Consider the following 115,343-nt stretch of genomic DNA (forward strand, 5'->3'; position numbering starts at 1 on the left):
AGAGCACCGCCGCGCACGAGCCGACGGCGGCCGGGGTGGTGAGGGGAGCTGTGGCGTCGGTGACGGGGAGCGAGGGCGGGGACGGGGACGGGGCCGAACGCGCCGCCGGGCGCCTCGCCGCCGCGGACGAGTTCGACGCCGCCCGGCTGCGCCAGCTCACCCAGCCGGCCGCCGTACAGCTCGCGGCACAGTCCGGCACCGCGGTCCTCGTCCACCACGCCCTCACCGACGACCACCTCGTCGTCAGCGCCGACGGCCGGGTGCGCGGCGTCCTCGGCTGGGCCGACACCGTCCTCGGCGACCCCGCCGAGGACATCGCCGGCCTCGCCCTCGCCGTCGGCTCCCCGGCCGCCGTCCGCGCCGCCACCCTCGCCGGCTACGGCGCCCGCCCCTGTCTGCGCGGCCTCTGGCTCGCCCGCTGCGACGCGGTGATCCGTCTCGCCGACCGCCTCGACGGCAAGGGCGACACGTCACCGCAGTCGCTGAGGGCGCAGCTGCGGCAGGCGTGGGAGGCGATCCTGCTGGAGCGGGTGACGGAGCTCAGGGAGGACGACGAGGGAGAGGAGCTCTAGGGCCTGTGCCCTGTCGCCCGCCGCCACGCCGGCCCGGCCACCGCCCTCATCCCTGCAACAGCACCACGCCCGACTCCCCGGGCACGTGCAGCACCCCGTCCGCGCCCGGAGCCTCCACGGGCTCCCACGCGGCCAGGACGTCCGCCCGACGGGGCCCCAGGGGGATCGCCGCCGGTTCCTCGGCGAGGTTGACCGCCACCCGTACGTCGCCGCGGCGGAAGGCCAGCCAGCGCTCCTGCTCGTCGAAGGCCACCTTGGTGTCGGCGAGGTCGGGATCCGTGAGGTCGGGGTGCTCGTGGCGCAGGGCGATGAGGCGGCGGTACCAGGCCAGCACGCGCGCGTGGGGCTCGCGGTCGAGCTCGGACCAGTCGAGGCAGGAGCGGTCCCGGGTCGCCGGGTCCTGCGGATCGGGCACCTCCTCCTCGGCCCAGCCATGTGCGGCGAACTCACGGCGTCTGCCCCGCCGTACCGCCTCGGCGAGCTCCGGATCGGTGTGGTCGGTGAAGAACTGCCAGGGCGTGCCCGCCGCCCACTCCTCGCCCATGAACAGCATCGGGGTGAACGGCGCGGTCAGCGTCAGCGTGGCCGCGCAGGCCAGCAGGCCGGGGGACCCCGGCAGGAACGAGGCCGCGAGCCGGTCGCCCTGGGCACGGTTGCCCACCTGGTCGTGGGTCTGGCTGTAGCCGAGGAGGCGGTGCGCCCCCACGCGCGTACGGTCCAGGCGCCGCCCGTGACTGCGGCCCCGGAAGCTGGAGTAGGTGCCGTCGTGGAAGTAGCCGCCGGTGAGGGTCTTGGCGAGGGCCGCCATGGGAGCGCGGGCGAAGTCGGCGTAGTAGCCCTGGGACTCGCCGGTCAGCGCGGTGTGCAGGGCGTGGTGGAAGTCGTCGTTCCACTGGGCGTGCAGCCCCAGACCGCCCTCCTCGCGCGCGGTGATGAGGCGAGGGTCGTTCAGGTCGGACTCGGCGATCAGGAACAGCGGGCGGCCGATGTCCGCGGAGAGGGCGTCGACGGCCGCCGACAGCTCCTCCAGGAAGTGGCACGCGCGCGTGTCCACCAGCGCGTGCACCGCGTCCAGGCGCAGCCCGTCGAGCCGGTAGTCCCGCAGCCACGCCAGCGAGCTCTCCACGAGATACGCGCGCACCTCGTCCGAGCCGGGCGCGTCCAGGTTGACGGCGGAACCCCAGGGCGTGTGATGCGTGTCCGTGAGGTAGGGCCCGAAGGCGGGCAGGTGGTTCCCCGACGGGCCGAAGTGGTTGTGCACGACATCGAGGACCACGCCCAGGCCCAGTTCGTGCGCCCGGTCGACAAAGCGCTTCAGCGCCTCGGGTCCGCCGTACGGCTCGTGCACGGCCCACAGCGAGACCCCCTCGTAGCCCCAGCCGTGCCGCCCCGGGAAGGGGCTCAGCGGCATCAACTCGACATGGGTGACGCCCAGTTCGGCGAGGTGACCGAGCCGCTCGGCGGCCGCGTCCAGCGTGCCCTCAGGCGTGTACGTGCCCACGTGCAGCTCGTACAGCACCGCGCCCGGCAGCGGACGCCCGGCCCATTCGCCGCGCCACGCGTACTGCCCGTGGTCGACGACCGCGCTCAGCCCGTCCGGGCCGTCCGGCTGCCTGCGGGAGCGCGGATCGGGCAGCACGGGGCCGTCGTCGAGCGCGAAGCCGTACCGCGTACCGTCCTGTGCCTCCGCCTCCCCCCACCACCATCCCGCGCGATCGGGATCGCGCTCCAACGCGCGCGTGGCGCCCTCGCAATGGAGCGTCACACGGCCGGCCTGTGGTGCCCACACCTCGAACTGCACGGACGGTTCCCCTTCGTCTGCTCACCGTGATGTAGCCCGTCCATGGTGCTTCAAACGAGATCAATCCGCTTTTGAATCTTCCCTTTTGCGCCGGGTGTCGTGGCTCGTCCCGTCGATCACGCGCGCGTGGCGGCCGTTTCCGCGTTTTCTGGACAGCCGGGGTCCGCTGACCGACAATCAGCACCGTGACGTCGTCCTTCGAGTTCAACACGTACCCCGCGCGGCTCTCCGACGCGGAGCGCGACAAGGCGCTGAAGGTGCTCCGTGACGGCGTCGCCATGGGCCGGCTGTCGCACGACACGTTCGTGCGGCGCATGGAGCTCGCCCTCGCCGCCCGCCGCGCCGACGAGCTCGCCGTGCTCACCGCCGACCTGCCGGTCGAGAGCCGCATGTCGCGCCTGGTGTTCGGCACCGTCGAGGCGATCTCCGGCTTCACCGTCCGGCTGCGCAGGGCATGGCAGGCGGAGCGGCTGCCCAAGCTGCTGCTGCCGCACCCCGGGGCCGGTCATCCGCTGCGCATCGGGCGCGACCCCGCCAACGGGCTGCGGCTGACCCACGAGACGGTGTCCCGGGTGCACGCCGAGCTGAGCCAGCAGGCCGGCATCTGGGTCCTGCGCGACCTCGGCTCCACCAACGGCACCACCGTGAACGGACGACGGGTCATCGGTGCCGTCGTGGTCCGCGAGGGCGACCAGGTCGGGTTCGGCCGGATGTCGTTCCGGATCGCCGCGCACTGAGCCGAACCTCACCTCTGGCCTCGGCTTTACGTGACGCGTTGACTCAAGTCTCCTCGACCTCTGCGGTGTTGACGTACCCGTCAAGTCGTGACTGACTGTGCGTACACCATGCACACCAGGTGAATCGACGGCACCGCATTGTGGAGGTGTGCCCTGCCGCCACTCCTCCGCTACCCGACCGTCGACGAGCTGGGCGCCCGCGCGGCCGCGCTCGTCGCCCGCCGCCCCCGTGACGCGCGGCTGCGCCGCGTCGGGACGTCCCGCGCCGGCACGCCCCTGTGGCTGCTGTCCGTCGGACACGGCACCCGCCAGGCCCTCGTCGTGGCCGGCCCGCACGCCAACGAACCGGTGGGCGGCGCCACCGTGCTGCGGCTGGCCGAACGCGTACTCGCCGACCCGCGCCTGCACGAGGGCGCCGACGCCACCTGGAACCTGCTGCTGTGCCTGGACCCCGACGGCCTGCGCCGCAACGAGGGATGGCTGCACGGCCCGTACACCCTCGGCGGCTACTTCCGGCACTTCTTCCGGCCCGGCTTCCTGGAACAGCCCGAATGGCTGCCCGACGGCGCGGACGCCGCCACGCTGCCCGAGACCCGCGCCCTGCTCGACCTCCAGGACGAACTGCGGCCCTTCCTCCAGTGCTCCCTGCACGGCGTCGACGTCGGCGGCGGATTCGTCGAGCTGACCCACGACCTGCCCGGCCTCGCCCGGCGCGTCGCGCACACGGCCGCCCGCCTCGGCATCCCGCGCGAACTCGGTCCCTACGACACCCTGTACTGGCCGGAGCTGGGACCCGCCGTCTACCGGATCCCCAGGCCACGCCGGGGTGACCTGGCCGCCGCCATCACCGAGGCGGCCGTCGAGTCGACGTGGTTCCATCCCTACCGGCACGGCACCGTCACAGCGGTGATCGAGGCCCCCATGTGGGGAGTGCCCGCGGTGGAGGACGGCGCCCCGCACCCCGATGAGGAAACGGTCCTGCGCAGGGTGAGCCACACCCTGCGCCACGACGCCCGCGTCCTGGACCGCCTGCTGGAGCGCCTGCGGCCCCACCTGTCCGCCGGACCGGAGACGGCCCGGCTGCTCGCCCCGGTCGACGACTATTTACTGGTCTGCCCCGGGCTCGCCGACACCTGGGACCCCGACGTCCCGGTCACCGGTGGCGCCCACCCCCTTCCCCCGCTGAGCACCGCCCATCTGGCCGCCCTGCGCATCGCCGGGCGCCGCCTCGCGCTGCGGACGGCCGGGCTTCTGCACCAGCTCGTGACGGGCGCCGGACGCGACCCGGCCGGCGTGCTGCCGCGACTGGACCGGCTCCTCGACGAGTGGTGCGAGGACTATCGCGACGGCTGCGGGGCGCGCTGGATCCCGGTCGCGCGCCAGGTGGAGTACCAGTCGCGGGTGGTGCTCGCCACGTTCGAACTCGCCGGTCGGTACGCGCCCGCGTGCTCCCGTTCGGGTGAGTCGGGCTGGAACGCGGGCGCCGCCGTGCCGATGCATCGGGAATGACGCAACGCATCACAGCGCTACGAGGCGGTCTGCTCGCCGCGGCCACCGCCCTTGCTCTCGGCACGGTCACGCCCCAGGCGACGGCCCAGCACTCCGACACCGGCAACTGGCTCTTCGTCACGGTCACCCGCGGCGAGCGCCACCACGCCGAGACGCCCGGCAGGCTGCTGCTGTGCGACCCGCCGCAGGGCCACCAGAAGGCGGCGGCGGCCTGCGCGGAGCTCGACCGGGTGGGCGGCGACATCCGCAAACTCGAACAAAAGGACGCCTTCTGCCCGATGATCTACGCGCCGGTGACCGCCCACGCGCGCGGGGAGTGGAACGGCCGCCCGATCGAGTACCACGAGACGTTCTCGAACGGGTGTGGGATGGCGGCGCGGACGGGCGCGGTGTTCGCCGTCGACAGCTGACGCCGTGGGCGCACGGCGCCGCACGCGCGTGTGCGGCGGCGCGGCTCACACCGCCCGGTCACGCGCGTGCAGCGCCGCCGCGACGACCGTTCGGGACTGGTGCTCGACCTGGTGCCCCAACGGCACCCAGCGGGCGCGGAAGCGCTCGGCGAAGGCGTCGCTCCAGGTCGCCACGAGGTGCTCGAGACGCGGCGCCGCACTGTCGTCGGCCTCCTGCAGGACGCGCAGCAGCATGGCCGCGGCGCGCAGCGGCAGCCGGCGCCCGAAGGCGTCCACGCTGCCGACGTACGCCATGGTGTCGTCGGCCGGAGGGCCGTGCATCCAGTCGGCCGCGAGGCCCGGCACCAGCTCCAGCGCCCACTTCGCCGCCCGCAACAGGGGCCCGTCGAAGCCGTCCAGGCGGGGGAGCGCCTCGCCGAGCACCCGCTCCACCTCCAGCGCGTCCCGCCGCAGCCGGGCCGCCAGCCGCCGCATCGCCCCGGCCGGATCCGGATGTGGCGCCGGGTCGTCCACCAGGTCGCTCGCCCACATCGGCACCTCGACGACCGCGGTCAGACCGCCGTACCGGTGCACGTGGTACCAGGTGCTGCTGCGGGCGTCGTCCGGCATGCTCGGATACGCCGCGCCCGCGCCCGGCGCCGGCATCACATGCACCCCGGGCCCGGCCGCCGGCCAGCCCGCCGCGTCCGACGCCCCGGTCTCCACCGGGATGTGCAGGTGCGCCGCGGACTTCGCGAACGGTTCGGCGAGACCCGGCACGTCCTTCGTCAACTGCACCCAGCTGCCGCCCAGATCGGTGCCGTGCAGGGTCACCTGGAGGTAGGGACGCAGTTCGTCGATGACGCGGGTCAGCGCGCGCGTCTCGGGTGGCAGCCGGTCCGGCGGCAGTGCGGCCGGCGCCCACTCCGGCTGCTCCGGGGCCGCCGGCCGGAAGAACCCGAGGTGGTAGTCGAACAGGCTGCGGGGCGCCGGGGTGACATGCAGGGCCGCCCCGTCGGGGTCGGCGCACAGCAGGAAGTGCCAGGAGGTGTCGGACCGTAACTCCGGTTCGTGCAGGACACGTTCGGCGACCGCGAGGAGGGTGGAGCTCCCGATCGGTTCGTTGGCGTGCGCGCCCGCCACCACCAGGACGGCACGCCGGGCGTGGCCGACGGACAGCAGGTGGAGGGGTCTGCCGGCCCGGGAGGCCCCCACCTGTCTCAGTGTGCACAGGCCCGGTCGGTGAGCGGCCAGTGCCCGGGCAGACAGGGTCAGTTCGGAAAGGGTGGGGTAACGCAGCTCCGGCAGGAGACTCACCCCCGTCACGTCCGCCTGCTTCGCAATCCGCAGTACCCCACGCTCTCGTTGAGGTGTCAAGAAGTTCACGGGGCGCCTTCAGGGGGCGCCCGGTTGCATTGACCGCCAGAGGTTCTCCCAGGGGCCCGTATTCGGCCTGCAGCTCATCATGGCTGCCTGGACGTCCGCCGACTTCACCCTAGAGGCGAGCGACCCCCGCTATCTGGAGCACTTCACCAAGAACACGTGCTTCCAAACGGCCTTCACAGGCCACCTCCCCTCGTAGCGACCAGCCGGCATTTCACCGTGGTCCGCCGACCATCCGGACCACCGGACTCCGGGTCAGGCGCCGAGTGGAACACGCGCCGTCAGGTGGCGGCCGACGCCCTCACCTCCTCACCCCGCTCCCTCCCCACCGACCCGCTCCAGCAACGCCACCGGCAGCCGCTCGAACAGTTCCTCCACGCGCGCGTGCCCGGAGAACTCCCGCTCCGGAGCCAGCGCGTCGGCCCACCGCCCCGCAGGCAGCGCCAGCGTGGTGTCGTGCCAGCCGCCCGCCTGTGCCAGCCGCAACGACAGGCGCGTCACGGCGGTCACCACTTCTCCGGAGCGCACGAAGGCCAGGCAGTGGGCGGCCGCCGGTCCCTCGGCGGCCAAGGGGGTGTACGACGCCGAGTCGCCGAACACGTCGGGGCGCCGCCTGCGCAGCCGTAGCGCCGCCGCCGTCACCGCGCCCTTCTCGCCCGGCTCCTCGTGCGGGAACCGCGCGGCCCGCCGGTTGTCCGGGTCCACCAGAGCCCGGTACTCGCCCTCGGTGCCCTGATAGACGTCCGGGACGCCGGGCATCGTCAGCTGGGCCAGGGCCATGCCCAGCACGTTCGCCCGGATGTGCGGTTCGAGGCTGCCGCGGAAGGCGGCCACGCGCTCGCCCGGCGCCCCGCACGGGCCCGCCGCGACGAACGCCGCCACCGCCTCCTCGTACGGCGGCTCCTGCTCCGTCCAGCTCGTGAACAGCCCGGCCTCGCGCACATGCTTCAGCAGCGCTTCCTGCACGCGTTCCACGGCCGCCTCGCCCAGCCCGAACACCGTCTGCCAGGCGGCCCACGCCAGTTGCGCGTCCGGCACGCCCTCGCCCTCGCGGGTCACCTCGGTCAGCACGTCCGCCCAGCGCTCCGGGCACTCGGTGAGCACGGCCAGCGCGGCCCGTACGTCGGCGCTGCGCTTGGTGTCGTGCGTCGACGCCACCGTCCCGGTCAGCGGCCAGTCGCGCTGCACGCGCGCGCAGTACGCGTGGAACTCGTCCGGCGAGACCGCGGGGCTCCCCGGGTTCCCGCCCACCTCGGTCGCCGACAGCAGCGGCACATAGCGGTAGAACGCCGTGTCCTCCACCGACTTGGCCCGCAGCGCCGACGCCGTCTGCGCGAACCGCGTCCGGAACTCCACGTGGTCCGGCCCGTCACCGGCCCGCCCGAGCACCAGCTCGCGCACGACGTCGACCGCGCCCGCCTCCTCGGGCACGACGAAGGCGAGCCGGGCCTCGGCCGCGGCCTCCTCGGTGACCACCCGGGCCGCGTCACCGGAGGCGTACGGCCGGTAGACCTCCAGCCGGACGAGGAGCTCCTGGAGGGCGGTGCGCAGCGCCCAGGGCGCGCGGTCGCGCAGCGCGGGCTCCGGGGACAGGGCGCACACACGGCTCGCCACCCGCGTCAGCCGGTCGATCTCCGTGGCCAGCTCGTGCGTGAGCACCTTGTACGCCGCCCGCCGCACCGTCGCCTCCCAGTCCCCGCCCCGGTCCGTCTGCGGGGCCGCGAACCGCCGGTACTGGCCGAGGAGTTCCCCGAACCCGGCCGGGTCGGTGAAGACGCCGTCGACGTGCCGCAGGGCGTCGTAGCCGGTGGTGCCCGCGACGGGCCAGGAGGCCGGCAGGTGCTCCCCGTCCGACAGGATCTTCTCCACGACCGTCCAGCGCCCGCCGGTCGCCTCGTGCAGGCGCCGGAGGTACGCGTCGGGGTCGGCGAGACCGTCCGGATGGTCGATGCGCAGCCCGTCGATCACACCCTCGTGGAGCAGCTGGAGGATCTTGGCGTGGGTGGCCTCGAACACCTCCGGGTCCTCGACCCGCACGCCGATCAGCTCCGAGATGCTGAAGAACCGCCGGTAGTTGAGTTCCGTACGGGCCAGTCGCCACCACACCGGGCGGTACCACTGGGCGTCCAGGAGCTGCGGCAGCGGCAGGTCCTCGGTGCCCTCGCGCAGCGGGAACACGTGGTCGTAGTAGCGCAGGAGGTCCCCGTCGACCTCCAGGTTGCCGAGTTCCTCGCCCAGCGGGTGGCCCAGCACCGGCAGCAGCACCTGGCCGCCCTGCGCCTCCCAGTCGATGTCGAACCAGCGCGCGTACGGCGACTTGGGGCCCTCGCGCAGCACCTCCCACAGGGCGCGGTTGTGGCGCGGGACCATGGCCATGTGGTTCGGCACGATGTCCACCACCAGGCCCAGGCCGTGCTCGCGCGCGGTGCGCGCCAGCGCGCGCAGCCCCTCCTCCCCGCCCAGTTCCTCGCGCACGCGCGCGTGGTCGACGACGTCATAGCCGTGCCCCGACCCCGGGACCGCCTCCAGGACGGGGGACAGGTGCAGATGCGAGACGCCGAGCGAGGCCAGGTACGGCACGGCCGCCGCCGCGGCCCCGAACGGGAACGAGGGCTGCAGCTGCAGCCGGTAGGTGGCGGTCGGCACCATCGGGTCAGATCGCTCAGGTGTCATGGAGAGCTACGTACCCGCCCTGCCGCCCTTCGTGTCATCGGCCCCGCCACGTGGACCTTCCGACCACGCCGACGGCGCACCCGGCGTCGTACCCCGGACGCGCCGCCGCGAGCGGGCCGCGCCGCCGTCCTAGACCGGCCGCTGCAACACCGTCAGGCTCCGGTCCACCAGCGTCAACCGGTCCCCGGCCTGCACCTTCGGTCCCGTCCCCGGCGGCACCCCGTCCGCGCGGGCGGTGTCCACGACCACCTGCCACTGGCGGCCGTGGTCGACCGGCACGACGAAGTCGAGGGTCTTGGGGGAGGCGTTGAACATCAGCAGGAACGAGTCGTCGGTGATGCGCTCCCCGCGCGGGCCCGGCTCCGAGATCGCGTTGCCGTTGAGGAACACCGTCAGCGCCGACGCCTGCGCCCGGTCCCAGTCCCGCTGGGTCATCTCCTTGCCCTGCGGGGTGAACCAGGCGATGTCCGACAGATCGTCGTGGGTGCCGTGCACCGGCCGCCCGTGGAAGAAGCGCCGCCTGCGGAAGACCGGATGGTCCCGCCGCAGCCCCACCATCGCGCGCGTGAAGGCGAGCAGCTCACGGGGCAGCCCCGCCGCATCGCCGCCTGAGCCGTCCTCCCCGCCGTCCCCGTCCTGCGGCCACTCGACCCACGCCAGCTCGCTGTCCTGGCAGTAGGCGTTGTTGTTGCCGCGCTGCGTGCGTGCGAACTCGTCGCCGTGGCTGATCATCGGCACGCCCTGGGACAGCATCAGCGTGGCGATGAAGTTGCGCATCTGGCGGGCGCGCAGCTCCAGGACGGCCGGGTCGTCGGTCTCGCCCTCCGCCCCGCAGTTCCAGGACCGGTTGTGGCTCTCGCCGTCGCGGTTGTCCTCGCCGTTGGCGTGGTTGTGCTTGTGGTTGTACGAGACGAGGTCGTGCAGGGTGAACCCGTCGTGGCAGGTCACGAAGTTGATCGAGGCCAGCGGGCGCCGCCCGTCGTCCTGGTACAGGTCGGACGAGCCCGTCAGCCGGGACGCGAACTCCGCCAGCGTGCGCGGCTCCCCGCGCCATAGGTCCCGTACGGTGTCGCGGTACTTGCCGTTCCACTCGGTCCACAGCGGCGGGAAGTTCCCCACCTGGTAGCCGCCCTCGCCCACGTCCCACGGCTCGGCGATCAGCTTCACCTGGGAGACCACCGGGTCCTGCTGCACCAGGTCGAAGAACGACGACAGCCGGTCCACCTCGTGGAACTGCCGGGCCAGGGTGGCCGCGAGGTCGAAGCGGAAGCCGTCGACATGCATCTCGGTGACCCAGTAGCGCAGCGAGTCCATGATCAGCTGAAGGACGTGCGGGGACCGCATGAGCAGCGAGTTCCCGGTCCCGGTGGTGTCCATGTAGTACCGCGGGTCGTCCGTCAGGCGGTAGTACTGCGGGTTGTCCAACCCCCGGAAGGACAGCGTGGGGCCCAGGTGGTTGCCCTCGGCCGTGTGGTTGTAGACCACGTCCAGGATGACCTCGATGCCGGCCTCGTGCAGCGCCCGCACCGCCGACTTGAACTCCAGGACCTGCTGGCCGCGGTCGCCCCAGGAGGCGTACGCGTTGTGCGGGGCGAAGAAGCCGATGGTGTTGTAGCCCCAGTAGTTGTTCAGGCCCATGTCGACCAGGCGGTGGTCGTTCACGAACTGGTGTACGGGCATCAGCTCCAGTGCCGTCACGCCCAGCTCGGTGAGGTGCTCGATGATCGCCGGGTGCGCGAGGGCGGCGTAGGTGCCGCGCAGCTCCTCGGGCAGCCCCGGGTGCCGCATCGTCAGGCCCTTCACATGGGCCTCGTAGATCACCGTGTGGTGGTAGTCGGTGCGCGGCCGCCGGTCGTCACCCCAGTCGAAGTACGGGTTGACCACGACCGACGACATCGTGTGCGGCGCCGAGTCCAGGTCGTTGCGCCGGTCGGGTTCGCCGAAGTGGTAGCCGTACACCTCCTCGCCCCAGTCGACGGAGCCGCTGATCGCCTTGGCGTACGGGTCCAGCAACAGCTTCGCGGAGTTGCAGCGCAAGCCCCGCTCCGGGGCGTACGGGCCGTGCACCCGGAACCCGTACCGCTGTCCCGGCATGACGCCCGGCACGTACGCGTGCCGTACGAACGCGTCGCTCTCCCGCAGTTCCACCGCCGTCTCCGAGCCGTCGTCGTGCAGCAGACACAGCTCTACTCGGTCCGCGGCCTCGGTGAAGACCGCGAAGTTGGTGCCGGCGCCGTCGTAGGTGGCACCGAGTGGATATGCCTCTCCAGGCCAGACCTGCATGGATACGACTCTTTCAGCTCGAGCGCGCCGTCGGGGGAGCCTTGACGTCGAGTCTCCCCGAAAGTGATGGAACCGCCTATGACTTACGCCCCTCTTACCGGTCGACCAGTGCAGACGTGGGTATAGCCATCAAGGGCGTACCTGTGGGGCAACACGTACTCCCGGGGACGTACGGGGAGTAGGGGGAAGATGTGCGCAGAATAGTGCACCGCCATCTGGGCAAGGTGGTGGCAGGTGCGGCCATCGCGGTGGCCGGAACCGCCGTGATGGTCGGAATCACCCTGCCGGGGACGGCGGGGGCCGACACGGCGGGAGGGACCGACAGCAGCGCCCAGTCGGTCCAGCAGGCGGCCCAGGGGCAGGGGCCCGGCGCGGTGGCGCCGGGCGTCGTCGAGGAGGCGCCGAGCCAGGGGGAGACGGGCAAGGGCAGCGATCCGCTGACCGACGACGAGATCGACCGGGTCGCGAGCATCGCGGCGGACCGGCAGTTGCGCAGCGCCGGCGAGGACGTCGAAGGTGACCGAGGCGCGCAGCGGCTCAGTGTCGGCCTCGCCGAGCCGGAGGCCGGCGAACTGGACTCCTCGAACGTGCCGCGCCGGGCCGAGGTGACGTTCTACGACTACAAGAACGACTCCCTCGTGACGAAGACCGTCAATCTCGACACCGGGAAGGTCGAGAAGTCCTACACCGCGCAGGGCGTCCAGCCGCCCCCGAGTCGCGCCGAGGGCATCGAGGCGGCCAGGCTCCTGATCGCCGACCCGCTGGGCGCGGACCTGAAGGCCGACTACAAGGACGCCATCGGCAAGGAGCTCACCTCCCCGGACCAGCTGCAGCTCAGCGCAGGCATCTACCGGGCCGATCCGGGCGCCCAGTCCGCCGCTCTCGACAAGTGCGGTGAGCACCGCTGCGTGCGGCTGTTCGTGAAGGTCAAGAACGGCCCGTGGATCGACACCCGGGCTCTCGTGATCGATCTGAGCGCCCGCAAGGTGGCCAAGCTCGACTGAGCGGCTCTCCGTTCACTTTTCCAACTCGCACCCAGTGCTTGCACCTCCTGTAAGGGAGTCATTTCTTCATGCGCGTGAACAGAATGAGCCGTGCCCGCAGGCGGGCGGCGGCCGTGGGCCTGACCGTGGCCACTCTGGCCGCCGGCGTGACGACCGCCGCCGGACCGGCCGCCGCCCAGCCGAAAGCCGCCCCCGCGCCGGCCGCCGACTGCAGCGCCGCCTACCGCATCGAGCAGAAGCTCTCCGGCGGCACGACCTGGCGGATGTGCTGGCGCTACGACGGCAAGGCCGGACTCGTCCTGGACCACATCTCCTACCAGCCCAAGGGCGAGACCAAGCCGATCAAGGTCCTCAACAGCGCCCGGCTCGGCCAGATCCACGTCCCGTACGACGACGGGAAGAACGAGTTCGACGACCTGACGGGCCAGCCCTTCGCCCAGGGCCTGATGGCACTGTCGCCGGGCGAGTGCCCCGGCGGCACCATCAAGACGGTCAAGGTCCCCGATGCCTGGACCGAGGACCCCAACGTCAAGGGCCTGTGCACCACCACCCGCTCCCGGGGCCACGCCTACCGTATGAACGACGGGAACAAGACCTACCAGGCCCAGGGCAAGGACCTGCTCGTCTACACGGTCAACCAGGTCGGCTGGTACGAGTACATCACCGAGTGGCGCTTCCAGGACGACGGCGCGATCAACATGAACGTCGGCGCGACCGGCAGCCTCTCCTACGACGACTACGACGCCGGCGACGGCCGTGGCTGGCCGATCGGCAAGGGCGCCCGGGCGAAGGCCACCAGTCACAGCCACAACGTCTTCTGGCGGCTCGACTTCGCGCTCGACGGCTCCACCAAGAACCGCGTCGAGCAGTACGACTCGGCCGTCACCACCGGACAGGGCCGCCCGAAGACCAAGACCACCGCCACCAAGGTCACCAAGGAGCTGACGGGCGACTCCAAGAACTACCGCTGGTGGCGTGTGGTCAGCGCGACCGGCAAGAACAAGGACGGACACGCCCGGTCGTACGAGATCGTCCCCGGCATCAGCACGAAGTTCCCGGGTCGTAGCTTCACCAAGCACGACTTCTACTTCACGCAGTACAACAGCTGCGAGAAGTTCGCCAGCCACAACCCGACGTGCGCGGGCAGCCACCCCAAGTCCGTCGACAAGTGGGTCAACGGCCAGAACCTCACGCGCCCGGTCGTCTGGGCCAACGTGGGCTTCCACCACATCGTGCGGGACGAGGACCAGCAGCCCATGCCGGTCCACTGGCAGGGATTCTCCGTCGTCCCGAGGGACGTGACGGCTATGAATCCGCTCACTCCCGCCGACGTCGCCTGGCAGAACGGCAACTGGGGGTTCCCTCGTTGAGAATGACCCTGCCCATCCGGCTGCACCGCCGACCGCTCCCGGAGTACCCTTCCTTGATCGTTGGGACGGGGAGTGCTCGGGGGAGCGGAAGGCGGTGCGCGGGTGGGCTCGGGAGGGCTGGAGCTGCCCCCTGGTGACGAGGGTCACGAGGGGAACTCCACAGAGGTCCCACCCGGTGCGGTGTCCCTGGCCAGGCCGATGGAGACCAGCTCCATCGGCCCGGAGCTGGACTGGGGCACCGACGCCTGGCGCGAGGTGCGTACGCGCGCCCAGCGAGCCGGCCGGGCGTACATCTGGCTGAACCTCGTCGAACAGCGGCTGCGCGCGGTCGTGGCCGCTGTCCTGCGCCCCGTCTACGAACCGGTCCACGGCGACGAGTGGGTGGTGGCGGCGGCCGGACCGGCCGGCCAGGAGTGGGTGCAGCGCGCGGTCGCCGTACGCGAGGTCAGCCGCCGCAAGGGCTACCTGCTGGATCCGGCCGACGACAACGTCCTCAGCTTCCTTACGCTGCCGCAGCTGCGCGAACTGATGGTGCAGCACTGGCCCTGCTTCGAGCCGTACGTGGACGACCGCCGGGATGTCGAACTGGCCCTGGACGAGCTGGAAGTGGCCCGGAACGTGGTCTCGCGCAACCGGGCCCTGTCCGAGGCCGTGCTCAACCAGGCCGAGCGGGCCTCGGCGCGGCTGCTCGACGTCCTCGGCGCCGGCGGCGACGTCCCGTCCGCGCGCCGACTGCCCATCGACGCGGTCGAGGACCTGGTCGGCGACCGGTACGCCGACGTGGTCGCCGTGCATTCCGACCGGGTGCGGCTGCTGCGCCAGTTCCCGGCCGAGGACATCTTCGGCGGCGCGCGCCGGCTCGACGCCATCGGCATCGGCCTCAACCTGCTCGTGCAGAACTTCTCCGGGCGGCGCCTGGTGCGGCTGGGGGAGTCCGGCTGCCGGGTGCGGCTGCTGTTCCTGAACCCGGCCTCCAGCGCGGTCAAGCGGCGGGAGCGCGAACTGGGCATCAAAAGGGGCGAACTGAGCCGTGCGGTCGAGATGAACATCCTGCACATGCGCAGGGTGCGGTCCCGGCTGCGGGACCCGGGCGCCTTCGAGATCCAGGTCTTCGACGAGACACCCCGCTTCACGGCCTACCTCGTGGACGGCGACGGTTCCGACGGCATCGCGGTCGTGCAGTCCTATCTGCGGCGGACGCGCGGGTTGGAGGCCCCGGTCCTGGTGCTGCGCAACGGCAGCAGGGTGGTCAAGTCGGACGAGATCGATGAAGGCGGGCTTTTCCCCACATACCGCGAGGAGTTCGAGCTCATGTGGGCGGATTCGCGACCGGTGTCCTGAACTGTCCCCTCCCGAACGGCCTCTTCCCGCACTGTCCCGGCACGGAAGCGGAATGCGGTCCTCTGATTGTCAGTGGCCCATGGGAAGGTGGAGACCACTGGGGGAACGCACCACCAAGAAGGGGGACCGCCCATGGGCTGGCACCGCGAGCTGCTGATCGGCTTCGACCTGGAGACGACCGGGACCGACCCGCGCGAGGCGCGCATCGTCACGGGCGCCGTGATCGAGGTCAGGGCCGGACAGCCCATAGGGCACAGGGAGTGGCTGGCGGATCCCGGCGTGGAGATCCCGGCGGACGCGGTGGCCGTCCACGGGATCAGCAGCGAGCGCGCGACCGCCGAGGGCCGCCCGGCCGACCAGGTGGCCGACGCCATCGCGGACGTCCTGGCGGGGTACTGGAAGACGGGCGTGCCGGTCGTCGCCTACAACGCGGCCTTCGATCTGAGCCTGCTCTCCGCCGAACTGCGCCGGTACGGACTGCCGTCCCTGCGCGACCGCCTCGGCGGTCTCGCCCCCGCCCCGGTCATCGACCCGTACACCATCGACCGCTGGGCCGACCGCTACCGCCGCGGCAAGCGCAACCTCGAAGCGGTCTGCCGGGAGTACGGCATCTCCCTCGACTCCGCGCACGACGCCTCCGCCGACGCCCTCGCCGCGGCCCGCCTGGCCTGCGCGATAGCCACCCGCCACCCCAAGATCGCGGCCCTCGGCCCGGCGGAACTGCACCGCCGCCAGATCGAGTGGTACGCCGAGTGGGCGGCGGACTTCCAGAACTTCCTGCGCCGCAAGGGCGACGCGACGGCGGTGGTCGACGGGACGTGGCCGCTGAGGGAGCCGGTGGGGGAGGCGGTGGGAGGCGAGGCGGTCTGACGGCGCGACGCCAGGTGCCGTCCGCCGAGTCGGCCGGTCTCGGTCCCTGTCGCACCCGTCTCCGTCGCACCCGTCTCCGTCGCACCCGTCTCCGTCGCACCCGTCTCCGTCGCACCCGTCTCCGTGGCACCCGTCTCCGTGGCGGCCGGTACGCGACGGCGGACGGCTGGCCACCGGCCGAGCGCCGTCGTTCCTGCAAGGCATGCCCGCGGCGATCCGCTCCTCGCGGCGCCCTCCGTCACACCTGCGCCGACGCCGACGCCGGTGCCGCGATGCGCTCGATGCGGGGCTTGGCCAGCCGCTCGTAGTCGGCGCCCGAGATGAGGAGCGAGCGGTCCAGCCGGGCCGCGTTGAAGTACAGCTTCGGCTGCGCCACGACGTCCGGGTCGGCGACCAGTTCGAGGTCGGGGTCGAAGCTGAACGGCAGGACGGTGCCGGGGACGGCACGGGCCAGCCGCTCGGCGGTCTCCGGATCGCTGAAGCCGACGTAGCGCGCCGCGAACAGCGCCCGGACCGCGTCCAGGTCCACGCGTCGGTCCCCGGGGACGACGGCGAGGACGTGACGGGTGGTGCGGCGGTCCACCTTGACCCGCAGCACGATGCACTTCGCGGCCTCGGAGGCGGGATGCCCGCGCAGGGCGCAGACGGCCTCGGTGGCGCCCTCGGGTTCGTGGTCGAGGAGACGGTAGTCGACGTGGGAGGAGTCGAGCAGGGAGATCAGGTGGTCGTAAGTGTCGTAGAGGGTGTGGTCGGTGTGGTCGGTGTGGTCGGGCATGCGGAGTCCTTGTCTGGATCGAGCTTGTCCGGATCGAGCTTGTCCGGGTCGAGAGGGTGGACGGAGGAAGGCCGGGGCTCCCGTGCGCTGCGGTGCGCCCGTTCCACCGCCTGCCCCCAGTACGTGCCGGCGACCATCAAGGCCGCCCCGAGGCCGGTGAGCGGGCTGAGGTGGTCGCCGCCGAGGGCCACGCCGACCGCGACGGCCCAGACCGGCTCCGTACCGAGCAGCAGGCCGGCCCGGCTGGCGGAGGTGCGCTGCACGGCCCAGGTCTGGGCCAGGAAGGCGAACACACTGCACAACAGGGCGAGATGGAGCAACTGGGCCCAGGTCGCCGGGTCCGCGTGGACCAGGGCCGGCAGGTCATGGGCGGCGGTCGGCAGGAACAGGGCCGTGCCGACGAGGGTCTGCACGGTCGTCAGATGCAGCGGGCGGATCGCCCGCCCGGTGGTGAAGCGGCCGACGAGCGCGACATGCGCGGCCCGGATCAGCGCGGCGCCGAGCATCAGCAGATCGCCGAGGCGCGGGGCGTGGAAGCCGTTGCCGGACATCAGCAGCCCGACGGCCAGGACGCACACACCGGTCGCGGCGAAGAAGGAGACAGGCAGCGGACCGCGTCGGCCGCCGCGGTCGAGGAGCGGGGTGAGGACGATGGTGAGGCTGATGATGAGCCCGGCGTTGGCGGCGCTGGTGTGGGTGACGCCGTACGTCTCCACGACCAGGACCGCGGCCTGGGTCACCCCCAGGGGCACACCGGCCCGCAGTTCCTCACGCGTCCACCGGCGAGTCCCGCGCCGCCGGGAGGCGACGACGCCGAGACAGGCGAGGGCGGACAGGGCGTAGCGGGCGAACAGCACCAGAAGGACGGGGAGCGCGGCAGTGGCCGTCTGGGCGGACAGGTAGCTGGAACCCCAGACGAGCGCGACAAGGAGGAGTACCACATCGGTACGGCGGACGTCGGACACGCGCCCACGGTGCACCGGAGAGGTCCGTGAAGCCCAGTACCACTTTCTAAAACGATCATTTAGCAGTCCTACATCGTCGTCCCTACACTGAGGCGATGGACGAACGGCAGTTGCGGATCCTGCGGGAGCTGGGCGAACTGGGCAGTGTCACGGCGGTCGCCGAGGCGCTGCTGGTGACGCCCTCGGCGATCTCCCAGCAACTACGGCTGCTGCAGCGCGCGATCCCGGTGCCGCTCACCGAGCGGCAGGGGCGCCGGCTCGTGCTGACCGACGCCGGGCAGGCGCTGGCGGGCGCCGCCGTGGGAGTGGAGACGGCGCTGGCACGGGCTCGGCACACGGTCGAGGAGTTCGTCGAGCGACCGGACGCGGAGGTGTCGGTGGCGGCCTTCCACAGCGCGGGCGCAGCGTTCTTCCCGCTGCTGCTCCGCGCGCTCGCCGAGCCGGGCAGGCCGGTCCCGAGGCTGGTCGACGAGGACGTACCCCAGGAGGACTTCCCCCGGCTCACCCGGGAGTACGACCTCGTCCTCGCCCATCGCCTGGACCACGCCCCTCCCTGGCCGGACACGGTGGCCACGACGACGCTGCTGCGTGAGCCGCTGGACGTGGCGATGCCGGCCGGCCATCGCCTGGCCGCCAAGCGCCGCGTCACCCCGCGCGATGTGGCCGACGAGCCGTGGATCACCGTGCACGACGGCTTCCCCGTCCTCGCGGTCATCGAAGCCGTCGCCGCGGCGGCCGGCCGCCGCCTCCACCTGGCCCACCGCATCAACGAGTTCGCGGTCGTGGCCGAGGTCGTGGCGGCCGGGGGCGGTATCGCCCTGATGCCGCGCTGGACGATGCGCCCGCATCCGGCCCTCGTCCTCCGGCCGCTCAGCGGAGTGCAGGCCCGGCGCCACATCGACGCCCTGTACCGCCCCGAGCGCACGGCTCGTGCAGCGGTCCGCACGGTCCTGGCCGAACTGCGCCGCGCCGCGCGCACCGTCCAGGGGCGGGACAGCCCACCGCGGCCTCACCGGGAAGTCGGCGCCCACGAGTCGGAGAACGAGGAGACCTGAGTCGAGGAGGACTGAGTCGAGGAGGCCGGTGCCGACTTCGCGGGGCGGGCGGGGGAGCCGTCGGAGGTCGCCGTGAGGAACAGGACCGCCCCGACCGCGACCACGACGAAGGCGGCGAGCGTGTGCAGCCGGGCCCGGCGCACCGCGTTGCGCACCGACCAGGCGTGGATCAGGGCGAGCAGCCGCTGTTGCAGCATGCGGGCCTGCTCGGCGTTGGCGCGGGCATCGGCCAGGCCCTGTTCGAGAACCCGTGCCCGTGCGGGATCCTGTTCCCGGGCGAGCTTGACCGCCAGGTCGGAGGCGATCCTCTCGTGCGTCAGGTGCCGGGCGCACAGGTCGTCGAGGGAGGCGTAGGGGCCGTAGAAGGCCGAGGGGTTGCGGGCGACGGCCGCACGCAGGCCCGCCATGCCCGGCGCGTCCAGGTCCGCGAGCGTGGCCAGACACGGGGTCAGGGCCTCGCCGGTCTGCCAGATGGCCCATCCGACGCCCAGCATCGCCAGCGTCAGGCCGCCGAACGCCGTCAGCGCGTCGGGCCAGCCGTCGACCTTGCCGACCGCCGCCAGCGGCCCGGCGCCCAACAGCAGCGCTCCGACTCCGGCCGCGGCGGCGACGGTCCAGCGAGCGGTCGCCCGCAGATCGGCCACCGCGTCGACGGACCCGGTGGCGACGGGATCGGCGGGCGCCTGGGAACCGGAGGGGTCGGGGGCGGCCGGGAACGCCGCGGGAGTGGGCGAGGTCAAAGGTCTTCCGCTTCGGAGTCGGCGTCACGGAACTGGAACATGGCGCCCATGGCGTCCACCAGCCGCTGGTAGGGCAGCCAACGACTGCCGTCCCAGTACAGCAGTTCGCCGTCAGGGCCGAACCGGGTGTCCCCCTGCGAGGGCGTCGGCGGCTCGGGCTCCTCTGAGTCGTTCATGAACCCAAGTATGTCCACAAGTATGTCTAAGGGCACGGCGGTTCGGGGTAAGCCAGTGACCGGATCGCCGGCAGACCTGGAGGCATGACCTTGCCCGACACCGCCCCCGACCGGGACCCCGCCCCGGATGCCGCGAACGAACTCGCTTTCGTCTACCAGGCGTTGCTGCACGCGCAGCGCCAACTGGCCCAGGGCCGCCTCGCGGAGGCGGTCCAGGTGCTGCTCGCCCTGGAGTCCGAGTACCTCCAGGTGGCCGACGCCGACGCGCGGTTCCTGCTGTACCGGCTGCTCGGTCAGGCGGCACGTACCGAGGGACGTCTGGACGCGGCGGTCTCCTACTACCGGACGTGCCTCGCCGCGGCGCCCGACGAGCGCATGAGAAGCGCCGCGCTGGAAGGGCTGGCGCTGACCGCCTCGGCTCAACGGCGGCCGAAACAGGCATTCGGCCTGTTCGAGGAGGCCGCGCGGGCCGCCCTCGCCGCGGGCGACACCGTCGGCCATGCGACGGTCCTGCAGAACCACGCCCTGACCGCCACGCGCCACGGTCTGGACGGCGCCGAGGACCTGCTGCGCCGGGCCCTTGAGGTCGCGGAGCTGCCCGAGACGCTGCGCGGTGTCGTCAGCGACAACCTCGCCGTGGAACTCAGCCGGCAGGGTCGTTACGACGAGGCCGCCCGGCACGCCGAGGAGGCCGCCGGGCTGCTGGACGCCGCGGGGGCCCACCACGACGCGTACAAGGCATGGATGAACCTGGCGGACATCCACAGAAGGGCGGGCCGCAAGGACGACTGCGGCGCCGCGTTCACGCGGGCGCACGATCTGGGCGTACGGCTCAACGCCCAGGTCGACGAGGAGCATTACGGGCCTCTCTACGACGAACGGGTCGCGCGGATCGAGGCACGCACCTCCGCCGTGGTGCGCGAGCGGTTCGCAGCCGGGCCCGAGGACGGCCCCGCGTCGGTCTCGGACGCCGACATCGCGCTGGACATCGGTCTCAGCGCGCTCGACGGCAACAACCTGCTCGCCGCGGCGGAAGCGCGATGCGAGGCGGGCGACCTGGCGGGCGCGGAGGCGCTGCTGCTGCGCGCCGAGAGCCAGTGGGAGCATCTCCAGGCCGTGCACTGCCTGGCCCCGGTGTGGAACCTGCTGGGCCTCGTCCTGGTCTACGCGGGAGCGGCCGAGCGTGCCCACAAGGTGCTCTCCCGGTCCCGGAACCTGTCCCACGCCCTCGGCGACGCCCTGCGCGAGTCCATCGCCCTGACGCATCTGGCCATGGTCGAGAACCGGTTCGACATCGGCGAGGAGGACCGGCTCGGTCTGCTCCTGCGCGCGCGTGCGCTGCACCGGGTGTGGATGCTCAGGCGGCTCGGGCCGGCCGCGTCCGCCGTGCCGGAGGACGTGATCGACGCCGGCGACGGAGTCATCGAGGGCACACTCGCCCAGCTCTGCGCCGATTACGACGCCTGGGACCTGGCCGACGCCTACGGGGAACGGAGCCTTCGCGCCGCCGGACGAGCGGACGGGCCCCACCAGTACCGGCTCGCACTCAGACTGGCCATCCGGCTGCGCACCCTCCGGCGCAGCGGGCGGACCGAGGCGGCGACCGAGACCCTCGAACGGCTCACCGCCCTCGGAGATCAGCGGTCCGACCCCCAGACGGTGCTGGCGGCGTACGCGGAAGCGGGCCGGCACCGGTTCGCCGCCAAGGAGCGCGGCCAGGACCTGCTCGACCTGCTCGTGGCCGCGTGCGACGCCTACGAGGAGGTCCGCCGGCAGGCCCTGGACCTCGGCCCGCTGCCCGACTTCCACACCTTCACCACCCCGCCGTACGGGGAGGCGGTCGAGGTCGCTCTCGCGGTCGGCGGCGTCGCCCAGGCGTTCGCGCTGGCCGAACGGGCGAAGACCCGCTCGCTCCTGGACGCCGTACGGCACGATGCCGTGGGCCCGGCCACCGACGACTCGCTCCTGCGGGAACACGAGTTGTGGGGGCGGCAGCGCGAACTGCGCGGCGAACTGTCCGCACGACACGAGGCGGAGGAGGCCGACGAGCGCGTCCGCCGCCTGATCAGGGTGGAGGAACAGCTCGACGAGGTCCGCCGGGAACTGGCCGAGCTGTGGGACCGGCTCGCGCCCACCCACCCGGAGGTCCGGGGCCACCGGATGGCCGAACCCATCACGTCCCCGGAAGCGGCCCGCCTCCTCGACCGCTCCGGCGCGTCCGCCCTGGTCGAGTTCTGGACCGGCCACGAGTCCCTGTACGCCTTCGTCGTCGAGCCGGGCCGGACCGAGCCCCGGCTCGTCACCCTGGGCAGCCACGAGGCGCTGGGGCTGGACAGGACCACCGGGGACGTACGCGCCCTGCTCACGCCCCGGTCCTACGGCGACCGGCAGCGGGCGCTCGGCGCGGTGCTGTGCGGGCCCCTGCACGCGGCGCTGCGGTCGGTCGTGGAGGGCGTCGCGGATGCCGGCTCCTCGGTGCTGGTGGTTCCGCACGGCCCGTTGCACGGGGTGCCGCTGCATCTGTCCCCCGACACCACAGGGCGGCGCCCGGGCCCGGCCCTGCGGTATCTGCCGTCCGCGTCGCTGCTGCGCTCCGGCGGCGGCGCGTGGCACCGCGACGGAGCGGTCGTGGTCGGCGGCCACCCGGGCGACGGGCGCGGGGAGGACGGCGCGGAACTCGCCTACTGCCGCAGCGAATGCGCCGAGGTGGCCGTCCGGATGGGCGGTACGGCACAGGTCGGTGACACCGCCACCGGCGACTGGCTGGCGGAGGCGGTCGGCTCCGCGGACCGGCTGTCCCTGGTCCACCTCGCCTGTCACGCCACGTTCGACGAACGCCGGCCCGAGCGCAGCGGCCTGAAGCTCGCCGGGGCCGCCGGGAAACAGACCGTGACGGTCCGACAGCTCGCCGCCATGGACTGGTCCGGTGCGCTCGTCACCCTCAGCGCCTGCGGCAGCGGACGCCATCGCGTGCGGCAAGGCGACGAACTGGTGGGCCTGGGACACGCCCTGCTGTCCGCCGGGGCGCGCGGGCTGGTGGTGAGCCAATGGCCGGTGCTGGACCACGAGACGGCGGTCCTGATGTCCCTGTTCTACGAGGCACTGGCCGCCGAACCGGCCTGGGACGCCGGCGTCGTGGCGGCGGCGCTGTCCCGCGCCCAACGCCGGATGGCCGCCATGACCGCCGCCGACCTGGTCGACTGGGCGTGCACCAGGCTGGAGTCACCGCACCGCGCCCCCGACACCGACCGCCTGAGCCGCGACATGCTGCGCCTGGCGCACGCGGTCGCCGGCACACCCGAGGCGAACCGCGGCCCCGCTCAGGCGACACCGGCCGAGGAGCCGTCCGACTGCGACGGACACCGGCACCTGGCCACGACCCGGGACACCTACCGGCTGCGCGCCTTCGCCGACTCGGCGGCCTGGGGCGCCTTCGTGTTCTACGGCGCGTGAACCCGCCGCGCGGCGCGCTCAGCGCCCGGAGAACCTGGCAACGTACTCGGCGAAGGGTTCGATGCCGACCTCCGCGCGGAGGTCGTCCATACGATCGGGATCTTCGCAGGGCCACGGAACCGGTGCCCCGTCCTCCACGCCGGCGATCTGTGTGCCGTAGATCTGTTCGCGGCCCTCGTTGACCAGCGTGCGGTCGCGCAGAAAGGCCAGCTCGCGCGGGCCGGCCGAGCCTGCCGAAACCGCCTGCTCCATCAGGTGGAGCGCACGTCGCTGGACGTCGAGCTGCCGGTCGGCGTGCTGGGCGATCAGCCATGCCGAGCGGGCGGCCTCCGCGCCGACCAGTTCTGCCGTCGGCCAGCCGTACTCGTCCATGATCTCGCCGAGTCGGTCGCCATGCCGTGCGGTCAGCCGGCGCCACGCCAACTGCTCGGCGAAGTCATCGCTGTGCGCGTGGACCGAGGATCGGTGATCGGCCGCAGCCATGGCCGTGAGTTCCTCCGCCAGCGCGGCAACGTCTTGCGCCACTTTCCACTCCCGGGTGAGGTAGGTGCGTTCTGCTCGCCACCCGCAACCCTATGCGCGCGTATCGGGTGTAAAGATCATTCCGGAGAACGGTGACAGGCACCTTCGCGGACCGCGACAATGGATGACAGCGACAACGGGTCCACCCCCGACGGGGAACCTCAGAACGGATGCCAGCGCACCGTCCGATCGCCCTCGCGCAGTGACGCCACCCGCCGCTCGAACTCGGCCCGAGCCTTCGGGCTGCTCGGCGCATGCTGTGCCACCCACGCACAACTGGCCGTCTCCCGTGCCCCCCGCAGCACCGCACACCCCTCCCACTCCCGCACATCCCAGCCGTACACCTCGACGAACGACTCATAAGCCGCCGCGGGCAGTGCGTACCGGTCCCGGGAGAGCGCCATGACCACCAGATCGTGCTCCCGCAGATCCGCTGAGAACGTCTCCAGGTCGACCAGCACCGGCCCGTCCGGGCCCACGTGCACATTGCGGGGCAGCGCGTCCCCATGGATCGGCCCCGGTGCCAGACGCGGCGTCAGCCCGGCCGCGGCCGTCGCGAACCCGTCCCGCCGCTTTCGCAGATACGCCGCGTCCGCCGGGTCGATCGCGTCGCCCGCCAGCCGCAGCCACCGCTCCACACCACCCAGCAGCTCCCGGGGCGGCAGGGAGAACGTCGGCGCGGGCAGGGCGTGCACGAGGCGTAGGAGTTCGGCCAGATCCCGTGGCCCGGCGGGCCGTACCGGATCGGGCAGCCGGTGCCACACCGTCACCGGATGCCCTTCCACCAGCAGCGCCTCGGGCTCGGCCGCCCGCACGGCCGGTACGCCCGCCTCGGCCAGCCACACCGCGATGTCCAGTTCGCGGCGCGACCGGCCGAGGAGTTCGGCGTCGCGGCCCACCTTGACGACCAGGCCACCGGCGGCGAACACCGCGTTCTCGCCGAGGGACAGCAGGCGCGCGTCCCGCGCCGGCCCCGGCAGCACTCCCGCCGCGGCCAGTACGTCCCGCGCCCGTGCCTCGTCCATCGTCCGCCTCCTGTCCCGTCCGGCCCGCTGCCGTGTCGATCGCCACCGGTGGCGTCGACTTCCCGCCACCCGCCGGCCAGTGTCGCATTCCCACAGGTCGGACCGTGTGCGCGCGGTCTTGACGGGGCAGTGCCCCTTCACGACCATGACGAGGCCCGTCCGAGCCGCGTAAAGGGGCTGATTCCGTGACATCGGTGACCGAGGCGGAGAGGTCGGTGAGACCCGCGCCCGACGCGAGGAGACGGCGGCGCGTCACGGATCACGGTGCGTGGTTCCTCGTCCTGCCCGCGCTGATCCCCATCCTGATCCTCAGCGTCGGACCGCTCCTCTACGGCATCCTGCTGGCCTTCACCGACGCGCAGTCCGGGCGCACCCGGCCCACCCAGTGGATCGGCGCTCTCAACTTCCGGGATCTGCTGCACGACACCCTGTTCTGGGAGTCGTTCCGGATCGGCCTGGTCTGGGCCGTCGGCGTCACCGTGCCGCAGTTCCTGCTGGCGCTCGGCCTCGCCCTCCTGCTCAACCAGGACCTGCGCCTGAGATGGCTGGCCCGCGCCCTCGCGATCGTCCCGTGGGCGATGCCCGAGATCGTCGTCGGCGTCATGTGGCGGCTGGTCTACAACCCCGACGCGGGCATCCTCAACGAGACACTCCGCGACCTCGGGCTCGGCGACGGCCGCGACTGGCTCAGCGGCCTCGGCACCGCCCTGCCCGCCGTCATCGTCGTGGGCGTCTGGGCGGGGATGCCGACCACGACGGTCGCCCTGCTCGCCGGCCTGCAGAACACCCCGCGCGAACTGCACGAGGCGGCGGCCGTGGACGGCGCCGGCGCCTGGCGCCGCTTCCGCACGGTCACCTGGCCGGCGCTCAGACCCGTCGCCCTGTCCATCACGGCGCTCAACCTGATCTGGAACTTCAACTCCTTCGCCCTGGTCTACGTGCTCACCAGCGGCGGACCGGGCGGCCGCACCCGCCTGCCCATGCTGTTCGCCTACGAAGAGGCCTTCCGCTACGGGCAGTTCGGCTACGCGGCGGCGATGGGATGCGTGATGGTCGCGGTGATCTCGATACTCCTCGCCCTCTTCCTGGTGGGCCGGCTCAGGGGAGGTGACGACGCATGAGGACGAGCCGGACCGGCCGCGCCGGACAGTACGTCGCGCTGCTCGCCTACCTCCTCTTCCTCGCCTTCCCCTTCCTGTGGCTGGTCTCCACCGCCTTCAAGCCGCCCCGCGAACTCGGCAGCCTGCACCCCACCTGGATCCCGCGGGACCCCACCCTCGCCAACTTCCGCCAGGCCTTCGACGAACAGCCCCTGCTGCACGCCGCCCTCAACTCCCTGATCGCCGCGCTCGGCGCCGCTCTGATCGCCGTACTGCTCGCGACCCCGATGGCGTACGTCATGGCCCGTCACCGCACCCGGCTCGCGCGCGCGGCGACCGGCTGGGTCGTCGTGAGCCAGGCGTTCCCGCTCGTGCTGGTGATCATCCCGCTGTTCCTGGTGCTGAAGAACCTGCGGCTGATCAACTCCGTGCCGGGGCTGGTCATGGTGTACGTGGTGTGGGCGCTGCCGTTCGCGCTGTGGATGCTCGTCGGGTACGTCCGCGCGGTGCCGCCCGAGCTGGAGGAGGCGGCGGCGGTCGACGGCGCCGGGCGGGTGCGGACGCTGGTGTCGGTGACCGCGCCGCTGCTCGCGCCGGGGATCGTGGCGACGGCGCTGTTCGCCTTCGTCACGGCGTGGAACGAGTTCTTCTTCGCGCTCGTGCTGCTGAAGACCCCGGAGAAGCAGACCCTGCCGGTCGTCCTGACCCACTTCATCGGCGCGGAGGGTGTCGCGGACCTCGGCCCGCTGGCCGCCGCCGCGTTCCTCGCGACGCTGCCCTCGCTGGTGGTGTTCGCGGTCATCCAGCGGCGGATCACGGGCGGCATGCTCGCCGGGGCGGTGAAGAACTGATGCGTACGAGGCTGATGCGTACGAGACCCCTGTCGGCCCTGGTCGTCGTCCTCGCCCTGCTGCTCGCCGGATGCACCGGTGACGACGGCGGCGGATCGGTCGGACCCGTCACCCTGCGCTTCCAGTCCCTGGCCTGGCAGGAGGAGTCCGTCGAGGTCAACAAGGAACTGGTGAAGGAGTGGAACGCGACCCATCCGGACGTCAGGGTCGAGTATGTGCAGGGCAGTTGGGACAGCGTCCACGACCAGCTGCTCACCTCCTTCGAGGGCGGTGAGGCCCCGGACATCATCCACGACGCCTCCGACGACCTCGCGGACTTCGCGTACGGCGGCTACCTCGCCGACCTGACCGACCTGCTGCCCGAGCGGCTCAGGTCGGACATCCCGCGGCGCAGCTGGGAGACGGCGACCTTCGGGGACGGGATCTACGGCGTGCCCTTCCTCCAGGAGCCGCGCGTGCTGATCGCCAACGCGACCTGGTTGAAGGAGGCCGGGGTACGCGTTCCGACGCCGGAACACCCGTGGAGCTGGTCCGAGTTCCGGAAGGTCACCGAGCGGCTGAGCGGGAACGGCAGGTACGGCGTCGCCTGGCCGCTCAAGGAGCCCGTCTCCGCCACCCTCAACCTGTCGCTGTCGGCGGGCGGGCGGCTTTTCCACCGGGGCGCCGACGGCAAGGTGACGATCCGGTTCCGGGCGGGCGACCAGGTCGTACCGCGCACGATCCACGACCAGGCGAACACCGACCGCAGCGCTTCACCCACGACCCTGGGCAGCGGCGGCTCGGACACCCTGCCCGGCTTCTTCGGGGGCAGGTACGCGATGGTCCCGCTCGGCTTCTCGTACCGCCAGCAGATCGTGCAGCAGGCGCCGAAGGGCTTCGACTGGCAGGTGCTGCCCGCCCCGGCGGGCGCCGACGGGCTCACCCAGGGCGTCAGCCCGCAGACCCTGTCCATCGCCGAGGACAGCCCGCACAAGCGGGAGGCGGCCGCGTTCATCGACTTCCTGCTGCGGCCGCAGAACATGGTGCGCCTGGCGCTGGGCGACTGGATGCTGCCCACCGGCACCGAGGCGCTGAGGGACCCGGCCCTGCACACCACCGACGACGACTGGGCGACCGGCACGGCCCTCGCCGCACACCTGCGCTCGGCGCCCGCACAGTCCGTGCGGGGCTATCCCGAGTGGAAGGACAAGGTGGCGACCCCGGCGTTCCAGGAGTACTACAGCGGCGCGATCGGACTCGGTGAACTGCGCCGGCGCCTGGAGGAGGACGGGAACCTGGTGCTGGCGCGCTACCAGCGCTGACGCCGCGCCGCCGTAATTCGGTTGAACGCGTCGGCCGGCCGCACCTAACGTGCGGCACATGGCAGCGAACAACGCGATCTCCGTCACCGGTCACAGCCGGGGCCACGCGCACTCCGTACGGATGCGCCGCGGCCCCGGAGCCCTGACCGGCCCGGAGAGCCGCGCCCGCCGCTGATCGCACGCGGACCCGCTTTTCCTGCTTCCCGCTTCCTCCTGTCTTCCGGTCAGGGCCTTCGTCTGCCCTCTCCCTCTTCACGGAAGACAAGGACCGCAGGCCGTGGCCCGCCCCACCCGCGCCTCCCGCGCGCTCTCCCAGAACTTTCTCACCGACCGCGCCGCCGCCGGACAGCTCGCCCGGCTCGCCGTACCACACGGACACCAGACACCGCTCCTGCTCGAAGTCGGGGCCGGAAAAGGCGCGTTGACCGAGCTGCTCGCCCCGCGCTGCCGCAGCCTCCTCGCCTACGAGATCGACCCACGGCTCGTCCCCGCACTGCGCACGCGCTTCACGGACACCCCTCACGTACGCGTCATCGGCGCCGACTTCCTCGCCGCACGCCCCCCGCGCACACCGTTCTCCGTCGCCGGGAACGTGCCCTTCTCCCGCACCGCCGCCATCGTCGACTGGTGCCTGCGGGCACCCGCCCTCACCGACGCCACGCTCCTGACCCAGCTCGAGTACGCCCGTAAACGCACCGGGGGTTACGGCAGTTGGAGCCGGCTGACGGTCCTGACCTGGCCCCGCCACGAGTGGCGGCTGGTCGGCCGGGTCGGGCGGCGCAGTTTCCGGCCCGTGCCGCGCGTGGACGCCGGGATCGTACGGATCGAGCGCCGCCGCACCCCGCTGCTCGACGCCGACGCGTACGCGAGCTGGGGGCGTCTGGTCGAGCTGGGCTTCTCGGGTGTCGGCGGCTCGCTGCACGCGTCGCTGCGCCGGGCGTACCCGAGGCGGCGGGTCGACGCGGCGTTCCGCGCGGCGCGTCTCGACGCGGGGGTCCTCGTCGGCGAGGTGCCGCCGTGGGCGTGGCTGAGGCTGCACGAGGTCCTGGCACCGTGAAAGAAGTTGTACGAGACGTATCGTCTCGTCTAGGGTGGCCGTCATGACCAGTCCCGCTCACATCGCCATGTTCTCCATCGCCGCCCACGGCCACGTGAACCCCAGCCTGGAGGTGATCCGGGAGCTCGTGGCGCGCGGCCACCGGGTCACGTACGCGATTCCGCCCGCGTTCGCCGACAAGGTCGCCGAGACCGGCGCCGAGCCAAGGCTCTGGAACTCGACCCTGCCCGGGCCCGACGCCGCCCCGGAGGCCTGGGGCAGCACGCTGCTGGACAACGTCGAGCCGTTCCTGAACGACGCGATCCAGGCGCTCCCCCAGTTGATCGAGGCGTACGAGGGCGACGAGCCGGACCTCGTCCTGCACGACATCACCTCGTACCCGGCCCGCGTCCTCGCCCACCGCTGGGGTGTGCCCGCGATCTCGCTCTCGCCGAACCTGGTCGCCTGGGAGGGCTACGAGGAGGAAGTCGCCGAGCCGATGTGGGCGGAGCCGAAGAAGACCGAGCGCGGACAGGCGTACTACCGCCGGTTCCACGCCTGGCTGGAGGAGAACGGAGTCACCCGGCACCCCGATCCGTTCGTCGGCCGGCCCGACCGCTCGCTCGTCCTCATCCCCCGGGCGTTGCAGCCCCACGCCGATCGCGTGGACGAGTCCGTGTACACCTTCGTCGGCGCCTGCCAGGGCGACCGCGCCGCCGAGGGCGACTGGCGGCGGCCGGCGGGCGCCGAGAAGGTCGCGCTCGTCTCTCTCGGGTCGGCGTTCACCAAGCAGCCCGCGTTCTACCGGGAGTGCGTCAGGGCCTTCGGTGATCTGCCGGGCTGGCATCTGGTGCTGCAGATCGGCAGGCACGTCGATCCCGCCGAGCTGGGAGAGGTGCCCGCGAACGTCGAAGTGCGCTCCTGGGTACCGCAGTTGGCGATCCTGAAGCAGGCGGACCTGTTCGTCACCCACGCCGGCGCCGGCGGCAGCCAGGAGGGCCTGGCCACGGCCACCCCGATGATCGCCGTACCGCAGGCCGTGGACCAGTTCGGCAACGCGGACGTGCTCCAGGCGCTCGGCGTCGCCCGGCACCTCCCCATGACGGAGGCCACCGCCGAGACCCTGCGCGAGACGGCCCTCGCGCTCGTCGACGACCCCGAGGTCGCCCGGCGCCTGAAGGGCATCCAGGCGGACATGGCCCAGGAGGGCGGCACGCGGCGGGCCGCCGACCTGATCGAGGCCGAGCTGGCCGCCGTGCGAGAGGCGGGAACGCCTCGGTGACGAAGAGGCTTGTGCTTCATGCTGACCGGTAAGTAACTTACGGGTTCCGGTCGTCGTGCCCACCCCCACGGGGCACGACGACCGCCCCGACGCCGCCGGACCGCCTTAGGGTGGCCGGATGACGACGACGTATGCGGCGCTGCTGCGCGGAATCAACGTGGGCGGCAGCAGAAGAGTCCCGATGGCCGACCTGCGCACCCTCATGACCGGCCTCGGCTACGACGATGTCCGCACCTACCTGCAGAGCGGCCAGGCGGTCTTCGCCTGCGGCCACGGCGACGAGGAGTCCCTCGCCGGGGAGCTCGCCTCGGCGATCGAGAAGCACTTCGGGTTCGGCGTCGACGTGATCGTGCGCGACCACGCCTACCTCAAGGCGATCGTCGACAACTGCCCCTTCCCGGCAGCCGACTTGGAGCCCAAGCAGCTCCATGTCACCTACTTCTCCGCCCCGGTGACCGCCGAGCGCTTCGCCGAGATCGACCGCACCGCCCACCTGCCGGAGGAGTTCCGGCTCGGGGACCGGGCGCTGTACCTGTACGCCCCGAACGGCCTCGGCCGCTCCAAACTCGCCGAAATGCTGTCGCGACCGCGCTTCACCCGTGGTGTGATCGCCACCAGCCGCAACTGGAACACCGTCGTGAAACTCGTGGAGATGACAGGTGACTGAGCATGATTCCGCCGTGCGGGCCGCCATCGAAGGCGAGCTGAGGCTGCTCGACCCCGATGTCCGCCGTTCCCCCGAACTGCTCGGGGCGCTGCTGCACCCCGAGTTCCATGAGTTCGGTTCCTCGGGACGGCGCTGGGACCGGGCCTCGACCCTGGCCCGCCTGCCCGCGGACACCGATCCGTCGGAGTCGGACCGGTACGTCGTCACCTCCGAGATCCGGGGCGCCCGGCTGGCCCCCGACGTCGTCCATCTCACCTTCGACACGGTGTACGGCGGCAGCCACGCGCACCGCAGTTCGCTGTGGCGGCGGACGCGGGACGGGTGGCAGATGTACTTCCACCAGGGGACGCCGTTCAACGCCGCACAAGCGTGACCGCGCGCGGGCCCAGGTCGTGGTGGACGGCCGGCGGCTCCCAGCGAGAACCCGAACGGCTCCGGGGCCGCCTCCCAGGGCCGGCACGTCCACCGGGTCGAAGTCCAGGTGGGCGTACGGCGGATGCAGCACGTGCGGGTCGACCAGCCGCCATCTCCCGTCCGGCAGGCGGTACTCGGTGATCCGGCGGTCCTCGTGGAGCTCAGGGACGACCTCCCCCAGGGGCGAGGTCGACCCGGCGGACGGCTGTGCGAGGCTCATCCCATGCGCTACATCATCATCGGGGCAGGAGCGGTCGGCGGCGTCATCGGCGGACGCCTCGCGGGCTCGGGACACGACGTCGTACTGGTCGCGCGCGGTGCGCATCACGAGGCCCTGCGGGAGCGCGGGCTGCGACTCCGGGTGCCGGAGGGCGAGCTGACCCACCGGCTGCCCGTCGTCGACGGGCCGGCCGCGCTCGGGGAGCTCCGCCCCGACGACGTCCTCGTCCTCGCCGTCAAGACCCAGGACAGCGCGGCCGCACTGGAGACCTGGGCCCCCGCCCCGGTCGCGGGCGGCGGCACCGCCGCCGAGCGACTGCCGTTGCTCTGCGCGCAGAACGGCGTGGAGAGCCAGCGCCTCGCCCTGCGGCTGTTCCGGCGGGTCTACGGCGTCTGCGTCTGGCTGCCCGCCACGTACGTCGAACCCGGCGTCGTCTCCGCCGCCGGCGCACCCCTCACCGGCATCCTGCACCTCGGCCGCCACCCGCACGGCACCGACGAGACCGCCCGCCGTGTCGCCGCCGACCTGGAGAAGTCGCACTTCGAGGCGCCGGTCGTGGCGGACGTGGCCCGCTGGCAGTACGCCAAGCTGCTCGCCAACCTCGGCAACGCCCTGGAAGCGCTGACCGGCCCCGTCGACAGCGAGGAGGCCGCCGCGCTGTTCCGGCGCGTGCGGGCGGAGGGCGCGGCCGTGCTCGACGCCGCCCGGATCGCGTATGTGAGCCCCGAGGAACAGCGGGCGGTACGGGGCGACAAGGTCACCCTCGTCCCCCTCGACGGCGCCCCGCGCGGCGGCGGTTCCTCCTGGCAGTCCCTCACCCGCGGCACCGGCACCATCGAGGCCGACTACCTCAACGGCGAGATCACCCTGCTGGGCCGCCTGCACGGCGTACCGACCCCGCTGAACGAACTCCTGCAGCGCCTCGCCGGCACCTTCGCGCGGGAACGGCGGGCGGCGGGGTCGATGCCGGTGGGGGAACTGGTACGGCTGGCCGACGAGGCGGTCGCCGGGCTGCGCTGAGCTTCCCGGTCCACCGGCGTGACAGTCTCAGGCCCCGACCGCCGCCAACACCGGCACTCCCGCCGCGTCGTACCGCTGCAGCAGCACCCGCGCCACCTCGGGCGCCGCCCCGAGCACGCCTCCCAGGACGTCCGCCTCGGCCGCGCCCCGCGCGATCCGGTCCGGGAGGAACCCGGGCGCCAGCACGTACGGGGCCACGGCCACGCGCGCGCAGCCCAGCGCCCGCAGTTCGCGCACCGCGTCCTCGGTGCGCGGCAGAGATGCGGAGGCGAACGCAGGCCGCACGGCGCACCAACCGGTGTGCCGCCACTCCCGCGCGATTTCTGCGATCACTGCGATCGCCTCCGGGTCGGTGGACCCCGCCGAGGCCAGCACGACCCCGGTCGAGGACTTGTCGGCGGGCGTCAGGCCCGCCTCGTACAGACGCCGTTCCAGGGCGGACAGCAGCAGCGGCGACGGCCCCAGCACCCGCGCCTGCCGGATCCGTAGCTGCGGCGGCGCGTCCCGCAGCACCGCGGGGATGTCGGCCTTCGCGTGGAACGCCCGCGTCAGCAGCAGGGGCAGCGCCACGACGTCACGGACGCCCTCCGCCGCCAGCGACTCCAACACCCCCTGCACCGACGGGATGTTGAAGTCCAGGAACCCGGTCTCCACCCGCACGTCCGGGCGCAGCGAGCGCACCCGGCGCACCAGGGCGTGCACCGTCGCGGCATGCCGCGGATCGCGGCTGCCGTGGGCGATGACGAGAAGAACCGGCTTCGTGAACACGGGGTTTCAGCTCCTTGCCAGCAGACCGCGGCTGCGCAGCACCCACCGCTCCAGCGGGCTGAAGATCAGCAGATCGATGGCGATACCGACGATCAGGATGAGCAGGATGGCGAAGAAGACCATGGACATGGAACTGGTCTGGCGGCCGTTCTCCAGGAGCTGGCCCAGGCCCACGCCCAGGTCGGGGGAGGACGCGATGATCTCCGCGGCCATCAGCGAACGCCACGAGAAGGCCCAGCCCTGCTTCAGGCCCGCGAGGTAGCCGGGCAGCGCGGCCGGCATCACGATGTGCCAGGTGCCCTTCAGCCCTGTCGCGCCCAGCGTGCGGCCCGCCCGCAGGAACAGCGGCGGCACCTGATCGACGCCGGACACCAGCCCGTTGGCGATCGAGGGCACCGCGCCGAGCAGGATCACCGCGAACATCATCTGGTCGTTCAGGCCCAGCCAGATCACGGCCGGCGGCACCCAGGCGACCGACGGCAGCGACTGAAGGCCGGAGAGGATCGGCCCGATCGCCGCGCGCACGAACCTCACCCGCGCCACCAGCAGCCCCAGCGGTGTACCGATCGCCAGCGCCAGCAGGAAGCCGAGCAGACCGCGTGAGACGGACGTCCAGATGTACTCGTGGAGCGTGCCCTGGAGCCAGGACTCGCGCAGCTCGCCCCATACGTCGGAGGGCGAGGGCAGCTTGGCCGGGTCGTCGGCGATCCCGGACGACACCAGGAACTGCCACGCCGCCAGTACCAGGGCGATGGCGACGAGCGGTGGGAGGACCTTCTGCGTCAGGGTTTTGCGGAACGGCGTACGGCTCGACTGGACCGTCTCCAGGGCGTCCAGGCCCGCTTCGAGTCCGGCGAGATCGTTGCCGTCCTTGGCGGCGCTCGTCTCAGTGCTGGCCATGACGGCGGATCTCCCCACGCAGTTCTTCGGTGATCTCCCGGGACAGTTCCGCCACGGCGGCGTCCTCGATGCGGCGCGGCTGCGGGATGTCGACCGTCCACTCACGCGCGACCCGCCCCGGGCGCGAGGACAGCAGGACCACACGCTGGGCCAGCCGGACCGCCTCGCGCACGTTGTGCGTGACGAACAGGACCGAAAGCCGCGTCTCGCGCCAGATCCGGGTCAGTTCGTCGTGCAGCACGTCCCGCGTGATCGCGTCGAGCGCCGCGAACGGCTCGTCCATCAGCAGCAGCTTGCTGTCCTGGGCGAGCGCCCGCGCCATGGCGACGCGCTGGCGCATACCGCCCGACAGCTCGTGCACCCGCTTGCCGTACGCGCCCTTCAGCCGCACCAGTTCGAGGAGCTCCTCGGCCCGTTCGCGCCGCTCGGCCTTGGCAACGCCCCTGAGCTTGAGGGCGAGTTCGATGTTCTTGCCCGCGGTCAGCCACGGGAACAGGGCGTGTTCCTGGAACATCAGCGCGGGGCGGCCGTCCGTCGTGATGGCGCCGGCGCTGGGCTTGTCCAGCCCGGCCACCAGGTTCAGCAGCGTCGACTTGCCGCAGCCGGACGCCCCGAGGAGGGTGACGAACTCGCCCGGCGCGACATCGAGCGTGATGTCGTCGAGGACGAGCTGCTGCCCGGCGGGGCCGGCGAAGGACTTCGAGACGTGCTCGATGCGCGCGGCATGCTCCACGGACACATCCGTGTCGGCGGCCTTGGCGAGGGCGGTTGCCATGGTCGTCACCTCCTGGGAACTCTTCGGGATCAGTGCCTTGCTCACGACGTCGTGCCGAGTCCGGCGTCGTCGACCTCGTCCTTGCCCTCGCCCTTGAGGACCTTGTTCAGCGGTGCCAGGTCGTAGATGCCGGTCAGGTCCGGCTTCTCCAGCAGCCCCGCCTCGACCGCGTGCTGGGCCTCGGTCTTCAGCGTGGCCGCCAGCGGGTCGTCGGTGACCTGGATGGACCGCCACGCCGGGTCGATGACGTCGGCGGGCAGCGCCTTGCCGGTGTCGGTCTTCAACTGCGCGTTCGCCGCGGCCTTCGCCTTCTCGGGGTTGGCGCGGATCCACTCGTTGGTCTTCACCGAGGCGCGCAGCACAGCCTCCACGGCCTTCGGGTGCTCCTTCAGGAAGCTCTGCGACACGATGACGTTCGTGATCACGAACTTCTTGTCCGGCCACAGGTCGGCCTCGTCGAGGAGCACCTTGGCGCCCTCGGCGACCAGCTTGGACGCGGTCGGCTCGGGCACCCAGGCGCCGTCGATCGAGCCGGACTTGTAGGCGTCCGGGGTGATCTTGTTGTCCGTGCGGACCACGGAGACGTCACCCTGGCCGCTCTCCGCGTCGACCTTCCAGCCCTGCTCGGAGATCCAGTTGAGCAGGGCGACATCCTGGGTGTTGCCGAGCTGCGGCGTGGCGATCTTCTTGCCCTTGACGTCCTTCAGGGACTTGATCTTCTCCGGGTTCACGACGAGCTTCACGCCGCCCGACGCCGAACCGGAGATGATCCGCAGGTTCTTGCCGTTCGACTTGAGGTAGCCGTTGATGGCGGGGGACGGGCCGATCCAGCCGATGTCCAGGGAACCGGAGTTCAGCGCCTCGATCTCGGAGGGGCCGGCGTTGAAGATCGAGGGCTTGATCTCGGTGCCGCCGAGCTCCTTCTGGAACAGGCCCTCCCGCATGCCCACCAGCGCGGTGGCGTGCGTGAGGTTCCCGAAGTAGCCGATCTTCACCGAGTCCAGGCCGTCCACCTTGGGCGCCCCGGCGATGGCCTGCCCGGTGTTCTCCTTGGCCTGCGAGCCGTAGCCGCAGGCCGCGAGGGCGAGCAGCGGGAGCACGGCCAGGACGGCGAGGGTCCGCCGCGGGGCGGGGGTGGCAGGCACGGGAGGTGTTCCTCTCGGTGGCCCGGCTCGCACACCCTGTCAGGTCGCGGCCGGGGAGTCGGCAGGTTCGTCCGGAGCGGCGCGCATCCGGTGCGCGCGGGTCAGCGCGCACATCGCGGCACTCCGCCCTGCCCGCTCCCGAGGGCGCCGCTGCCGACGCGGCCGCCCTCCTTCGCGAACGTGGAGTAGTAGTCGAGGGCCTTCATCTCAGAAGTCCCACCCGTCGTCCTCGGTCTCGTCCTTGACCGGCTCCGGCGAGGCGAACGACTCGCCGACCATGCCCGCGGTGAGCGTGGTGCCGTCGTTCGGGTCGATGAGGATGAAGGACCCGGTGCGGCGCGAGTCGGCGTAGGAGTCGACCGGCAGCGGCTCGGCGGTGCGGATCTTCACACGGCCGATGTCGTTGGCGACGAGCTGTCCCGGGTGCGGGTGCAGAGACAGGTCGTCGAGCGTCAGCCGGGACGGGATGTCCTTGACGATCGCCTTGACCGTGCGGGTGCCGTGCTTGAGCAGCACCCGGTGGTTGACGGTCAGCGGGGCGTCGGCGACATGGCAGACGGTCGCCTCGATGTCCTGCGTGGTCGCGGGCGCGTCCTTGGTCGGCACGATCAGGTCGCCGCGCGAGATGTCGATGTCGTCCTGAAGCAGGACGGTCACCGACTGCGTGGTCCAGGCGACGTCGACCGGCTTGCCCAGCAGGTCGATACCGGAGATCTTCGAGGTGCGGCCCGACGGCAGGACGGTCACGGCCTCGCCGACGCGGAAGGAACCGGCCGCGATCTGGCCGGCGTAGCCCCGGTAGTCCGGGTGGTCGGCGGTCTGCGGGCGGATCACGTACTGCACGGGCAGCCGGGCGTGGCAGTGGCTCAGGTCGTGGGCGACCGGGACCGTCTCCAGGTGCTCCAGGAAGGTCGGGCCGCCGTACCAGTCCATGTTCGCGGACGGGTCCACCACGTTGTCGCCGGCCAGCGCCGAGATCGGGATCGCGGTGATCTCCGGGACGCCCAGTTCGAGCGCGTACGCCGTGAACTCCTCGGCGATCGCGGCGAAGACGGACTCCTGGTAGTCGACCAGGTCCATCTTGTTCACCGCGAGGACGACGTGCGGCACCCGCAGCAGGGCCGCGATGGCGGCGTGCCGGCGGGTCTGCTCGACGACGCCGTTGCGGGCGTCGACCAGGATCACCGTCAGCTCGGCCGTCGACGCGCCCGTGACCATGTTGCGGGTGTACTGCACATGGCCCGGGGTGTCGGCGAGGATGAACCGGCGCCGGGGCGTGGCGAAGTAACGGTACGCCACGTCGATCGTGATGCCCTGCTCGCGCTCGGCGCGCAGGCCGTCGGTGAGCAGCGCGAGGTCGGGGGCGTCCTGGCCGCGGCTGGCCGAGGCACGCTCCACGGCCTCCAGCTGGTCGACGAGCACGGACTTGGAGTCGTGCAGCAGCCGGCCCACCAGGGTGGACTTGCCGTCGTCGACGGAGCCCGCGGTGGCGAACCGCAGCAGGGTCGTGGCCGAGAGTTCCTCGGTCGTGATCGTGCTCATGCTTAGAAGTACCCCTCGCGCTTGCGGTCTTCCATCGCGGCCTCGGAGAGTTTGTCGTCGGCGCGGGTGGCACCGCGCTCGGTGAGCCGGGAGGCGGCGATCTCGGCGATGACCTGCTCCAGCGTCACCGCGTCCGAGTCGACGGCGCCGGTGCAGGACATGTCGCCCACGGTCCGGTACCTCACGAGCCGCTTCTCGACGGTCTCGCCGTCCTTCGGCCCGCCCCACTCGCCCGCGGTCAGCCACATGCCGGACCGCTTGAAGACCTCGCGCTCGTGCGCGAAGTAGATCTCCGGCAGCTCGATGCCCTCGCGGGCGATGTACTGCCAGACGTCCAGCTCGGTCCAGTTGGACAGCGGGAACACGCGGACGTGCTCGCCGGGCGCGTGGCGGCCGTTGTACAGGTTCCACAGCTCGGGCCGCTGCCGGCGCGGGTCCCACTGCGAGAACTCGTCCCGCAGCGAGAAGACGCGCTCCTTGGCCCGCGCCTTCTCCTCGTCGCGCCGCCCGCCGCCGAAGACCGCGTCGAACTTCTCGCTCTGGATCTTCTCGGTCAGCGGCACGGTCTGCAGCGGGTTGCGGGTGCCGTCCGGGCGCTCCTTGAGCACCCCGCGGTCGATGTAGTCCTGCACCGAGGCGACGTGCAGCCGCAGGTTGTGCGCGGCGACCGTGCGGTCCCGGTAGTCGATGACCTCGGGGAAGTTGTGCCCGGTGTCCACGTGCAGCAGCGAGAAGGGGATCGCCGCGGGGGCGAACGCCTTCAGCGCCAGGTGCAGCATGACGATGGAGTCCTTGCCGCCGGAGAACAGGATCACCGGCCGCTCGAACTCGCCCGCGACCTCGCGGAAGATGTGCACCGCCTCGGACTCCAGCGCGTCCAGGTGCGAGAGGGCGTACGGGGAGTCCGTACCGTCCTCGCCCCCCTTCACCGTGGCGACGGTCGTCGTCATGCCAAACCCCTTTCGCTGAGCAGGGCGTACACCGACGCCGCGGACTCCTGCACGGTCTGGTTCTGGGACTCGATCCGCAGATCCGGCGACTCGGGCGCCTCGTAGGGGTCGTCGACCCCGGTCAGTCCGGTCAGCTCGCCCGCGGCCTGCTTGGCGTACAGGCCCTTCACATCCCGCACGGAGCACACCTCGACGGGCGTCGCCACATGGATCTCCACGTACGGCGTGCCGTTCTGCTGGTGGCGCTTGCGCACCGCGTCGCGGCTGTCCGTGTACGGCGCGATGACCGGGACGAGGGCGAGCACGCCGTTGCGGGCGAGCAGTTCGGCGACGAAGCCGATGCGCTGCACATTGGTGTGCCGGTCCTCGCGGCTGAAGCCGAGGCCCGCGGAGATGAACTCGCGGATCTCGTCGCCGTCGAGCACCTCGACGCGGTGGCCCTCCTCGCGGAGCCGGCCGGCCAGCTCGTGGGCGATGGTGGTCTTGCCGGCGCTCGGCAGACCCGTGAGCCAGACGGTGGCTCCGCTCGTCACGTGGTTCTCCAAATTCGTAGCCAGCTCGGTCATGGTCAGCCGTGCAGCCCGCACTCGGTCTTGGCGCGGTTCGCCCAACGGCCGGCGCGCGCGTCCTCGCCCTGAAGGACGCGGCGGGTGCAGGGAGCGCAGCCGATGGAGGCGTAGCCGTCCATCAGCAGCGGGTTGGTGAGGACGCCGTGTTCGGCGACGTACGCGTCCACGTCGTCCTGGGTCCAGCGGGCGATCGGGGAGACCTTCACCTTCTGGCGCTTGTCGTCCCAGCCGACGACCGGGGTGTTCGCCCGGGTCGGGGACTCGTCGCGGCGCAGACCGGTCGCCCAGGCCACGTAGTCCTTCAGGCCCCGCTCCAGCGGCTCCACCTTGCGCAGCTTGCAGCACAGGTCGGGGTCGCGGTCGTGCAGCTTCGGGCCGTACTGCGCGTCCTGCTCGGCGACCGTCTGACGCGGGGTGAGGGTGATGACGTTGACGTCCATCACGGCCTCGACCGCGTCCCGCGTGCCGATGGTCTCCTCGAAGTGGTAGCCGGTGTCGAGGAACACCACGTCGACGCCGGGCATCGCACGGGAGGCGAGGTGGGCGACCACCGCGTCCTCCATCGAGGAGGTGACGCAGAAACGCTTGCCGAACGTGTCGGCCGCCCACTGGAGGATCTCCAGCGCGGAGGCGTCCTCCAGGTCCCGGCCCGCCTGCTCGGCGAGTGCCTTCAGCTCCTCGGTCGTGCGCTCTTTCCGCGTCGTCGTCATATCTCGTCTCCCCCCGCGTCGTTGTGCTGAAGACCCCGGGCCAGCAGCCCGAGGAACTTCAACTGGAATGCGCGGTTGCAGGCCGCGCATTCCCAGGCGCCGTGGCCGCCTTCGAGGGCCACGCTCGGACGGAGGTCCTCGTCGCCGCAGTAGGGGCAGTAGAAGGGGGCGGCCCGCTCGCTCATGAGAGGGCCTCCTCGGACGCGCGTGCGGCCCAGGTCGCGAACCGCTCGCCGTCCTCGCGCTCCGCCTGGAACCGCTTGAGGACGCGCTCGACGTAGTCGGGCAGCTCCTCGGAGGTGACCTTCAGACCGCGCACCTTGCGGCCGAAACCGGCCTCCAGACCGAGCGCGCCGCCCAGGTGCACCTGGAAGCCCTCGACCTGCCGGCCCTGGTCGTCGAGGACCAGCTGGCCCTTGAGACCGATGTCCGCCACCTGGATACGCGCGCAGGCGTTCGGGCAGCCGTTGATGTTGATGGTGATCGGCTCGTCGAAGTCGGGAATGCGGCGCTCCAGCTCGTCGATGAGCTGGGAACCGCGCGCCTTGGTCTCGACGATGGCGAGCTTGCAGTACTCGATGCCGGTGCAGGCCATGGTGCCGCGCCGGAACGGGGAGGGCTTGGCGGTGAGGTCCAGCGCCTCCAGGGACTCGACGAGCGAGTCGACCTGGGCCTCCTCGACATCGAGGATGATCATCTTCTGCTCGACGGTGGTGCGGACCCGGCCGGAACCGTGTGCCTCCGCCAGGTCGGCGATCTTCGTCAGGGTCGTGCCGTCGACACGGCCGACGCGCGGGGCGAACCCGACGTAGAAACGGCCGTCCTTCTGCCGGTGCACACCGACGTGGTCGCGCCAGCGCGCCAGCGGCTGGGCGGGGGCGGGGCCGTCGACCAGCTCGCGCCCCAGGTACTCGTCCTGAAGCACCTGGCGGAACTTCTCCGCGCCCCAGTCGGCGACCAGGAACTTCAGGCGGGCGCGGGTGCGCAGGCGCCGGTAGCCGTAGTCGCGGAAGATGCCGATCACACCCGCCCAGACGTCCGGGACCTCGTCCAGCGGTACCCAGGCGCCGAGCCGGACGCCGATCTTCGGGTTGGTGGACAGGCCGCCGCCGACCCACAGGTCGAAGCCGGGGCCGTGCTCGGGGTGGTGTACGCCGACGAAGGCGATGTCGTTGATCTCGTGCGCCACGTCGAGCAGCGGGGAGCCGGAGATCGCCGTCTTGAACTTGCGCGGCAGGTTGGAGAACTCCTTGCTGCCGATGTACCGACGGTGGATCTCGTCGATGGCCGGGGTGCCGTCGACGATCTCGTCCTCGGCGATGCCGGCGACCGGCGAGCCGATGACGACACGCGGAGTGTCCCCGCACGCCTCGGTGGTGGACAGGCCGACCGCCTCCAGGCGGTTCCAGATCTCGGGCACGTCCTCGATCCGGATCCAGTGGTACTGGACGTTCTGCCGGTCGGTGATGTCGGCGGTGCCGCGGGCGAACTCCTGCGAGATCTCGCCGATGACACGCAGCTGCCGCGTGGTCAGCCGGCCACCGTCGATCCGCACCCGCAGCATGAAGTACTCGTCGTCCAGCTCCTCCGGCTCCAGGATCGCGGTCTTGCCGCCGTCGATCCCGGGGCGGCGCTGGGTGTAGAGCCCCCACCAGCGCATCCGCCCCCGCAGGTCGTTGGGGTCGATCGAGTCGAAGCCGCGCTTCGAGTAGATCGTCTCAATGCGTGTCCGCACATTGAGACCGTCGTCGTCCTTCTTGAACTGTTCGTTGCCGTTGAGCGGGGTGAAGTGCCCCGCGGCCCACTGACCCTCGCCGCGGTGACGGCTCACCTTGCGGCGGGGAGTCGCGGCGGCAGGCTTCTGCGGGGTGGCGGCCATGGTTGTTACGTCCTTCGGGACAGCGATGGGAAGGTGTCGGCGCGCAGCGCCGTCGATGAGGGGTGGTGGTCGGGTGGCGGGCGGGAGGCTCTGACCTGCGCGTGCGGGCGCATGGGCATGCGTGCGCTTCATTGCGCGGGAATGAGACGAAAGGGGGGTGTCGGGCGCGGCCGGAACCGACTCAGCGCGCCGGACAGATGGCGCTGGACATGCGGCCGAGGTCGACGTGCCGCCGACTCACCAAGGCAATTCCAGTTCCAGGCATGACGGAAGCGTGGCACGGAGATCTGGACACAGTCCAGCTTCGTCCATCATTCGGACATCATTGTCTCGGAAAGCGAGACATGCGTGTTGTCGGTCACATGGCCCGTATCGGGCCTTGTCCACCCAGCTCAGGCGGGGTAGGCCCCCGGCCACGGACCGGGCGAGGCCACCTCGGCCTCCTCCTCCACCTTGGTGTCGTAGAGCTTGAAGCCGCGGCGCAGGTAGTTGTCCATGGCGTGCTCGCCGTCCTTGCTGCACGTGTGCAGCCACACCCGCTTGGTCTGCGCCAGCCCAGGCCAGCGGTCCGCGAGATCCCAGGCGCGGGCGGCGCCGTACGCCAGCAGATGACCGCCGATGCGCCGACCGCGGAAAGCCGGGATCAAGCCGAAGTAGGCGATCTCCACGACCCCGTCGTCCTGAGGGTCGAGCTCCACGTACCCCGCCGGCGTCCCCCGCTCATACGCGACCCACGTCTCCACACCGGGCCGCTCCAGGTACTCCCGCCACCGCGCGTACGGCCAGCCGAGCCGGTCGATCCACCGGATGTCCCCGCCGACGGAGGCGTACAGGAACCGGCTGAACTCGGGCGAGGGCACCTCCGCCCGGACGATCCGCACGTCCCCCTCCGGCGCGGCCGCCGGGAGGACGTCGGTGGGGGAGGTCTGCTCCAGGGACCAGGTGGTCACGGGGATGTTGGTCATGGCCGCCAGCGAACCATCCGAACGGCCGATCTGTCGACCGGCGTCCACGGCGGCGGCCCGGCTACCCCAGCGCCCTGTCGATCGACGTCAGCGGCACGGCGAACAGCATCCGGCCGGACTGGGACCAGACCTCGCCGGTCGCCTCCCAGTACGACAGCGGGCCGGCCCGGACGCCCCAGCAGCGCGGGGCGTCCTCCGAGCCGCAGCGGGTCGCCTCGGCGCCCTCGGTGTCCTGGCGCCACAGGCTGCCCTGCCGGTCCGTGGTGCCCGGGGCGCGGCCCAGGTACCAGTCGGAACGCTCCGCCCCGGTCGCCCGGCGCGACAGGACGCCCCCTATGCCGGAGGCCTCCGTCTCGTACGCCTCGACCGCGGGGGCGGACCCGGCGGCGTCGGTGGCCAGCAGGCCGGGGCGGACCGGGTCCTTGCTGAAGTCGTAGCGCCACAGGCGGGCGCGGCGGTCGCTGTCCACCGGGGTCCACTCGCTCGCGACCAGACTGTCGGGCGCCGTGCTGCGGTCCAGGGAGACGGCGCCGAGCCGGGGAGCGGTGTCCGCGCCGGTCAGACGGTACGAGCCGACGGCCGGCAGGACGAAGCGCTGGCCGTGGGCCGACCAGCCGCCTTCGACCCGGCCCACCGCGGCGCTGTCGACCGTGGCGCGCTGGACGCGGTTCATGTCGTACACGTACAGCCCGTCGGCCGCGGTGACCAGCAGCTTGTCCTGGTACCAGACCATGCCGGAGAGGCGGGACGGCAGCGCGCGGTAGTCCCGCCCGCCGTCCACCGGCACCACGAGGAGGGCCGAGGCGTACCGGAGGCGGTTCAGGTCGTTCGCGTCGACGAAGGCGACCCGGGCGAAGCCGTGGTCGGCGCGGCCCTGGCTCCAGCCGGAGAGGATCACCCGGTTGTCGTTCCACCAGCCGTCGTCGTCGGCGTCGCCCGAGGTGGTGACCGCGCCCGCCCGCCAGGCCCGGGTGTCGGCGGCGTCCCAGCAGTAGGCGCGCGTGGCGGTCGGCGCGACCGGCAGCGCCGCGCGCTCGCCGGCCGTACAGCCGGACGCCGTACGCAGGCTGCGGTCGGCGCTCTCGAGGACCGTGCGGACCCCGACCGGCTCGCCCATGCGGGAGGCGAGTTCGTCGAGCGTGGCGCGCGGGACCAGGTGCTCCCGCAGCCCGAGCGCGCGTGTCTCGTCCACGCTGGTGAGGGGCTCCAGTGCCCCGGGGTCGTCGCCGACCGTGGCCTGCGAGGCGCTGATCATCGTGGCGGCGGCGGTGAGTGCGAGGGCGGTTCCGGCCAGGAACCCGCGCAGCGCACGTCCCTGCTTGCGTCGACGGTGTCTGCCGCGGTGCTTCATCAAACCTCCCGAGGCGAGCCAACTGCCGTCAATGGTCTGAGCGTTGACCAAAAGAGCAGGTGGGGTGGCCCGTAGGGGGATGCTACGGCAGTTGAGCACGCTCGCGGACTAAGACCCCGCAAATATGCGGAGGATGCCACTCTCGCTCAGGACGCCTCGGTCGACGTCCGCCCCCGCACCACCGCCGGCGCCATCGAGTGCGGCAGCAGGTCGCGCGGGTCGTCCGGCAGCAGCACCTCGACCTCGGCGTCCTCACGGAAGCGATACGGGCGGTGCTCAAGGAACGCCCCCAGATAGCGCCGTACCCGGGACATCTCGGCCCGTACCGTCACCGTACGGCCCGCGTCGCCGAACATGGCCTCGGCCAGTTCCGCGGCGCTGCGGCCCGCGCGGTGCAGCGCCAGGAGGTAGAGCAACTCGGCGTGCCGGGGGCTCAGTTCATGGCTCCAGGAGCCCGCGCCGCCGGACACCGTCACCGACCAGCGGCGCGGCTGCGTCAGGTCCAGCACGATGCGCGTCGCCCCGGGCGGCACCGGCTCCTCGGTGGCCCGCAGCAGCCAGCCGCCCGCCAGCGGTTCCACCGCGCACAGGCCCAGCGGCGGCAGCCACCGACGGCCCGGCGACAGGGACTTGGGCAGCGCGACGCGCTTCGCGTACGGCATCCCGGTCACCGCGGCCGTCCAGCCCTCCCGGTCCACCACCAGCGCCCGCCCGGTGATCCGGGCCAGCACCGGCGCCGCCACGGCGCGCAGCCGCTCCAGCGAGGTCAGGTGCAGCTCGCGCAGCCGGGCCTCGGCGAGCTTGGCCACCGAGTCGACCCAGGCGAGCGTGGCCGGGTGCATGGTCTCCAGCGGTCCGCTGACGTCCACCACGCCGATCAGCCGGCCGTCCCGTGGGTCCGTGATGGGGGCGCCGGTGCAGGTCCAGGAGGTCTGCGAGCGCTGGAAGTGCTCGGAGGCGAAGACCTGAACGGGCCGGCGCACCACCGCCGGGGTGCCCACGCCGTTCGTGCCGACGACGCTCTCCCGCCAGTCGGCACCCAGTTCGAAGCCCAGGCCGTCGGCCTTGCGCAGCACCGAGGAGCTGCCCTCCCGCCACAGCACCCGGCCCTCGTGGTCGGCGACGACCATGATGTGGTGGGCGACGTCCGCGACCGACAGCAGCCCCTCGCGCAGCACAGGCAGCACATGTCTGAGCGCGGTGGCCTCCCGGCGCCGCTGCACCTCCTCCCGGGACAACAGCCCGGAGCGGACGTCGTGGTCCGGATCGAGCCCGCTGCGCTTCATGCGTTCCCAGGACTGCTCGATCACCGGGCGCGGCGCGACGGGCGCGCGCTGTCCGGACAGCGTGGCGGCGCGGACCTCGCTGAGCACTCGCGCCGCCCGCCCCGCGTCCACGGCGGCCAGCTGCGTCACGTCCGTCGGCGAGAGCGCCAAAAGTCCTCCCGGATTCGACTCGTCGTGGCTGTGCGAACTGACTCCGCGTTTCATAGTGCCGTCCGCCGCTCGCGGAGGGACACAGTCCGCACACAGACACCAACAAGTTGCAACCCCTTGCAACCCTGGTGGACCGCCCTGACCTCATTGAAACTTGAGCAACGCCGTCCCGAGCGGCGTTCGCGGCCTCGAACGGGCCAGGGCGGGGGTGGTGCCGTGTCGGCGCAGCACCACCCCCTACCTCCGGCGGTCGGGCCGCGGTCGCGCGACAGGGGGTGCCGCTGTCGGTGCGGTGGCGTCTGCGGGCCGGTTCGCGGTCGGTCGCGCAGGTCCCCGCGCCCCTCGGTCTCAGGTGTGCGCCCTGGACCGATCCACCACTGACCGCAGGTCCAGAGTCGACGGCAGTGTGCCGAACGCCGCGCCCGCGTCGCCGCCCAGGCGGGACGCGCAGAAGACGTCGGCCACCTCCGGCGGGGCGAAGCGGACGAGCAGGGAGCCCTGGAGCACCAGTGCCAGGCGCTCGGTGAGGCGGCGGGCCCTGGCCTCGATGCCCTCCAGGTCGGCGAGTTCGGTCAGCAGGCTCTTGATCGCCGTGTCCAGGCGGTGATCGGCGCCGCGTGCCGTGCCGACCTCCTGGAGGTAGGCGTCGAGGGCCATGGGCTCGCGCTGCAGCGCCCGCAGCACGTCCAGTGCCTGGACGTTGCCCGCGCCCTCCCAGATGGAGTTCAGCGGGGACTCGCGGACCAGGCGGGGCATGCCGGACTCCTCGACGTACCCGTTGCCGCCCAGGCACTCGGCCGCCTCCACCGTCACCGGCGCGCACCGCTTGGTCACCCAGTACTTCGCGGCCGGCACCGCGATCCGCAGCAGCGCGCGCTCCTGCTCGCCGCCGTCGTCGTAGGCGGCCGCGAGCCGCAGTGCGAGGGTCGTCGCCGCCTCCGACTCGACGGCCAGGTCGGCCAGTACGTTGCGCATGAGCGGCTTGTCGACGAGCTTTCCGCCGAACGCCTCCCGGTGAGCGCAGTGGTGGACCGCCTGCGTGACCGCCTGCCGCATCAGCCCCGCCGAGCCCAGCACACAGTCGAGGCGGGTCGCCGCCACCATCTCGATGATGGTGCGCACGCCCCGGCCCTCCTCGCCGACCCGGCGGGCCCACGTACCGTCGAACTCGACCTCGGCGGAGGCGTTCGAGCGGTTGCCCAGCTTGTCCTTGAGCCGCTGGACGAGGAACACGTTGCGGCTGCCGTCCTCCAGCACGCGCGGGAGCAGAAAGCAGGTGAGCCCTTCCGGAGCCTGGGCGAGCACCAGGAAACCGTCCGACATCGGCGCCGAGCAGAACCACTTGTGCCCGGTCAGCGTGTACGTCCCGTCCTCGGCGAGCGGGGTGGCGACCGTCGTGTTGGCGCGTACGTCGCTGCCGCCCTGCTTCTCCGTCATACCCATGCCGAACAGGACCCCGGCCTTCTGCCGGGCCGGCCTCAGCCCACGGTCGTAGATCATGGAGGTCAGCCGCGGCTCCCACTCGGCGGCCAGCGCGGGATCCGTGCGCAGGGCGGGGATCGCCGCGTGGGTCATGGACAGCGGGCAGCCGTTGCCGGCCTCGACCTGCGTCCACATCAGGAAGGCGGCCGCCCGCCGCACATGCCCGCCCGGCCGTCCCCAGGCCGCGGTCATCCCCGCCGCGACGCCCTTGCCGAGCAGCCGGTGCCAGGACGGATGGAACTCGACCTCGTCGATACGGCGGCCGTAGCGGTCGTGCGTGCGCAGCCGCGGCGGGTGCTCGTTGGCCAGCACCCCCCACTCCTGGAGCTGCACCGATCCACAGGACCGTCCGAGCGCCGCCAGTTCGCTGCGGACCTCGTCCAGCAGTTCCGGGTCGAGGTGACGCTCGACGGCCTCGGTCAGGGCGCGGTCGGAGCTGTAGACGTCGTGTCCGACCAAGGGCGGGGGCTGGTTCGTCACGGTGTGCGTGCTGCCTGCCATGGCTGTGAACCTACCCCTCCGCGGGGCGGTGGTCTCCACCCGGACACGGCGACCGCGCGGATGCCCGAGCAGGTGGCGCCGGGTGCGCCCCCGGCGCCGCGATGAGCGCGCCCCCGCACGGCGGATACCTTTAGGTCTGTGCAGCCAGCAAGTGAATCCTCCCAGCGGCCCTCCGGCCGTCTCCACCGGGTGCGTGTCCTCTACCGGAACGTCTCCAAGCGCAGGACCGTCTGGCTGTTGCTCAAGGACACCGTCAACTCCTGCATCGAGTACCGCATCCTGGGCCTGGCGGCCGAGGCCGCGTTCTTCACGCTGCTGTCCGTGCCCCCACTGCTGCTCAGCATGATCGGCCTCCTCGGCTACGTCGACGACTGGACCGGCACCGACACCATCTCCAGCCTGGAGACCAACCTCCTGGAGGCCTCGCGCACCGTCCTGTCCGACAAGGGCGTGCGCCAGATCGCCCAGCCGATCCTGGACGACGTGATGAAGGGCGGCCGACCGGACGTCATCTCCGTGGGCTTCCTGTTCGCCCTGTGGTCGGGGTCGCGCGCGGTGAACGTCTTCATAGACACCATCACCGTGATGTACGGCCTCGACGGCGTCCGCGGCATCGTCAAGACCCGGATCGTGGCCTTCCTGCTGTTCGTCGCGGCCCTGCTGATCGGCTCGGTGGCGCTGCCGCTGATGGTGGCCGGGCCGGACGCGGTGGTGCGGATCGTGCCCTGGTCGGAGACCGTGGTGCAGGTCCTGTACTGGCCGGTCGTGATCGTCCTGTCGATCGCGTTCCTGACGACGCTGTACCACGTGTCCGTGCCGGTGCGCTCACCCTGGATCGAGGACGTGCCCGGCGCGCTGGTCGCCCTCGGCATGTGGGTGCTGGGCAGCTTCCTGCTCCGCATCTACCTGACGAACACGATCGAGGGCGCGTCGATCTACGGCTCCCTCGCCGCCGCCGTCGCCGTGATGCTGTGGATCGGCGTGTCCGCGTTCGCCGTCCTCGTCGGGGCCGCGGTCAACGCCGCGATCGACCGGGTCTGGCCGGCCGCCGCGACGGCCGCGGCCCGCGCCGCCAACGAGCGGCTGCGTGAGGCCCAGGTCGCCGAGTACGTGGCCCGCGCCGCCGCCCACCGGGAGGCGGATCCCGACGACCCGGACATGCCGTCGGAGTTCCCGGAGCGGTGGTCCCGCTTCCTGCCGCCCGAGGATGTGACGTCCCGGCTGCGGACCCATGTGAAGAGTCCGCACCACCACCATCCGCACAAGCCGGAGGATTCCTAGCCGCCCGGACGGACGCCCGCTCACGCCTTCCACGCCCCCGCCGCCGCGGCCTCCCTCGCGAAGCCGGCGAAGTCGCGCGGCTCACGGCCGAGCACCTCGCGGACGTCGTGCGTGACATGGGCGTTGCGGCCGTCCATGAGAGTGTCGAAGACCTCGATCAGCAGCTCGACCTCCTCGGGCGGCACGCCGAAGCCGGCCAGGGCCTCACCGTAGGCCCGGGTCGGGACCGGCGTGTACGCGATCGCGGTGCCCGCCGCCTCGGAGATCTCCGCGACCGCCTCCCGCCAGGACAGCAGCCGCGGCCCGGTCAGCTCCAGCGTCCGGCCCCCATGCCGCTCGCCGGACGTCAGCGAGGCCGTCACCACGTCCGCGATGTCCCGTACGTCGACGAACGGCTCCTTCACCTCACCCGCCGGAAAGACCAGCTCCCCGCGGCGCATCCCCGCGACCAGCGGCCCCTCGCTGAAGTTCTGCGCGAACCACGCGGCCCGTACGACCGTCCAGTCCGCGCCGGACGACTTCAGCGCCTCCTCGGCCGGCCGCGCCTGCTCCTCACCACGCGCCGACAGCAGCACCAACCGCCGTACGCCGAGCCCCACCGCCTCCCGCGCCAGCGCCCCGACCCCCTCGGCCGCCGCCGGGGACCCGACGTCGGACGGGTACATCAGATACGCCGCGTCCGCGTCCCGCAGGTTCTCGGCCCACGTCGTCGGGTCCTCCCAGTCGAAGCCCCGCGCCCGGGACGCGGCCCGCACCCTCAGCCCCGCCGCGCGCGCCGCCTGCGCCACCCGGCTCCCCGTACGACCCGAGGCACCGGTCACCACCACCGTCATCCGCTCTTTGTCCGCCGTGTCGGCCGCGTTCTCCGTCATGCCACCAGTCAACGGACGCGCGCCCCGACAGCCCATCGCCGAACGACTCGTCCCCATACGCGGACGTCTACGCTGACGCCATGGACGCTCTCGCAGGTCTGCTGGAGGGCCCACGCGCGCGTGGCGCCTTCATGATCCGTGCGTGTTTCGATCCGCCGTGGTCCGTCCGCATCGAGGACCGCGCCCCGCTCACCGTCATGGTCATGGTCCGCGGCGACGCCTGGGTGATCCCGGACGAGGGGGAGCGGATCCGGCTGCGCCCCGGCGACCTCGCGATCGCCCGCGGCCCGGCCCCCTACACCTGCGCCGACGACCCCGGCACCGCGCCCCAGGCCCTGATCCTGCCGGGCGCCGAGTGCCGCCACCCCGACGGGCGCTCCCTCAACGGCTCCATGGACCTGGGCGTGCGCACCTGGGGTGACCGGCCGGACGGCTCGGCCGTGATGCTGATCGGCACATATCTGTGGCAGGGCGAGATCAGCGGGCGGCTGCTGAACGCGCTGCCGCCGCTGCTGTGCCTCACGGCCGACGTGTGGGACTGCCCCCTCACCCCGTACCTCATGGAGGAGATCGTCCGCGACGAACCCGGCCAGGAGGTCGTCCTGGACCGGCTGCTCGACCTGCTGGTCATCGCCGCGCTCAGGGCCTGGTTCTCCCGTCCGGAGGCGGAGGCGCCGGCCTGGTACCAGGCGCTGGCGGACCCGGTCGTCGGCCGCGTGCTGCGGCTCGTCCAGGACGACCCCGCGCATCCCTGGACGGTGGCCTCGCTCGCCGCCAAGGCCGGGGTGTCGCGGGCCGCGCTGGCCCGGCGGTTCACCGAACTGGTGGGGGAGCCGCCGATGACGTACCTCACGGGGTGGCGGCTCGGGCTTGCGGCGGACGCGTTGCGGGACACCGACGACACGTTGGACGCGATCGCCCGGAGGGTGGGTTACGGGAGCGCGTTCGCTCTGTCGAGTGCGTTCAAGCGGGTGTACGGAGTCAGTCCGCAGGAGCATCGGGGGCGGGTGGCCGTGGGGTAGGCCGCGATTGCCGTGGGTCCGGTGCGTCGTGTGCGCCCGGCGTAACCTGGCTCCCATGTACGCGGAGCGGGCGTCCCGGCTGCCTGGTGCCGTGGTGTGGACGAACACGCCTGGTGGGACCGGTGCGGGGCGCGTGCTGCCCGACGGGTGTATGGACCTGCTCTGGCACGACGGGCGGCTGCTGGTCGCCGGGCCCGACACGCGCGCGTACGTCACGGAAGGCGACGGCGGCACCTGGAGGGGCGTGCGCTTCCACCCCGGGACCGCCCCCGGCTTCCTGGGGGTGCCGGCGCATGAGGTACGCGACCTGCGCGTCGACCTCGCGGAGCTGTGGCCGGCCACCGAAGTACGGCGGCTGCGGGGCCGTATCGCAGCCGCGCCGGACCCGTTGACCGCGCTCGAAGAGGTGGCCCTGGAGCGTGCGGCCGACGCGGAGCCGCCCGACCCGCTGCTCCTGCGCGTCGTCACCGCCCTCGACTCGGGTCGCCCCGTCGCCGCCACCGCCGACGAACTGGGCCTGGGCGCACGGCAGTTGCACCGCCGCTGCCTGACCGCCTTCGGCTACGGCCCCAAGACGCTGGCCCGTGTCCTGCGGCTGCAACGGGCGGTGAGGCTGGCCCGGGAGGGCGTGGCCTTCGCGGACACGGCCGCCCGAGCCGGGTTCGCCGATCAGGCTCATCTGGCCCGGGACGTCAAGGAGTTGGCGGGGGTGCCGCTCGGTGAGCTACTCCGCCGGCGGGGCGGCTAGCGGCGCGAACAGGTCGACGCCGTTTCCGTCCGGGTCGTGCACGGTCGCGTACCGCTGGCCCCAGAAGGCGTCCCACGGCTTGAGCTCGCCGTGGTGGCCGGCGGCCACCAGCTCCTCGTACACCGCGTCCACCTCCGCCGGACCCGAGCACCGCAGCGCCAGCGAGTGCCGGCCGCCACCCGTGGGTGGCTCCCACTCCGGGAGGAAGGACCGCACGGTCTCCTCGGTGTCGAGCATCAGCCGCAGCCCGCCCGGCAGTTGGGCCTCGGCGTGCGGCTCGCTCTCGGAGCCCTCCGGGAAGGCGAAGCCGAGGCGGCGGTAGAAGGCGACAGAGGCGGCCATGTCGGAGACGACGAGGCCGATGGCGTCGAATCGTGGTGTCATACGGCCACCGTAGGCACCGGAGGACCGGACGGTCTTGAAGGTTTCGGACACACCCCGCGGCCTACTGGAAGGTCACCGGGCCCAGCGGCGTGTCCACCGTGAAGGAGATTCCCACCGGGCCCCTCGTGAGGTCGAGGTCCGTGCCCAGTGCGGCCAGCAGGGGGCGGATCTCGTCCGGATCGGGGGCGCTCGCCGTGAGCGACAGCAGGGGTGTCGTGGGCAGGTCGGTGGCGGTGGGGTGGACGGAGGCGCCCCAGTCGATGAGGAAGGGGACGAGGCCGGAGGGGTGGGCGTCGTCGCCGTCGGTGAGCCGCCACTCCAGGAGGGTGCCGTCGGGTCGGCGGCGGCTCATCGCCTGGGCCGATCCGGGGTCGTAGCCCAGGGCCCGGGCGTGCTCGATCGCCGCGTCCAGGTCGGGCGGACTGATCGCCCAGGTGACCGTGCGCGCCGTGGTGACCCCGTCGACGTCGAAGGGGCGGGGCTGCCCGGGCGCGGACCGCTCGGGGTCCGGGCCGATGATCTCCAGGTAGCTGATGCCGCCCAGCGACACCAGGTGGTTACGGGTGCCGAGCCCGACATGCACACCGCCCGGGGCGGGTGTCACGCCGGTGCGCCGGGTGAAGTCGGCGACCGTGGCGGCCAGATCGGGGGTCGCGAGGACGAGATGGTCCAGGAGCGCGGGGATGGCGTTCATCGCAGCCGAGGCTACGCAGGGCGGCCCTCGACAGGGAACACCTGTGCGCCGGGAGGAGGGAGGAGAGGGGGAGGGAGGAAGACCGGCTCACTCGTCGTGGACGACGGTGCCGTCGTCCAGCAGCGTCGGATGGATCCTCATGGGACCGTACTCGTCGACGTCCGAGGGGCGCGGGGTCTCCGGGCCGTCCGGGCCCATGCGGAGCATGCGCTCGGCGCGGCAGACCCGGAACACACGGCCCGCCACCCGGGCCTCGTCGGCGCGCTCGAGCGCCCGGAACTCCTCGGCCGCCTTCGCGTACATCGCCTTCTTCTCGTCGTCGAACCGGTACAGCATCGGCCACATCTCGGTCAGCGCGTCGTAGAGGACGCGCCTGGCGTCGTGCGCGGTGGCCTGGAGCGCGAGGGCCGGTTCCCAGCCGGTCCGCTCGCGCTCGACCACGCCGAAACAGGTGGGCAGCAGCACGATCCGCGGGTGCGAGCGCACCGCCCGCTCCGAGTCACGGCGCACATCGAAGGGGAACCGCGCGCCCTGGTACGTGAAACCCCGCAGCCCCGCCCGCATGGCACCCGCCATCGGGCCGTCGTCCGCGGGAGCCGCGTCGAGGACGAGGTCCAGGTCGGGGGAGGGGGTGGACTCGGCACGCCGGTCCCAGGAGCGTTCGGCGGGCTCCGGGTCGGTGGGGCGGGGCGGCTCAAGACCGTCGTCGTCGCAGCGCGAGAACTCGTCACCGCGCACGATCCGGTAGCGCACGCCGCACGCCTGCACCTCGTTCACCGGTTCCCGGTCCAACACGCGGACGGCGGCGAGCAGTTCACGTCGTACGGCCGGATCGTCGGTGTCGTCCTTCGCCCGGAACCACAGATACGTGTTCAGCGAGTCACGGCACATCTGCGGCATCCCGTTCACGACCGGCTTCAGCACCCGCCACTCGGGTCCCGCCGCCGGATCCTGCACGGCGACCCCGAACACCGGCCCGCGCAGGGCGAACCCGGGATAGCGCAGCGAGGCGTCCACCGCGTCGGCCTCCCGCACCCAGGCGGTGGGGTCGTCGCGGCGGACCAACTCCTCGTGGAGCGCGCGGATCTGTTGCTGCCAGTCATGGCTCATGTACGCATTGTGGCGAGCGTCGGGGTGGGGGCGGGGCCGAACCGACTCAACAAACGGGGTTGTTGAGCAGCGCCGGGAAGGCGGACGGTTCGCGGGCGATCGGAAATTCTCGGATCACCGGCCGGAGTGGGGCCCGCCCCGCCGACAGGCCCTAGGCTCGGCCGCATGGCCGCACGACTCCTCGTCTACACCCGCACCACCGCCTACCGGCACGCGTCCATCCCCGCCGGCGTCGAAGCCGTCCGCACGCTCGGCGACTTCGCGGTGGACCACACCGAGGACCCGCACGCCTTCCACCGGCCCCTCGACGCCTACGCGGCCGTCGTCTTCCTCTCCACCAGCGGCGAGGTGCTCACCCCCGCCGGGCGCGAGCGGTTCGCCGCGTACGTCGAGTCGGGCGGCGGTTTCGTCGGCGTGCACGCGGCGGCCTGCACCGAGTACGACTGGCCGTACTACGGCGAGCTGCTGGGCGCGCGGTTCGACCGCCACCCCGCGTACCAGCCCGGCAAGGCGGTCGTGGAGGACCGCGACCATCCGGCCACCCGGCACCTCCCCGCCGTATGGGACTTCGTCGACGAGTGGTACGACTTCCGCACCAACCCCCGCGGCGCGGTACGGGTGTTGGCCTCGGCCGACGAGTCGTCGTACGACGGAGGCGGCATGGGCGAGGACCATCCACTGGTGTGGTGCCGGGAGCACGGCCGGGGCCGCGTCTTCTACACGGCCCTGGGCCACGCCTGCGAGTCCTACGCGGACCCGGACTTCCGCGCCCACCTCCTCGGCGGGATCGACTGGGCGGCGAAACCGGGCTAGAGAAGACTAGAGAAGAACGGAGGGCCACTCGTCGAAGTGGCCCTCCGTCATCCCCCGTCCCGCGATGGTCATGTGGGCGGCGGCCTCAGCGGTCGTTGTAGATCCAGGGGCTCGTAGAAGTTCTTGTAACGCACGCCCCAGTCGGGGGCGTTGTGGTTGAGGGTGTCGGCGGTGGCGTCGTGGATGCACAGATCGTCGGTGGACTTGCTGAAGCAGCCCCGGCCCAGGACGTTGGTGCTCCACGAGTCGTCGTACCGCACGCACTGGGCGTCCGAGGTCACGGAGCTGTCGGGAATCTCTGTGAGTGGGTCAGGTCGACGCCCATTTCCAGGGGCTGCACGTGTCCTCGATGACGACGTCGTCCGACAGATCGACCTCGCACACCCGGAAGTTGAAGTCGCCGTATTCGCCGAAGCTCTTGTTCAGGTTCGTCCAGCCGGCGCCGGAGCCGCCGTCCCAGTAGGCGTGCCCGGAGCGATGGCCGTCGGCATCCTCGTGGTACCACTGCATCGCCACGGGCTCCCCGTTGGTGTACAGGTCGCGCAGCCAGATCCACTCGCCGTAGCCCTGGAAGCAGGCCTGCCCGTATCCGGTGGTGGCGCACGTCTTTGCGTATCCGTTGTTGTAGGAGCCGTCCGACACATCGGCGGTGCGCTGCCAGCCGTCAGCCGCGGTTGCCGGTGCCGTCACCACCCCCAAGGCCAGTACCGCGCCGAACAACCCGCCTGCGAGCACTCGTCCCGTACGCAATGTCTTCCTCCGTTTCGCCGCTCCCGCGGCCGGTCTGGTGTCCGCTCAGCAGGCGGCGTTGGTGTTTCCGCAGTAGATCCAGCCCTCGTGGTCCTCCAGGTACGTCGCCACCCGGTACCACCTGTTGCCGAAGTCGTTCTCGATCGAGCCGTAGGCCCACAGGATGTCTCCCGCGTACGTGTAGACGACCTTGCGGCAGGTCGCCTCGTAGCAGGTCTTGATCCATCCGCCCGTGGACTTGATGTACGGAACCCTGGCCACCGCGCCGGATGCGGGCACCTGCTCGACGGATGCCTGGACCGGAGCGGCCGAGGCGGCGAACATGAGCGCTCCGGTGACGCCCAGGGTGATCAACGTATGGCGCGGTCCGCGCATGACGCCTCCTTGGCTGACGTGGCGTGAGACCGGGCCCTCACTCCGCTGCGATGGCCCGTCCCGGCCGGCCGGGTGAGATGCCACCACCTTGGGCGGCCGACCGTGCACGAACCTTGAAAAGAGCTGGAATTCGCTGGTCAGAGCCGTTGGCTTCGGCCCTAGGATCCCCCCTCGGGGGTGGTTTGCGTGGCGGTGGAGTTCCGTGTGCTGGGCGAGGTCGAGGTCCGCGTGGACGGCCACCGGCTGGACCTGGGGCCCGCGCGGCAGCAGCGCGTCCTCGCGGCGCTCGTGTGCGAGGCCAACCACGTGGTGACGGTGGACCAACTCGTCGACCGGGTCTGGGGAGAGGGGCCCCCGCAGCGCGCCCGGGAGACGCTGTACAGCTACCTCTCCAGGCTGCGCCGGGCGTTACGGGCCGCGGAGGGGGAAGCGCGGATCGCGCGGCGATCGGGAGGGTACGAACTGGCCGTCGCCACCTCGGCCGCCGACCTGCACCGCTTCCGGGCCCTCACGGCCGGCGCGCGAACCGCCGCGAACACGGGCGACGAGGACGAGGCGGCGCGTCTGTTCGGGGAGGCGCTCGCACTGTGGCGGGGCGAGCTGTGTCCCGGCATGGACAGCCCCTGGTTCAACGCCCAGCGCGACACGGCGCAGGTGGAACGGCTCGCGGCCCTCCTGGACCGGGCCGACGTCCAGTTGCGGCGCGGTCTGCACGCCGAGCTGCTGACCACGCTGCCCGGGCTCGCCGAGAGCCACCCGCTGGACGAGCGGCTCGCCGCCCAGCTGATGCTCGCCCTCTACCGTGGCGGACGTCCCGCCGATGCCCTGCGGCACTATCAGGTCGTACGGCGTCGTCTCGCCGACGAGCTGGGCATCGACCCGGGGCTCCCGCTCCAGGAGCTGTACCAGCGGATCCTGATCTCGGATCCGCGGCTCGCGCCACCGGTCCGGGGCGCCGAGCCCGGCCAGGCTCGGGCTGTCGGGCCGAGTCCGGCGCAGGCCCGCGCGGACCGTCCCGCGCAACTGCCCGCCCCGCCGCAGCTGTTCACCGGACGCGGCAGCCAACTGGCCCGCCTCGACAAGTTGCTGGCCCCGCAGGACAAGCCGGACGGCGCCAACGAGGTGATCGCGGTGGTCTGCGGCACCGGCGGCGTCGGCAAGACCTGGCTGGCCGTGCGCTGGGCGCAAGACCGACAAGATCTCTTTCCCGACGGGCAGTTGTACGCCGATCTGCGCGGCTTCACCCCGACCGGCGAACCGGCGGACCCGTACGCGGTCATGCGAGGCTTCCTGGAGGCGCTGGGCGCCGACCCGGCGGGCCTGCCCACCGCCCCGCAGTCACAGGCGGCCCTCTACCGCAGCCTCACCGCCGACCGGCGCCTGCTCGTCGTGCTCGACAACGCCCGTGACACCGACCAAGTGCTGCCCCTGCTGACGGGCAGCCCCACCTGTACGGTCCTGATCACCAGCCGCCACCAGCTCCCCGGGCTCGCCGCCTCCCACGACGTCGGCCGGCTCACCCTGGACACGCTCGACGACGCCGAGGCGCGCGATCTCCTGGTCCGCCGCATCGGCACCGACCGGCTCGCCGCCGAACCCGAAGCGGTGGCGGAACTCCTGCACCACTGTGCCGGGCTCCCGCTGGCCGTCAGCGTCCTCGCCGCCCGTGTCACCACGAACCCGGTGCTCACCCTGACCGCCCTGGCGGCCGAACTGCACGACACCGCGACCCGGCTCGACGCCCTGGAGACCGGCGAGGCGTCCGGGGACGTACGCGCCGTCCTCGCCTCCTCCTACCTCGCCCTCGACCCGGACTGCGCCCGGGTCTTCCGCCAACTCGCCCAGGCGCCCGGCGCCGACATCGGCCTGCCGGCTGCCGCGGGCCTCACCGCCCTGCCGCCCGCCCGGCTCCGCACCCGGCTGCGCCGCCTCCAGGCACACCACCTCGTCCAGGAACTCGTGCCGGGCCGCTTCTCCTGCCACGACCTGCTGCGTGCCTACGCCCTGGAACTGGCTGGGACCGCCGCGCCCGACACCGAGGCGGACGCGGCACTCGTCCGCGTACTCGACCACTACGCGCACACGGCCCACGCCGCCGACCGCCTGCTGCTGCCCCACCGCGACCCGCTCCCGCCGGCCCCGCCGGCGGACGGCGCCCGACCCGAGGAAGTCACCACGCACGACGAGGCCATGGCGTGGTTCACCCGCGAGCACACCGTCTTGACGGCGGCCGTCGACCACGCCGTACGCACCGGGCACGACGCCCAGGCGTGGCGGCTGGCGTGGGCCGTCACCACCTTCCTCGCCCGCCGGGGACGCTGGGCCGACGTCACCGCCGTGCACACCACCGCCCTGGCCGCCGCCGTCCGCCTCGGGGATCCGGCCGCCCGGGCCGAGTCCCACCGCACACTCGCCTGGGCCTGCACGGAGACCGCTCGCTTCGCCGAGGCCCACGGGGAACTGGCCCACGCGCTGGCCCTGTCGGAGGCGAACGGCGATCTCCGCTCGGCCGCTCACACCCACCTCGCCCTGGGCTGGCTGTACGAACGCCAGCGCGACAGACCCGCCGCACTCCGGCACGACCAGCGTGCCCTGGACCTCTTCACCTCGCTCGACCACCTCCCCGGACGCGCCCGCGCCCTGAACGCGGTCGCCTGGGACCTCGCCCAGCTCGCAGACCACGCCGCAGCGGTACGCCACTGCCGGCAGGCGCTGGCCATCCAGCGGGAACTGGGCGACGAACGAGGCCAGGCGGGCACCTGGGACACCCTCGGCTACGCCTACCACCAACTCGGCGACCACCCGAACGCCGTCGACTGCTACCGGCACAGCCTGGACCTCAACCGCGCCCTGGGTCACCGCTACAACGAGGCCGAGACCCTGGTCCACCTGAGCCAGACCCACCGTGCGACAGGAGCCGTCGAACCGGCCGGACAAGCCCTGCACGAGGCCCTGCGCATCTACCTCGACATCGACGCCCCCGAACCGGACGTGGCACAGGTCCGCACACTCCTGCGCGAACTCGATGCCTCGCCGGTCGCGGACGCTCCGCATGCCGGCACGCCGTGAGCAGAGACGCCGGGGCAGCGCCCGACGGGCTCAGGACGAGCCCGAGGCATCCGTGGGCACGTCCGCTCCGGGCGGCACACGGCTGCCATCGGGTCCGCCGTCGCTCTCGAACACCGCGATCCGGGCCAGTTTCGTCAGCATCATGCCGTTGCGGATGGAGACGACGTAGTCGACGGGGAGCCCGTGCATCCGGATGCCCGGGCCGCGCAGGGGATGCCAGTCGAGGACGAAGAGGGTGTGCTCGCCCCAGGGGATCAGGTTCATGGCGATGCGGGCCGCGCCGAAGGGGTCGGCCTTCGCCTCCAGTTCCAGACGGCGTTGCGGCTCACAGATGCGGACGACGCAGGTGTCGTCGAGCGCCAGCCGGCCGACGCCGACCCGGACCCGCAGGCGTGCGCCCACCTCGGGCCAGTGCGGGTCCGCCGCGAGGACCTGCTGGGTTCCCGACACCCACTCCCCGTAGCGACGGCCGTCGGACAGCAGGCTCCACACCTTCGACGGCGAGCTCAGGATCAGACGACGGTTCCGCGCCACACGACCACGCTCCTTCCCCGGTCGCCCCCAGCATCCGTGGCGATGACCGGCCCGGCACCCGCACAGCACGCCGCCGGACCGGTCACCGAGGTGACCCACGGCCCCGAGCGGCGGCGCCGGGCCTTCCGCCCGCTCCCAGGCGCCCGCTGGTCCAACCGGGTGAAACCGTCATGCCCCGGACCCGGCCGGCCGCCGGGCTCGAAGAACCGCCTTCCGGCCGCGCGCCACGACGTGGGCGCAGTCCCGTAGCACGGACATCAGGGGCGGACGTGGCGGCGAAGCCGTTCGACGGGCTTACGTCGCCACCCGACGCGTGCGGGGGGTGAACGACAACATCAGCGATTCAGGGTGGTGCGGCAGGAGTCGACGAACTCGTGATGACGCACGCGCGCAGTGGTCATGCGTCGCGCCGGGCGAAGACGGTGTCGGCCGGTAGCGCCAGGGGCTGTTGGGATCAGCAGGAGCGAAGGGCCTTTCAGCGGGAGCCGTCGCGCGGGCCGGCCGTGCTCGACCGCTCCACCAACCGCGTCGACAGCTCCGTCCGCGTACTCTCCGGCCGTTCCCCGTCCATCATGCGCACCAGCAGCCGCAGCGCCGTCGCCGCCATCTCCGACAGCGGCTGGCGGACCGTGGTGAGGGCCGGGCTGATCCAGCGGGCCTCCGGCAGGTCGTCGAAGCCCACGACGCTCACGTCGTCCGGCACGCGCAGACCCCGTTCCGCCAGCGCCTCGTAGACGCCGAGGGCCATCCGGTCCGAGCACACGAAGACGGCCGTCGGCGGCTCGGGCAGGTCGAGGAGCTCCAGCATGCGACGGTGGGCGACCCCCTCGTCGAAGCCCGCGTGACGGACGTACTCGGGACGGTGCCGTATCCCCGCCGAGGCGAGCGCGGAGCGGTAGCCGGCCACCCGGGCGACGCTGCACATCTTGCGCTGCTGACCGGCGATCACGGCGATGCGTTCATGGCCCAGCGACAGCAGGTGCTCGGTCGCCGTCACCCCGCCGTGCCAGTTCGCCGCGCCCACCGACACCACGCCCGGCGGCGGCTCCAGCACCGGGTCGATCATCACGAACGGGATGCGGTGCTGCTCCAGCCACGCGTACTGCGACGCCGTCAGCTCGGCCAGGTTGAACAGCACCCCGGACGAGCCGCGCGCGATGAGCTTGTCCAGCCAGCCGCGCTCCGGACGGCCGCCCCGGGTGCGGGTCAGGCCGGCGGAGACGACGACCTCCAGTCCCGCGTCGTGGGCCGCCGCCTCCACTCCCTGCAGCACCGCCCCCGACCAGGAGTTGTCCAGCGAGTGCACGACGAGGTCGACCAGGCCGGGCGCCTTCGCCGCGTCGAAGCGGGGTCTGCGGACGTAGCCGAGCCGGTCCAGCGCCTCGGTGACCCGGCGGCGGGTCTCGGGGGCCACGTCCTCCCGGCCGTTGACCACCTTGGACGCGGTCGGCACGGACACCCCGGCCTCGCGGGCCACGACCGCCAGGGTCGGGCCGGCCGCCACGCTCGCACTGCCCGTACGGACCATCGGGAACCACCTCTCCGGCCCGCCCGAGGGCCATGAAAAGTTTCGACCAGCGCGGAAACAGTAAGCGCTTCCTACCCTAGGTTCGCCGACATGAGTCCGGAAGGGGCCGGAGGTCGCGGGACGTCGGGAGACCTCGACGAGCCGCGCCCTTTCGAAACGTCGAACACGGCCAGGGCTACCAGCAGGTGAGGCGGAACCCCGTGAAGTCGGCCGTGAACGCCGAGTCGACGAGATCCACGGCGTGGACCCCGGCCATCGCCCCGGTGAAGCGCAGCTTGGAGCCGTAGTCGTCGGACAGCTTCGTGAAGTCCAGCGCCGGACCGACCGGCGTACGGACGCCCTCGTGGACGTACCAGAACCGCGCCCGGCCGTCCTCGACCAGCACGCCCAGGGTCAGCGGCCCGCTCGCGTCCACCTCCACCACGGCCGCCTGCCGGCTGGCGAACTCCTCCCGCTCCACGAGGCTGAGTACCGTACGGCCCTCCCCCCGCCACTGCTGGCCGCTCTGCGCCTCGCCCTCGGGCTCCGCCCAGGTGAGGTCGAGGCTCAGGTACGCCTCCGCGCCGTACCAGAGGACCAGCCCGGCGGCCTGCGTGAACGTACGCGGCCGCGCCTCCACGGTGACCTCGGCCTCCGCGCGGTGCTCGGTGATCCGCTGGGCCAGCAGACTGTGCGCCCACCGCGACTCGGGACCGTGCCGACCGGTCAGCCGGATCCAGCCGGGTCGGGTGGTGGTGTCGGCCCAGGCCGGGTCGGCGTAGCCGCGCGGGGTGCTCCAGGGCCAGCCCAACGGCTCGTCGGGAGCGGCGGCTCGGCGCTCCGGCTCGGCGGGACGCGTGGGTACCTCGACCTCGACCTCGACCTCGGGATGCGAACCCCCGTGCCGCATCCTCGGCCACCCCTGCGCGTCCCACGTCACCGCCTGGATCGCCGTCTCCCGCCCGAGCGTGCACCGCGGGCCGTCCGGCGTGTGCAGCGGACGGGCCGTCAGATGGCTCAGCACCCAGTCGCCGTCCGGTGTCTGGACCAGCTCGCCGTGACCTGCCTTCTGCAACGGCAGGGACGGATCGTCCCGGGACGTCAGCAGCGGCCGGTCGTCGAGTTCGTACGGGCCGGTGACCGCGCGGCTGCGTGCCATCCGCACGCCGTGCTCGAAACCCGTGCCGCGCTCCGCCAGGACCAGGTGGTACCAGCCGTCCCGGCGCACCAACTTCGGCCCCTCGACGAGCCGTTCGTGCTGGAGCAGCAAGCGGGTGTCCCCGACCGGAGCCAGGGTCTGCCGATCCAGCTCGGTCAGCACGATCCCGGCGAAGCGCCGGCCGCCCGGGCGGTGGTCGTTCTGGAGGTTGAGCAGCCACAGCCGCCCCTCGTCGTGGAAGAGCGCGGGGTCGAAGCCATGGCTCGCCAGGCGACGCGGCTCCGTCCACTTGCCGCCGATCTCCGGGGACGTACAGACGTACGTGTCCGCGTCGAAGTACGGCGTGCCCACCGACCGCACCACCGAGTAGACCACCCAGAACCGCTCGCCGTCCCAGCTCAGCGACGGTGCCCAGATGCCCCCCGAGTCGGGGACACCGGCCAGCGAGTCGCCGGGCACCGCGCCCCGGACATGGCCCGCGTACTCCCAGTGCGCCAGGTCGCGGGACCGGTGGACCGGGATCGTCGGGAACCACTCGAAGGAACTGGTCGCCGCGTAGTACCAGTCGCCGACCCGGACCAGGGAGGGGTCGGGGGCGAAACCGCGGATCACCGGGTTGTGCAGTCGGGTCACTTGAGGGCTCCCAACGTGACGCCGGTCCGCCAGTAGCGGCGCATCGCGACCATCATGATCGCCATGGGGACGATGGACAGCAGTGCGCCGGTCAGGACGAGACTGGTCACGTCGATGCCCGATTCCGCGCGTTTGCCGGTCCAGTTGTACAGGCCCAGGTTGAGGGTCCAGTTCTCCTCGCCGCGCAGCACGGTGAGGGGGAGGAAGAAGGCGTTCCAGGTGTTGACGAAGGCCAGCAGGAACACCGTGGCACCGCCCGTGGTCATCATCCGCAGCACGATGCTGAAGAAGATCCGCACCTCACCGGCGCCGTCGATCCGGGCCGCCTCCAGCAGCTCGAAGGGGATCGTGGCCTCGGTGTACACCTTGGCCAGGTAGACACTGAACGGGTTGATCAGGCAGGGGATCAGCATCGCCCAGGGCGTGTCGACCAGCCCGATCGCCGAGAACAGCAGATACAGCGGCAGCGTGAGCAGCGCGATCGGGATCAGGAAGGACCCCACCACACACGCGAAGACCACACCCCGCCCGGGGAAGTCGAAGCGCGCGAGCCCGTACCCCGTGGCCAGCGCGATCAGCGTGCCGCCGAGGGAGCCGACACCGGCGTACAGGAACGAGTTGGCGGTCCAGCGCAGGAAGATGCCGTCGTCGTAGGTGAAGACCTGCTGGAGGTTGTCCCACAGGTGCCAGCCGGAGAACCACAGCCCGTTGCTCTGGTACAGCCCCACCCGGTCCTTGGTCGCGGCGATCATCAGCCAGTACACGGGAAAGAGGCTGTAGACACTGGCCAGGACCAGCCCGATCAGCATGAACCGCTGTCCGCCGCGCGAACGGGAGGCCGGGTCGGGGCGGGTGCGCCGCCGGACACCGCCCCCGCGGGGCGGCACGGCAGCCGTCCGCGCGCCTTCCTCCTTGCGGTTCTCCGTCAGCGCCATCAGTCCGCCTCCCTCGAGGTCAGCCGGTAGAAGAGGAAGGACGCCGCACCGAGGACCAGGGCGAGCAGCACCGAAAGGGTCGCGGCGTAGTGGTAGTTGCCGGCGTTGAACGCCTGGTTGTAGATGATCATGATCGGGGTGAAGCTGTCACTGACGGTCTGCGGGGTCACGTTCCGGAACAGCGCGGGTTCGTTGAAGATCTGCAGCATCTGGATGATCGACAGCAGCGCGGTCAGCACCAGCGCCCCGCGCACGAACGGGATCTTGATGCTCAGCGCGATCCGCACCTCGGAGGCGCCGTCCAGCCGCGCCGCCTCGAACAGTTCGCGGGGCACGCCCTGGAGCGCGGCGTAGATGATCACCATGTTGTAGCCGATGCCGTGCCAGGTCAGCAGGTTGCCGATGGCCGGCCACACCATGGACGGCGCGAAGAAGTTCCAGTCGAACCCGAACAGGTCGCCGAGCGGGGTCAGCGGACCCACCTCGGGGCTGTACAGATTGATCCACACGATGGCCGCGACCACGCCCGGAATCATGTACGGCACCAGCAGCAGGATCCGGAACCGCCCGGCCACCTTCGAGCCGACCGCGTCCAGGAACAGCGCGAGCACGAGGCTGACGAGCAGCATGAACGGGATCTGGACGCAGGCGAACAGCACCACCCGCAGGATGGAGGTCAGGAACGCCGAGTCGGTGAGCCCGTTCTGGTAGTTCTCCAGCCCCACGAACTCCGTCGTCGCACTGCCGAGTCCGAGCCCGGACTGCTTCTGCAGGAACAGCGACTGGTAGAACGCGTAGCCGATCGGGAGCAGGTACAGGAAGACGAATCCGAGCTGGAAGGGCACCGTGAAGGCGGCGCCCTTCCAGCGCTGGGAGCGAATCATCGGCTCTGCCTCAGCCCTTGACGCTGATGCCGCGCTGCTTGAGGTCGTTGACCGTCCACTCCTGCATGTGCGCGAGCAGGTCGGTGACCTTCTGCTTCTTGCTGACGACCGCGGCCCACTCGTCCTGCATCTCCGTGAACATCGCGGTCCAGTTCGGCCCGAAGGTCCAGTCGGTCGTGATGGTGCCCAGGCTGTCGGTCACGACCTTCTTCGCCGGCTCGTAGTGCTTCCCGAGCAGCTTCTCGGAGATCGCCTCGGAGACATACGCGTCACTGTCGGCCAGCGCCGGCATCACCCCACTGCCGGTCTCCGGGCTCGCCATGGTCTTCACGGCATCCGTGTCCGTGGACATCCACAGCGCGGCCTCGGCGGCCTGCTCCTTGTTCTCGCAGCCCTCGGTCACCAGCGTCAGGTTGCCGCTCTGGTTGGTCCCGGCCGGCGTCTTGGGCGCCTCGCCCTTGAAGGCCGGCCACGGCGACAGCGCCCACTTGCCGAAGGACTTGGTGAAGTTCTGCACCATGCCGGACATCTGCCAGGTGGAGATCTGCCGGGTCGCGGTGCCGCCGTTGTCGTAGTTGCGCTGCACGGCGGCGTAGTCGGCGAACGACAGCTTCGAGTTCAGGTCGTTGTCGATGATCTCCTGGATCACCTTCGCCGCCTTGAGGGTGCCCTCGTCCTGGAAGTTCACGACCCAGGAGTCGCCGTCGATGCGGTACCAGTGCGCCCCGGCCTGCATGGCCAGCACCTCCAGGGTGCTCGGGTCCTCACCGGCATAGTTCGTGATCTTGATGTCGTGCTTCTTCAGCACCTTGCCCGCGGCGATGAAGTCGTCCCACGTCGCCGGGGCCTTGAGCCCGTACTTCTCGAAGATGTCGGTCCGGTAGATGGTGAAGGCCGGCGCCGAGGCGGTCGGCACCCCGTACACCTTCCCCTGCACCTGACCGGTCGCCCACGAACCGGGGTTGAACTTGTCCTTGCTGGACTCGACGTACGGGGTGATGTCGGCGAGCGCACCCTGCGAGACCCAACTCGTCACATACTCACCGGTGTTCTGCAGCAGACAGGGCGCGTTGCCCGCCTTGACGGCGTTCGTGAGCTGCTTCTGCATGGTGAGCTGGTCGGTGACCTTCGTGTATTTGAGCTGGACGTCCTTGTGCGAGGCGTTGAACGCCTTGACGACGGCCTCCTGTCCGTTGGCCCAGCCCCAGAAGTCGAGGGTGACCGGGCCGGCGGCCTTGGACCCCGACCCCGAGTCCTGGGAGCCGGATCCGCCACAGGCGGCGAGCAGACCTGTCAGAGCGATTCCCGCGACGGCGGCGGACGCGAACCTTCTCCGGGGGCTGGTGAAGTTCATCTGACCCTGATCCTTCGGAATGAGAGAGCGTTCTTGCGTGAACGGCGGCGGCTCGATGGCGCCGGCCAGGAACGGCGGCCGGAAAGCGTCGGCTCGCGGCTGCGGGGGGTCGGCCAAGCGGAAGCTGTAGTAAGCGGTTGCAGGGACGGTAGGCCGAGGGCTCGGCTCATAGCAAGAGGTGCGCGGCAATTTGTTGCGCCCGGCTGTCCGAGCGGCAGACCCCGAACGCGCCGTGCGCTGTCCCACTCGGCGGCGAGCAACCGCAGGTCACAGCGTGCGAAGCGAGGTTGGCGCACGCTACGGAGGGCACCCCCAGAGCACCGCCTGCACCGGGGAAATGCCGGAGAAAACGCTTACGAAACGATCCGCCCCGTGAACCGATGGCCCGCGAACCGATCGCCCGCAACCGGTGGCCTGCGCAGCGATCGTTCCCGCCCCACCGACCACCGACCGCCGACCCTCGACCCCCGACCGCCGACCCTCGACGGTCAGCCGCGCTTGCCGGATGGCGGCCGCACGGAGTTGCGTACGACGACATGGGTGCCCAGCACCAGATGGTCGCCGTCACTGCCCTTACGGCGGCCGCCGGCGCCCTCCCGCCGATCGGCCACGGCGCGCAGCGCGACCCGGCCCATCTCCTCGTACGGCACGTGCACGGTGGTGAGTTGAGGGGTGAGCTGGGAGGCGAGCGGAATGTCGTCGTAGCCGACGATCGACACGTCCTCGGGCACCCGCAGTCCCGCCGCGCGCAGCGCTTGCATGGCGCCCGCGGCGACGACATCCGTCCCGGCGAGAACGGCCGTGAAGTCCAGCCCTTCCTCCAGGGCCTCCTCGACGGCCTCATACCCGTGCTCGTAGTCGTACGGCCCGTGCCGCACCATCCCCGGTTCGAACGGGACGCCGTACGCCTCGAAGGCCCGCCGGGCGCCCTTCAACCGCCCCTGCGCGGTGGTGAGTTCGGCATGCCCCGGCAGCACGAGAACCCTGCGATGCCCGGCGGACAGCAGATGGCTGGCCATGGCATAGGCGCCGCCCTCGTTGTCGTAGTCCACGGTCGTCGCCGGCACGTCACCCTCCAACGGCGGCCTGCCCACGAGCACGAGATGGGATCCGGCCGCGTCCAGCGACCGAGCGAACCTGGCCATGCGCAGCTGGTACTCGTCGTAGTCGTACGCCCCGCCCAGCAGCACCACGGCGGCGACGCCCTGCTGCCGCATGAGATTGACCAGGGCGAGTTCCCGCTCGGGATCATCACCGGTGGTCCCCACCAGCGAGAGCCAGCCACGCAGCGTGGCGGCACCCTCCACTCCCTTCGCCACATGGGCGAACGCGGCGCCGGTGATGTTGTTGATGAGGATCGCCACCGTCGGCGTCCCACCACCGGCCAGGGAACGGGCGTGGGCGTTGGTGACGTAGTCCAGGTCCCGGACCACCTTCATCACCCGGCGCCGCAGATCCTCCGACACCGGGTAGTTGCCGGACAGGACGCGCGACACGCTGGCGACGGAGACGCCCGCGCGCTCCGCCACGTCCCGGATGGTGGCCCGACCGGCGTCGCCGGACGCCTTGCGCTGACTCACCCTTGCGGCTCCTTCACCGTTGCGCCTGCCTACCCGTACGGCCGGAAAACGCGCCCCCACTGATACAGAAACCGTATCCCACGCTCACCCCGGCCCCCCGTCCCCGCCCGACGCCGAGCAAGGGCCCACCAACCCGCACTGTCCCAAGGACACCGGCCGCGAGGGAGCCGAAGGGCGCGCCGGTGTCGAGAGGACGAACGCGCGCAGGCGCGAAGCGCCGAGCACGATCGTCCTCTCGACACCGGCTGAAAGCGCCCGTAGGCGACCGAGCCAAACATTCGGCACCCCAGCTACAGAACCCGGCTCTCGGCTCCGACCCCCAACCCCAACCCCCAACCCCAACCCCCAACCCCCGGCCCCGCCCCGCGACCCTGCCCCCCCGACCCCAACCCCCACCCCTCAAGCCACCCGAGCCAGATCAGCATGCCGCACCTCATGCACCAACGCCCCGCCCGTCACCACCCGCTCCAACTCCTCCACCACGATCCGCCCGAGCCGCTCCAGCTCGTTCCCGAGGGACCCGGCGATGTGCGGCGTGAGGAACACGTTGGGCAGGTGATACAGCGGTGACCCCGCGGGCAGCGGCTCCGGCTCGGTCACATCGAGCACCGCGTGCAACCGCCCGGAGACGAGCTCGTCACTGAGCGCCTCCGGATCGACCAGCGCCCCCCGCGAGGTGTTGATCAGCACCCCGCCGTCCCGGATCAGAGCGAGCCGCTCCCGGTCGAGCATCCGGTACGTCTCCGGGATGTCCGGCGCGTGCAGGCTGACGATGTCGCTGTGCCGCAGCAGGTCCTCCAGCGACAGCAGTTCCGCGCCGAGGTCGGCGGCCTCGGCGACGCTGACGTACGGGTCGTGCAACAGCACCGTGAAGTCGAACGGCCGCAGCAGTTCCAGCAGCCGTCTGCCGACCCGTGACGCCCCGATGACGCCGATCCTGCGGCCGACGTTGCCGATGGCGGCGGTCTCGGCGTGGGTCGGATAGGCGTGTGTCGTGCGGAAGCGCTCCCGGTGGGTGAAGGCGTCCTTTCCGGCGAGCAGGATCATGGCCAGCGTGTACTCGGCGACCGGCAGGGCGTTGCCGGTCACCGCGCTGGAGACGGTGACGCCGTGTTTCCACAGCGCGTCGCCGACCAGCGAGCGGACCGAGCCGGCGGCGTGCAGGACCGCGCGCAGGCGGGGTGCGGCGGCGAGGACGTCGGCGTCGAGGTGGGGGCAGCCCCAGCCGGTGATCAGTACCTCGGTCCGGGCGAGGACCTCGGCCGCCGCCGGGTCGGTGAAGTCCCGTACGACGAGCGCCGGGTCGAGTTCGGACGTCAGTTTCAGCCGGGCCATCAGCGCCGGCGGAAAGAGCAGGGGGAGGTGCACCGGATCCATCGCGAACACGGCCCTCGGCAGGAGCGGGCTGGGCATGGCTCTCCTGAGACACTGGACGGAAACATTTTCAGAAAGCGCCTTCTACCGTAGATCTGGCGGAAGGGTCGGTCAATGACCGGGTGAGGAGCGGGGTTTTCGAGAGGATGGGTGGGCTGCGCGGCGGGTGTGCCCCGTCGGGAGGAGGATCGGCTGAAATCGGTTACCCGCACTTTCCCAGGTTCCGGTTCACGTCGACCGTCCCGGGTGTACGGCGGTGTACGGCACACGCCCGGCGCACCATGACGGACACAGGTCTTCGGCACCTCGGCGGTCAAGCTGTCAGCAACCGGTTCCCATCAATCCCTCAGGAACCACCGCCCTGCCCTCCACCAACTTCCCTGATCAAGCCGCGTTTCCGCACCCCCGCACCCCCGCCTCGATCGTGAAGCCGAGGTTACACAGTCTTTTCGAAAGTTCGTCAAGGCTCTTGACGTCGTTTGCGGACCGCAAGAAGCTCTGCCCCACGTCGTGACAACCGGTTGCCAACAACCGCCTCGAATCTCGGCCGACCCCTCGGCCACCTCTCGTACGGACAGACAGAGCAGGAGGTGGTGCGCCCATGCGCCCACATGCCGGTGCCCCGCTGAGTCGCCGCGGTTTTCTCAGCCTTTCCGCGGGCGGCGCCGTGGCCGGCGCGGCGGCGCTGAGCGGCTGCGCGCTGCAGGTGTCGACGGGGGTCAGCGGGTCGGGGGAGACCGTGACCGTGATGGTCAACTCCGGTGACATCCTTCCGGAGCAGGTCCGGCAGGCCAAGAAGGATCTCGGCATCAAGATCGTCCTGGTGAAGTACGACATCACCAAGCTGATCGCGATGCTCACCAACGGCAACCCGCCCGACCTGGTGCGCGGTGTCGGCGCCGTGGACCTGCCGTTCTTCGCGGCGCGGGACGTCGCCGAGGAACTGGACCCCTACTTCGCCCGCAGCGGCGTCCTCAAGCCCGACGACCTCGACCCCGTCAACGACCTGTGGCGGTTCGACGGCAGGACCCAGGGCAAGGGCCCGCGCTACGGCATGGCGAAGGACTTCTCACAGGACTCCATGTTCTGGTACAACACCGCGGGCTTCGACAAGGGCGGTGTCGACTACCCGCCGGAGACCGAGCCGGTCACGTACGAGGAGTGGCTGGACAACGCCAAGCGTCTGGTGCAGCGCAAGAGCGGCCAGACCACCGTCTTCGGCGGCAGTTTCAACGGCCTGACCCGGTCCACCCTCCTGGCGACCATGACGGCGTCCGCCGGCGGCAGCCTCTTCAGCGACGACTTCTCCCGGGTCGACTTCACCACCCCCGAGGCCCGCAAGGCCCTGACCTGGTACATGGACTACGCCAAGACCAAGGTCGGGCCGAGCCTCGTCCAGCCCGACCCCAACGGCTGGGACGGGCCGACCTACCAGGCCGGACGGCTGGCCATGTCGAACGCCGGCTACTGGATGGGCGGCATGATCTACCCCGACGAGAAGCTGGCGGCGGTGTCCCGTCTGGCGCCCGCCCCGATCTTCGCGGGCGGCCCGCGGATCAGCGCCTGCCAGGGCGGCACCGGCCTGTGGATGCCGCGCGGGGCGAAGAACAAGGACGCCGCCTGGCGGGTCTTCGAGTGGTTCTTCGGCGAGGAGCCGGCCAAGGCACGCGCCTCCGGCGGCTGGGGCATCCCCACGCTGAAGTCGCTGCGTTCCCTGATGCCGGCCCAGGAGGACTACCAAAGACGCGTGCTGAAGGTGCAGGAGAACGAACTGAAGCATTTCTCGGTCGTCTCCTTCACCCCGTACACCAGGGCGGACGCGATCGACGCCCTCTTCAACCAGATCGCCCCCGCCGCGATGAACGGCCAGATCTCCGTCGACACCCTCGCCGGGCGCCTGAACTCGGCCATCAACGAGCAGATGAAGCGCGGTAAGGAGCAAGTGGGATGACCGTCGACCAGATCCCCTCCGTCGCGGACCGGCCCGGCGCCGCCGCGAGCGCCCGGCGCGCACCGGCCGCCGACCGGCCGCGGATCTCCATGACCGCCCGTCGGCACCGGGCGTTCTACCTGTTCACCTCGCCCTGGATCGTCGGGTTCCTGCTGCTGACCGTCGTGCCGATGGCGTACGCGCTGTGGCTGAGCTTCACCACGTTCGACGGCATCTCGCCCCGCTGGCGCTACGTCGGACTCGGCAACTACCGCGAACTGCTGAACGACCCGGTGACCTGGGACGCGCTCGGCCGCGCGGGGCTGTTCGCGGTGACCTCGGTGCCGTTGTCGATCATCGCGGGTCTCGCCCTCGCGGTCCTGGTCAACCGCCCGATCAAGGCGCGCGGCCTGTTCCGCACCCTGCTGTATCTGCCCGCCGTGGTGCCGCCGGTGGGCGCGGGCCTCGCCTTCAAGCTGCTTTTCGACCAGAACTCCGGCGCCGCCAACGGTGCGCTGACCTTCTTCGGCATCGACGCCGTGGCCTGGCTCGCCGACCCCTACGTCCGCTACGTGCTGCTGATGACGGTGCTCTGGGCCGCCGGAAACGTCATGATCATCTCGCTGGCCGGCCTCCAGGACGTGCCCCGTGAACTCCATGAGGCGGCCCGCATCGACGGCGCGAGTTCCTGGCGCACCTTCCGCAGCGTCACCGTGCCGCTGCTGTCACCCGTCCTGCTGTTCCAGACGGTGACCGGGATGATCGCCTCGGTGCAGACCATCATGCCGATGCTGCTGGCCCCGCTCCAGGACACGAGCGGCATCACCACGATCCCGCAGTCCAACTACCTGTACATGATGCACGTCTTCGCGCAGTACTTCGCGCTCGGCCGCTACGGCTACGCCTCCGCGCTCCTGTGGGTGCTCTTCGTCCTGATCCTCGTCGCGACCGGACTCATCTTCAAGTTCACGTCCGGCGCGGTGTTCTACAACGTCGACCCGGAGGCGAAGAAGTGACCGCCACGACTCTGCCGCCCAAGTCATCGGCTCTGCCGCCCAAGTCATCGGCGACCGACGTGCGCGTGCGGCTGCGCGTCAAGCGCCTCGTCCTCTACACGGTCCTCGTCTCCGTCACCGGTCTGTTCCTCGGCCCGTTCGGCTGGCTGATCCTCTCCGGCCTGAAGACCCAGGGCGAACTGGCCGCCTCCCCCGTGCACTGGCTGCCCGAGGCGTTCCAGTGGCACAACTTCGCGGACGCCTTCACCCAGATCGACTTCCTCGGTTACGCCCGCAACTCCCTGGTCATCGCCCTGCTCTACGCCACGCTCGTCACCGTCAGCTCGGCCTGGGTGGGCTTCGGCTTCGCCCGGCTCGACGCGCCCGGCAAGAAGGTGCTGTTCGGTGTGCTGCTGGGCTCGATGATGCTGCCGCAGATGGTCACCCTGCTGCCGACCTACCTGATCTTCGCCGAGCTCGGCATGGTCGACACGTACTGGCCGTGGGTGCTGTGGGGCCTGTCCGCGGCGCCGTATCTGGTCTTCCTCTTCCGGCAGTTCTTCGCGGGCATGCCGCGCGAGCTGGAGGAGGCCGCGATCGTCGACGGCTGCGGATACACGTCGATCTTCTGGCGGATCTTCCTGCCGCAGTCCTGGCCCGTGCTGTCCGCGAGCTTCATCATCGCCTTCACCTGGACCTGGGGCGACTACATCGCCCCGCAGCTGCTGCTGTCCACCGACCGCACCACGCTCGCCGTCGCCGTGATGACCGCCTACGTCAGTGAGGCCGGCACCCCCGTCCCCGAACTCCAGGCCGCCGCCTCCGTGATGTACGTCGTCCCGATCCTGCTGATCTTCCTCGTCGCCCAGCGCGGCTTCGTCGCCGGGATGTCCACCTCCGGGCTCAAGTAGCCCTTCCCACCGACCTGTTCTCAGGAGCGCCTCGCATGAACACGCCCTTGTCCCGCCGTACCGCCCTCCAGGCGGCGGGCGCCGCCGTCCTCGCCTCCGGTCTCACCTCCATGACGGCCGGCGCCGCCCGCGCGGCCGACGCCGACACCGCGCCCCAGCTCGTGACGTACCCCGTGCCGGCCGGCGCCCCGGTCAACACCGGCAGCTTCACGGTCAAGGTCCGCACCGTCGGCGGAAGTTGGCAGACCCTAGGCGTCCTGCGGCCCACCCTCGCCGAGATCAACCCCACCACGGGCAGCAAGAGGCAGTTCGACACCTCCCTCGCCCACTTCGACTTCTCCGGGCAGGTGGAGGTCGAGGTGACCTACATCAAGGGTGGTGTGCGGAAGGTCCGGGTGCGGCCGGACTCGTACGGCATCAAGCCGGACATCCTCGCCGACACGCTCCGGTTCACCCTGGACAGACCCCGCAACATCGTCGTGCAGATCAACGACGACCTCTTCGACTGTCTGCACCTGTTCGCCCGTGAGATACAGACGCGCAAGCCGAAGAAGGACGATCCCGACGTCATCTACTTCGGCCCCGGCGTGCACACCACGGCCGACGGATTCCTCAACGTCCCCTCGGGCAAGACCGTGTACGTCGACGGAGGCGCCCTGCTCAAGGCGACCGTCGTCTTCAAGGACGTACAGGACGCCCGGATCGTCGGCCGGGGCCTGCTCGCCGGGACCAAGGCGGGCGGCGTGCTCGTCGAGGGCTCGACGGACATCACCATCGGCGCGGTCACCATGCTCAACCCCAACGGCTACGCCTGCCAGATCGGCGAGTCCACCGACGTCTCCGTCCAGGGCATGTGTGCCTTCAGCTCCAAGGGCTGGGGCGACGGCATCGACGTCTTCTCCAGCACGGACGTCACCATCGACGGCGTCTTCATGCGCAACTCCGACGACTGCGTCGCGATCTACACCCACCGCTGGGAGTACTACGGCGACACCAGGAACATCACCGTCCGCAACTCCACGCTCTGGGCGGACGTCGCCCACCCCATCAACGTGGGCACGCACGGCAACACCGACAACCCCGAGGTCCTGGAGAACCTCGTCTTCGAGAACCTCGACATCTGCGACCACCGCGAGCCGCAGCTGGGCTACCAGGGCTGCCTGGCACTCAACGCGGGCGACAGCAACCTGATCCGCAACGTGCGTGTCGACGGCATGCGCGTCGAGGACTTCCGCTGGGGCCAGTTGATCCACATGCGGGTCATGTACAACACCAAGTACAACACCTCGGTCGGCCGCGGCATCGAGAACGTCTACGTCAAGGACCTCTCCTACACCGGCAAGCCGCTCGCGACCTGCATGATGCTCGGCTACGACGCCGACCATCCGGTCAAGGACGTCACCTTCGAGAACCTCGTCGTCAACGGCACGGTCATCGCCGACTCGATGAAGAAGCCGACCTGGTACCTCACCACCGACAACGTCCCCATGCACGCCAACGAGCACGTGCTGAACCTGAAGTTCCTCACCACCGCCGAGGCAGAGGCGGCCGCCGCGTCATGAGCACGGCCGAACGCACCCCCGCCACGACCCGCCGGGGCTTCCTCGGCGGCACCGCGGCCCTGCTGCTGGCGTCGGGCGCGAGCGGACTGCTCGTGCCCGGCACGGCCCGGGCCGCCGCCCACAACGCCACCGGCCCGCGTGCCTTCACGCACCCTGGCCTGCTGCACAGCGCCGAGGACCTGACCCGCATGAAGGCCGCGGTCGCCGCGAAGGAATCCCCCGTCCACGACGGCTTCCTCGCCCTCGCCGCCCACCCGCGCTCGAAGTCGACGTACACGATCCAGAACACCGGCCAGATCACCTCCTGGGGCCGCGGCCCCACCAACTTCCAGAACCAGGCCGTCGCCGACTCGGCCGCCGCCTACCAGACCGCGCTGATGTGGTGCGTCACGGGCGAGCGGGCGTACGCCGACAAGTCCCGCGACATCCTCAACGCCTGGTCGGCGTCCCTGAAGGCCGTCACGGGCGCCGACGGGCCGCTCGGCGCCGGGCTCCAGGTCTTCAAGTTCGTCAACGCGGCCGAGCTGCTGCGGCACAGCGGCTACGGCGGCTGGGCGAAGGAGGACATCGCGCGCTGCGAGGAGTCCTTCCTGCGCGTGTGGTATCCGGCCATCTCCGGCTACATGCTCTACGCCAACGGCAACTGGGACCTGACGTCGATCCAGTCCGTCCTGGCCATCGGCGTGTTCTGCGAGGAACCCACCCTCTTCGAGGACGCCCTGCGCTTCGCCGCCGCCGGCGCGGGCAACGGCAGCGTCCCGCACCGCATCGTCACCGACGCCGGCCAGGGCCAGGAGTCCGGCCGCGACCAGGGCCACGAGCAGCTCGCCGTCGGCCTGCTCGCGGACGCCGCGCAGGTCGCCTGGAACCAGGGCGTCGACCTGTACGCCTTCGACGACAACAGGCTCCTGAAGAACGTCGAGTACGCCGCCCGCTACAACCTCGGCGGCGACGTCCCGTTCGTCCCCGACCTGGACCGCACCGGCAAGTACATCAAGAAGACCGTCTCGGCCGTCTCGCGCGGCAACCTCCCGCCGATCTACGAGATGGCGTACGCGCACTACGCCGGCGTCCGCGGCCTCGACACCCCGTACACCAAGGCGGCCGTCTTCCGCGGCACCGGCGGCGCCCGCGTCGTCGAGGGCGGCAACGACGACCTGCCGAGCTGGGGCACCCTCACCTTCGCGGGCACCAAGGCCCCCGCCCCCACCGTGCCCACGGCGCCGGCCGGTGTCACGGCGACGGGCGGCGACCAGTCCGTCACCGTGGCCTGGCTGCCGTCCGCGTGGGCCGAGTCGTACACGGTCCTGCGGGCCACCACCGCCGAGGGACCGTACGAGAAGATCGCGACGGGCCTCGACAAGCCGGCGTACACCGACCGCGACGCCCGCCCGGGCCGCACGTACTACTACACGGTCACCGCCGGCAACTCCCGGGGCAGCAGCGGGAGTTCAGCATGGGTGGCGGCACTGCCCGCACTGCCCGACCCCTGGGCGGCACAGGACGTCGGGGACGTGAGGATCCCCGGCTCCACCGCCTTCGACGGCGAACGGTTCGTGCTGGAGGCGTCCGGCACCGCCGACACCCACCGCCTGGCGTACCTGCCCCTGCGCGGCGACGGCACCGTCACGGCTCGCATCGTGTGGCCGCTCAGTTCCCAGTACTCCAGGATCGGCGTGACCGTACGGGCCGGCCTGGACGCGGACGCCGCGCACGCCGCCATGCTGATCCAGGGCCTGCCGCTGCACACCTGGAGCGGTGTGTGGACCGTGAGGCCGACGGCGGGCGCCCGCGTCCGGGGCACCGGCAGCACGCCCGTGCCGCCGTCCCAGCAGCAGGCCATCACGACGAGCGCCGCCTTCCCGATCTCCTCCCTCGGCACGCTGCCCGAGTCGGCGACCCCGATCGAGGCCCCGTACGTCGAAGGCGCGGGTGACGGCTACCGGCTGCGCATGCCGTACTGGGTGCGCGTGACCCGCCGGGGCGACCGCTGCACGGGAGCGATCTCCCCGGACGGCATCCGCTGGACCGAAGTGGGCTCCGATGAGGTCGAGTTGGGCGCGACGGCGTACGTCGGTCTCACCCTCACCTCCTGTCTCGGCGTCGACGAGGACTACGCCGAGACCGGCACCGGCGCCTTCGACAACGTCAGCGTCACCTCGCGCACGGCCGGTGAGGTCTGGTCCGTGCCGCGTCCGGCCCGCACCGCCGGCGACCTGCGGGCCGTCGCGGGAGCCGACGCGGTCGAGCTGGCCTGGACCGACCCGGACCTCTCGGCCCGCTACAAGGTGCTGCGCTCCACCTCCGCCGAGGGCCCGTTCGCGACGATCGCGACCGGTGTCGGCCCCGTCGGCTTCGGCACCCGCCTCCGGTACGCCGACGCCACGGGCGAGCCCGGCACGACGTACCACTACGCGGTTGCGAAGACGAACTGCGCCGGACGCGGCCCCCTGTCGGAGCCGGCGAAGGCGACGATGCCGACCCCTTCCACCCCCCGACTCACCTCACCCGGCGTGGCGTTCGCCAACAAGGGTGCCCCCTTCCAGCACCTCCTGCGGGCCACGCACGAGCCCACCCGCTTCACCGCGCAGGGACTGCCCGACGGTCTGCGCGTCGACAGGCGCACCGGCCTCATCTCCGGAACCCCCGCGGAGACCGGCGAGTTCAAGGTCACCACCACCGCGGGCAACGCCGCCGGAGACGCCACCGGCACCCTCACCCTCACCGTCGGCACCCCGCCGCCCGCGCCCTGGACCCACGGCGACCTCGGCGACGTCATCCTCGACGACCGTGCCTACGGCACCCTCGGCGTGGTCGCCGTCCAGACCCCCGGCAGCACCGCCCACGAGGACGGGACCTTCGTGGTGCGGGGCGCCGGGACCGACCTCACCGTCAACAACCAGGGAATGACGGGACAGTTCGTACGACGGCCCGTCAGCGGTGACTGCGAGGTCACCGCCCGCCTGGTCTCCCGCGCCGGAGCCACCGGCGACCGGGTCGGCCTGCTCATGGCCAAGTCCCTGTCGCCGTTCGACCAGGCGGCCGGGGCCATCGTCACCGGCGGCACCAGCGCGCAGCTCATGCTGCGTACGACCGTCGCCGGCAGATCCACCTTCACGGGCAACGCGGCGGTCACCGCCCCCTGCCTGCTGCGGCTGAAGCGCACCGGGACGCGCTTCACCGCGTCCGCCTCGTCCGATGACGGCGCCACCTGGACCCCCCTCGCCGAGGGAGACATCCCCGGCTTCGGTGACGCCCCCTACTACGTGGGCCTCGTGGTCTGCTCCCGCAGCCCCCTGACCCGCAGCACCACCGAGTTCGACGAGGTGAGCATCACCCCCATGTAATCTCCACGGATTGGAGTGCACCACATGAGCCGCACTTCCCCCCACACACACCTCCAGAGCGGCGAAGTGAGCCGCCGCGGTCTGCTGAAGACCGCCGGCGGCCTCACCGCGGCCCTCGCCCTCGGCGCCACCGCCACCGCCACCACGGCGGACGCGGCCCCGGCGACCTTCACCCACCCCGGCATGCTGCACAACTGGGGTGACATCAACCGCGCCAAGGTCCGGGTCGCCGCGGGCGACGACCCCTGGCGGTCCGGCTGGAACCGGCTGACCGCGAACTCCCACTCCCAGTCCACCTGGACGCCCCGCCCCACGGCCACGATCATCCGCGGCGGCGACGGCCAGAACTACCCCCAGCTCTACAACGACATCCACGCCGCCTACCAGAACGCGCTGCGCTGGCACGTCGGCGGCACCGCCGCGAACGGCGACTGCGCGGTGCGCATCCTCAACGCATGGTCGTCCACACTCACCGAGATCACCGGCAACGCCGACCGGTACCTGGCCGCCGGGCTGTACGGCTGGCAGTTCGCGAACGTCGCCGAACTCATGCGCGGTTACGCCGGGTTCGACCTCAACCGGTTCAAGACGATGATGCTCAACGTCTTCTACCCGCTCAACGACCGGTTCCTCCGCGAGCACAACGACGCCTGCATCACCAACTACTGGGCCAACTGGGACCTGTGCAACATGGCCTCGATCATGGCCATCGGGATCCTGTGCGACGACGGCGCCAAGTACGACCAGGCCGTCACCTACTTCAAGAACGGCGGGGGCAACGGGTCGATCCGGCGCGCGGTCCCCTTCCTGTACCCCAACGTCGAGGGCTACGACCTCGGCCAGTGGCAGGAGTCCGGCCGCGACCAGGGCCACACCGTCATGGGCATGGGCCAGATGGGCGCCCTGTGCGAGATGGCCTGGAACCAGGGCGAGGACCTGTACTCCTACGACGGAAGGCGGTTCATGAAGGCGGCCCAGTACGTCGCCAAGTACAACCTCGACATGAACGTGCCCTACACCACCTACACCTGGGGCAGCGGCCAGAACTGCGCCCAGCAGTCACAGACCGTGATCGGCTCCGGCTCCCGCGGCCAGGTCCGCCCGGTGTGGGCGATGCTCCACTACCACTACGGCCGGCGCCTGCTCCTCGACGACAAGTACATCGCGCAGATGTGCTTCTCCGTCGCCCCCGAGGGCGGAGGAGGTGACTACGGATCCACCAGCGGCGGCTTCGACCAGCTCGGGTTCGGCACGCTGATGTACGCCAAGTGACCGCGTACCCCGCGTAGCCGGGTAACCCGAACAGCCCTCACACCCGCTCGTGCACCGGAATAACGAGCCACAATGAAGTGCTCTGATCTTCACGGTGCACGAGCGCGGTGAGGAGGCTGGTGGACGTATGACAGCAGTCCAGGCAGACCCCGTGGTGAGCACGCCGTACGGTGCCGTACGGGGCCGCTACGACAACGGCGTCGCGGTGTTCCGGGGCATCCCCTACGCGGCGCCCCCGTTCGGTCCCCGCCGGTTCCGGCCGCCCGTGCCGCCGGAACCCTGGGACGGCGTGCGCGACGCCGGTTCCTTCGGGCCGACCGCGCCGAAACCGCCGTACTCCGAGGCGTTCGCGCAGTACCTGTCCGACCCCGTCGTGCCCGGCGACGCCTGCCTCAACCTCAACGTCTGGACCCCCGAGCCGGGCCCCGGCGCCCGGCTCCCGGTCCTGGTGTGGCTGCACGGCGGCGCCCTGACCAGGGGCTCCTCGGGCGTGCCCGTGTACGACGGGCGCACCTTCGCCCGGGACGGCGTCGTCTGCGTCTCGGTCAACTACCGACTGGGTGTGGAGGGCTACGGCCTGTTCCCGGACGCGCCCGCCAACGCCGGTCTGCGCGACCAGCTCGCCGCCCTGACGTGGGTGCACGAGTCCATCGCGGCGTTCGGCGGCGACCCCGGCCGCATCACCCTGGCCGGCCAGTCCGCCGGCGCCATCAGCATCGGCGCCCTGATAGCCGCCCCGCAGGCCCAGGGCCTGGTCCGGCGGGCGGTCCTGCAGAGCGGGCCGCCCGAGGCCGCCGAGTGGGACAAGGTACGGCGGATGGTGCGCCGTATGGCCGCCCGGCTGAGGGTCCCCGCCACCGCCGCCGCCTTCGCCGAGGTCGACCGTGAGCTCCTGCTGCGCACCCAGGCCGAGGTGGGCAGGCTCAGCAGCCCCGTGCTGGGCGGGCCCGCCTTCGGGATCGTCGTCGACGGCGACATCGTCCCCCGCGACCCCCTTCAGGCCCTGACGGAGGGCGACGCGGCGAGCGGCGTCGACCTGATGACGGGCTGGACCCGCGACGAGTACCGGCTGTGGCTGGTCCCCGGCGGCCTGCTGGAGCGCGTCGACAAGCTCGGCGCGGTCGCCCTCGCCGGTGCCATGGCCCGCTGCCACGCCGGCGCCGACGTGCCCCGCGGCTACCGCGCCCTGCACCCCGAGGCCGGCACCGCCGAGATCGTCGGCCAGATGGTCACCGACCACCTGCTGCGCCGCCCCCTGCACCGCCTGGCCGACGCCCGCCCCGGGTCGTCGTACGTGTACGAGTTCGCCTGGCCCTCGAACCTCCCCGACCTCGGCTCCTGCCACGCGCTGGAGCTCGGCTTCGTCTTCGACACCGGGGAGGTCCCCGAGTCCCGCAAGCTGGCCGGCGAGGGCGCCCCGCAGGAGCTGGCGGACGAGATGCACGGGGCGTGGGTGCGGTTCACGGTGGAGGGCGACCCCGGGTGGCAGGCGTGGGACGACTCGCATCCGGTGCGCGTCTTCGGCGACGGCGAGACGCACACGGCCTACGGCCCCCGCGACGCCGAACTCGCCCTGTGGGCTGCCACCGTCCCGCCCACGGAGCCCACACCCGCCTCGGCGGCCCTCACCGACGGTTCGCCCCCACGCGGCACGGAACTGCGGTCAGTCGTACGGCGGCTGCGCCTCCCCGGCGCGGTCCGACGCCACTGACGACGGTCACCCCGCCCGGCTGGTGTGGTGGACATCCGGGTCCTGGAACGGCCGCGGAACCACCGCCGCGGTCAGCGTTCCGCAGGACCCGCGAACCTGAAGCGTGGCCGCAGGGGACCGCTACGCGTCGAGCGGTGCGACCGAGTCGCGTACCACCACATGCGTCCCCAGCAGCAGGTGCTCGTCCGGGTCCTCCGGGGTACGGCCCAGCGCGGTGCGCACGGCGAGGCGGCCCAGCTCCTCGTAGGGGACGTGGACCGTCGTCAGGGCCGGGTGCAGGTCGCGGGCGAAGGGGATGTCGTCGTAGCCGGCCAGGGACACGTCGCCGGGCACGTCCAGGCCGGCCTCGTGCAGGGCGGTGAGCGCGCCGGCGGCGACCATGTCGGTGGCGGCGACCACGGCCGTGAACTCCAGCCCCTGCCCGAGCGCCTCGCGCATCAGACGGTGCCCGGCGTCGCGGGTGAAGTCGCCGTGCAGGAGCAGTGCCGGGTCCGGCTCCAGGCCACGGGCCCGGTGGGCGGCGAGATAGCCGCGCTCACGGCCCTGTGCGGTGGTGTGGTCGGGTTTGCCGCCGAGGAACAGGACCCGCCGGTGGCCCTGAGCGAGGACGTGGGCGACCAGGGCGTAGGCGCCGCCCTCGTTGTCGTACTCGATGACGGTCACGGGCGCCCCGGGGCCGAGGGCAGGGCGTCCGCACAGCACCAGCCGGGAGCCCGCCGACGCCAGCGAGTCGGCCATACGGCGGGTGCGCTCGCGGTACTCGGGGGTGTCGGCGCCGCCGCCGACCAGGATCACGGCGGCGGCGCGCTGGGCGCGCATCATCTCGACGAACTCCACCTCGTGCTGGACGTCGCCCTCCGTCGTGCACACCAGGCACAGATGCCCGAGGCGTCGCGCCTCGCGTTCCACGCCGTGCGCCATGTGCGCGAACGACGGCCCCGTGATGTCCTCCAGGACGAACGCCAGCGTGGGCGTGCCGACCCCCGCGACCGCCTTGGCGCGCGCGTCGGCGACGTAGTCCAGGTCACGGACCGCACGCTGCACGCGCGCGCGGGTCGACGCGCTCACCGGATACACCCCGCCGAGCACCCGTGACACGGTCGACGCGGACACCCCCGCCCGGGCCGCCACGTCCCGGATGGTGCTGCGCCCCGCGACCTCGCTCTTCCTGGTCATCCCAGCCTCGCCCCTCTCCCGGGCACCCTCGCCCACCCCCTGGAGAACCTGCGGCAACACGTCGGCAACCGGTTCCCGAAGGGAGGCTAGCAGTGGATGAAGCGCGGGGACGAGACCCGGCATGGCGTGACCGGGCGGTTCAACTCGGTGGCGTCAGACGGCCTGGGGCAATAGGCTCGCGGCAGCGACGAGCCGCGAAGGAGATCGACTGATGAGGACACTCGGCACTTTCCCGCGCTGAGCGCCGGACCCGAGTGGGGCCTGCGTTCGGCCCCTTTCCTCTGACGATCCCACTCCTGTCTGCCCGGGAGGGCATGCGTGTTTCGTCTCCTTGCGAACGCCGTCGATCCTTTCCGTCCCCATCAGCCGCGCACCCCGTCGGCCGGTGTGTGGTCGTTCCTCGTCCAGGAGTTCCGGCCGCTGCGTACCGTCGTGGCGGCGAGCCTCGCGCTCACCGTCGTGGCAGCCGGCGTCGAGGTCTGGCTGATCGGCTACTCCGGCCGGCTGGTCGACACTCTTGCCGCCACCTCACCCGCCGGGTTCTGGGACACCCAGGGCGCCGAACTGCTCATCATCGCGGCAGTGGTGCTTCTCGCCCGGCCTCTCGTCCACCTGCTGAAAGAGGCCCTGGACGACATCGCCTTCCGGACCAACGCCCAGGCCCTGGCGCGCTGGCGGGCCCACCGGCACGTCTCGCGGCAATCCGTCGGATGGTTCCGCGACGACCACACCGGCCGCGTCGCCACCTGGGTCCGTGACGGCGGCGCCGCCGCCGGCACCTCGGCCTACACCATCATCCACACGCTCGCCTTCGTCGCCGCCTACATCGTGGGATCCGTCTGGCTGATGTCGTCGGCCGACCCACGGCTGGTCCTGCCGCTCGGGGTCTGGATCGCCTTGTACGCCGGCTTGATGGTGTACGTCGTGCCGCGCCATCGCCGGGCCTCACAACGGTTGCAGGACGCGGAGTCGGCACTGACCGGTCTGCTGGTCGACTCGTACGCCAACAGCGACACCCTCGCACTCTTCGCCGACCATGCCGAGGACGACCGGGAGAGCCGACGGGTCTTCGCAGCGGCCCGCCGGGCCCACGTCGCCGTCCAACGCCTCGAAGTGACCATGAACGTCGGGATGATGGCCCTCAGCGGTGTGCTGATGGTGGGGCTGATCGGCTACGGCATCGCCCTGTGGCAGGCCGGCGCGGCCCCGCTCGGTCTGGTCGCGGTGGCACTGACGTTGAGCTTTCGGATCACCTCGATGGCCGAGTGGCTGCTCGACGGGGTGTCCGCCCTCTTCGGTTCGGTGGGTGCGCTCCGGCAGGCGCTGCGCACGATCGCGCAACCCTTGGCGGTGGCCGACCGGCCCGGCGCCGACGCGCTGCGCGTACGCGGCGGCGGGATCCGCTTCAGCGGCGTCAGCCATCACTACGGCAAGGGCGACGGCGGCCTCGACAGCCTGTGCCTCGACATCGCCCCGGGTGAGAAGGTGGGCCTGGTGGGTCGGTCCGGCGCGGGCAAGTCCACGCTGGTCAACCTGCTGCTTCGGTTCTTCGAACCGGAAGCGGGGACGATTGAGATCGACGGCCAGGACATCACCGCGGTCACTCAGCAGAGCCTGCGCCGGCAGATCGCGATGGTGACCCAGGAAGCGGCGCTCCTGCATCGTTCCGTCCGTGACAACATCGCCTACGGCGGCCATGCCTGCGACGACGAGGCGATCAGAGCGGCGGCACGCAAGGCGGCCGCCGACGGGTTCGTCTCGCAGCTCCGTGATCCGCAGGGACGCGTCGGCTACGAGGCGCACGTCGGTGAGCGTGGCGTGAGGCTGTCCGGTGGCCAGCGGCAGCGGATCGCGCTCGCCCGCGCGATCTGCAAAGGTGCGCCGATCCTCGTTCTCGACGAGGCGACCTCGGCGTTGGACTCGGAGGTCGAGGCGGCGATCCACGACACCCTCGACCAGCTGATGGAGGGCCGCACCGTCATCGCGATCGCGCACCGGCTCTCGACGATCGCACGGATGGACCGCATCGTCGTCCTGGACGAGGGACGGATTGCCGAGGAGGGCACGCACCAGGCCCTGCTCGCGCGCGGCGGTCTCTACGCCGCGCTGTGGACTCGGCAGTCCGGCGGTTTCCTCGGCGTCGACCTGGGCCCCGCCCCGGGCGCGGGGTCGCAAGCCGACATCGGCTGAGACGAGAAGACCCGGTCCGGGATCCGGAGTTCCTCCCCGGATCCTGGGCCGGTCCTGATCCGTCGACAGAGAATGTGCCAACGCGCTCAACTATGGTTCTGCCATGGTAATTCCGACTCCGACCTTCACCCGGGCAGTGTCGTCGAGAGGGCCCGCCGCTGGAGGTGCTCCCGCGTGAACAAGCCGCTGAGACGCATAGCAATCTTCTGCGGCCTGCTGATGCTTGCGCTGCTGATCCGGGCCAACTGGCTCCAGTACGTGGAGGCGGACGAACTCGCCACCGACGACGAGAACCGGCGCGTGCTGATCGACCGGTACGCGACGGCTCGCGGCGACATCATCGTGGGCGCGAAGGCCGTCACGGACTCGGTGGAGTCCGAGGGATCGGATCTCAAGTACGTGCGCACGTACAAGAACGGTCCCATGTACGCGCCGGTCACGGGATACGCGTCCCAGGCCATGGGGATGACTTTCCTGGAGAACACGTACGACAGCGTGCTCAGCGGCCAGGACGACCGGCTGGCGTTCGAGCGCTTCACGGACGTCGTCACCGGAAAGGAACGTCGTGGGGGAGACGTCATCACGACGATCGACCCCAGGGCGCAGGAGGCCGGATACAAGGGCCTCACGGGCCTCGGTGCCCGCGGTTCGGTGGTGGCACTGGACCCGAGCACCGGAAAGGTGCTGGCCCTGGTCTCGACTCCGTCCTACGACCCTTCGGTGTTCGCCGGCAACTCCCTCAAGGAGAGCGAGAGGTTCCGCAAGCTCGGTGCCGACAAGGCCAAGCCGCTGGCCAATCGCGCGCTGCGCGAGACCTTCCCGCCCGGTTCGACCTTCAAGGTCCTCACCGCGGCGGCGGCGCTGGAGCACGGCGTGGTGACGGACATCGACGCCGCCTCGGACGCCGCTTCCCCGTACCAACTGCCGCAGTCGACCAACAAGATCGGCAGCGAGGCCGGGGACGGCGTGTGCGACAAGGCGTCGATGAAGACGGCCATGCAGTACTCCTGCAACAACGTCTTCCTCGACGCGGCCGTGAAGGTGGGCGCGGACAAGATGCGCGAGACGGCCGAGAAGTTCGGGTTCAACGAGGACGTCTACTCCTCCGACTTCGGTGACCTGCGGGCCACCAGGAGCCTCTACCCCGAGGACCTCGACAAGCCCGGTACCGCGCTGACCGGCATGGGCCAGGGCAGTCTCACCAGCACTCCGATGCAGATGGCCATGGTGACCGCCGCGCTGGTCAACGACGGCAAGGTGATGCAGCCCTACATCGTCGACCAGTTGCGGTCCCCGGATCTGAGCACGCTGGAGGAGCACGAGCCGCAGGTCATGAGCGAGGCCGTCTCCGAGTCCACGGCCGAGAAGGTCCGGGAGATGATGGAGCACACCGCCAAGGAGGGCAGCGCCCGCAGGGCCCTGATCGACGGCATCACGGTGGGCGGCAAGACCGGAACGGCCCAGCGCGGTGTGAATGTGCGCGACCAGGTCCCCTTCGGCTGGTTCGTGTCCTACGGCGTGAAGCCCGACGGTCAGTCCGTCGCGGTGGCCGTCTTCATCGACCCGACCGACATGGACATCTCGCGTGAGGACATCTCTGGTGGCAGTCTGGCCGCCCCCATCGCGCGGGACGTGATGCAGGCGGTCCTGCTGAAGTGAGCTGAAGTGAGGTGAAGAACACCGGACGCCGATGGCTCCCCCCCCCATGGCGAAATGAAAGAAATGGAGAAGGGGAGCCATCCGGCCCCACCGGTGTTCCAGCCCCTGATCCGGCCCCCGTGACCCTTTCCGGCAGCCCTGTTGATCGCACCGCGCACGCACGCCTGGATGATCGGCTACCAGGGCGACCGGGGGCCTCGCCTGGGCGGTCCTGGTGGAGGACGCCGGCTCGCCTCAGCCGATCCGCGTCAGCTTCGCCCCGAGAGACGGCTCCCGAAGATCCGACCGCAGCGCCACCGGCACGCGCTGCGCCCCCGCGACACCGTCCAGCGTCAGCTCGCCGACCACGGTCCCGGCCCTCATCCCGCCGACGATGTCCGCACGGCCGTCGCGGAAGGTGAGCGTCAGCTTCTGACCCGGTATCCCGACCACCTTCAGGTCCCGCGTGGCCACCACCGGCGTACGGCCGCCGAGACCGTCGTCGACGTGTCCGACCACCTGGCCCTTCCGTATCGCCGTCGCCGAGGTGAGCGCCTCCCGGACCGCCCTGATGACCTTCTCGCTGTTGTCCTGCACCAGTTGGAGGCTGTTCGCTCCGTTGGGGTCCGGACCCGTGACGTGCTGGTCCATCATCGTGCCCAGGATCAGCCGGTCCTCGCCGTCCACCGTCTTGTACGCCGCCCAGGACAGCGTGCCCCCGGCGGGGGTGTTGGAGCCGGTCTTGATGCCTCTGACGCTCAGCCCGGGCTCGGTCAGCAGCGCGTTGTTGTTGTAGATGCGCCCGCCCCCGGGGATGTCGGCGTTGGCCATGGCGACGACCGCGCGGAAGGAGTCGGACTTCATGACCGCCTCGGCCAGTCTGAGCTGGTCGACGGCTGTGCTGACGGTTCCCTCGTCCAGGCCGCTGGGGTCGGTGTACGTGGTGTTCTTCATGCCGAGCGACCTGGCCGCCTCGTTCATCTTCCGGACGAACGCGGCCTCGTCCTTCGTGCCCGTGTCCCATCGGGCCAGCAGCCGGGCCACGTTGTTGCCCGACGGGATCATCAGCATCTTGAGCATGTCCTGGAGGTTGAACTTCTGCCCGACCCGCAGCCCCTCGATGCGCGACTCGTCCTTGGACTTGCCCTCCTGCACGGTCCGGGCGTCGACCGTGACACTCGGGCCCGGCTCGTCCCTCTTGAGGGGATGGTCGCGGAGCACCACGTACGCCGTCATGATCTTGGCGACGCTCGCTGTCGGGACGGGCTTCTGCTTCCCGAACGTCCCGATGGCGCCCGTGCCCGCGACCATGACCGCGGCCTGGCCCTTCTCCGGCCACGGCATGCTGAACGTGCCGCCGCCCACCGTGAACGACGCCGCGTTCGCGTCGATGACGAGTCTCGGCTCGGGCAACGGGCGGACCACCTGGACGACGAGCATGGCCAGCGCGAGGAGCGCCACGACGGGGGACCAGATCTTGACCCTGCGCAGGATCGTGCGGGCCGGAGTGTTCGGTGGCGGCGGCGTGTTGGTGAGCTGCGCGAGCAGGTCGATGGGTGAGGCGGGGGGCGGAGGCGAGGGCCGGGACTGCGTGGCAGGGGCCTGTGAGGCCGGGGCCTGCGAGGACTGACCTTTCGAGTCCCTCCCGTCCTGTCCGCCTTGCGCGTCCTGAGGGGCGGCCGGGGGAGCGGTCGGCTCGACGCGCGGCAGGTCCGCGACGCTGAGCGCCATCGTCCTGTCGGCCCCGGCCCCGGCCCCGGCCCCGGTGACGTCCTCCGGCGTCCGCAACGCGACCGTCCGCGTGCTCTCGGACGACTCCGAGGGCGCGTCCTTGCCGAGCTCCAGCTCGTCGGCGGGAGCCGGTTCGGAGTCTTCGGCCGGTGCAGGGTTGTCGTCTTCGGGGGCCGGTTCGGTGTTCTTGTCCGGCGTGGTGTCGTCGGTTGCGGGGGTGGTGTCTGTGAGGGCCGGCTCGGTGTCCTCGTCGGGCTTGGTCTCGTCGTCTTCGGCGGTCGCTTCGGCGTTTTGGGCCCGTGCCGTGTCGGTGTCATCGGCAGCCGGCTCGGTGGACTTGTCCGGTGCCGTGCTGTTGTCCTGGGTGGTTGCTTCGGCGTTCTCGTCGGGCGCCGCGTTGTCCTCGGCGTCCAAGGGCTCGTCGGCGTCGTCCTCGGCGTCCGGGGCCGGGGCTCCCGCGGGAGCGGCGCCCGTATCGACCTCGCCCGCCTCCACCGCCGGTTCACCGACAGCGTCCTTCGGCTCCTCCGGCGCGTCGGACTCCTCTCGCCCTTCAGCCTCCGCCGGCCCCTCAGACTCCTCCCGCTCCTCCGCCGCCGACTTCTCCGGCTTCTCCGACTCCTCCGCCTCGTCCGCCGGTTCCGCCCGCGTCGGCTCCGACGACGTCGGCTCTCCCGACGGCCGGCCGCTGTCCGTGGCGGTTGAACCCGGGCCCGGATCCCGTCCCGCGCCGGAGGATCCCGTCGGCGGGTCGTCCTCGTCGAGGACGCTGGTGTCGGGCGTTCGGTCCGCCATCGCTGTCTCCTTCGTGCGCGCTCGCGACACATGCGTCCCACAGGACGGGCGGACGGGCACGTCACGCGTCCTGACGCAGATGCCGGTGGTTTCGCCGGGAGATCCGCGGCCCCCCCAGGGGTCCGGTCGGCGATCGTCACGCGGCGGCGCGGCCAGCGTAACCGATCAGCGTTCGACGACGGTCGGCGAGCGCAGTCGGGTATGACCGGGAACTGACGTGGCGCCAGCGCGGCTACCGCGCCTCCGCCAACGTACGCGCGATGGACCCGATCGCCTCCGGTCCCACCCGGCAGCACCCCCCGATCAGCCGGGCCCCGGACGCCCGCCACGCCCGCACCTGCTCGGTGGCGAAGGAGGAACGGCCGTCCCAGGCACGGGTCTCGGCGTCCCAGGCCTCGCCGCTGTTGGGGTAGACGACGACGGGCTTGCCCGTGACGCGTACGGCGGTTTCGATGGCGCCGGCGACGTCGTGCGGGGCGCAGCAGTTCACGCCGACGGCGATCACCTCGTCGGCGTCGGCGGCCGGCGCGAAGGCGTCCTCCAGCGGCTGCCCGGCGCGCGTCCGGTCACCGGCGACGGAGTACGACAGCCAGGCCGGGACACCGAGCCCGCGCACCGCCCGCAGCAGCGCCTCGGCCTCGTCGGCGTCCGGGACCGTCTCCAGCGCCAGCACGTCGGGCCGGGCACCGGCCAGCACCTCCAGGCGGGGCCGGTGGAAGCGCTCCAGCTCGTCGACGCTGAGGCCGTACCGCCCCCGGTACTCGGAGCCGTCCGCCAGCATCGCCCCGTAGGGGCCGACGGACGCGGCGACCCACAGTGGCCGCGCGATGCCCTCGGCCCGTGCCTGCGACACGGCGTCGCGCGCCAGCTCCACGCTCAGGGCGAGGAGTTCGGCCGCCCGCTCGTGTCCGATCCCGCGTTTGGCGAAGCCCTCGAAGGTGGCCTGGTAACTGGACGTGATCGCCACGTCCGCCCCCGCCTCGAAGTACGCCAGATGCGCCTCGGTGATCGCCTCGGGCCGCTCGGCGAGCAGCCGCGCCGACCACAGCTCGTCGCTCAGGTCGTACCCCGCGGACTCCAGCTGGTTGGACATGCCACCGTCGAGCACGACGGTCCCGGCGGCGAGGGCTTCGGCGAGAGCGAGGGTGCTGGTCATGAGGGAGACGGTAGTCGAGGCGGGGCGGCACTCCGCCATCCGCGACAGCTACGGCCCGGGTGGTCGGGCCGCCCTGGTGACTACAGGGCCTGGGAGCCCGCCAGCCACGCCAGCAGGCGGCCCCGCGACCAGCAGCGGCCGACGGCCTCGGCGCGCAGAGTCGAATGGTCGAACACCGCCAGACCGATGATGCTGTGGCCCGAGGCGCGGCGATCGCCGAGTGTCGGTATCGTCGGCGCGACTCCGACCCCCTCCGCCGACACCCACGCCACCGCCCGCCCGCCCGGCCGCCGCTTCGTCGAGGCGGTTCAGGAAGCGCAGGCGGCTCTCGGGTGGGAAGTGCGACAGCGCCCACGTCGTGGTGACGACAGGCAGGGCGTCCGCGGGCACACGGGCGACGGCGTCGGGCAGGACGTCGACGGCGTCACCTCGCAACAGCAGCGGAGGGGACGTCGCCGCCAGCGCCAGCTCCGCTTCGAGCCTCGCGATCTGTTCCGGCTGATCCGGCCAGACGCAGGCGCGCAACCATCGGGCCTCGTCCGCGTCGGTCACGTCGACCGGATCGAGGTCGACGCCGACCCGGGCGACGACCTCGGGCATCGCCCGCGTCGGGACGGGCCGGTCTCCCACGATCGAAGACGACGATCGCACGGGAGACGACGGGTCGCCCAGCGACTGTCCGTTGCTGTAGGTGATGCCGACGCGATCGACATTGAGGTTGAGCCCGGCCGAACACCCCACGTCGATCAGCCCGACCGCGTGCGCGCCCACCCGGTGCGCCGCCTCGGCGACGGCCGGATACAGCACGCCGTGGCGTCCGGTCTCGTTGGTCCGCGTCCGCCGGCGCACGGCGATGTCCACGACCGAGTCGGTCATGCGCAGCAGTGTGTCGATCGCCGCGCCGGCGGCGGCGGCGCCGTCCGCCGCGGCATAGGCCGCGGCGAGCGCCGGGGCGCGTCCGGCCAGGGCGAGGTCGTGCAGCGCGGCGAGGATCACCGTGGGGTGCCGCTTGCGGGCCGGCGCCGCCTCGATGGCGCGCAGCGCCTCGGCGGACTCACTCAGGGCGACGGCGCCGCGCTTGTACAGCGGCGATGTCTCGGCGGCATCGACCTCGCCGAAGTGCCGGTACCTCTGAGCGAGTGTGCGGCCCCTGCCCGCGGGCACGGCGCTTTCTGCGGTCGGTCTCGGCATTCCGGTAATTCTAGCGAGGGGTTGGGTCGTCGGCCTGTTCGTGGTGGGTCGTCATGACACGACCCCGGGCACGCACGCCGTCCTCGCGGCCGGCCCTGGGGAGGGGCAGCCCTACCCCCGCGCCGCGTGCCGCCCTCCCGGGCGCCCGCCCCGGCCCGGTCCGCGCCCCCGTCCCCGCCCCCGGCCCAGCCTCGTCGCCGGTGCCGCCAGCCCGACGAGCAGCCCCGCGGCCAGGACGTACGGCCACCAGCCGAGTCCGCTGCTCGCGTTGCTCGCGGTGGGGGTGCCGGGGGAGGTGAGCGTGCCCGCGGCCGTGCGGGGGCTGTCGGCGGCGGGGGACGGGCTCGGGGTGACGGCGGTCAGGACGACGTCGTTGCCGTCGCCGCCCCGGTAGCTGATCCGGTACGTGGTGTCGTTCAGCTGAAGCCTCTCGCCCTCCTCCAGGCCCGTGAAGGTGCCGGTCGTCCTGGACCGCCCCTTGTGCTCCAGGACGGTGATCTTCTCGGCGGCGGGCTCGGTCGCGGTCGCGACGGACGCGAGGTCCAGGTCGCCGGCCAGGCGGACCGTGCCCGTCACCGTCAAGGGGCCCTCCCGCAGGACCAGTTCGCCCTCCGCCGACTGCGTGTAGTTCCCGGCGACGGTCAGACCGCTCGCCACCACACCGTCGTTCGTCACCGCGCCCTTCACGGTGCCGTTGCCGGTCAGCGCCGTGGCCACCCGCAGTCCCGAAGCCCCCGCGTCCAGGCGGGACTTGGCCGATGTCAGCCGGATCGCCCTGCTGCGGGCGAGCGTCGCGCCGTCGCGCAGCGCCAGCGTGCCCTTCTTGACGGTGGTCGTGCCGGTGTACGTCACCGCGCTCCCCGTCAGCGTCGTCGGCGCGGCACCCGCCTGCGTGAGCGACCCGCTGCCGCTGATCCGGGACAGGGACAGGGCCTTGCTCGTGTTGTTCAGCACCAGCGAGCCGTTGTTGACGACCTTGTAGTGGTCGCCCCGCGTGTAGAGCCCGCCGTCGCCGCCGGACCTGCCGTTGCCGAGCCGCAGCACGGCGCCCTTCTCGACGGTCGTCGAGCCGTCGTAGTACTGGACGGCGGCGAAGGTGACGTCATTGCCCTTCGTCCCCTTGACGACGATGTCCCCGGCGCCGGGCGCGGCGAGCGTGTCGTGGAACCTGCCGCCGCCGATGGGGGCGCCCAGCGTCACGGGGCCGTTGTAGTCGAACGTGAGGCGGGAACGGGAGCGCGCCGCCAGCAGGTTGATGTAGACCGTCTCCGCCGTGCCGGGCATGAAGATCTTGTTCGTCGTCCCGTCGCCCCACTGGACGTCGGCGCCCTTGATGTTGGTGCCGCGCTTGTTGACGTTCTTCCGCGCGGGCGTCCAGTTCAGGGACGGGTCGCTGAGTGAGGGGTTGGCGTCCCCGCCCCGGTCCGACCAGCTGTACTGCCCGGTCAGGACGACCTTGCCGCCCGGCCGGGACTGGACGTTGATGTCGCTGCCGTACTCGCGCTGGTAGAAGTCCATTCCCATGGTGACGGTCCGCCCCAGCGGGGTGTCCACGGTCCAGGTGCCCTGGTTGAGGACCTTGCGGACGTCGGGCAGCGAGGTGGCGTACTCGGGCCGTCCGGCGTTCGTCTGGGTGCCGTTGTCGATCACCCCGGAGAAGGAGTGGGTGCCCGCCAGGTCCCAGGTGCCCCAGAGGAACCGGGGCTGGGTGATCAGCCCGGAGCCGCTGATCGTGCCGAGGTTGTAGGCGCTCGTGAGGGACAGGCGCAGGGTGCCGTCGACCCGGATGTTGTTCTGGTTGAGCCGGAACGCCGGGGTGCCGTACGGGAAGTGGCCGATCAGTCCGGTCGTACCGCCGTTGCCGTACTGGAGAGTCGCCCCGCGTTCGACCGTGACGGCGGGCGGGTCCGGGTCGGTCGTGGTGACGTACGGGTGGTTGCCGCCCTGGATCCGCACGCGCTGCCGCTGCCGGGACGCGGGCAGCGTGAAGTCGCTGTCCTCGGTGAGCACGAGGGTTCCGCGGCCGCGCACGGTGAGCGTGCCCTCGCCCCGGAACACGCCGTCGTACGTCGTCGTCCCGGGCGGCACCGTGACGACCGTGTCGCCGCTGAGCGTCACGTCCCGGTCGGCGAGCACGTCGGCGGTGACGTCCCGGGCGTCGGCGGCCACCGCCGGGGGAGCGGTGACCAGGGAAGCGACCGCCGCGAGGACGCCCGCGGCCGCTGCTGTGGTGTGGGTGAGGCTGCGCACATGACCGGAGACACGATCCGAGGGCGGCCGATAACAGAAAAAACGGCGGCTGCCGAGCCGGTGCCGTGCCGTGTGCGCGAGGACGGGTACCGGCGTCCTTCCAGGGCCGGTCCGCGTTCATACCGTCAGACCCGTTGACCTCCTCGTGTCTCCCCCTTACCTTTTCGGCGTTCGTAATGACAGATGGCGTTCGAAATGCCGGACGGCCGACATGTCGAACGACGCATCAGACAACGCCGTGTGTCCCCCAGTGAGAGGCAGGCCCCTCCGCATGAGCCGCGACCGCGACCACGCTCTGCCCCAACCCCCCAGCCGCAGACTGCTGCTGATGGGCGCCGCAGCCGCCGGTGCCCTGGCCGCCGTCCCCGCCCTCCCCGGCGCCGCCGAAGCCGCCACCGCCCCCGCGACGGCGACTTCTTCCAAGCGGCCGAGGCCGGCCCCCTACGTCAACCCGCTCGTCCGCAACCGCGCCGACCCGCACATCCACCGGCACAAGGACGGCTTCTACTACTTCACCGCCACCGCCCCCGAGTACGACCGCATCATCCTGCGCCGCTCCCGCACCCTGAACGGCCTCGGTACGGCGGACGAGTCCGTCATCTGGCGTGCCCACCCCACCGGCGACATGGGCGCGCACATCTGGGCGCCCGAACTGCACCGCATCGGCGGCAAGTGGTACATCTACTTCGCCTCCGCGCCCGCCGAGGACGTGTGGGCCATCCGCATATGGGTGCTGGAGAACGCCCACCCCAACCCGTTCAAGGGCACCTGGGTGGAGAAGGGCCAGGTCAAGACGGCCTGGGAGACCTTCTCCCTGGACGCCACCACCTTCACCCACCGCGGCAAGCGCTACCTCGCCTGGGCGCAGCACGAGCCCGGCATGGACAACAACACCGGCCTCTTCCTGTCCGAGATGGCGAACCCGTGGACTCTGAAGGGCCCTCAGGTCCGGCTCAGCACCCCCGAGTACGACTGGGAGTGCATCGGCTTCAAGGTCAACGAGGGCCCGTACGTCCTCAAGCGCAACGGCCGCCTGTTCATGACGTACTCGGCCAGCGCCACCGACCACAACTACTGCATGGGTCTGCTGACCGCCGACGCCGACAGCCACCTCCTGGACCCCATGAGCTGGACCAAGTCGCCGACCCCGGTCTTCACCAGCAACGACACCACCAAGCAGTACGGCCCCGGCCACAACTGCTTCACGGTCGCCGAGGACGGCCGCACCGACGTCCTCGTCTACCACGCCCGCCAGTACAAGGAGATCAACGGCGACCCGCTGAACGACCCCAACCGGCACACCCGCGTCCAGAAGCTCGGCTGGAAGGCCGACGGCACGCCCGACTTCGGCATCCCGGTCGCCGACACGGCCAAGGAAGGTGCCTGAGATGAGACGCGCGCAGGCGATCCTTCTCGCCCTGTGCCTCGGCCTGTTCGGCGCCCTCGTCACCGCCGGCCCCGCCCAGGCCGTACCGCAGACCCTCACCAACGGCACGCAGTTCAGGGACATTTCGGGCAACCCCCTGCACGCGCACGGCGGCGGCGTCATCAAGGTGGGCTCCTACTACTACTGGTTCGGTGAGCACCGCAACGCCGACAACACCTTCCGGTACGTCGACGCCTACCGCTCGACCGACCTGAAGAACTGGGAGTTCCGCAACCACGTCCTGACCGAGGCCGGCGACCCGGAGCTCGCCACCGCCAACATCGAGCGGCCGAAGGTCATGTACAACGCGGCCACCGGCAAGTTCGTGATGTGGATGCACAAGGAGAACGGCACCGACTACAGCGAGGCCCGCGCGGCCGTCGCCGTCTCCGACACCGTCGACGGCGACTACACCTGGAAGGGCAGCTTCCGCCCGCTCGGCCAGCACATGTCCCGCGACATCACGGTCTTCGTCGACACCGACGGCGCCGGTTACATGATCTCCGCCGCCCGCGAGAACTACGACCTCCAGATCTACCGCCTCACCGCCGACTACACCGGCATCGCGCGCCTGGTCGCCAACCCGTGGCCGGGCGGCCACCGCGAGGCCCCGGCCCTGTTCAAGCGGAACGGCGTGTACTTCATGCTGACCTCGGGCGCCACGGGCTGGAGCCCCAACCAGCAGCAGTACGCCACGGCCACGAACATCGCCGGCCCCTGGTCCGCCATGAAGAACATCGGCGACTCGACCACGTTCGGCTCCCAGACCGCCTACGTCCTGCCCGTACAGGGCGGTTCGGGTACCTCGTACCTCTACATGGGCGACCGCTGGGGCAACTCCTTCGGCGGGACCGTCAACGACTCCCGGTACGTGTGGCTGCCGCTGACCTTCTCCAACTCGACCACGATGGCCATGTCCTGGTCGCCGGAGGTCACCATCGACACGGCCGCCGGGACGATCAGCGGCACGAGCGCCACGTACAACACGCTGATCGCCCGCCACTCCTCCAAGTGCGCCGACGTGACCGGTCAGTCGCTCTGGCAGGGCGCCCAGATCAAGCAGTACGACTGCAACGGCGGCAACAACCAGAAGTTCTGGTTCAAGTCCGTCGGCGGCGGCTACCACCAGCTGATGGTCAGGAACAGCAGCCTGTGCGTGCAGGAGAACGCGAGCACGGTCTCGCAGGAGAACTGCAACGCCTCCGCGACCAACCAGCAGTGGTCGGTCACCACCACGGGCTCCTACGTCACCGTCAGGTCCCGCGCCACCGGCGAGTGCCTGGACGTGAACGGCGCGTCCACCGCCGACTCCGCCACGATCATCACGTACACCTGCAACGGAGGAACCAACCAGCAGTGGACGCGCGGCACCTGACGTCGTGCCGGCCCAGGTCTCAGGCGAGCAGGTCGATCGCGTCGATCGCCGTGCCGGCGCTGAGATAACCCGTCGCCCCCGAACCGCTCACCACGTCGATCCTGAGCACGTTGTACTGGCCGGTGTCCGTCTTCCAGGCGGACGCCGGCACGCTGTACGTGAACGTGTGGTTGTTGCCCCGGTAGGAACCGTTGGTCAGCGACCGGGTGTTGGGCTGGCTGGGCGGGGCGGGGACGGCCGACGTCCAGGTGTCGTTGACCGTGACCTGGGGGCGGCCGTTGGCGTACGCCGTCGTCACGCCGATCCGCAGGGTGTGCGCGGCCGCCGCCTGGGCCGCCGTCAGCTTGAAGTACACGAGGATCCCGCTGTTGACGTCCTTCCAGAGGTAGCAGGGGAAGGACGCCGTCTCGTTGTTGCCGACCACCACGTTGCCGGTCCAGGAGGCGGCCCGGACGTCGGACGGATGCGCGTACGTCATCAGGTCGGCGTTCTTGAAGCCGCTCGGGGTGCCGTCCCAGTCGCCGATGCGCCAGATGGCGGTGGCGTTGCCCGGGTCGTCGGAGGACGGGACGGCGATCGTGTTGAGGGCGGTCGTGCCACCGGCCGTGACCGTCACCGAGGTGGTGTACACGGCGAGTTCACCCTTGTAGACGGTGAGGGTGTACGTCCCCGGCAGCACGCCCCCGATCGAGAAGTAGCCGTCCGACGACCGCGCCGAACCCCAGTACTGCGCCGACGGGTTGGCGAGCCCCACGGTGTACGGGTACGCCGTGTTCCGCCCGGAGATCCCGACCCCGGCCACCCGGCCGCGCCCGCTCGCGCCGACGTACCCCGGGATGCCGAGCGAGTCCGCCCACGGAGTGGTGAGCGTGCCCGGGAACAGCGACGAGGAGGGTGCCGCACCGTCCGTGAGGGCGATGACGTACGGGCCCTGGAGGCCGAAGCGCTGGGCCTCGGTCTGGTTCTGGCCGTAGTACAGGATCTCGTACAGGCCGCCGCCGTCCGCGCTCTGGTGCCGCAGCAGCGAACGGTAGAACGGGCCGCCGGACGCCTTCTCGTGGTTGCTGCGCACGATCCACAGTCCGACGCCGCCGGTCCTCCAGCCGATGTAGTCGTAGTCCATGACCCGCAGCTTCGCGTAGTGCTTCGAGCGGGTCTGGCCGTCGGACTTCCGGAAGACGTCCGAGGCCTCGATGGCGGTGGGCGCGTACGTGTAGGAGTCGGGCTCGTCGTTGCGGAACAGGCCCTTCCGCACGCGGAGGATGTAGCGGGTCGCGGAGACCGACGTATCGGCCTTGTCCGTCCACAGGTAGATGTTGTTCTCGCCGCTGCGGGCCGCGTAGTAGTGCCGCAGCGTGCCGTACGCGACCGAGATCAGGATCGTCGAACCCGACTGCCGGATGCTCACCGTGGAGGTGCCGAGGCCGGACTCGATGTGCGAGTTCATGCCGCCGTAGCCCTGGTACTCCGTGCCGCGGTGGACGAGCGAGGTCAGGTCGCCGTTGGACTTGCTGACCTTGAAGACGAGGTGGGCGCCGGTGTCGACGACGTAGTTGGAGCCGTCGTCACGCCAGCCGAAGGCGGCGGCCGACGCCGGGCCGGCGAGCGGTCCGGCGACGGCGGCGCAACCGGCGGCGGCCGCGGTGCCGAGCACGAAGGTACGGCGTCGGACCGGTCTGTTCGCGGATCCGGACATGGGGGTGCCTCCTTCGGGAGGTGGGGGGTGCGGTGAGAGTGAGGGTGACAGTTGAATCGATTTCGCGAAAGGGCTTTCACGGCGAGGAAGTTGACAGTTTTATGAAATGGCCGCGAGGACTAGAAAGCGCTTGCCAGCCGCGGTACGGTCCAGCGCCAGACCTTGTCGCCCTGTGGAGGAGCCGCGAATGAGACGTTTCAACCTCGCCGTGCTGGCGGCGGTGACGCTGAGCACCGGTCTGGCGGCCGTACCGGCCCACGCGTACGGCGGGCAACGGCCCCTCGGCATCGAGAACTGCACCGCCGGCGCCTGCCACTTCGACGTCCCGCCGGGCACGTACGACGTCAAGGTCCTCCTCGGCGGCGACGCCGCGTCCAGCACCCGCGTCACCGGCGAGGCCCGCCGCTCCCTGCTCCCGGAGACGGCGGCGCCCGCGGGTGAGCGCGTCGCCCGCAGCTTCACCGTGAACGTCCGCACCCCCGAGGGAGAGCCCACCGGCGCCGCCGGAAGCCCGGGCCTCGACCTCGTCCTCGGCGGTTCGGCCCCCGCCCTCGCCGACATCAAGGTCACCCCGGCCCGGCACGCCCGCCAGATCTTCCTGGTCGGCGACTCCACCGTCTGCGACCAGCCCGGCGACCCGTACTCCGGCTGGGGTCAGCGACTCCCGCAGTACCTCGCCAAGGGCCTGTCCGTAGCCAACTACGCCGACTCCGGCGAGAGCACGGTCAGCTACCTCGCCGACTCCCGCCTCTGGGGCACCGTCCAGCCGCTGATCCGCCCCGGCGACCTGGTCCTGATCCAGCTCGCCCACAACGACAAGACGACCGACGAGGCGACCTACCGCGCCAACCTCGAGACACTGGTGACCGGTGTCCGCGCGAAGGGCGGCGAGCCGGTCCTGGTCACCCCGATCGTGCGCCGCTGGTTCAACGCCGACGGCACGCTCGACAACGGCACGGCCCTGCTGGTGAACGGCCTGGGCGTGGACCACCCGGCGGTCGTCCGCTCGGTCGCCGCCGCCCAGGACGTCCCGCTGATCGACCTGACGGCGAAGACGAAGGCGCTGGTGGAGTCCCTGGGCGTCGAGGCGTCCAAGGCGCTGTACCTCTACAACGAGAAGCGGGACAACACCCACACCTCGGTGCACGGCGCCACGGTGTATGCGGGCCTGGTCCGTGACGAACTCGTCGCCCGGCATCTGGTGCCTGAGGGCCGGGTGCGGGTGGGATGAACCCCTGGGGCGTCCCGACCGGAACCGGGGCGCCCCAGGTCTGAACCGAGCCGGCGAGAAAGAGAACCGATGCACGTGCCTCCCGAAGACCCCACCCTGAGCCCGCGCACCGGCTACACCCGCGCCCACTGGGAGGCGGCCGCCGACGCCCTGCTCGCCGCCGTGGAGCCGTACGCCACCGGGGACCGCGCCCTGTACCACTTCCCCGGCGACCGCGAGAGCTGGTCGGGCCGCCTCTCCGACGGCCTGGAGGGTTACGCCCGTACGCTCCTCCTGGCGGCCTTCCGCCGGGACGAGACGGCGTTGGAGCGCTATGCCGACGGACTCGCGGCCGGCGTCTCGGGCGTCTGGCCCCGCATCGAGGACCGCGGCCAGCCCCTGGTCGAGGCCGCCTCGATCGCGCTCGCCCTGCGGCTGACCCGGCCCCTGCTGTGGGACCGGCTGGACGACGCGGTACGGCAGCGGGCGGCGGACTGGCTCGCGGACGCCGTGACCGCCGAAGCCTGGCCCTGCAACTGGGAGCTGTTCCCGGTGACGGTCGGCGGCTTCCTCCAGGAGGTCGGCCACGAGGCCGAGGAGTCCCGCAAGGCGATCGACCGGGGCCTGGAACGCATCGAGGACTGGTACGTCGGGGGCGGCTGGTACACGGACGGCGACGGCCGCAAGTTCGACTACTACAACGGCTGGGCGATGCACCTCTACCCGGTGCTGCACGCCTGGCTGGCACAGGACGAACGGCTGCTGGACCTGTACGGCGGCCGGCTCTCCCGGCACCTGGAGGACTACGCCCGCCTGTTCGGCGGCGACGGCGCCCCCCTGCGCCAGGGCCGCTCCCTGACCTACCGGTTCGCGACCACGGCCCCCTTGTGGCTCGGCGCCCTCACGGGCCGTACACCGCTGTCGCCCGGGGAGACGAGGCGGCTGGCCTCCGGCGCGCTGAAGTACTTCCTGGAGCGCGGCGCGGTGGACGCGAACGGCCTGCTCACCCTCGGCTGGCACGGCCCCGACGCGGCGGTCCTGCAAGGCTATTCGGGCCCCGCGTCCCCGTACTGGGCGAGCAAGGGCTTCCTCGGCCTGCTCCTCCCGGCGGAGCACGAGGTGTGGACGGCGGCGGAGGAACCCGCCCCGGCCGAGCGTGCGGACGCCGTCACCCCGATCGCCGCCCCCAACTGGCTCGTGCAGTCGACGAGTTCGGACGGCCTGGTCCGCCTCCACAACCACGGCAGCGAGGACGTCCGCTACGACCCGTACTACACGCGGCTCGCCTACTCGACGGTGACGGCGCCCTCGCCGGCGTACGACAACAGCGTCATCGTCGGCGACGATCCGAGCCGAACGGACATCGTGCCGCTCGGCGTGGGGGAGGGCTGGGCGGCCTCGCGGCACTCGGTGGGTGAAGGGGTCCGGGTCACGAGTGCGGTGGTGGTCGAGGGCGCGGTGGAGGTCCGCGTCCATCGGGTCGTGGGCGCGGCCCCTGGGACGGCCGTGCGGGTCACGGGATGGGCGGGGGGTGACGGCGTCCACGCCGAACTCGCCCCCGCCTTCGGTCTGTCGGGGGACGAGGAGCTGACGGGGGTCACGGCCGACGGGCCCACGGTGTTCGTCGCCCTCGCCCGCCTCACGGCCGAGACCGACCCCGCACCGCTTCACGAGTCGGCGCACGTGCACGTGGCGGAGGGCGGCGAGATCCACGTCCGCTGGAGCACGGGGCGCGAGGTGCGTGTCCGGCCGGCGGGGGAGGGCGTCGAGGTGGACGTCAGGGCGTCAGCGGGGAGGTCCGCGGGGTCGTAGACGTGAGCGAGGGCGAGAGCGCACCGGGGTCACACTTCGGCCGCTGCCGAAACGATGTCCGCCTACCGTTCGGGACATGACCGAAACCGTGCCCGAGCTCCCCGCCGAAGCCGTCACCGCCGGGTTCGCCGACCTCCACCACGGCGACGAACCCCTCCTCCTCCCCAACGCCTGGGACCACGCCTCGGCGAGGGCGCTCGCCGCCCAGGGCTTCCGCGCGATCGGCACGACGAGCCTCGGTGTCGCCGCGGCCGCCGGTCTGCCCGACGGGACGTCGGCCACCCGCGACGAGACACTCCGGCGCGCGCTCGCCCTCGGCTCGGAGTCGTTCCTTCTCTCCGTCGACGCGGAGGACGGCTACAGCGAAGGCCCGGAAGAGGTAGGGGAGTTCGCCCGGGAACTGGCGGCGGTCGGAGCCGTGGGCATCAACCTGGAGGACCGGCTCGGCTCCTCCGCGCTGCATGCCGCGAAGATCGCCGCGGTCAAGTCGGCGGCACCGGGCCTCTTCGTCAACGCCCGCACGGACACGTACTGGCTGGGCGACGGTGAGGGGACCACGGCCCGCCTCGACACCTACCGACAGGCGGGCGCCGACGGTGTGTTCGTCCCCGGGCTCACCGATCCCGGCGACATCGCCGCCCTGGTGAAGCGTCTCGACGTCCCCCTCAACATCCTCTACACCCCGACCGGCCCCACCGTCCCCCACCTCGCCGACCTCGGCGTACGGCGTGTCAGCCTCGGCTCGCTGCTCTACCGGCGGGCGCTGGGCGCGGCGCTGGAGGCGGTCGCGGAGATCCGGGCGGGCCGGACACCGCGGGGCGCCACCCCGTCGTACGGTGAAGTGGACGCGCTCAGCCGACGGGGCGACCCGACTCACAGCGACGGGCCGTAGGCCCCTGTTAGGCTTGACGCTTTCGCGGGTACCAAACCCTTTGGACTCATCACCGGCGAGGGACCGAGGAACCATGACCATGGACATCCCCGGCGACAGGCGACTGGCGGCCGCCGTCGTGATGGACGACAAGCAGCGTGTGCTCCTGGTGCGGCGCAGCGAGAAGGAGCGCTTCCTGCCCCGGGTGTGGGGTGTTCCCTGCGGGAAGCTGGAGCCCGGTGAGAGCCCCGAGGACGGCGCCCTGCGGGAGCTGAAGGAGGAGACCGGGCTGCTCGGCGAGGTCGTCCGCAAGGTCGGCGAGTCGTCCTTCCTCAGTGACTACCGCGGGCACGAGATCAAGAACTGGCAGGAGAACTTCCTGGTCAGGCCACTGACCATGGCGATCACCCTGCCCGAGCCCGACCAGGACTCCGCCTGGCTCGCCCCGGCCGAGCTGACGACCGTCGACATCGACGCCTACAACCTCGACATCGTGCGGCAGGTCTTCACCGGGCCCTGAGCCGCTCCGCCAGTTCACTGAGCGCACCCAGATAGTCCGGCACCTGAAGCGGCACCTTCGCCACCGCGCCCGGATGCGGGCCCGCCGTCGTGAACACATCGGTGTGGCGCCGCCGCCCGACGCCCGTCTCCAGGAACAGCGTCACCGTCGGCACGTCCGTGTCGCACCAGGCCCGGTGCAGGGTGTGCGCCGGCAGGGCGTACGAACTGCCCGCCGCGTACTGCCCCACATGCGTCAGCCGCAGCCGCGCGGCACCGGCCGGCTCCAGCACCCAGTCCGCCGAACCCCCGGCCAGCGACTCCTCGTACCGGGTCGCCGCGATCCCGTCCGCACCGTCGTCGCCGTCCACGGTCTCGTACAACTCCATGGCCAGTCGCCCCCGGACGACGTAGGAGGCCAGCGGCGAACGGTGGTTGTGGATGTCCTCCTCGCCGATCGCGCCCGCGCCCGGATGCCACACGTGCGCGCGCAGCATATGGCGTGGGCCGCCGTCGATCAGCAACAGCTTGTCGAAGCCGAGGACATGGCGGTACGACAGCCGCGCACAACCCTGCGGATCGCCCTCGCCGGAGGCGAGTTCGGCGATCAGCTCCAGCAGCCGGTCCGGAGCGCTCAGTTCGGTGACGGCGGAGCGTGCCGCGGCGGCCAGTTCGTGCGCGGGCAGTTCACCGTCCAGCGCCCCGGCCAGCAACCGCCGCGCCGCCAGGACCTGCCGACCACCCATGCACTCACCCTCCGACAACCGTTCGTCCCGTCCGGGTTCAGCCAACCGGCTGGTACATCCATACGGCATGCGCGCGCAGCGCCGACAGCCCCTGATAGGTCATCCACATCGGCCGCCGCAGGTCGGGGCTGTCGCCCCGTCCCCAGAACCAGATGCCGTCCGCCTGCCCCGCCCACACCGCGGCCATGGCCCCCTCCAGCCGCACCCGCCACTCCTCCTCCAGCCCGTCGGCGCGGGCCACCTCCAGGGCGCCCGGGGAGAGCAGGGCGCGGGCCAGCCAGGAGGCGGTGAAGTGCCGTACGTTCAGCACCTCGTGGCGGGAGGGTTCGTCCGTGCGGGGCCGACGCACCTCCTCGTGCAGGTTCCGCAGGTCCGCGCAGCTGTCGTGCGCCGCCTCCGGGCAGGTCAGCAGCCAGCGGACACCGTCCTCGCGGGCGGTACGCGCGCCGGTGCTCTCGCCCAGGGCGCGGGCGGCCCGGTCGAGGGCGACGACCGCCTGCGCGGTGTGCAGCGGGGACGGCGGGCCGTGCGGTGGGTCGAGACGGTAGCCCCAGCAGCGCCGGTGGTCGCGCTGCGGGTCGCTGATCGCGCCGTCCGCGAGGGCCTCGCGCAGCACGGGCAGGACCTCGCAGCGGGGCGCGGCACGCAGCAGCCCGCGCAGCACGGTCGTCACGACATGGGTCGACTCCCGCCCGGAGCGGTCGAGTTGACGCGTGAAGCCGCTCGTGCACCGGTCCACCTCGGCGGCCAGCCGCTCGCCGGACGCGCCCGCCCGGGCCAGCGCGCCCAGCACCAGCGCGGTCACCTCCGGGCGGGCCTCGGACCCCTGCGACCGCGCCGACCAGCCGCCGTCGGGGAGCCGCAGCCGCCACAGGGTGTCCACCAGGTCACCGGTGCTCAGCCGTCCGTCGGGGACGCCCAGGTCGAGCATGATGTGCAGGCCGTACGCGGTGCCGACGGGCGTGGGGCGCGGCGAGTCCTCACCGAGGGAGTGCGGCCAGCCGGTGAGCCGTCCGCACTCCGGGTCGTCCACGACGGACACCTGGTCGACGAGGGTGCCGTACGCGGAGGAGAAGACCTGGGGCAGCGGGCCGGGCGCCCCCGGTGCCATGGCGGCGGGCCCCACGGCGAGGCCCTGCGCGGGATCGGCGGCCGCCGCCCGGGCCCGCAGCAGCGCCGCCGCGAGCCAGGCCGCGACGGAGGTGCCGAGCCCGCTGACCCCGGCGATCAGGTACCGGGCGGCCGAACCCTCGATGGAGCCCGGCAGCACACTGAACAGGAACTGGAACACGCCGTACCCGGCGGCCACACACCCGAGGCCCCCGAGCCAGCCGACGAAGCGCGCCGGAGGCGAGCCGTCCGAGGGCTCCTCGTCGGGGGCGGGAGGCGGGGTGGGGCGGGGCTGACGGGACCTCAACGGGCCGCGTCCGAGCTGCTGTTGGGACAAGACGCGCTCCCTCCCCCGTGGTGGCGGCGTGTGACCTCCGCGAAGCTTCCAGTCTAAGTGGTCAGCGTGGCGGCTGGGGCGGCCGCCGGTCGTGCCGATCGCGTGGCCAGTTCACGAGCGCCGTGTGCAGGGCGTCGATGGCGCGCTCCCAGGACGCCCGTACCTCGCGGGGGGCGCCGAAGGCCCCGGTCGACTCCAGGGCGCAGTAGCCGTGGAAGGTGCTGCGCAGCAGGCGGACGGCGTCGGTGAGGTCGGGTTCGTCGAGGCCGTAGGCGCGGAGCATGCCGTAGGTGATCTCGGCGGTGCGGCGCATGGCGGGGGAGTCGGCGACGAGGCTCTGGTCGACGCGGATCTGGGTCGCCGCGTAGCGGCCCGGGTGCTGCAAGGCGTAGTCCCGATAGGCGTCCGCGAAGGCGGCGAGCGCGTCCTTGCCGGCGCGGCCGGCGACGGCGGCGGCGATCCGGTCGATCATCTCGCCGCCGGCCAGCAGGGCGACCCGAGTCCGCAGGTCCTGGAGATTCCTGACGTGCGAGTACAGGCTCGCGTCCTTCACCCCGAAGTGCCGGGCCAGCGCGGACAGGCTGACGTTCTCGAACCCGACCTCGTCGGCGAGCTCGGCGGCGGCCGCGGCGAGGCGGTCGGCGGTGAGTCCTGCGCGGCCCATCGGGGTGACCTCCCACTACGGAAAACCTAGGGTGACTAGGCAGGATGCTAGTGCCTTGGCCCTGGCGGGGCTGGTGATTCGCGGTGCTGGGCACGGTCGTTCCGGCGCGCAGGGCCGGGCGGCTGGCGATCGCGGAGGTGTTGCGGAGCGAGTGAGGGGGCGCCTGTTCGGGACTACGGTTGCTCCGCATGAGCCTCACAGAGATCGAGATCACCGAGGAACTGGTCCGGGGCCTGCTGCGGGACCAGCATCCCGACCTCGCCGACCGCCCCCTGAAGCTGGGTGCGCGCGGCTGGGACAACCAGTTGTGGCGGCTCGGCGACGACCTCGCCGTCCGCTTGCCCTGGGCGACCCTGTCCGCGGACGCGCTCCTGCGCAAGGAGCACGCCTGGCTGCCCGGCCTGGCCCCGCGCCTGCCGCTGCCGGTCCCGGTCCCGCAGCGCCTCGGCGAGCCCTCGGAGCGGTTTCCGCGGCCCTGGATCGTCACCACCTGGGTGCCCGGCTCACCCGCCGACCGGGCACCCGTCACCCGCGGCGCGGAGGCGGCCGACACCCTGGCGGCCTTCCTGACGGCCCTTCACCGCCCCGCCCCCGAGGGGGCGCCCGCCGGCCGTGACCGCGGGGGGCCGCTGGCCGAGCACACCAAGGGGTTCGCCGAAGGACTGGCCTCCGCGGTCGAGTTGGGCCTGATCCCCGACCCGGATGCCGTCCGCGCGGTCTGGGAGGACGCCGTCGCCGCACCCGAGTGGGAGGGGCCGGCTCTGTGGCTGCACGGCGACCTGCATCCGGCCAACGTCCTCACCGCGGACGGCACCTTCTGCGGCGTGATCGACTTCGGCGACCTCTTCGCGGGCGATCCGGCCTGCGATCTCGCCGCCTCCTGGTCATTGCTGCCGGACGGCGCCGCCGACCGCTTGCACGCCGCCTACCGGCCGACCCCGGACGCCGCGACCTTGCGCCGCGCCCGCGGCTGGGCCGTGCGGCAGGCGCTCGGCGGCATCCTCATCGGAGAGGCGGGCGTGCGCGGGCGCCCCGGAGGCAAGCGCACCTGGGGCCCACCGGCCCACGCAGCTCTGCGCCGCCTCACCGCGACGCCCCTCGTGTGACGGTGCCGAAGCATCCCGCACACGAGGGGCCGTTCGCCCGGGGGCTCAGCCGATCGGCGCGTACAGCACGCCCAGCTTGTCGACCTCGTTCCCCGCGCGGCCCGTGAACCCGACGATCTGCCAGCCGGGCGGTGCCGTGAAGGTCTTCGTGCTCGTGGTGGCGGTACCGGCGGACAGCGTGCGGCCCTTGTCCGTCGTGAACGAGGCCGAGAAGATCCGGGTACGGCCGTCCTTCTGACCCTGACTCAACTTGACGGCGGTGAGGTGTTCGCCGGAGGCCAGGGTCAGGGACGTGGCGGTGCCGCCCGTGCTGCCGTGGGTGAGGGTCGTGCCGCCGTCGTGGGTGAGGGACACCGCGTCCAGGCGGGAGCCGCCGCGCAGGGTCAGGGTGCGCGGGGACACCGACGCGGGCAGGTCGTCGGCGTCGTTGAACGCCGTGCCGTGCGGGCCGCCGAAGAAGTCGCTCGCCCGCAGGGACGGGTTCAGCGTGTACGAGAAGTCGACCGTGTGCGGGAAGTGGTCGGAGAGGTGCTTGCCGTCGTCGCGGAGGAACTTCGCCCAGTCGTTGTTGTAGCGGGTCGCGTTCAGGGTCAGCAGGTCGCTGCCGCGGTAGAGGACCTTGTCGACGACCTCGCAGTCGTTGGTCGGGGCGGCCGCGTCGCACACCAGCGCGTCGCTGCCGGCCGCCGGGGGCGTGCCGCCCTTGACCAGCCGGACCCAGGCGTCCGTGAGACCGTTCTCGCCGACCAGCGTGCGGATGTTGTCACCCGTGCGCGTGTAGCGGGTGTTGGTGTCGCCCATGACGATCACCGCGTTGCCGGACGAGTTGGCCTGGATGAAGTCCGACAGCTGCTCGATGTTGGCGCGGCGGGCGGCGAGCGCGGCGTCGTCGGCGTCCGCGTTGGTGTGGACGTTGTACAGGTCCAGGAACACACCCTCGGCGAGCCGTACCCGGGCGAGCGAGAAGCCCTTCGGGGTCAGGCAGTTGGTGCCGGTGCAGTTGTTCCACTTCACCCGCTGGAAGTCCTCGAAGGAGTGGTCCGAGAGGGTGTTGAGGCCGTCACCGAAGCCGGCCCCGCCGCTGGTCGCCGTGCGGTACGGGTGCTTGTCGTTGGCGTAGAGGGAGGCGTGGTAGTTGAAGTCCTCCTGGACGTTCACCATGTCGTACGGCCCGAGCCGCTGCCCGATCAGCGGGGTGTTGGCCTCGGGATCGCTGTCGCCCAGGCCGAGGGGGAGGCCCGCGATGTTGTACGTCAGCACGTTGAAGGTGCCCGAGTCCGCGGCGGTGGCGGTCGGCGCGGGCACGGCGGCGAGGCCGGTCACGGCCAGTACGGCGGCGGTGAGGGCGCCGGTCAGTCTTCTCATGGGGTCCTGTCTCAGATCGGGGAGGGCCAAGCAGGGGGAGAGGTGAACAGTGCTCAGGTTCAGGGGCAACCGGGCCGGGGCGCAAGGGCCGTTGGGGAAACAGCGGGGAACGAGTGCGTCACCGGTGCCGCAGCAGCTCCAGATCCGCCTCCCAGGCGTCCAGCACCCCGTCGTGACCGGCCCGGCGTGCCGTCTCCTCGATGTCGGTGAACAGGGCGCGCTGCGTGCCTGGATCGCCGTCGGCCAGGATGCGGCGCAGGACCGGCAGGAGGCGGCCCGCGTCCCACCGGGGGTCGCCCAGCGGCTGCCGCTCCAGCTCCCACCGCAGGTACTTGTTGTAGGGCCGGACGCGGCGGTGCAGGGCGAAGAGGACCTCAAGGGCGTACGGGACGGACTCGGCGGCGTCCAGGTGGCCCGGGGCGGGGCGGTCGTCGCGGTGGCTTTTCAGCGAGCGGTACGTCTGGTTGACGTAGGCGTCGAGCCAGCCGTCCACGGCGGCCCGGGCCTCGGCGGTGCCCAGCGTCCGCTTCTCGTCCAGGATCCGGGCGATCGTCCCGTCGAGGCGGTCGAGCAGCACCTCGGCGTGGACGTACGAGTACCGCGCGAAGCTGTCGGGACGGCCGGGCATGCCGCGGACGCGGAACTCCGCGAGGGTGATGACCACGAGGTCGAGGTGGGCCGAGCGGAAGCGGTCCAGTGCGGCCAGGGCCGGCACCGTCTCGTCGCGGACGATGACGTGCAGGTCGTAGTCGGAGTGGACCGTCGGCATGCCCTCGTGCACCTGGGAGCCGCTGAGGACCAGTCCCACGACGCCGGGATCGGCGGTCGCCTGTGAGGTGAAGGCCCTCAGCGTCTCCTCGGGCGTACGGCCGAGGACGACCCGGGGGGTGGTGTTGTCGCGCACCATGGTGATCTCTCCATGCGGAAACGACCGCGGCGCATGCCCGGGAAAAGCGTCCGGCCGCGGCCGCGGATGCGGATCGGTTCGCGTCTGCGGCGCTCGGAGCGCCACCGGAGAGATCACCTCACGGCCCCGAGATTACCGTTTCACGCCTGTGGGTTCAGCCCGTTGGACAGACCCGTGTACGCCGGCTTGGCCCCGTAGCCCTCGTTGTACGGCAGGGCCGCCCCGTAGCCGTTGAACGTCCCCGGCACCCACGAGTACTTGTCGGTGATGCCCCACACCGTGACGCCGGCGCAGCGCGGCACGCCCAGGCAGTTCTCGCTGGCCGTCTTGTAGTCGGCGGACTGCTGGGCGAGCTCGGCCGAGGAGGCGGGCATCGGGATACGGACGTCGAGTTCGGTGACCGAGACCTCCAGGCCGAGGTCGGAGAAGCGCTTCAGGTTCGCCTTCATCGACGCGGGCAACTGACCGACGACGAAGTGGGCCTGGAAGCCGACGCCGTGCAACGGCACGCCCTGCGCGAGGAGTTGGCGGGCCAGGTTGTACAGGGCGTCGCTCTTGGCGTTGTCCGCCTCGATGTTGTAGTCGTTGATGTACAGCTTGGCGCCGGGGTCGGCCGCGTGCGCCCAGCGCAGGGCGTTCGCGATGTAGCCGGTGCCGAGCTTGCTCTGCCAGAGCGAGTTGCGCAGCGTGCCGTTGTCGTTGAACGCCTCGTTCACGACGTCCCAGGCGTAGATCTTCCCCTTGTAGCGGCCGACGGTCGTGTCGATGTGCTTCTTGAGGATCGTGTTGAGCTCGGACGCGGAGAAGTTGCCGTTCGCCAGCCAGGACGGCAGCTGGGAGTGCCAGACGAGGGTGTGCCCGCGTACGCCCTGGTTGTGCGCGGCGGCGTGGTTGACCAGCCGGTCGGCGGCGGCCCAGTTGTAGCTGTTCCGGCTCGGCTCCAGCGCGTCCCACTTCATCGCGTTCTCCGCCGTCACCGAGTTGAACTCCCGGTTCAGGACGGTGGTGTAGGCCGGCTCGGTGCGCAGCGGACCGTCGGCGACGGCCGCGCCGATCCGAACGCCGCGGGCGTCGGCGTAGCCGCGCAGCGTGGTGGCGGCGGAGGCGTCGGGGGCGAACTGCGGGAGCGACACGGTCGCCGTGGCGACGAGCGCGCCCACGGCCGCGAGCGTGAGGGGACGGAAGACGCGGCGACGGCGGTGACCTCGTGCGGTGTTCGGCACGGCTCCTCCTGTGGGGTGGGGATGCGGGTGCGTCGTGCCTGGGTCGCCGCCGACACCCTCAAGGTTGCCGCGACCGCGTCACCCGTTCACGCCCGTGTAGTGCCGCAGCGACCACCGCCACACCAGCCGTGCCCCCAGGTACCCGGCGACGCCGAGCAGCGGAGAGGCCGCCGCGAGCCAGTACGGCACGCCGGTGGTGTGGCCGTGCCCGGTCAGGACCGCCGCCGGGAAGTAGGCGACGAACGCGAGGGGGAGGCCGTAGGTCAGGAGGCCGCCCACGGCCTTGGGCAGGACGTTCAGCGGGTAGCTGCCGAAGGTGCCGAGGAGTTCCTCCAGCCAGCGGCCCCAGTGGTCGGCGGCGGGGAAGCGCAGGCCCGCGGAGGCCACCAGCGTGAACAGGGCGGCCTCCAGGAGCATGCCGCCGAGGACGGCCGCGATCAGGTACGAGACGCGGCCCGCGGTCCAGTCCAGGTCGCTGCGCGACAGCGCGGCCACCATCAGGCCCGCCGCCACCGTCAGGTCCCCGATCGCGTTGGTGGGGAAGAACGCCAGCTGGATCTGGCGGTGGACCGGCATCGGACGCATCAGGTAGATGTCGACCCGGCCTTCCTGGATCTGCCGGCCCGCCCAGTGCATCCGCCCGAGGAACAGCACGAACAGCCCGTGCGCCAGCATCCGCGTAGCCGGGATGAGCAGCACGTCCGAGCTGTCCCAGCCGCCCATACCGGCGAACCGGGACAGCAGCACCGTGGCGAACACGATCACCGACACCTGCCAGATCGCGCCGATCGCGATCATCAGCAGGAACTCGGTGCGGTACTCCAGCTGCGCGCGGAAGTTGAGCGCCGTCACGCGCCACACGATCCGCAGTGCCTTCAGCGACATCTCAGCCTCCCTGCGAGATCACGCGCCGGGCGGCCCGCCGCCACAGCAGCCGGGTGAACAGCGCCAGCACCACGACCCACGCGGCCTGGACGGACAACTGGAACGCCGCGTCGGACAAGGGGATGCGCCCCACGTACAGCGACAGCGGCACGCTCAGCGTGGCCTGGAAGGGCAGGAAGGCGCTCATCGTCACGAACCAGTCCGGGAAGAACCACAGCGGCGCGTACACCCCGGACAGCAGGTTCTGCGCGAACAGCAGGATCAGCATCGCGGCGGTGTTGCGGATCGTCCAGAAGCACAACTGGTCGAGCACGAGCATGACGTAGTACAGCACCCACTGCCCCAGCAGCATGCTGAGCACGAACACCCCGGCCACCGCGGCCGACCGGGGCGGCTCGACCAGCCCCGAGGCCAGGCAGACCAGGTACCCGGTCAGCGCCCACGCGAGCCCGTACAGCTGCTCGCCGGCGGCCCGCAGGGCGTAGTAGCGCTGCGGCGGCAGCGGGCGCAGGTACCAGTAGACGATGGTGCCGAAGTGCATGTGCTGCAGGACCGTGTCCCGGCCCGCGTACTGGTCCAACTCCCGCAGGCGGGAGGCCAGCACGGCCAGCACGGCGTAGGTGACGGCCTGGTCGCGGCTCAGCCCGGCGGTCGTGCCGGTCTGCGCGTACAGGCCCCGCCACAGCGACCAGACCAGCACCACCTGCACGGTCAGCCGGAGCGCGACGGCGGTCATCCGGGGCGGGGCGTTCAGCTCGCCCAGCGGGGTGACGCGGGCGGCGCGCCAGGCATGCGGGACGGCCACGTCAGACCTCCCCGACGTGCACGTACGCGGCCCGCATCACGTCCTCCAGGTCCGCCTCGTCCAGGGCGATGTCGGTCACCTCGAACCGCTCGATCACCGCCTTGAGGGCCTGGTGGACGGTGGGCGCGTCCGCCCCGTCAGGGCCGAAGACGACCTGTGCGCCGGTGTGCCGCAGCAGCGTGGTGCCGGGCGGCGGCACGACCTCGGCGCGCGGGTCGGCGAGCGTGGCCCGCACCTGCCAGGTCGAGCCGAACTTCCGGCGGATCTCGTCGAGGGTGCCGTCCAGCACGAGCCGGCCGTGGTTGACCAGCACCACCCGCTCGGCGAGCCGCTCGACCTCGGTCATGTCGTGCGTGGTCAGCAGGACCGTACGGCCGCGCTGCTCCACCTGGTGGCGCAGGAACTCCCGCACCTGCTCCTTGACCACCACGTCCATGCCGATGGTCGGCTCGTCGAGGAACACCACCGGCGGGTCGTGCAGCAGCGCGGCGGCCAGATCGCTGCGCACGCGCTGGCCGAGGGAGAGGTGGCGGACCCGGGTGTCCCAGAACGACGACAGCTCCAGGATGTCGTCGAACTCCCGCAGCCGGGCGGCGTGTTCGGCCTTCGGCACCTCGTAGATGTCCCGCAGGATCGCGAACGACTCGCGTACCGGCAGGTCCCACCACAGCTGGGTGCGCTGCCCGAACACGGCGCCGACGTTGCGGGCGTTGCGCTCCCGCTCCCGGTACGGCACGACGCCCGCGACCCGGGCCTCGCCGGACGTGGGCGTGAGGATGCCGGTCAGCATCTTGATGGTGGTGGACTTGCCGGCGCCGTTCGGGCCGAGCAGGGCGAGCAGTTCGCCCGGGGCCACGTCGAAGGTGATGTCGGTGACGGCGTGCTTGGCCACCCGCTCGGGGTTGACCAGGGAGCGGACGGCGCCCAGGAAGCCGGGGCGGCGGACGGTGGTGTGGAACGTGCGGGACAGCCCGCGGACCTCGATGGCGACACTCAACCGACCCACCAACTTCCTTGTGGTGAACGCGGGTGCGGCCGGTCGGCCACGAGGGCCGACCGGCCGCGGATGACGTCCCGACACTGTCGGAATGTCGATCAATCGGTCAATCGATTAAAGGAGTTCTTACCTGGTGGTCGAGAACACGAACGCGAACTCCGCCGGTTCGGCCTTCAGGAAGTACTGCGGCAGCGGGCCCGGACCGCACGACTGCGAGCCGATGCCGTGCTGCCCGTGGTCGAGGTTGACCCACACCGTGTCGCCGGGCGTGAGGTCGGTGCGGTGCCGGGCCGCGTCCAACTGCTCGGTCGTCCAGCGCCGCGCCGTGAACCAGAACTCCGGGTCGCCCTCGATCCTGAGGCCGCCCAGCTCCACCCAGCGGACGTCGGCGCGGGCGCCGTTCTCCTGCGGCCGGAGGTACGGCGTCTGGAGCTCGTCCACGGTCGACCGCCAACGGCCGATCATGGACGCCGTCCTGGTGTCCGGGTACGCCTCGCCGGGGCCGCCGCCGAACCACTCCACCCGGTCGGCCTCCGGCAGCCCGAAGCGGACGCCGAGCCGGGGCAGCGGCACCGTCCAGTCGCCCTCCGGCGTCACGGACACGGCCAGCCGCAGCCGCTCGCCGTCGGAGGTCCAGCGGTACACCGTGTCCAGGCCCACCTCGCGGGCGGCGGGCGCCACCCTGGTCCGCACCGTCAGCGCGTCGTCGCCCGCCTCGACCGAGACCAGGCGGTGCCGCATCCGGTGCAGGCCGAGCGTGCGCCACAGCATCCCGTAGCGGGTGTCCGTCTGCCACTCCGCGCCGTCGTCGTTGTCGGTCGGCGCCCGCCACACGTCCAGCCGCGGTGTGCCCACCTCGACGCCGCCGATCGACCGCAGCGCACCGGTGCGGGCGTCGAACTCGGCCGGGCCGAGCGTGATCCGGTCCGCCTCGCGCACGGGCCGGTCGGTCGCGGGGAGGGACGGCAGTGGCCGCGCCCCCGCGGCGAACTGGCCCCAGGCCACGACGTGGTCCTTCGCCGCCCACAGCGTGTCGTCCGCGAGGAGCGCCCGCACCGTCCACTGGCGTTCGCCGCCGCGGCCGTCCACGGGCGGCTCCGGCAGCTTCACCTCGGCGCTCTCGCCGGGCGCGAGCGCCGGTACCGCGAGCGAACCCGACTCGACGGTCTCGCCGTCCACCTGGCACGACCACGCGAAGGCCAGCGCGGACAGGTCGGCGAAGTCCTGCTTGTTGGTGATCCGCACGATGCCGTTCGCGCCGTCGCCCTCGATGTGGACCGGCTCGATCACCTTCTTGTACTCGACGAGCCCCGGCGACGGCGTCCGGTCCGGGAAGACCAGCCCGTCGCAGACGAAGTTGCCGTCGTGCAGTTCCTCACCGAAGTCGCCGCCGTAGGCGTAGCCCAGCTCGGGGTGCTTGATGCCGTGGTCGATCCACTCCCAGATGAACCCGCCCTGGAGTCGCTCGTACTTCTCGAACAGCTCCTGGTAGTCGGCGAGTCCGCCCGGGCCGTTGCCCATGGCGTGGCCGTACTCGCACTGGATGAACGGCAGTTCGCGGCGCTTGTGCGTGCCGCCGTCGAGCCGCCGGCCGATCTTCTCGACCTCGTCGTGGAAGGCGTACATCCGCGAGTACACGTCGGTGTCGCGGCAGTTCCAGTCGCCCTCGTAGTGCACCAGCCGCTCGGGGTCGCGGTCGTGGATCCACTCGGCCATGGCGGTGAGCCCGCGCCCGGTGCCGGCCTCGTTGCCCAGCGACCAGAACACGATCGACGGGTGGTTCTTGTCCCGCTCGACCATCCGCGCGGCGCGGTCCAGCAGGGCCGGGGTCCACCGGTCGTCGTCGACCGGGTTGTCCCGCCAGTCCTGCTCGGTGAAGCCGTGGGTCTCCAGGTCGCACTCGTCGATGACCCACAGCCCGTACTCGTCGCACAGGTCCAGGAAGGCCGGGTGCGGCGGGTAGTGCGAGGTGCGGACGGCGTTGAGGTTGTGCCGCTTCATCAGCAGCACGTCCTCGCGCATGGTCTCCAGGTCGAGGGCGCGGCCCTTCTCGGGGTGCCACTCGTGCCGGTTGACGCCCTTGAACAGGATCGCCCTGCCGTTGACCTTGACCAGGCCGTCCTCCAGGACGACCGTGCGGAAGCCGATGCGCAGCGGCACCCGCTCGCCGGGCGTGACCAGCTCACCGTCGTACAGCTTCGGGGTCTCCGCGCTCCACGGCTCGACCGGAACCGTCACCGGCTCGCCGGTCGCGACATCGATGTCCAGGGCGGGCACGGACACCCGCCCGTCGACGTCGGAGTCGACGCGCAGGGTGCCCTCGCCGGTGGTGTGGTCGTAGGAGGCGTGCACGAAGAAGTCGCCCACGCTGCCCGCCGGGCGGTGCAGCAGGGTGACGTCACGGAAGATGCCGGGCAGCCACCACTGGTCCTGGTCCTCCAGGTACGAGCCCGCCGACCACTGGTGGACGCGGACGGCGAGCACGTTGCCGGCCGGCTTCAGCAGCTGTCCGACCGCGAACTCGTGCGGCAGGCGGGAGCCCTTGAACTCGCCGAGCTCCGTGCCGTTCAGCCAGACGCGGGCACAGGACTCGACGCCGTCGAACCGCAGCACCGCCCCGCCGTCCGACGGCCAGTCGGACGGGAGGTCGAAGACGCGCAGATGGTCACCGGTCGGGTTCTCCGTCGGGACGTGCGGCGGGTCCACGGGGAAGGGGTAGAGGTGGTTGGTGTAGATCGGGGACCCGAACGCCCCGTCACCTTGGAGGACCCAGTGCCCGGGGACCGTGACCTCGGCCCACCCCCCGGCGTCGTAGCCCTCCTCGGCGAACGAGTCGTCCTCGGCGTCGGCGGTGCCCGACAGCCGCAGGCGCCAGCTCCCGTTCAGCGTCAGGGACGCGGCGTCGGAGGCCGCGTACCAGGCGCGGGGCGGCAGGGCGCCGGTGCCCGGGGAGACGTCCTCGACGTAGTCGACGGGCGGGGTGGTGCGGAAAGACATCGGTCTCCTTTTGAGAAGAAGGCGTCAGCCCTTGATACCGGTCTGGGCGATCCCCTGCACCAGCCAGCGCTGCAGGAAGAGGAAGACGAACACCAGGGGCAGGATGGAAATGGCCGTGGCCATGAAGATCAGGTGGTAGTTGACGGTCTGGTTGGTCATGTACGACGAGAGCGCGACCTGGACCGTCCAGGCGCTGGGGTCCTGACCGATGACCAGCGGCCACAGGAAGGCGTTCCAGCCGTTGATGAAGGTGATGGTGGCGATCGCCGCGAAGAAGTTCAGCGAGTTCGGCACGACGACGCGCCAGTACGAGCCCCAGTAGCCGAGTCCGTCCACGCGCGCCGCCTCCTCCAGCTCCTTCGGGAACCCGAGGAAGTACTGCCGGAACAGGAAGCAGGTGAAACCACTGAACAGGCCCGGGATGATGAGACCTCGGTAACTGTCCACCCAGCCGAGGGACGAGACCAGAACGAAGCTCGGCACGAAGGTGACCGCCGTGGGGACCATCAGGGTGACCAGGACGGCGTAGAAGACCTTGTTGGCGTGCCTGTACGGGATCCGGGCCAGACCGTAGCCGGCCATCGAGCAGATCAGCAGGATGCCCGCGGTGTGCAGGACCGCGACGACCACGGAGTTCCACAGGGACTGGGCGAAGTCGACCGTGACGTCGTCGAACGGCTCGGTGATGTTGCCCCACTGGATGTCGGTGGGGAACCACTTCCATTCCTCGCCCGTGATCTCCGGGTCCGTCATGAAGGCGTTGCGGACGATCAGGTAGAAGGGGATCAGGAAGAGGACGGCGGCGACGCCGGTCGCGATGTACAGGCCGGTGTTGCCGATGACACCGCCGCCGCGCTTGCCCTTGGCCGGCTT

General features: G+C 71.6%; 97 protein-coding genes and 1 pseudogene (1 of these 98 running past the window's edge). 40 read left to right on the forward strand and 58 right to left on the reverse strand.

Annotated features, from left to right (window positions below; translation table 11 throughout):
- Positions 1-572, forward strand: a 572-nt coding sequence (locus ABZ078_RS12895) for a phosphotransferase (RefSeq protein ID WP_356574534.1), incomplete at its 5' end; no start/stop codon positions are given.
- A 46-nt stretch (positions 573-618) separates the two neighbouring features.
- On the opposite strand, the gene treZ is transcribed toward ABZ078_RS12895, so the two are convergent.
- Complete coding sequence (gene treZ, locus ABZ078_RS12900) at positions 619-2,373, reverse strand: malto-oligosyltrehalose trehalohydrolase (RefSeq protein WP_356574536.1); 1,755 nt, start codon at positions 2,371-2,373, stop codon at positions 619-621.
- Between the two features lie 185 nt (positions 2,374-2,558).
- Here treZ and ABZ078_RS12905 point away from each other — a divergent pair, with 185 nt between their 5' ends.
- From ABZ078_RS12905 to ABZ078_RS12915, 3 genes are all read left to right on the forward strand, one after another.
- On the forward strand, positions 2,559-3,110 hold the full coding sequence (locus ABZ078_RS12905) for a DUF1707 and FHA domain-containing protein (protein WP_356574538.1): 552 nt from the start codon (positions 2,559-2,561) through the stop codon (positions 3,108-3,110).
- Between the two features lie 138 nt (positions 3,111-3,248).
- On the forward strand, positions 3,249-4,619 hold the full coding sequence (locus ABZ078_RS12910; protein WP_356574540.1) for a M14 family zinc carboxypeptidase: 1,371 nt from the start codon (positions 3,249-3,251) through the stop codon (positions 4,617-4,619).
- Positions 4,616-5,029 (forward strand): SSI family serine proteinase inhibitor, encoded by a 414-nt coding sequence (locus ABZ078_RS12915; RefSeq protein WP_356574541.1) that lies wholly within the window; start codon positions 4,616-4,618, stop codon positions 5,027-5,029. The genes ABZ078_RS12910 and ABZ078_RS12915 overlap by 4 nt, the downstream gene beginning before the upstream one ends.
- Before the next feature lie 45 nt (positions 5,030-5,074).
- On the opposite strand, the gene ABZ078_RS12920 is transcribed toward ABZ078_RS12915, so the two are convergent.
- The 3 genes from ABZ078_RS12920 to glgX form a co-directional block, all read right to left on the reverse strand.
- Complete coding sequence (locus ABZ078_RS12920; RefSeq protein ID WP_356574769.1) at positions 5,075-6,325, reverse strand: M14 family zinc carboxypeptidase; 1,251 nt, start codon at positions 6,323-6,325, stop codon at positions 5,075-5,077.
- 375 nt (positions 6,326-6,700) lie between these two features.
- Positions 6,701-9,064 carry a malto-oligosyltrehalose synthase gene (gene treY, locus ABZ078_RS12925; protein WP_356574543.1) on the reverse strand — a complete coding sequence of 788 codons (2,364 nt, stop codon included), beginning with the start codon at positions 9,062-9,064 and terminating at the stop codon, positions 6,701-6,703.
- A 129-nt stretch (positions 9,065-9,193) separates the two neighbouring features.
- On the reverse strand, positions 9,194-11,347 hold the full coding sequence (gene glgX, locus ABZ078_RS12930) for a glycogen debranching protein GlgX (protein ID WP_356574545.1): 2,154 nt from the start codon (positions 11,345-11,347) through the stop codon (positions 9,194-9,196).
- A 191-nt stretch (positions 11,348-11,538) separates the two neighbouring features.
- Here glgX and ABZ078_RS12935 point away from each other — a divergent pair, with 191 nt between their 5' ends.
- The 5 genes from ABZ078_RS12935 (at position 11,539) to ABZ078_RS12955 (ending at position 16,240) form a co-directional block, all read left to right on the forward strand.
- Positions 11,539-12,351 (forward strand): Tat pathway signal sequence domain protein, encoded by an 813-nt coding sequence (locus ABZ078_RS12935; protein WP_356574547.1) that lies wholly within the window; start codon positions 11,539-11,541, stop codon positions 12,349-12,351.
- Between the two features lie 68 nt (positions 12,352-12,419).
- Positions 12,420-13,721, forward strand: coding sequence for a copper amine oxidase (locus ABZ078_RS12940; protein WP_356574548.1), 1,302 nt, complete (start codon positions 12,420-12,422; stop codon positions 13,719-13,721).
- 102 nt (positions 13,722-13,823) lie between these two features.
- Positions 13,824-15,062: an SAV2148 family HEPN domain-containing protein gene (locus ABZ078_RS12945; RefSeq protein ID WP_356574771.1), complete on the forward strand. Its 1,239-nt coding sequence runs from the start codon at positions 13,824-13,826 to the stop codon at positions 15,060-15,062.
- A gap of 132 nt (positions 15,063-15,194) precedes the next feature.
- Complete coding sequence (locus ABZ078_RS12950) at positions 15,195-15,932, forward strand: 3'-5' exonuclease (protein ID WP_356574550.1); 738 nt, start codon at positions 15,195-15,197, stop codon at positions 15,930-15,932.
- A 14-nt stretch (positions 15,933-15,946) separates the two neighbouring features.
- Positions 15,947-16,240: a pentapeptide repeat-containing protein gene (locus ABZ078_RS12955; protein ID WP_356574552.1), complete on the forward strand. Its 294-nt coding sequence runs from the start codon at positions 15,947-15,949 to the stop codon at positions 16,238-16,240.
- On the opposite strand, the gene ABZ078_RS12960 is transcribed toward ABZ078_RS12955, so the two are convergent.
- The gene (locus ABZ078_RS12960; RefSeq protein WP_356574554.1) at positions 16,171-16,707 is read right to left on the reverse strand and encodes a YbaK/EbsC family protein; all 537 of its coding nucleotides are present in this window, start codon (positions 16,705-16,707) and stop codon (positions 16,171-16,173) included. The two genes, ABZ078_RS12955 and ABZ078_RS12960, sit on opposite strands and share 70 nt — an antisense overlap.
- Entirely contained in the window at positions 16,650-17,672 is a 1,023-nt protein-coding gene (locus tag ABZ078_RS12965) for a DMT family transporter (RefSeq protein WP_356574556.1), read from the reverse strand. Before ABZ078_RS12965 ends, ABZ078_RS12960 begins: the two co-directional genes overlap by 58 nt.
- Before the next feature lie 95 nt (positions 17,673-17,767).
- On the opposite strand from ABZ078_RS12965, the gene ABZ078_RS12970 reads away from it, so the two are divergent.
- Positions 17,768-18,727 carry a LysR family transcriptional regulator gene (locus tag ABZ078_RS12970; protein ID WP_356574558.1) on the forward strand — a complete coding sequence of 320 codons (960 nt, stop codon included), beginning with the start codon at positions 17,768-17,770 and terminating at the stop codon, positions 18,725-18,727.
- Here the strand turns inward: ABZ078_RS12970 and ABZ078_RS12975 are convergent.
- Entirely contained in the window at positions 18,682-19,467 is a 786-nt protein-coding gene (locus ABZ078_RS12975) for a hypothetical protein (RefSeq protein WP_356574560.1), read from the reverse strand. The genes ABZ078_RS12970 and ABZ078_RS12975 overlap by 46 nt on opposite strands.
- Positions 19,464-19,643, reverse strand: coding sequence for a hypothetical protein (locus ABZ078_RS12980; protein ID WP_356574562.1), 180 nt, complete (start codon positions 19,641-19,643; stop codon positions 19,464-19,466). Before ABZ078_RS12980 ends, ABZ078_RS12975 begins: the two co-directional genes overlap by 4 nt.
- 84 nt (positions 19,644-19,727) lie before the next feature.
- Between ABZ078_RS12980 and ABZ078_RS12985 the strand changes: the two genes are divergently transcribed.
- Complete coding sequence (locus tag ABZ078_RS12985; protein WP_356574563.1) at positions 19,728-23,096, forward strand: CHAT domain-containing tetratricopeptide repeat protein; 3,369 nt, start codon at positions 19,728-19,730, stop codon at positions 23,094-23,096.
- A gap of 18 nt (positions 23,097-23,114) precedes the next feature.
- Here ABZ078_RS12985 and ABZ078_RS12990 read toward each other — a convergent pair whose 3' ends face one another.
- Positions 23,115-23,621, reverse strand: coding sequence for a DUF6624 domain-containing protein (locus ABZ078_RS12990; protein ID WP_356574565.1), 507 nt, complete (start codon positions 23,619-23,621; stop codon positions 23,115-23,117).
- Between the two features lie 158 nt (positions 23,622-23,779).
- Positions 23,780-24,643 carry an aminoglycoside phosphotransferase family protein gene (locus tag ABZ078_RS12995; RefSeq protein ID WP_356574566.1) on the reverse strand — a complete coding sequence of 288 codons (864 nt, stop codon included), beginning with the start codon at positions 24,641-24,643 and terminating at the stop codon, positions 23,780-23,782.
- A gap of 185 nt (positions 24,644-24,828) precedes the next feature.
- Between ABZ078_RS12995 and ABZ078_RS13000 the strand changes: the two genes are divergently transcribed.
- From ABZ078_RS13000 to ABZ078_RS13035, 8 genes are all read left to right on the forward strand, one after another.
- On the forward strand, positions 24,829-25,764 hold the full coding sequence (locus tag ABZ078_RS13000; RefSeq protein WP_356574568.1) for a sugar ABC transporter permease: 936 nt from the start codon (positions 24,829-24,831) through the stop codon (positions 25,762-25,764).
- Positions 25,761-26,594: a carbohydrate ABC transporter permease gene (locus ABZ078_RS13005; protein ID WP_356574570.1), complete on the forward strand. Its 834-nt coding sequence runs from the start codon at positions 25,761-25,763 to the stop codon at positions 26,592-26,594. Before ABZ078_RS13000 ends, ABZ078_RS13005 begins: the two co-directional genes overlap by 4 nt.
- 14 nt (positions 26,595-26,608) lie before the next feature.
- Positions 26,609-27,895 (forward strand): sugar ABC transporter substrate-binding protein, encoded by a 1,287-nt coding sequence (locus ABZ078_RS13010; RefSeq protein WP_356574571.1) that lies wholly within the window; start codon positions 26,609-26,611, stop codon positions 27,893-27,895.
- Positions 27,896-28,172: 277 nt separating this feature from the next.
- A complete protein-coding gene (gene erm, locus ABZ078_RS13015; protein ID WP_356574573.1) occupies positions 28,173-28,952 on the forward strand; it encodes an ErmE/ErmH/ErmO/ErmR family 23S rRNA (adenine(2058)-N(6))-methyltransferase in 780 nt (259 codons plus the stop codon).
- A gap of 43 nt (positions 28,953-28,995) precedes the next feature.
- Positions 28,996-30,213 carry a macrolide-inactivating glycosyltransferase gene (gene mgt, locus ABZ078_RS13020; protein WP_356574574.1) on the forward strand — a complete coding sequence of 406 codons (1,218 nt, stop codon included), beginning with the start codon at positions 28,996-28,998 and terminating at the stop codon, positions 30,211-30,213.
- 118 nt (positions 30,214-30,331) lie between these two features.
- Entirely contained in the window at positions 30,332-30,880 is a 549-nt protein-coding gene (locus tag ABZ078_RS13025) for a DUF1697 domain-containing protein (RefSeq protein ID WP_356574576.1), read from the forward strand.
- Positions 30,873-31,253 carry a nuclear transport factor 2 family protein gene (locus tag ABZ078_RS13030; protein WP_356574577.1) on the forward strand — a complete coding sequence of 127 codons (381 nt, stop codon included), beginning with the start codon at positions 30,873-30,875 and terminating at the stop codon, positions 31,251-31,253. The genes ABZ078_RS13025 and ABZ078_RS13030 overlap by 8 nt, the downstream gene beginning before the upstream one ends.
- Positions 31,254-31,517: 264 nt before the next feature.
- Positions 31,518-32,534: a 2-dehydropantoate 2-reductase N-terminal domain-containing protein gene (locus ABZ078_RS13035; protein ID WP_356574579.1), complete on the forward strand. Its 1,017-nt coding sequence runs from the start codon at positions 31,518-31,520 to the stop codon at positions 32,532-32,534.
- A gap of 27 nt (positions 32,535-32,561) precedes the next feature.
- On the opposite strand, the gene ABZ078_RS13040 is transcribed toward ABZ078_RS13035, so the two are convergent.
- From ABZ078_RS13040 to ABZ078_RS13110, 15 genes are all read right to left on the reverse strand, one after another.
- Positions 32,562-33,302 carry a sirohydrochlorin chelatase gene (locus tag ABZ078_RS13040; protein ID WP_356574581.1) on the reverse strand — a complete coding sequence of 247 codons (741 nt, stop codon included), beginning with the start codon at positions 33,300-33,302 and terminating at the stop codon, positions 32,562-32,564.
- A 6-nt stretch (positions 33,303-33,308) separates the two neighbouring features.
- A complete protein-coding gene (locus ABZ078_RS13045; protein WP_356574582.1) occupies positions 33,309-34,202 on the reverse strand; it encodes an ABC transporter permease in 894 nt (297 codons plus the stop codon).
- Positions 34,189-34,977 (reverse strand): ABC transporter ATP-binding protein, encoded by a 789-nt coding sequence (locus ABZ078_RS13050; RefSeq protein ID WP_356574584.1) that lies wholly within the window; start codon positions 34,975-34,977, stop codon positions 34,189-34,191. Before ABZ078_RS13050 ends, ABZ078_RS13045 begins: the two co-directional genes overlap by 14 nt.
- A 41-nt stretch (positions 34,978-35,018) precedes the next feature.
- Positions 35,019-36,122, reverse strand: coding sequence for an aliphatic sulfonate ABC transporter substrate-binding protein (locus tag ABZ078_RS13055; protein WP_356574585.1), 1,104 nt, complete (start codon positions 36,120-36,122; stop codon positions 35,019-35,021).
- Positions 36,123-36,329: 207 nt separating this feature from the next.
- Entirely contained in the window at positions 36,330-37,664 is a 1,335-nt protein-coding gene (locus tag ABZ078_RS13060) for a GTP-binding protein (protein WP_356574587.1), read from the reverse strand.
- 2 nt (positions 37,665-37,666) lie between these two features.
- Positions 37,667-38,614, reverse strand: a complete 948-nt coding sequence (gene cysD, locus ABZ078_RS13065) for a sulfate adenylyltransferase subunit CysD (protein ID WP_356574589.1) — start codon at positions 38,612-38,614, stop codon at positions 37,667-37,669.
- A complete protein-coding gene (gene cysC, locus ABZ078_RS13070) occupies positions 38,611-39,147 on the reverse strand; it encodes an adenylyl-sulfate kinase (RefSeq protein WP_356574773.1) in 537 nt (178 codons plus the stop codon). The genes cysD and cysC overlap by 4 nt, the downstream gene beginning before the upstream one ends.
- Before the next feature lie 35 nt (positions 39,148-39,182).
- Positions 39,183-39,893: a phosphoadenylyl-sulfate reductase gene (locus ABZ078_RS13075; protein WP_356574590.1), complete on the reverse strand. Its 711-nt coding sequence runs from the start codon at positions 39,891-39,893 to the stop codon at positions 39,183-39,185.
- Positions 39,890-40,078 carry a hypothetical protein gene (locus tag ABZ078_RS13080; RefSeq protein ID WP_356574592.1) on the reverse strand — a complete coding sequence of 63 codons (189 nt, stop codon included), beginning with the start codon at positions 40,076-40,078 and terminating at the stop codon, positions 39,890-39,892. Before ABZ078_RS13080 ends, ABZ078_RS13075 begins: the two co-directional genes overlap by 4 nt.
- Complete coding sequence (locus ABZ078_RS13085) at positions 40,075-41,772, reverse strand: nitrite/sulfite reductase (RefSeq protein ID WP_356574594.1); 1,698 nt, start codon at positions 41,770-41,772, stop codon at positions 40,075-40,077. Before ABZ078_RS13085 ends, ABZ078_RS13080 begins: the two co-directional genes overlap by 4 nt.
- A gap of 181 nt (positions 41,773-41,953) precedes the next feature.
- The gene (locus tag ABZ078_RS13090; protein ID WP_310887545.1) at positions 41,954-42,037 is read right to left on the reverse strand and encodes a putative leader peptide; all 84 of its coding nucleotides are present in this window, start codon (positions 42,035-42,037) and stop codon (positions 41,954-41,956) included.
- Positions 42,038-42,164: 127 nt separating this feature from the next.
- A complete protein-coding gene (locus ABZ078_RS13095) occupies positions 42,165-42,737 on the reverse strand; it encodes a GNAT family N-acetyltransferase (RefSeq protein WP_356574596.1) in 573 nt (190 codons plus the stop codon).
- A 61-nt stretch (positions 42,738-42,798) separates the two neighbouring features.
- A complete protein-coding gene (locus ABZ078_RS13100) occupies positions 42,799-44,088 on the reverse strand; it encodes a hypothetical protein (protein WP_356574598.1) in 1,290 nt (429 codons plus the stop codon).
- Between the two features lie 146 nt (positions 44,089-44,234).
- A complete protein-coding gene (locus tag ABZ078_RS13105) occupies positions 44,235-45,524 on the reverse strand; it encodes a GAF domain-containing protein (protein ID WP_356574600.1) in 1,290 nt (429 codons plus the stop codon).
- Positions 45,525-45,872: 348 nt separating this feature from the next.
- The gene (locus ABZ078_RS13110) at positions 45,873-47,507 is read right to left on the reverse strand and encodes an acyl-CoA dehydrogenase family protein (RefSeq protein ID WP_356574601.1); all 1,635 of its coding nucleotides are present in this window, start codon (positions 47,505-47,507) and stop codon (positions 45,873-45,875) included.
- Between the two features lie 138 nt (positions 47,508-47,645).
- Between ABZ078_RS13110 and ABZ078_RS13115 the strand changes: the two genes are divergently transcribed.
- A complete protein-coding gene (locus ABZ078_RS13115; protein WP_356574603.1) occupies positions 47,646-48,788 on the forward strand; it encodes a YihY/virulence factor BrkB family protein in 1,143 nt (380 codons plus the stop codon).
- Positions 48,789-48,808: 20 nt separating this feature from the next.
- On the opposite strand, the gene ABZ078_RS13120 is transcribed toward ABZ078_RS13115, so the two are convergent.
- A complete protein-coding gene (locus ABZ078_RS13120) occupies positions 48,809-49,660 on the reverse strand; it encodes an NAD(P)H-binding protein (RefSeq protein WP_356574605.1) in 852 nt (283 codons plus the stop codon).
- 80 nt (positions 49,661-49,740) lie between these two features.
- Between ABZ078_RS13120 and ABZ078_RS13125 the strand changes: the two genes are divergently transcribed.
- Together ABZ078_RS13125 and ABZ078_RS13130 are read left to right on the forward strand one after the other, a co-directional pair.
- Complete coding sequence (locus tag ABZ078_RS13125) at positions 49,741-50,682, forward strand: AraC family transcriptional regulator (protein WP_356574607.1); 942 nt, start codon at positions 49,741-49,743, stop codon at positions 50,680-50,682.
- A 55-nt stretch (positions 50,683-50,737) separates the two neighbouring features.
- Positions 50,738-51,430, forward strand: a complete 693-nt coding sequence (locus tag ABZ078_RS13130) for a helix-turn-helix transcriptional regulator (RefSeq protein WP_356574609.1) — start codon at positions 50,738-50,740, stop codon at positions 51,428-51,430.
- Here ABZ078_RS13130 and ABZ078_RS13135 read toward each other — a convergent pair.
- The 3 genes from ABZ078_RS13135 to ABZ078_RS13145 form a co-directional block, all read right to left on the reverse strand.
- Complete coding sequence (locus ABZ078_RS13135; RefSeq protein WP_356574611.1) at positions 51,407-51,814, reverse strand: VOC family protein; 408 nt, start codon at positions 51,812-51,814, stop codon at positions 51,407-51,409. The two genes, ABZ078_RS13130 and ABZ078_RS13135, sit on opposite strands and share 24 nt — an antisense overlap.
- A gap of 61 nt (positions 51,815-51,875) precedes the next feature.
- Positions 51,876-52,508: a VOC family protein gene (locus ABZ078_RS13140; protein WP_356574613.1), complete on the reverse strand. Its 633-nt coding sequence runs from the start codon at positions 52,506-52,508 to the stop codon at positions 51,876-51,878.
- A gap of 87 nt (positions 52,509-52,595) precedes the next feature.
- Complete coding sequence (locus tag ABZ078_RS13145; RefSeq protein WP_356574615.1) at positions 52,596-53,618, reverse strand: DUF5954 family protein; 1,023 nt, start codon at positions 53,616-53,618, stop codon at positions 52,596-52,598.
- Positions 53,619-53,783: 165 nt separating this feature from the next.
- On the opposite strand from ABZ078_RS13145, the gene ABZ078_RS13150 reads away from it, so the two are divergent.
- Complete coding sequence (locus tag ABZ078_RS13150; protein WP_356574616.1) at positions 53,784-54,431, forward strand: ThuA domain-containing protein; 648 nt, start codon at positions 53,784-53,786, stop codon at positions 54,429-54,431.
- A gap of 68 nt (positions 54,432-54,499) precedes the next feature.
- Here the strand turns inward: ABZ078_RS13150 and ABZ078_RS13155 are convergent, their stop codons facing one another.
- From ABZ078_RS13155 to ABZ078_RS13165, 3 genes are read right to left on the reverse strand one after another with little or no spacing between them, the layout of a single operon-like run.
- Positions 54,500-54,712: a hypothetical protein gene (locus ABZ078_RS13155; RefSeq protein ID WP_356574618.1), complete on the reverse strand. Its 213-nt coding sequence runs from the start codon at positions 54,710-54,712 to the stop codon at positions 54,500-54,502.
- A gap of 28 nt (positions 54,713-54,740) precedes the next feature.
- Positions 54,741-55,181, reverse strand: a complete 441-nt coding sequence (locus tag ABZ078_RS13160; RefSeq protein ID WP_356574620.1) for a hypothetical protein — start codon at positions 55,179-55,181, stop codon at positions 54,741-54,743.
- Between the two features lie 45 nt (positions 55,182-55,226).
- A complete protein-coding gene (locus ABZ078_RS13165; protein WP_356574622.1) occupies positions 55,227-55,556 on the reverse strand; it encodes a hypothetical protein in 330 nt (109 codons plus the stop codon).
- 186 nt (positions 55,557-55,742) lie between these two features.
- On the opposite strand from ABZ078_RS13165, the gene ABZ078_RS13170 reads away from it, so the two are divergent.
- Positions 55,743-58,625, forward strand: a complete 2,883-nt coding sequence (locus tag ABZ078_RS13170; protein WP_356574624.1) for a BTAD domain-containing putative transcriptional regulator — start codon at positions 55,743-55,745, stop codon at positions 58,623-58,625.
- A 30-nt stretch (positions 58,626-58,655) separates the two neighbouring features.
- On the opposite strand, the gene ABZ078_RS13175 is transcribed toward ABZ078_RS13170, so the two are convergent.
- From ABZ078_RS13175 to ABZ078_RS13210, 8 genes are all read right to left on the reverse strand, one after another.
- Entirely contained in the window at positions 58,656-59,159 is a 504-nt protein-coding gene (locus ABZ078_RS13175; RefSeq protein ID WP_356574626.1) for an SRPBCC family protein, read from the reverse strand.
- A gap of 475 nt (positions 59,160-59,634) precedes the next feature.
- On the reverse strand, positions 59,635-60,687 hold the full coding sequence (locus ABZ078_RS13180) for a LacI family DNA-binding transcriptional regulator (RefSeq protein ID WP_356574628.1): 1,053 nt from the start codon (positions 60,685-60,687) through the stop codon (positions 59,635-59,637).
- Between the two features lie 175 nt (positions 60,688-60,862).
- Entirely contained in the window at positions 60,863-62,458 is a 1,596-nt protein-coding gene (locus ABZ078_RS13185; RefSeq protein WP_356574629.1) for a family 43 glycosylhydrolase, read from the reverse strand.
- Positions 62,455-63,393 carry a carbohydrate ABC transporter permease gene (locus tag ABZ078_RS13190; RefSeq protein WP_356574631.1) on the reverse strand — a complete coding sequence of 313 codons (939 nt, stop codon included), beginning with the start codon at positions 63,391-63,393 and terminating at the stop codon, positions 62,455-62,457. Before ABZ078_RS13190 ends, ABZ078_RS13185 begins: the two co-directional genes overlap by 4 nt.
- A complete protein-coding gene (locus ABZ078_RS13195) occupies positions 63,393-64,277 on the reverse strand; it encodes a sugar ABC transporter permease (RefSeq protein WP_356574633.1) in 885 nt (294 codons plus the stop codon). Before ABZ078_RS13195 ends, ABZ078_RS13190 begins: the two co-directional genes overlap by 1 nt.
- A gap of 10 nt (positions 64,278-64,287) precedes the next feature.
- On the reverse strand, positions 64,288-65,631 hold the full coding sequence (locus ABZ078_RS13200; RefSeq protein WP_356574635.1) for an extracellular solute-binding protein: 1,344 nt from the start codon (positions 65,629-65,631) through the stop codon (positions 64,288-64,290).
- A 488-nt stretch (positions 65,632-66,119) separates the two neighbouring features.
- Positions 66,120-67,211 (reverse strand): LacI family DNA-binding transcriptional regulator, encoded by a 1,092-nt coding sequence (locus ABZ078_RS13205; RefSeq protein ID WP_356574637.1) that lies wholly within the window; start codon positions 67,209-67,211, stop codon positions 66,120-66,122.
- A 399-nt stretch (positions 67,212-67,610) separates the two neighbouring features.
- Positions 67,611-68,624 carry a hydroxyacid dehydrogenase gene (locus tag ABZ078_RS13210; RefSeq protein ID WP_356574639.1) on the reverse strand — a complete coding sequence of 338 codons (1,014 nt, stop codon included), beginning with the start codon at positions 68,622-68,624 and terminating at the stop codon, positions 67,611-67,613.
- 562 nt (positions 68,625-69,186) lie between these two features.
- Between ABZ078_RS13210 and ABZ078_RS13215 the strand changes: the two genes are divergently transcribed.
- The 7 genes from ABZ078_RS13215 to ABZ078_RS13245 all read left to right on the forward strand — a co-directional run bounded on the left by ABZ078_RS13215 (position 69,187) and on the right by ABZ078_RS13245 (position 80,313).
- A complete protein-coding gene (locus ABZ078_RS13215; protein ID WP_356574640.1) occupies positions 69,187-70,536 on the forward strand; it encodes an extracellular solute-binding protein in 1,350 nt (449 codons plus the stop codon).
- The gene (locus tag ABZ078_RS13220) at positions 70,533-71,531 is read left to right on the forward strand and encodes a sugar ABC transporter permease (RefSeq protein ID WP_356574642.1); all 999 of its coding nucleotides are present in this window, start codon (positions 70,533-70,535) and stop codon (positions 71,529-71,531) included. Before ABZ078_RS13215 ends, ABZ078_RS13220 begins: the two co-directional genes overlap by 4 nt.
- Positions 71,532-71,563: 32 nt before the next feature.
- Positions 71,564-72,421: a carbohydrate ABC transporter permease gene (locus ABZ078_RS13225; protein WP_356574775.1), complete on the forward strand. Its 858-nt coding sequence runs from the start codon at positions 71,564-71,566 to the stop codon at positions 72,419-72,421.
- A 35-nt stretch (positions 72,422-72,456) separates the two neighbouring features.
- On the forward strand, positions 72,457-73,983 hold the full coding sequence (locus tag ABZ078_RS13230; protein WP_356574644.1) for a glycosyl hydrolase family 28 protein: 1,527 nt from the start codon (positions 72,457-72,459) through the stop codon (positions 73,981-73,983).
- Positions 73,980-77,330, forward strand: coding sequence for an alginate lyase family protein (locus tag ABZ078_RS13235; protein WP_356574645.1), 3,351 nt, complete (start codon positions 73,980-73,982; stop codon positions 77,328-77,330). Before ABZ078_RS13230 ends, ABZ078_RS13235 begins: the two co-directional genes overlap by 4 nt.
- 24 nt (positions 77,331-77,354) lie before the next feature.
- Entirely contained in the window at positions 77,355-78,602 is a 1,248-nt protein-coding gene (locus ABZ078_RS13240; protein ID WP_356574647.1) for an alginate lyase family protein, read from the forward strand.
- Positions 78,603-78,729: 127 nt separating this feature from the next.
- Positions 78,730-80,313: a carboxylesterase family protein gene (locus tag ABZ078_RS13245; protein WP_356574649.1), complete on the forward strand. Its 1,584-nt coding sequence runs from the start codon at positions 78,730-78,732 to the stop codon at positions 80,311-80,313.
- A gap of 120 nt (positions 80,314-80,433) precedes the next feature.
- On the opposite strand, the gene ABZ078_RS13250 is transcribed toward ABZ078_RS13245, so the two are convergent.
- Complete coding sequence (locus ABZ078_RS13250) at positions 80,434-81,489, reverse strand: LacI family DNA-binding transcriptional regulator (protein ID WP_356574651.1); 1,056 nt, start codon at positions 81,487-81,489, stop codon at positions 80,434-80,436.
- 318 nt (positions 81,490-81,807) lie between these two features.
- Here ABZ078_RS13250 and ABZ078_RS13255 point away from each other — a divergent pair, with 318 nt between their 5' ends.
- Positions 81,808-83,679 (forward strand): ABC transporter ATP-binding protein, encoded by a 1,872-nt coding sequence (locus ABZ078_RS13255; protein WP_356574653.1) that lies wholly within the window; start codon positions 81,808-81,810, stop codon positions 83,677-83,679.
- A 174-nt stretch (positions 83,680-83,853) separates the two neighbouring features.
- Positions 83,854-85,338 (forward strand): penicillin-binding protein 2, encoded by a 1,485-nt coding sequence (locus ABZ078_RS13260; protein ID WP_356574655.1) that lies wholly within the window; start codon positions 83,854-83,856, stop codon positions 85,336-85,338.
- Between the two features lie 234 nt (positions 85,339-85,572).
- Here the strand turns inward: ABZ078_RS13260 and ABZ078_RS13265 are convergent, their stop codons facing one another.
- The 5 genes and pseudogenes from ABZ078_RS13265 to ABZ078_RS13285 form a co-directional block, all read right to left on the reverse strand.
- A complete protein-coding gene (locus tag ABZ078_RS13265; RefSeq protein WP_356574657.1) occupies positions 85,573-87,843 on the reverse strand; it encodes a serine hydrolase in 2,271 nt (756 codons plus the stop codon).
- A gap of 232 nt (positions 87,844-88,075) precedes the next feature.
- Positions 88,076-88,999: a homocysteine S-methyltransferase gene (gene mmuM / locus ABZ078_RS13270; protein ID WP_356574659.1), complete on the reverse strand. Its 924-nt coding sequence runs from the start codon at positions 88,997-88,999 to the stop codon at positions 88,076-88,078.
- An 80-nt stretch (positions 89,000-89,079) separates the two neighbouring features.
- The gene (locus ABZ078_RS13275; RefSeq protein WP_356574777.1) at positions 89,080-89,271 is read right to left on the reverse strand and encodes a hypothetical protein; all 192 of its coding nucleotides are present in this window, start codon (positions 89,269-89,271) and stop codon (positions 89,080-89,082) included.
- Between the two features lie 16 nt (positions 89,272-89,287).
- Positions 89,288-90,190, reverse strand: a pseudogene (locus ABZ078_RS13280) (DUF2332 domain-containing protein); the annotation flags it as partial.
- Positions 90,191-90,301: 111 nt separating this feature from the next.
- Positions 90,302-92,440: an autotransporter gene (locus ABZ078_RS13285; protein WP_356574661.1), complete on the reverse strand. Its 2,139-nt coding sequence runs from the start codon at positions 92,438-92,440 to the stop codon at positions 90,302-90,304.
- 271 nt (positions 92,441-92,711) lie between these two features.
- Here ABZ078_RS13285 and ABZ078_RS13290 point away from each other — a divergent pair, with 271 nt between their 5' ends.
- Positions 92,712-93,827 (forward strand): glycoside hydrolase family 43 protein, encoded by a 1,116-nt coding sequence (locus ABZ078_RS13290; protein WP_356574663.1) that lies wholly within the window; start codon positions 92,712-92,714, stop codon positions 93,825-93,827.
- 1 nt (position 93,828) lies between these two features.
- Positions 93,829-95,241 carry an RICIN domain-containing protein gene (locus tag ABZ078_RS13295; RefSeq protein ID WP_356574664.1) on the forward strand — a complete coding sequence of 471 codons (1,413 nt, stop codon included), beginning with the start codon at positions 93,829-93,831 and terminating at the stop codon, positions 95,239-95,241.
- 19 nt (positions 95,242-95,260) lie between these two features.
- Here the strand turns inward: ABZ078_RS13295 and ABZ078_RS13300 are convergent, their stop codons facing one another.
- A complete protein-coding gene (locus ABZ078_RS13300; RefSeq protein ID WP_356574666.1) occupies positions 95,261-96,937 on the reverse strand; it encodes a rhamnogalacturonan lyase B N-terminal domain-containing protein in 1,677 nt (558 codons plus the stop codon).
- Positions 96,938-97,124: 187 nt separating this feature from the next.
- Between ABZ078_RS13300 and ABZ078_RS13305 the strand changes: the two genes are divergently transcribed.
- The 4 genes from ABZ078_RS13305 to ABZ078_RS13320 all read left to right on the forward strand — a co-directional run bounded on the left by ABZ078_RS13305 (position 97,125) and on the right by ABZ078_RS13320 (position 101,350).
- A complete protein-coding gene (locus ABZ078_RS13305) occupies positions 97,125-98,168 on the forward strand; it encodes a rhamnogalacturonan acetylesterase (RefSeq protein ID WP_356574668.1) in 1,044 nt (347 codons plus the stop codon).
- A gap of 69 nt (positions 98,169-98,237) precedes the next feature.
- Positions 98,238-99,959 (forward strand): DUF2264 domain-containing protein, encoded by a 1,722-nt coding sequence (locus ABZ078_RS13310; protein ID WP_356574670.1) that lies wholly within the window; start codon positions 98,238-98,240, stop codon positions 99,957-99,959.
- Between the two features lie 76 nt (positions 99,960-100,035).
- Entirely contained in the window at positions 100,036-100,851 is an 816-nt protein-coding gene (locus ABZ078_RS13315; protein WP_356574671.1) for an isocitrate lyase/phosphoenolpyruvate mutase family protein, read from the forward strand.
- Positions 100,852-100,930: 79 nt separating this feature from the next.
- On the forward strand, positions 100,931-101,350 hold the full coding sequence (locus ABZ078_RS13320) for an NUDIX hydrolase (RefSeq protein ID WP_356574779.1): 420 nt from the start codon (positions 100,931-100,933) through the stop codon (positions 101,348-101,350).
- Here the strand turns inward: ABZ078_RS13320 and ABZ078_RS13325 are convergent.
- The 3 genes from ABZ078_RS13325 to ABZ078_RS13335 all read right to left on the reverse strand — a co-directional run bounded on the left by ABZ078_RS13325 (position 101,337) and on the right by ABZ078_RS13335 (position 104,185).
- Positions 101,337-102,074, reverse strand: a complete 738-nt coding sequence (locus tag ABZ078_RS13325) for a hypothetical protein (RefSeq protein ID WP_356574673.1) — start codon at positions 102,072-102,074, stop codon at positions 101,337-101,339. The two genes, ABZ078_RS13320 and ABZ078_RS13325, sit on opposite strands and share 14 nt — an antisense overlap.
- A gap of 37 nt (positions 102,075-102,111) precedes the next feature.
- Positions 102,112-103,521: a hypothetical protein gene (locus ABZ078_RS13330; protein ID WP_356574675.1), complete on the reverse strand. Its 1,410-nt coding sequence runs from the start codon at positions 103,519-103,521 to the stop codon at positions 102,112-102,114.
- A 61-nt stretch (positions 103,522-103,582) separates the two neighbouring features.
- On the reverse strand, positions 103,583-104,185 hold the full coding sequence (locus ABZ078_RS13335) for a TetR-like C-terminal domain-containing protein (RefSeq protein WP_356574677.1): 603 nt from the start codon (positions 104,183-104,185) through the stop codon (positions 103,583-103,585).
- Between the two features lie 188 nt (positions 104,186-104,373).
- Here ABZ078_RS13335 and ABZ078_RS13340 point away from each other — a divergent pair, with 188 nt between their 5' ends.
- Entirely contained in the window at positions 104,374-105,291 is a 918-nt protein-coding gene (locus ABZ078_RS13340) for an aminoglycoside phosphotransferase family protein (protein WP_356574679.1), read from the forward strand.
- 45 nt (positions 105,292-105,336) lie between these two features.
- On the opposite strand, the gene ABZ078_RS13345 is transcribed toward ABZ078_RS13340, so the two are convergent.
- The 8 genes from ABZ078_RS13345 to ABZ078_RS13380 form a co-directional block, all read right to left on the reverse strand.
- Positions 105,337-106,656, reverse strand: a complete 1,320-nt coding sequence (locus ABZ078_RS13345; protein ID WP_356574680.1) for a jacalin-like lectin — start codon at positions 106,654-106,656, stop codon at positions 105,337-105,339.
- A 118-nt stretch (positions 106,657-106,774) separates the two neighbouring features.
- Complete coding sequence (locus ABZ078_RS13350) at positions 106,775-107,563, reverse strand: hypothetical protein (RefSeq protein ID WP_356574682.1); 789 nt, start codon at positions 107,561-107,563, stop codon at positions 106,775-106,777.
- Positions 107,564-107,703: 140 nt separating this feature from the next.
- The gene (locus ABZ078_RS13355; protein ID WP_356574684.1) at positions 107,704-108,786 is read right to left on the reverse strand and encodes an endo-1,4-beta-xylanase; all 1,083 of its coding nucleotides are present in this window, start codon (positions 108,784-108,786) and stop codon (positions 107,704-107,706) included.
- 78 nt (positions 108,787-108,864) lie between these two features.
- Positions 108,865-109,671 (reverse strand): ABC-2 family transporter protein, encoded by an 807-nt coding sequence (locus ABZ078_RS13360; protein WP_356574686.1) that lies wholly within the window; start codon positions 109,669-109,671, stop codon positions 108,865-108,867.
- Between the two features lies 1 nt (position 109,672).
- Positions 109,673-110,476, reverse strand: coding sequence for an ABC-2 family transporter protein (locus ABZ078_RS13365; RefSeq protein WP_356574688.1), 804 nt, complete (start codon positions 110,474-110,476; stop codon positions 109,673-109,675).
- A 1-nt stretch (position 110,477) separates the two neighbouring features.
- Complete coding sequence (locus ABZ078_RS13370; RefSeq protein WP_356574690.1) at positions 110,478-111,473, reverse strand: ATP-binding cassette domain-containing protein; 996 nt, start codon at positions 111,471-111,473, stop codon at positions 110,478-110,480.
- 126 nt (positions 111,474-111,599) lie between these two features.
- A complete protein-coding gene (locus ABZ078_RS13375) occupies positions 111,600-114,470 on the reverse strand; it encodes a glycoside hydrolase family 2 TIM barrel-domain containing protein (protein WP_356574692.1) in 2,871 nt (956 codons plus the stop codon).
- A gap of 24 nt (positions 114,471-114,494) precedes the next feature.
- Positions 114,495-115,343, reverse strand: the 3' portion of a protein-coding gene (locus tag ABZ078_RS13380; RefSeq protein WP_356574694.1) for a carbohydrate ABC transporter permease. 36 nt of this gene lie beyond the right edge of the window; the window shows 849 of its 885 coding nt (coding positions 37-885); its start codon lies off the right edge, out of view — the gene reads right to left on this strand; it ends in the stop codon at positions 114,495-114,497.

The sequence above is a fragment of the Streptomyces sp. NPDC006385 genome (genome assembly GCF_040612485.1).
Classification (GTDB): Bacteria; Actinomycetota; Actinomycetes; order Streptomycetales; family Streptomycetaceae; genus Streptomyces.

Coding starts and splice junctions, on each gene's coding strand:
- ABZ078_RS12915 (WP_356574541.1), top strand. CDS start 4,616: ATGACGCAACGCATCACAGCGCTACGAGGCGGTCTGCTCGCCGCGGCC.
- treY (WP_356574543.1), bottom strand. CDS start 9,064: ATGACACCTGAGCGATCTGACCCGATGGTGCCGACCGCCACCTACCGG.
- glgX (WP_356574545.1), bottom strand. CDS start 11,347: ATGCAGGTCTGGCCTGGAGAGGCATATCCACTCGGTGCCACCTACGAC.
- ABZ078_RS12940 (WP_356574548.1), top strand. CDS start 12,420: ATGCGCGTGAACAGAATGAGCCGTGCCCGCAGGCGGGCGGCGGCCGTG.
- ABZ078_RS12950 (WP_356574550.1), top strand. CDS start 15,195: ATGGGCTGGCACCGCGAGCTGCTGATCGGCTTCGACCTGGAGACGACC.
- ABZ078_RS12960 (WP_356574554.1), bottom strand. CDS start 16,707: ATGCCCGACCACACCGACCACACCGACCACACCCTCTACGACACTTAC.
- ABZ078_RS12970 (WP_356574558.1), top strand. CDS start 17,768: ATGGACGAACGGCAGTTGCGGATCCTGCGGGAGCTGGGCGAACTGGGC.
- ABZ078_RS12980 (WP_356574562.1), bottom strand. CDS start 19,643: ATGAACGACTCAGAGGAGCCCGAGCCGCCGACGCCCTCGCAGGGGGAC.
- ABZ078_RS12985 (WP_356574563.1), top strand. CDS start 19,728: ATGACCTTGCCCGACACCGCCCCCGACCGGGACCCCGCCCCGGATGCC.
- ABZ078_RS12995 (WP_356574566.1), bottom strand. CDS start 24,643: ATGGACGAGGCACGGGCGCGGGACGTACTGGCCGCGGCGGGAGTGCTG.
- ABZ078_RS13005 (WP_356574570.1), top strand. CDS start 25,761: ATGAGGACGAGCCGGACCGGCCGCGCCGGACAGTACGTCGCGCTGCTC.
- ABZ078_RS13010 (WP_356574571.1), top strand. CDS start 26,609: ATGCGTACGAGACCCCTGTCGGCCCTGGTCGTCGTCCTCGCCCTGCTG.
- mgt (WP_356574574.1), top strand. CDS start 28,996: ATGACCAGTCCCGCTCACATCGCCATGTTCTCCATCGCCGCCCACGGC.
- ABZ078_RS13025 (WP_356574576.1), top strand. CDS start 30,332: ATGACGACGACGTATGCGGCGCTGCTGCGCGGAATCAACGTGGGCGGC.
- ABZ078_RS13035 (WP_356574579.1), top strand. CDS start 31,518: ATGCGCTACATCATCATCGGGGCAGGAGCGGTCGGCGGCGTCATCGGC.
- ABZ078_RS13045 (WP_356574582.1), bottom strand. CDS start 34,202: ATGGCCAGCACTGAGACGAGCGCCGCCAAGGACGGCAACGATCTCGCC.
- ABZ078_RS13050 (WP_356574584.1), bottom strand. CDS start 34,977: ATGGCAACCGCCCTCGCCAAGGCCGCCGACACGGATGTGTCCGTGGAG.
- ABZ078_RS13060 (WP_356574587.1), bottom strand. CDS start 37,664: ATGAGCACGATCACGACCGAGGAACTCTCGGCCACGACCCTGCTGCGG.
- cysD (WP_356574589.1), bottom strand. CDS start 38,614: ATGACGACGACCGTCGCCACGGTGAAGGGGGGCGAGGACGGTACGGAC.
- ABZ078_RS13075 (WP_356574590.1), bottom strand. CDS start 39,893: ATGACGACGACGCGGAAAGAGCGCACGACCGAGGAGCTGAAGGCACTC.
- ABZ078_RS13080 (WP_356574592.1), bottom strand. CDS start 40,078: ATGAGCGAGCGGGCCGCCCCCTTCTACTGCCCCTACTGCGGCGACGAG.
- ABZ078_RS13085 (WP_356574594.1), bottom strand. CDS start 41,772: ATGGCCGCCACCCCGCAGAAGCCTGCCGCCGCGACTCCCCGCCGCAAG.
- ABZ078_RS13090 (WP_310887545.1), bottom strand. CDS start 42,037: ATGCCTGGAACTGGAATTGCCTTGGTGAGTCGGCGGCACGTCGACCTC.
- ABZ078_RS13095 (WP_356574596.1), bottom strand. CDS start 42,737: ATGACCAACATCCCCGTGACCACCTGGTCCCTGGAGCAGACCTCCCCC.
- ABZ078_RS13100 (WP_356574598.1), bottom strand. CDS start 44,088: ATGAAGCACCGCGGCAGACACCGTCGACGCAAGCAGGGACGTGCGCTG.
- ABZ078_RS13110 (WP_356574601.1), bottom strand. CDS start 47,507: ATGGCAGGCAGCACGCACACCGTGACGAACCAGCCCCCGCCCTTGGTC.
- ABZ078_RS13120 (WP_356574605.1), bottom strand. CDS start 49,660: ATGACGGAGAACGCGGCCGACACGGCGGACAAAGAGCGGATGACGGTG.
- ABZ078_RS13125 (WP_356574607.1), top strand. CDS start 49,741: ATGGACGCTCTCGCAGGTCTGCTGGAGGGCCCACGCGCGCGTGGCGCC.
- ABZ078_RS13130 (WP_356574609.1), top strand. CDS start 50,738: ATGTACGCGGAGCGGGCGTCCCGGCTGCCTGGTGCCGTGGTGTGGACG.
- ABZ078_RS13135 (WP_356574611.1), bottom strand. CDS start 51,814: ATGACACCACGATTCGACGCCATCGGCCTCGTCGTCTCCGACATGGCC.
- ABZ078_RS13140 (WP_356574613.1), bottom strand. CDS start 52,508: ATGAACGCCATCCCCGCGCTCCTGGACCATCTCGTCCTCGCGACCCCC.
- ABZ078_RS13145 (WP_356574615.1), bottom strand. CDS start 53,618: ATGAGCCATGACTGGCAGCAACAGATCCGCGCGCTCCACGAGGAGTTG.
- ABZ078_RS13150 (WP_356574616.1), top strand. CDS start 53,784: ATGGCCGCACGACTCCTCGTCTACACCCGCACCACCGCCTACCGGCAC.
- ABZ078_RS13165 (WP_356574622.1), bottom strand. CDS start 55,556: ATGCGCGGACCGCGCCATACGTTGATCACCCTGGGCGTCACCGGAGCG.
- ABZ078_RS13180 (WP_356574628.1), bottom strand. CDS start 60,687: ATGGTCCGTACGGGCAGTGCGAGCGTGGCGGCCGGCCCGACCCTGGCG.
- ABZ078_RS13190 (WP_356574631.1), bottom strand. CDS start 63,393: ATGGCGCTGACGGAGAACCGCAAGGAGGAAGGCGCGCGGACGGCTGCC.
- ABZ078_RS13195 (WP_356574633.1), bottom strand. CDS start 64,277: ATGATTCGCTCCCAGCGCTGGAAGGGCGCCGCCTTCACGGTGCCCTTC.
- ABZ078_RS13200 (WP_356574635.1), bottom strand. CDS start 65,631: ATGAACTTCACCAGCCCCCGGAGAAGGTTCGCGTCCGCCGCCGTCGCG.
- ABZ078_RS13210 (WP_356574639.1), bottom strand. CDS start 68,624: ATGCCCAGCCCGCTCCTGCCGAGGGCCGTGTTCGCGATGGATCCGGTG.
- ABZ078_RS13215 (WP_356574640.1), top strand. CDS start 69,187: ATGCGCCCACATGCCGGTGCCCCGCTGAGTCGCCGCGGTTTTCTCAGC.
- ABZ078_RS13220 (WP_356574642.1), top strand. CDS start 70,533: ATGACCGTCGACCAGATCCCCTCCGTCGCGGACCGGCCCGGCGCCGCC.
- ABZ078_RS13230 (WP_356574644.1), top strand. CDS start 72,457: ATGAACACGCCCTTGTCCCGCCGTACCGCCCTCCAGGCGGCGGGCGCC.
- ABZ078_RS13235 (WP_356574645.1), top strand. CDS start 73,980: ATGAGCACGGCCGAACGCACCCCCGCCACGACCCGCCGGGGCTTCCTC.
- ABZ078_RS13240 (WP_356574647.1), top strand. CDS start 77,355: ATGAGCCGCACTTCCCCCCACACACACCTCCAGAGCGGCGAAGTGAGC.
- ABZ078_RS13245 (WP_356574649.1), top strand. CDS start 78,730: ATGACAGCAGTCCAGGCAGACCCCGTGGTGAGCACGCCGTACGGTGCC.
- ABZ078_RS13250 (WP_356574651.1), bottom strand. CDS start 81,489: ATGACCAGGAAGAGCGAGGTCGCGGGGCGCAGCACCATCCGGGACGTG.
- ABZ078_RS13265 (WP_356574657.1), bottom strand. CDS start 87,843: ATGGCGGACCGAACGCCCGACACCAGCGTCCTCGACGAGGACGACCCG.
- mmuM (WP_356574659.1), bottom strand. CDS start 88,999: ATGACCAGCACCCTCGCTCTCGCCGAAGCCCTCGCCGCCGGGACCGTC.
- ABZ078_RS13290 (WP_356574663.1), top strand. CDS start 92,712: ATGAGCCGCGACCGCGACCACGCTCTGCCCCAACCCCCCAGCCGCAGA.
- ABZ078_RS13295 (WP_356574664.1), top strand. CDS start 93,829: ATGAGACGCGCGCAGGCGATCCTTCTCGCCCTGTGCCTCGGCCTGTTC.
- ABZ078_RS13300 (WP_356574666.1), bottom strand. CDS start 96,937: ATGTCCGGATCCGCGAACAGACCGGTCCGACGCCGTACCTTCGTGCTC.
- ABZ078_RS13305 (WP_356574668.1), top strand. CDS start 97,125: ATGAGACGTTTCAACCTCGCCGTGCTGGCGGCGGTGACGCTGAGCACC.
- ABZ078_RS13310 (WP_356574670.1), top strand. CDS start 98,238: ATGCACGTGCCTCCCGAAGACCCCACCCTGAGCCCGCGCACCGGCTAC.
- ABZ078_RS13315 (WP_356574671.1), top strand. CDS start 100,036: ATGACCGAAACCGTGCCCGAGCTCCCCGCCGAAGCCGTCACCGCCGGG.
- ABZ078_RS13320 (WP_356574779.1), top strand. CDS start 100,931: ATGGACATCCCCGGCGACAGGCGACTGGCGGCCGCCGTCGTGATGGAC.
- ABZ078_RS13325 (WP_356574673.1), bottom strand. CDS start 102,074: ATGGGTGGTCGGCAGGTCCTGGCGGCGCGGCGGTTGCTGGCCGGGGCG.
- ABZ078_RS13335 (WP_356574677.1), bottom strand. CDS start 104,185: ATGGGCCGCGCAGGACTCACCGCCGACCGCCTCGCCGCGGCCGCCGCC.
- ABZ078_RS13340 (WP_356574679.1), top strand. CDS start 104,374: ATGAGCCTCACAGAGATCGAGATCACCGAGGAACTGGTCCGGGGCCTG.
- ABZ078_RS13345 (WP_356574680.1), bottom strand. CDS start 106,656: ATGAGAAGACTGACCGGCGCCCTCACCGCCGCCGTACTGGCCGTGACC.
- ABZ078_RS13350 (WP_356574682.1), bottom strand. CDS start 107,563: ATGGTGCGCGACAACACCACCCCCCGGGTCGTCCTCGGCCGTACGCCC.
- ABZ078_RS13360 (WP_356574686.1), bottom strand. CDS start 109,671: ATGTCGCTGAAGGCACTGCGGATCGTGTGGCGCGTGACGGCGCTCAAC.
- ABZ078_RS13375 (WP_356574692.1), bottom strand. CDS start 114,470: ATGTCTTTCCGCACCACCCCGCCCGTCGACTACGTCGAGGACGTCTCC.